76 protein-coding genes, 1 tRNA gene and 2 pseudogenes are annotated in these 81,048 nt (G+C 29.9%); 75 read left to right on the top strand and 4 right to left on the bottom strand.

What is annotated here, in order from left to right; translation table 11 throughout:
• The first annotated feature begins 231 nt into the window (after positions 1 to 231).
• From HMPREF1984_RS08315 to HMPREF1984_RS10985, 23 genes and pseudogenes are all read left to right on the top strand, one after another.
• Positions 232 to 969 (top strand): HAD family phosphatase, encoded by a 738-nt coding sequence (locus HMPREF1984_RS08315; protein ID WP_021767519.1) that lies wholly within the window; start codon positions 232 to 234, stop codon positions 967 to 969.
• Between the two features lie 38 nt (positions 970 to 1,007).
• Positions 1,008 to 1,982: an NAD(P)-dependent oxidoreductase gene (locus HMPREF1984_RS08310; protein ID WP_021767518.1), complete on the top strand. Its 975-nt coding sequence runs from the start codon at positions 1,008 to 1,010 to the stop codon at positions 1,980 to 1,982.
• Positions 1,983 to 2,019: 37 nt separating this feature from the next.
• On the top strand, positions 2,020 to 2,664 hold the full coding sequence (locus HMPREF1984_RS08305) for an HIRAN domain-containing protein (RefSeq protein WP_021767517.1): 645 nt from the start codon (positions 2,020 to 2,022) through the stop codon (positions 2,662 to 2,664).
• Positions 2,665 to 2,690: 26 nt separating this feature from the next.
• On the top strand, positions 2,691 to 3,005 hold the full coding sequence (locus tag HMPREF1984_RS08300; protein ID WP_021767516.1) for a hypothetical protein: 315 nt from the start codon (positions 2,691 to 2,693) through the stop codon (positions 3,003 to 3,005).
• Positions 3,006 to 3,080: 75 nt separating this feature from the next.
• Positions 3,081 to 5,756 carry a cation-translocating P-type ATPase gene (locus HMPREF1984_RS08295; RefSeq protein ID WP_021767515.1) on the top strand — a complete coding sequence of 892 codons (2,676 nt, stop codon included), beginning with the start codon at positions 3,081 to 3,083 and terminating at the stop codon, positions 5,754 to 5,756.
• Positions 5,757 to 5,911: 155 nt separating this feature from the next.
• A complete protein-coding gene (locus tag HMPREF1984_RS08290; RefSeq protein WP_021767514.1) occupies positions 5,912 to 6,199 on the top strand; it encodes an HU family DNA-binding protein in 288 nt (95 codons plus the stop codon).
• Between the two features lie 190 nt (positions 6,200 to 6,389).
• The gene (locus HMPREF1984_RS08285) at positions 6,390 to 7,355 is read left to right on the top strand and encodes an ABC transporter substrate-binding protein (RefSeq protein ID WP_021767513.1); all 966 of its coding nucleotides are present in this window, start codon (positions 6,390 to 6,392) and stop codon (positions 7,353 to 7,355) included.
• A 48-nt stretch (positions 7,356 to 7,403) separates the two neighbouring features.
• Complete coding sequence (locus tag HMPREF1984_RS08280; protein ID WP_036100224.1) at positions 7,404 to 8,375, top strand: ABC transporter substrate-binding protein; 972 nt, start codon at positions 7,404 to 7,406, stop codon at positions 8,373 to 8,375.
• Between the two features lie 41 nt (positions 8,376 to 8,416).
• Positions 8,417 to 9,559, top strand: a complete 1,143-nt coding sequence (locus tag HMPREF1984_RS08275; protein WP_021767511.1) for an ABC transporter permease — start codon at positions 8,417 to 8,419, stop codon at positions 9,557 to 9,559.
• On the top strand, positions 9,560 to 10,345 hold the full coding sequence (locus HMPREF1984_RS08270) for an ABC transporter ATP-binding protein (protein ID WP_021767510.1): 786 nt from the start codon (positions 9,560 to 9,562) through the stop codon (positions 10,343 to 10,345).
• A 293-nt stretch (positions 10,346 to 10,638) separates the two neighbouring features.
• Complete coding sequence (locus tag HMPREF1984_RS08265; RefSeq protein ID WP_021767509.1) at positions 10,639 to 12,801, top strand: hypothetical protein; 2,163 nt, start codon at positions 10,639 to 10,641, stop codon at positions 12,799 to 12,801.
• A gap of 39 nt (positions 12,802 to 12,840) precedes the next feature.
• Positions 12,841 to 13,278, top strand: coding sequence for a hypothetical protein (locus tag HMPREF1984_RS08260; protein ID WP_021767508.1), 438 nt, complete (start codon positions 12,841 to 12,843; stop codon positions 13,276 to 13,278).
• A gap of 87 nt (positions 13,279 to 13,365) precedes the next feature.
• Complete coding sequence (locus HMPREF1984_RS08255; RefSeq protein WP_021767507.1) at positions 13,366 to 14,148, top strand: hypothetical protein; 783 nt, start codon at positions 13,366 to 13,368, stop codon at positions 14,146 to 14,148.
• 56 nt (positions 14,149 to 14,204) lie between these two features.
• Positions 14,205 to 14,390 (top strand): annotated as a pseudogene (locus HMPREF1984_RS11715) (DnaJ domain-containing protein); the annotation flags it as partial.
• Positions 14,391 to 14,423: 33 nt separating this feature from the next.
• A complete protein-coding gene (locus tag HMPREF1984_RS11650; RefSeq protein ID WP_021767506.1) occupies positions 14,424 to 14,633 on the top strand; it encodes a hypothetical protein in 210 nt (69 codons plus the stop codon).
• 23 nt (positions 14,634 to 14,656) lie between these two features.
• Complete coding sequence (locus HMPREF1984_RS08245; protein WP_021767505.1) at positions 14,657 to 15,472, top strand: FHA domain-containing protein; 816 nt, start codon at positions 14,657 to 14,659, stop codon at positions 15,470 to 15,472.
• Between the two features lie 37 nt (positions 15,473 to 15,509).
• Positions 15,510 to 16,055, top strand: a complete 546-nt coding sequence (locus tag HMPREF1984_RS08240) for an FHA domain-containing protein (protein WP_021767504.1) — start codon at positions 15,510 to 15,512, stop codon at positions 16,053 to 16,055.
• 23 nt (positions 16,056 to 16,078) lie between these two features.
• Positions 16,079 to 18,385: a PP2C family serine/threonine-protein phosphatase gene (locus HMPREF1984_RS08235; RefSeq protein WP_021767503.1), complete on the top strand. Its 2,307-nt coding sequence runs from the start codon at positions 16,079 to 16,081 to the stop codon at positions 18,383 to 18,385.
• Positions 18,386 to 18,409: 24 nt separating this feature from the next.
• Positions 18,410 to 19,510 carry a hypothetical protein gene (locus tag HMPREF1984_RS08230; protein WP_156894263.1) on the top strand — a complete coding sequence of 367 codons (1,101 nt, stop codon included), beginning with the start codon at positions 18,410 to 18,412 and terminating at the stop codon, positions 19,508 to 19,510.
• 27 nt (positions 19,511 to 19,537) lie between these two features.
• Positions 19,538 to 20,359, top strand: coding sequence for a serine/threonine-protein kinase (locus tag HMPREF1984_RS08225; protein ID WP_036100329.1), 822 nt, complete (start codon positions 19,538 to 19,540; stop codon positions 20,357 to 20,359).
• A 15-nt stretch (positions 20,360 to 20,374) separates the two neighbouring features.
• On the top strand, positions 20,375 to 22,990 hold the full coding sequence (locus HMPREF1984_RS08220) for a hypothetical protein (protein ID WP_021767500.1): 2,616 nt from the start codon (positions 20,375 to 20,377) through the stop codon (positions 22,988 to 22,990).
• 2 nt (positions 22,991 to 22,992) lie between these two features.
• On the top strand, positions 22,993 to 24,174 hold the full coding sequence (locus tag HMPREF1984_RS08215; RefSeq protein ID WP_021767499.1) for an efflux RND transporter periplasmic adaptor subunit: 1,182 nt from the start codon (positions 22,993 to 22,995) through the stop codon (positions 24,172 to 24,174).
• A complete protein-coding gene (locus HMPREF1984_RS10985) occupies positions 24,171 to 25,088 on the top strand; it encodes a M23 family metallopeptidase (RefSeq protein WP_021767498.1) in 918 nt (305 codons plus the stop codon). Before HMPREF1984_RS08215 ends, HMPREF1984_RS10985 begins: the two co-directional genes overlap by 4 nt.
• A 17-nt stretch (positions 25,089 to 25,105) precedes the next feature.
• On the opposite strand, the gene HMPREF1984_RS08205 is transcribed toward HMPREF1984_RS10985, so the two are convergent.
• A complete protein-coding gene (locus tag HMPREF1984_RS08205) occupies positions 25,106 to 25,480 on the bottom strand; it encodes a carbonic anhydrase (RefSeq protein ID WP_036100219.1) in 375 nt (124 codons plus the stop codon).
• A gap of 195 nt (positions 25,481 to 25,675) precedes the next feature.
• On the opposite strand from HMPREF1984_RS08205, the gene HMPREF1984_RS08200 reads away from it, so the two are divergent.
• From HMPREF1984_RS08200 to HMPREF1984_RS08155, 11 genes and pseudogenes are all read left to right on the top strand, one after another.
• The gene (locus HMPREF1984_RS08200) at positions 25,676 to 25,897 is read left to right on the top strand and encodes a DUF896 domain-containing protein (RefSeq protein ID WP_036100325.1); all 222 of its coding nucleotides are present in this window, start codon (positions 25,676 to 25,678) and stop codon (positions 25,895 to 25,897) included.
• A gap of 101 nt (positions 25,898 to 25,998) precedes the next feature.
• Complete coding sequence (locus tag HMPREF1984_RS08195; RefSeq protein WP_036100218.1) at positions 25,999 to 26,664, top strand: HAD family hydrolase; 666 nt, start codon at positions 25,999 to 26,001, stop codon at positions 26,662 to 26,664.
• A gap of 74 nt (positions 26,665 to 26,738) precedes the next feature.
• Positions 26,739 to 27,593, top strand: a complete 855-nt coding sequence (locus HMPREF1984_RS08190; RefSeq protein ID WP_021767494.1) for a KH domain-containing protein — start codon at positions 26,739 to 26,741, stop codon at positions 27,591 to 27,593.
• A gap of 42 nt (positions 27,594 to 27,635) precedes the next feature.
• A complete protein-coding gene (locus HMPREF1984_RS08185) occupies positions 27,636 to 28,052 on the top strand; it encodes an HD domain-containing protein (protein ID WP_021767493.1) in 417 nt (138 codons plus the stop codon).
• An 89-nt stretch (positions 28,053 to 28,141) separates the two neighbouring features.
• Positions 28,142 to 29,071: an RluA family pseudouridine synthase gene (locus tag HMPREF1984_RS08180; protein ID WP_021767492.1), complete on the top strand. Its 930-nt coding sequence runs from the start codon at positions 28,142 to 28,144 to the stop codon at positions 29,069 to 29,071.
• Between the two features lie 15 nt (positions 29,072 to 29,086).
• A complete protein-coding gene (locus tag HMPREF1984_RS08175) occupies positions 29,087 to 29,776 on the top strand; it encodes a ribonuclease HII (protein WP_084408448.1) in 690 nt (229 codons plus the stop codon).
• Positions 29,776 to 30,135, top strand: a complete 360-nt coding sequence (locus tag HMPREF1984_RS08170; RefSeq protein ID WP_021767490.1) for a YraN family protein — start codon at positions 29,776 to 29,778, stop codon at positions 30,133 to 30,135. The genes HMPREF1984_RS08175 and HMPREF1984_RS08170 overlap by 1 nt, the downstream gene beginning before the upstream one ends.
• A gap of 14 nt (positions 30,136 to 30,149) precedes the next feature.
• Positions 30,150 to 30,350 (top strand): zinc ribbon domain-containing protein, encoded by a 201-nt coding sequence (locus HMPREF1984_RS11210; protein WP_084408446.1) that lies wholly within the window; start codon positions 30,150 to 30,152, stop codon positions 30,348 to 30,350.
• A complete protein-coding gene (locus HMPREF1984_RS08165; protein ID WP_021767489.1) occupies positions 30,316 to 31,092 on the top strand; it encodes a ComF family protein in 777 nt (258 codons plus the stop codon). The genes HMPREF1984_RS11210 and HMPREF1984_RS08165 overlap by 35 nt, the downstream gene beginning before the upstream one ends.
• Positions 31,089 to 33,644 (top strand): alpha-amylase family glycosyl hydrolase, encoded by a 2,556-nt coding sequence (locus tag HMPREF1984_RS08160; protein WP_021767488.1) that lies wholly within the window; start codon positions 31,089 to 31,091, stop codon positions 33,642 to 33,644. The genes HMPREF1984_RS08165 and HMPREF1984_RS08160 overlap by 4 nt, the downstream gene beginning before the upstream one ends.
• Positions 33,645 to 33,917: 273 nt before the next feature.
• Positions 33,918 to 34,767: pseudogene (locus HMPREF1984_RS08155) on the top strand (KilA-N domain-containing protein).
• A 99-nt stretch (positions 34,768 to 34,866) separates the two neighbouring features.
• Here the strand turns inward: HMPREF1984_RS08155 and HMPREF1984_RS08150 are convergent.
• On the bottom strand, positions 34,867 to 35,433 hold the full coding sequence (locus HMPREF1984_RS08150; protein ID WP_021767486.1) for a cob(I)yrinic acid a,c-diamide adenosyltransferase: 567 nt from the start codon (positions 35,431 to 35,433) through the stop codon (positions 34,867 to 34,869).
• Positions 35,434 to 35,572: 139 nt separating this feature from the next.
• Here HMPREF1984_RS08150 and HMPREF1984_RS08145 point away from each other — a divergent pair, with 139 nt between their 5' ends.
• The 26 genes from HMPREF1984_RS08145 (at position 35,573) to HMPREF1984_RS08015 (ending at position 64,729) form a co-directional block, all read left to right on the top strand.
• Complete coding sequence (locus HMPREF1984_RS08145) at positions 35,573 to 36,844, top strand: hypothetical protein (RefSeq protein WP_036100213.1); 1,272 nt, start codon at positions 35,573 to 35,575, stop codon at positions 36,842 to 36,844.
• Entirely contained in the window at positions 36,837 to 37,538 is a 702-nt protein-coding gene (locus HMPREF1984_RS08140) for a hypothetical protein (RefSeq protein ID WP_021767484.1), read from the top strand. Before HMPREF1984_RS08145 ends, HMPREF1984_RS08140 begins: the two co-directional genes overlap by 8 nt.
• 22 nt (positions 37,539 to 37,560) lie before the next feature.
• Positions 37,561 to 38,031: a hypothetical protein gene (locus HMPREF1984_RS08135; RefSeq protein ID WP_021767483.1), complete on the top strand. Its 471-nt coding sequence runs from the start codon at positions 37,561 to 37,563 to the stop codon at positions 38,029 to 38,031.
• Between the two features lie 54 nt (positions 38,032 to 38,085).
• Positions 38,086 to 39,600 carry a contractile injection system protein, VgrG/Pvc8 family gene (locus HMPREF1984_RS08130; RefSeq protein ID WP_021767482.1) on the top strand — a complete coding sequence of 505 codons (1,515 nt, stop codon included), beginning with the start codon at positions 38,086 to 38,088 and terminating at the stop codon, positions 39,598 to 39,600.
• Positions 39,601 to 39,630: 30 nt separating this feature from the next.
• The gene (locus HMPREF1984_RS08125) at positions 39,631 to 40,956 is read left to right on the top strand and encodes a leucine-rich repeat domain-containing protein (protein WP_232219698.1); all 1,326 of its coding nucleotides are present in this window, start codon (positions 39,631 to 39,633) and stop codon (positions 40,954 to 40,956) included.
• 28 nt (positions 40,957 to 40,984) lie between these two features.
• Positions 40,985 to 41,884: a tetratricopeptide repeat protein gene (locus HMPREF1984_RS08120; protein ID WP_021767480.1), complete on the top strand. Its 900-nt coding sequence runs from the start codon at positions 40,985 to 40,987 to the stop codon at positions 41,882 to 41,884.
• Between the two features lie 19 nt (positions 41,885 to 41,903).
• Positions 41,904 to 46,043, top strand: coding sequence for a PAAR-like protein (locus HMPREF1984_RS08110; protein WP_051314493.1), 4,140 nt, complete (start codon positions 41,904 to 41,906; stop codon positions 46,041 to 46,043).
• A gap of 10 nt (positions 46,044 to 46,053) precedes the next feature.
• Positions 46,054 to 46,968, top strand: coding sequence for a hypothetical protein (locus HMPREF1984_RS08105; protein ID WP_021767478.1), 915 nt, complete (start codon positions 46,054 to 46,056; stop codon positions 46,966 to 46,968).
• 250 nt (positions 46,969 to 47,218) lie between these two features.
• Positions 47,219 to 47,701, top strand: a complete 483-nt coding sequence (locus HMPREF1984_RS08100) for a GNAT family N-acetyltransferase (protein WP_021767477.1) — start codon at positions 47,219 to 47,221, stop codon at positions 47,699 to 47,701.
• Between the two features lie 189 nt (positions 47,702 to 47,890).
• Entirely contained in the window at positions 47,891 to 51,391 is a 3,501-nt protein-coding gene (locus tag HMPREF1984_RS08095) for an AAA domain-containing protein (RefSeq protein WP_021767476.1), read from the top strand.
• A gap of 51 nt (positions 51,392 to 51,442) precedes the next feature.
• Complete coding sequence (locus HMPREF1984_RS08090) at positions 51,443 to 52,204, top strand: SDR family NAD(P)-dependent oxidoreductase (RefSeq protein WP_021767475.1); 762 nt, start codon at positions 51,443 to 51,445, stop codon at positions 52,202 to 52,204.
• A gap of 68 nt (positions 52,205 to 52,272) precedes the next feature.
• Complete coding sequence (locus tag HMPREF1984_RS08085) at positions 52,273 to 53,472, top strand: amidohydrolase (RefSeq protein WP_021767474.1); 1,200 nt, start codon at positions 52,273 to 52,275, stop codon at positions 53,470 to 53,472.
• 505 nt (positions 53,473 to 53,977) lie between these two features.
• Positions 53,978 to 54,766: an amino acid ABC transporter substrate-binding protein gene (locus tag HMPREF1984_RS08080; protein ID WP_021767473.1), complete on the top strand. Its 789-nt coding sequence runs from the start codon at positions 53,978 to 53,980 to the stop codon at positions 54,764 to 54,766.
• Between the two features lie 2 nt (positions 54,767 to 54,768).
• Positions 54,769 to 55,422 (top strand): amino acid ABC transporter permease, encoded by a 654-nt coding sequence (locus tag HMPREF1984_RS08075; RefSeq protein WP_021767472.1) that lies wholly within the window; start codon positions 54,769 to 54,771, stop codon positions 55,420 to 55,422.
• A 21-nt stretch (positions 55,423 to 55,443) separates the two neighbouring features.
• Entirely contained in the window at positions 55,444 to 56,178 is a 735-nt protein-coding gene (locus HMPREF1984_RS08070) for an amino acid ABC transporter ATP-binding protein (RefSeq protein ID WP_036100307.1), read from the top strand.
• Positions 56,179 to 56,273: 95 nt separating this feature from the next.
• Positions 56,274 to 57,353 (top strand): methionine ABC transporter ATP-binding protein, encoded by a 1,080-nt coding sequence (locus HMPREF1984_RS08065; RefSeq protein ID WP_232219697.1) that lies wholly within the window; start codon positions 56,274 to 56,276, stop codon positions 57,351 to 57,353.
• The gene (locus HMPREF1984_RS08060; protein ID WP_036100210.1) at positions 57,353 to 58,036 is read left to right on the top strand and encodes a methionine ABC transporter permease; all 684 of its coding nucleotides are present in this window, start codon (positions 57,353 to 57,355) and stop codon (positions 58,034 to 58,036) included. Before HMPREF1984_RS08065 ends, HMPREF1984_RS08060 begins: the two co-directional genes overlap by 1 nt.
• A gap of 73 nt (positions 58,037 to 58,109) precedes the next feature.
• On the top strand, positions 58,110 to 58,937 hold the full coding sequence (locus tag HMPREF1984_RS08055; protein WP_021767468.1) for a MetQ/NlpA family ABC transporter substrate-binding protein: 828 nt from the start codon (positions 58,110 to 58,112) through the stop codon (positions 58,935 to 58,937).
• 197 nt (positions 58,938 to 59,134) lie between these two features.
• The gene (locus HMPREF1984_RS08050; protein WP_021767467.1) at positions 59,135 to 60,439 is read left to right on the top strand and encodes a TIGR00341 family protein; all 1,305 of its coding nucleotides are present in this window, start codon (positions 59,135 to 59,137) and stop codon (positions 60,437 to 60,439) included.
• A 251-nt stretch (positions 60,440 to 60,690) separates the two neighbouring features.
• The gene (infC, locus tag HMPREF1984_RS08045) at positions 60,691 to 61,224 is read left to right on the top strand and encodes a translation initiation factor IF-3 (protein ID WP_021767466.1); all 534 of its coding nucleotides are present in this window, start codon (positions 60,691 to 60,693) and stop codon (positions 61,222 to 61,224) included.
• A 20-nt stretch (positions 61,225 to 61,244) separates the two neighbouring features.
• Positions 61,245 to 61,451: a 50S ribosomal protein L35 gene (rpmI, locus tag HMPREF1984_RS08040; protein ID WP_021767465.1), complete on the top strand. Its 207-nt coding sequence runs from the start codon at positions 61,245 to 61,247 to the stop codon at positions 61,449 to 61,451.
• Between the two features lie 37 nt (positions 61,452 to 61,488).
• Positions 61,489 to 61,833, top strand: coding sequence for a 50S ribosomal protein L20 (rplT, locus tag HMPREF1984_RS08035; protein ID WP_021767464.1), 345 nt, complete (start codon positions 61,489 to 61,491; stop codon positions 61,831 to 61,833).
• 72 nt (positions 61,834 to 61,905) lie between these two features.
• The gene (locus HMPREF1984_RS08030; protein ID WP_021767463.1) at positions 61,906 to 62,664 is read left to right on the top strand and encodes a molybdopterin-binding protein; all 759 of its coding nucleotides are present in this window, start codon (positions 61,906 to 61,908) and stop codon (positions 62,662 to 62,664) included.
• A 211-nt stretch (positions 62,665 to 62,875) separates the two neighbouring features.
• Entirely contained in the window at positions 62,876 to 63,475 is a 600-nt protein-coding gene (locus tag HMPREF1984_RS08025) for a TetR/AcrR family transcriptional regulator (protein ID WP_021767462.1), read from the top strand.
• 62 nt (positions 63,476 to 63,537) lie between these two features.
• Positions 63,538 to 64,089: a flavodoxin family protein gene (locus HMPREF1984_RS08020; protein WP_084408444.1), complete on the top strand. Its 552-nt coding sequence runs from the start codon at positions 63,538 to 63,540 to the stop codon at positions 64,087 to 64,089.
• Positions 64,090 to 64,102: 13 nt separating this feature from the next.
• Positions 64,103 to 64,729 (top strand): NAD(P)H-dependent oxidoreductase, encoded by a 627-nt coding sequence (locus HMPREF1984_RS08015; RefSeq protein WP_021767460.1) that lies wholly within the window; start codon positions 64,103 to 64,105, stop codon positions 64,727 to 64,729.
• Between the two features lie 51 nt (positions 64,730 to 64,780).
• Here HMPREF1984_RS08015 and HMPREF1984_RS08010 read toward each other — a convergent pair whose 3' ends face one another.
• On the bottom strand, positions 64,781 to 65,962 hold the full coding sequence (locus tag HMPREF1984_RS08010) for a sodium:proton antiporter (RefSeq protein WP_021767459.1): 1,182 nt from the start codon (positions 65,960 to 65,962) through the stop codon (positions 64,781 to 64,783).
• Between the two features lie 128 nt (positions 65,963 to 66,090).
• Between HMPREF1984_RS08010 and alr the strand changes: the two genes are divergently transcribed.
• The 8 genes from alr to HMPREF1984_RS07970 all read left to right on the top strand — a co-directional run bounded on the left by alr (position 66,091) and on the right by HMPREF1984_RS07970 (position 74,920).
• Positions 66,091 to 67,230, top strand: a complete 1,140-nt coding sequence (gene alr / locus HMPREF1984_RS08005) for an alanine racemase (protein WP_021767458.1) — start codon at positions 66,091 to 66,093, stop codon at positions 67,228 to 67,230.
• 143 nt (positions 67,231 to 67,373) lie between these two features.
• On the top strand, positions 67,374 to 68,486 hold the full coding sequence (locus HMPREF1984_RS08000) for a mannose-1-phosphate guanylyltransferase (protein ID WP_021767457.1): 1,113 nt from the start codon (positions 67,374 to 67,376) through the stop codon (positions 68,484 to 68,486).
• A 22-nt stretch (positions 68,487 to 68,508) separates the two neighbouring features.
• Positions 68,509 to 69,486, top strand: coding sequence for an SIS domain-containing protein (locus HMPREF1984_RS07995; RefSeq protein ID WP_036100301.1), 978 nt, complete (start codon positions 68,509 to 68,511; stop codon positions 69,484 to 69,486).
• 20 nt (positions 69,487 to 69,506) lie between these two features.
• The gene (locus HMPREF1984_RS07990) at positions 69,507 to 70,964 is read left to right on the top strand and encodes an oligosaccharide flippase family protein (RefSeq protein ID WP_021767455.1); all 1,458 of its coding nucleotides are present in this window, start codon (positions 69,507 to 69,509) and stop codon (positions 70,962 to 70,964) included.
• Positions 70,965 to 70,997: 33 nt separating this feature from the next.
• Positions 70,998 to 71,876: a glycosyltransferase family A protein gene (locus HMPREF1984_RS07985; protein WP_021767454.1), complete on the top strand. Its 879-nt coding sequence runs from the start codon at positions 70,998 to 71,000 to the stop codon at positions 71,874 to 71,876.
• Between the two features lie 29 nt (positions 71,877 to 71,905).
• Positions 71,906 to 73,306: an O-antigen polysaccharide polymerase Wzy gene (gene wzy, locus HMPREF1984_RS07980; protein WP_021767453.1), complete on the top strand. Its 1,401-nt coding sequence runs from the start codon at positions 71,906 to 71,908 to the stop codon at positions 73,304 to 73,306.
• 69 nt (positions 73,307 to 73,375) lie between these two features.
• Positions 73,376 to 74,122, top strand: a complete 747-nt coding sequence (locus HMPREF1984_RS07975) for a glycosyltransferase (RefSeq protein WP_036100206.1) — start codon at positions 73,376 to 73,378, stop codon at positions 74,120 to 74,122.
• Between the two features lie 24 nt (positions 74,123 to 74,146).
• Positions 74,147 to 74,920, top strand: a complete 774-nt coding sequence (locus HMPREF1984_RS07970) for an endonuclease/exonuclease/phosphatase family protein (protein WP_021767451.1) — start codon at positions 74,147 to 74,149, stop codon at positions 74,918 to 74,920.
• A gap of 136 nt (positions 74,921 to 75,056) precedes the next feature.
• Here HMPREF1984_RS07970 and HMPREF1984_RS07965 read toward each other — a convergent pair whose 3' ends face one another.
• Positions 75,057 to 75,659 (bottom strand): YiiX/YebB-like N1pC/P60 family cysteine hydrolase, encoded by a 603-nt coding sequence (locus HMPREF1984_RS07965; protein ID WP_021767450.1) that lies wholly within the window; start codon positions 75,657 to 75,659, stop codon positions 75,057 to 75,059.
• A gap of 216 nt (positions 75,660 to 75,875) precedes the next feature.
• On the opposite strand from HMPREF1984_RS07965, the gene HMPREF1984_RS07960 reads away from it, so the two are divergent.
• From HMPREF1984_RS07960 to HMPREF1984_RS07930, 7 genes are all read left to right on the top strand, one after another.
• Complete coding sequence (locus HMPREF1984_RS07960) at positions 75,876 to 77,483, top strand: nitrite/sulfite reductase (protein ID WP_021767449.1); 1,608 nt, start codon at positions 75,876 to 75,878, stop codon at positions 77,481 to 77,483.
• A 90-nt stretch (positions 77,484 to 77,573) separates the two neighbouring features.
• Positions 77,574 to 78,125 (top strand): hypothetical protein, encoded by a 552-nt coding sequence (locus HMPREF1984_RS07955; RefSeq protein WP_021767448.1) that lies wholly within the window; start codon positions 77,574 to 77,576, stop codon positions 78,123 to 78,125.
• 73 nt (positions 78,126 to 78,198) lie between these two features.
• Positions 78,199 to 78,283 (top strand) — tRNA-Leu (locus HMPREF1984_RS07950).
• 132 nt (positions 78,284 to 78,415) lie between these two features.
• Complete coding sequence (gene rimP, locus HMPREF1984_RS07945) at positions 78,416 to 78,901, top strand: ribosome maturation factor RimP (RefSeq protein WP_021767447.1); 486 nt, start codon at positions 78,416 to 78,418, stop codon at positions 78,899 to 78,901.
• Positions 78,901 to 80,001, top strand: a complete 1,101-nt coding sequence (gene nusA, locus HMPREF1984_RS07940; protein WP_021767446.1) for a transcription termination factor NusA — start codon at positions 78,901 to 78,903, stop codon at positions 79,999 to 80,001. Before rimP ends, nusA begins: the two co-directional genes overlap by 1 nt.
• Positions 80,002 to 80,004: 3 nt before the next feature.
• Positions 80,005 to 80,535, top strand: a complete 531-nt coding sequence (locus HMPREF1984_RS07935; RefSeq protein WP_021767445.1) for a DUF448 domain-containing protein — start codon at positions 80,005 to 80,007, stop codon at positions 80,533 to 80,535.
• Positions 80,532 to 81,048: translation initiation factor IF-2 N-terminal domain-containing protein (locus HMPREF1984_RS07930; RefSeq protein ID WP_021767444.1), on the top strand; the 517-nt coding region annotated here is incomplete at its 3' end. The genes HMPREF1984_RS07935 and HMPREF1984_RS07930, both read left to right, overlap by 4 nt.

The raw sequence follows: 81,048 nt of genomic DNA, 5'->3' as shown, positions 1-81,048 counted from the left end.
TTTTTCCACCCCCATATATATTATAGAGCCTTTTAAAAAAGAGATGATTAAAATATGATGATGCTTTATACTGAATTATTTTCAGATATGCTATTTAAGATAACAAAAAATTTTGAATGTAATACATAGATAACGCATACATAAAGCTTTAAAGTCTTTATTTTCAAATGTTTGTTGAAATATCTACTATTATAGTATATAATATAAATAAATTGAAAATAGGTGATGTGTATGAAAAGAAATATAGCGGCATTTTTTGACATTGATGGGACGATTCATAGGAATTCCCTACTTATTGAGCATTTCAAGCTTCTTGTGAAATATGAGTATATTAATGTAATGTCATGGGAAGGGAAAGTGAAGGAAAAGTTTTCCAAATGGGAAAGTAGAACAGGAGATTATGACGATTATCTTGAAGAACTTGTAGAAATTTATGTGGAAGCACTGAAAAATTTCAGTAAGGCTGACATGGATTTTCTTGCAAAAAGAGTTATAGAACTAAAAGGGGATAAGGTGTATAAATACACAAGAGACAGACTTTTGTATCATACTAATGAAGGGCATGAAGTAATTATTATTTCAGGAAGTCCAGATTTTTTAGTAGGAAAAATGGCTGAAAAGTATAATGTGAAAAATTACAAAGCTTCAAAATATTTAACAGATGAAAAAGGGATTTTTACTGGAAAAGTTATACCAATGTGGGATGCTAACAGCAAAAAGAAAGCAATTGCTGAATATTGTGAAGAATACGATATAGATTTGGAAAAATCGTATGCATACGGAGATACAACAGGAGATTTTACAATGTTTAAGAAAGTCAGAAATGCAATTGCAATAAATCCTGCAAGAAAATTGCTTGAAAAAATAAAAAAAGATAAGGAACTTAGGGAAAAAGTAATGATTATAGTTGAAAGAAAAGATGTTGTATATAAACTTAGACCTGATGTGGAAATTGTATCAGATATATAAATATAATATGAAATTTAAGAAAAGGATGAGAATACATTATGGACAAGAATCTTAAAATAGTTTTTCTGGATAGAATAACAGCCGGACCGATTGAACTTAAGGAAAGATTTTCAAAATATGGAGAGTACATTGAGTATGATGATACAGATGCAGATCAGATTATAGAAAGAATAAGTGATGCAGATGTAATAATAACAAATAGGATTAAGCTGAGAAAAGAACATTTTGACAAGGCTTCTAAGCTGAAATTGGTTCTTATAACTGCTACCGGTTTTAATCACATTGATATTAAGAGTGGAAATGAAAAAGGTATAAAAACTGCCAATGTTTCAGATTATTCTACAAATTCAGTGGCACAGCTTGCAATTACCTATCTTTTGAATGCCTTGACACCAATAACGGAATACAGTAAAGAAGTAAAAAATAACAAATGGCTGGATATTACGATTCCTGAATATCAAAGTTATCCTGTAAATGATGCTGAAGGAAAAATTCTTGGAGTAGTGGGATTTGGAAATATTGGGAAAAGGGTAGCGGCAATAGCGGAAGTTTTAGGAATGGAAGTAATGGTTGCAAAAATTCCTGGAAGAAATTATGATGAAAATAAATCACAAAATATTCATGAAAAAAGGTACGATTTAGATGAAGTACTTGAAAAATGTGATATTCTAACACTTCATACACCTTTGACGGAATTAACGAGGGATTTGATAAATCTTGAAAGAATGAAAAAAATGAAAAAAAGTGCAGCAATATTGAATCTGGCAAGGGGACCTGTTATAAATCAGGAAGATTTATACTTTGCATTGAAAAATAAAATAATAAAATCAGCTGCAATTGATGTTACAAGTGTTGAGCCTGTTGAAAAGGATTCAAAACTGTTTGAACTGGAAAATCTTATTATAACACCTCATATAGCATGGAAATCTGAAAAAAGTCTAACTAGACTTATGGATGAAGTGGAGAATAATCTTAAAATGTTTCTTGAAGGGAAACTTGAAGGTCTGAAGTAAAGGTTGATGAATAATACTTAGAAGAGGTGAATAAAAAATGTTTTCAAATACATTTAGTGGGATAAAGCTTGAATTTGACGGGCTTTATTATGGAGGAAACTATGAAATAGAAATTTTTTCTGATGGAAGACTATATTATTCATATATTGAGAACGACTCCATAGAAATAAAAAAAGGCTCATTTCAGGTAACCCAGAAGGAAGTAATGATTTTTGAGGAAATGATGGAATACTTTGAGTTTTTAAAAACCCAGAGAAACTATATGGTAAGTGAATATGGATTTGGAAATGGTGTACTTGTAATACAGAAAAAAAATGGAAGAGAAGAGAAAATCCGTTCAGGTAAGGAAATGATGTTTGAATATGCTAAAATTCTGATTGATAAATATACTGTAAAATCAAGACAGATATTCTTACTGGATACATACCTTGCAGGAATAAAATATATAAGAAACTTCAATATTAAAATGAGATATGCTAATGTACTTGATTTATTCAGGGAGTTTAATGGAGCTTCGTTAAATCTGGTGGCTGTATATAATGAAAATAAGGAAAGAGTCGGGTATCTTCCAAAAGAACAGAGCGAAATAATTGCAAGACTTATAGATTCAGGAAAAAAAGTAATAGCAATTCCTATTCCCTTTGATGCGGAAGTTGCGTTAAAAGTTTATCTGGTAGATTAAAAGCATACATTGAAAATGAGAAATATGTGATAGCTTATTCCTATATATTTATTGATGAAAAATATATAGATTCAAAGGGCTATCCTTTATTTGATAAAGTTAACAACTATACAGAAGATGCAGATATGAGGGATTATGGTTTTAGTCCTAAAATAGACATGAAACATCTTAATTTAATGCCTAATTATGAAGTGATGAATAGAGATGAAGTGGAAAAATTGCTGGAATCTGTACATGGAATTGAATATGATCTGTTTAAAGATAAAAAACTGCTGAAATATTTAAGATATTATGACAGAAATCTAGGTTATGAAGGAGAAGACTGGTGGCCTTCAAATTAATTTATTTTACTATTGCGAAAATATTACAAATCATATATAATAGTGAAATAAAAATATAGAGAGGTGGAATGAAATATGTGGTTTACAAAATCACAGGAAGAAGTACTGAAAGAGCTGAATGTAGATCCTAAAACAGGACTGACGACAGAAGAAGTAAATAAAAGACTTGAAAAATATGGACAGAATAAATTAAAGGGGAAACCTAAAAAGAGTTTATTACAGCTGTTTGTAGGGCAGCTTCAGGATGTACTTATTTATGTGTTAATAGGTGCGGCAGTAATAAACATAATAGCTCATGGGCTTGAAGGAGTTACTGATGCTATAATTATACTTGCAGTTGTAGTTATAAATGCAGTTGTAGGGGTAGTTCAGGAGTCAAAGGCTGAAAAGGCACTGGAAGCATTACAGCAAATGACGACACCTAAAAGTGCCGTAAGACGTAATGGGGAAGTTGTAGAAATAAATTCAGAAGATTTAGTTCCTGGAGATATAATAATAATTGATGCAGGGCGTTTTATACCAGCTGATATAAGACTTATAGAAAGTGCAAATTTACAGATAGAGGAATCTGCATTAACAGGGGAATCAGTTCCTAGTGAGAAAAATGCCAACTTTATTACAGAAGATGCTAAAATACCTGTAGGAGATAAGGAAAATATGGCGTTTATGTCTACAATGGCTACTTATGGAAGAGGAGAAGGAGTTGTTGTAGCAACTGCAATGGAGACAGAAATTGGTAAAATAGCTAAAATACTTGATGAAGATGAAAACACACTTACTCCATTACAGGTAAAGCTTGATAAGCTTGGGAAAACATTGGGATACATGGCAATGGTAATTTGTGGACTTATATTTGTAATAGGACTTTTACAGGGAAGAAACTGGATAGATATGCTAATGACAGCAATAAGTCTAGCTGTTGCTGCAATACCTGAAGGGCTTGTAGCAATAGTTGCAATAGTTCTTTCAATGGGAGTAACAAGAATGTCGAAAATAAATGCCATTGTAAGAAAACTTCCAGCTGTAGAAACTCTCGGAGCTGTAAATATAATCTGCTCAGACAAGACGGGAACATTAACGCAGAATAAAATGACAGTTGTAAAAATCTATACTCCTGACAATCTGAGAGAAGTTCCGTCAGAAGGCAGAGATTTTGAAGCAAACAGGGATGAAAAAGAACTGATAAGATCATTTGTACTGTGTTCAGATGCTTCAATTGATAGTGGACAGGATATAGGAGATCCGACAGAAGTTGCATTAGTTGTACTAGGAGATAGGTTCAATCTTGAAAAGAATACATTGAATACAGAATATAAAAGAGTAGGAGAATTTCCTTTTGACTCAGACAGAAAATTAATGTCTACATTGAATGAAGAGGAAGGGAAATACAGAGTTCATACTAAAGGAGCTATTGACAATATTCTTGTTAAGTCTGACAGAGTACTTGTAAATGGTAACATTGTTCCTTTAACTCAGGAAATGAAAGATAAGATATTAAAAGCTGCAGAAGAAATGTCTGACTCTGCTTTAAGGGTTTTAGGAGTAGCATTTAAGGATACAGATGATATGATTTCTGCAGAAGAAATGGAAAAAAATCTTGTTGTAGTAGGAATTGTCGGAATGATAGATCCTCCGAGAACAGAAGTTAAGGATTCGATTATAGAGGCTAAAAAAGCAGGAATAACTCCGATTATGATAACAGGAGACCATAAAAATACTGCTGTTGCCATTGCAAAGGAACTTGGAATAGCAACAGATATAAGTCAAAGCTTAACTGGAGCAGAAATAGATGAAATTCCGGATGAACAGTTTGCAAAGGAAATTAACAAATATAGAGTTTTTGCAAGGGTTTCTCCTGAGCATAAAGTTAAGATAGTAAAAGCATTTAAGGAACAGGGAAATATAGTTTCCATGACAGGAGACGGAGTAAATGATGCACCATCATTAAAATTTGCTGATATAGGTGTAGCAATGGGAATAACAGGAACTGACGTTTCAAAAGGTGCAAGTGACATGATTCTTACAGATGATAACTTTACTACTATTGTTCATGCAATAGAAGAAGGAAGAAATATCTACAATAATATTAAAAAGACAATAATGTTCCTTCTTTCATGTAATCTTGGAGAAGTAATATGTGTGTTTATTGCAACAATGTTTAACTGGCCTTCACCTTTACTTCCAATACAACTGTTATGGCTTAACCTTGTAACTGATACATTGCCTGCGATTTCACTTGGAGTAGATCCTGGAGATAAGGATGTTATGAAAAGAAAGCCAAGAGATCCTAAAGAAAGCTTTTTTGCAGAAGGTGCAGGATATAGGGCGGCAATAGCAGGAGTACTTATTGGAGCTTTAACTTTAGCGGCATTTTATATTGGTGTAAAGGAACATGGATTTGCAGTCAGCGAAGTAATCAATAATGAAAGTAAAGAAGCTTTAAATGCAATGACATATGGAAGAACAATGGCGTTTATAGTGCTTACTGTATCTCAGTTGTTCTATTCACTGACAATGAGAAATAGTAAAAAAACAATATTTGAAGTTGGATTCTTTAAAAATAAAGTTTTAATTTTATCAATCATAGTTGGAATAGTTTTACAGGTAGGATTAACATCGATACCTGGAATTGCCCAAATATTCAAAGTTACGCAGTTATCGTTTACTGATTGGGATATAGTAATTATATTTGCTTTAATACCGTTCTTAGTAAATGAAGGGATAAAAGTTGTTACAAGAAGAAAAAAATAAACAACTTTCATAAATATAAAAATTAATTTATAGTTAATTAAATAGAAAAAGTAATCTTTTTACTTGACAAATTGAAAAAATATATTACAATATATTATATAGCTTAAGGCTATATTATCAGTTTTAAGTACAATTAATAACAGGAGGACAGTAGTATGTCAAAAAAAGAATTTGTGGAAGCTTATGCAAAAGCTACAGGAGAAACTAAAAAAAGAGCAGAAGAATTAGTAAATGAATTTTTAGGAACTGTTGAAAAATCATTAGCTAAAGGAAATAGCGTTCAATTTGTAGGTTGGGGAACTTTTGGAGTTCAAAAAAGAGCTGCAAGAAAAGGAAGAAACCCTCAAACTGGAAAAGAAATCAAAATAGCTGCTAAAAAAGTAGTTAAGTTTAAAGTTGGAAAAAAATTAGCTGATAAAGTAGCTGCATCAAAAGCAAAATAGAAATAATTTAAATTTAATATGAAAATAGAAAAACTGTTTCTAAAAAAATGGGAACAGTTTTTTTATATCATGGATTAAAAAATTGAATAGTAATTATTTAATATATGAATAATATATATATTGCTTTAAGTAGAAAAAAATGTTATTATTATACTGTTAAAAAATTAGTAGGATAGTAGGAGGAGTAGGAATGAAAAAAATATTTTTATTAGTGGGCATTGCTATAATGCTTGTTTTAAGTTGTGGGAATGAAGGAAAGAACAGCAGTGAAGCAGGAGGAGGAAAATCCAAGGACAGTTTCAAGATAGGGATTACTCAGATAGTTGCCCATCCTGCGTTGGACAGTGCAAGGGAAGGTTTTAAAGATGCCTTTAAAGAAGCAGGTTTAAAAGTAGTTTTTGATGAGAAAAATGCTAATGGTGAAATCGCAACAGCAAATATGATTGCGAATAATTTTGTTACAGAAAAGGTTGACATGATTTATGCAATAGCAACAAGTACTGCACAGGCTGCAGCACAATCAACAGATAAAATTCCAGTAGTATTTTCAGCTATCACTGATCCGGAAGCAGCTGGAATTCTTAAGAAAAATGTGACAGGAATAAGTGACAGAGTAAATGTTAAGCAGCAGTTGGAACTTTTACTGAAACTTGACAGTAAAATAAAAAAAGTAGGTGTCATTTATAATTCTTCAGAACAAAATTCAAAGGTTCAAGTTGATGATTTGAAAAAAGCCGCATCAGAACTTGGAATAACAATTGTGGAAAAAAGTGTTACGCAGGTAAGTGAAATTCCACAGGCTTCAGAAACTTTAGTGAAAGAATCAGATGCATTATATTTTCCAACAGATAATTTAGTGGCATCTGTAGTAAATCTTATTACTGAGAAGGCAATAAAAGCAAAGAAAATAGCATTTGGTGCTGAATCAGCCCATGTAAAAGGTGGAGCTTTGATAACTCAGGGAATAGACTATTATGAAATGGGTAAAGAAGCAGGAAAAATAGCTGTTGACATATTGAAAAATGGTAAAAATCCTTCTGAAATAACTTTTAAAAAGATGGATTTAAATGATATAGTAATTAACAGTAAAACATTGGCGGCAATTGGAATAAGTTTGCCGGAAGATATAAAATCAAAAGCGAAAACAATAGATTAAATATAGAATGTGGAAATAAAATTTAAAATTCTAGTTGGGAGAAAAATAATGAAAAAATTAATGGTATTAATCTTAAGTACTCTTATGCTTTTATCTTGTGGAAAGCCAGGTGAAGTTTCAAATAAGAATAATGAAAGTAAAGGTAGCGGAGGAAATGAAACTTATAAAATTGGTATTACCCAGATAGCAACTCATCCTTCATTGGATTTAGTTAAACAAGGTTTCAAAAAAGCATTTGAAGAAGCTGGAATAAAAGCTGTCTTTGATGAAAAAAATGCAGAAGGTACTATATCGAATGCAACTTTAATAGCTAATGGATATAAAACTGATAAAAAGGATTTAGTTCTGGGAATTGGAACACCTTCAGCTCAGGCATTAGTAAATACAATATCAGATATGCCTGTATTATTCTCAGCTGTTACTGATCCTGAAAGTGCAAAACTGCTTAATAAAAATGTAACAGGTACAAGTGACAGACTTGATAATGTTGGCGAACAGCTTGACTTGCTTTTAAAATTAAAGCCGGAAGTAAAGAAAATAGCTGTATTGTATAATCCTTCTGAACAGAATTCAGTTGTTCAGGTAAAAGAAATAGAAGCAAAGGCGAAAGAAAAAAATCTGATTGTTATGCTGCAAGGGGTAAGTTCATTATCAGAATTACCTCAAGCTACTAAAAATGCATTGGTTGAAAGTGATGCATTATACCTTCCAACTGACAACTTGGTAGTTTCCGGAATAAAATTAATTACTTCAGAAGCAAAAGCTGCTAAAAAGCCTGTTGTTTCAAGTGAAAATTCTTCTGTGGAAGCAGGAGCGTTATTCACAATGGGACTTGATTATTTTGAACTTGGAAAAAGAACTGGAGAAATGGCAATTGAAATTTTAAAAGGGAAACCGGTAGATCAGATACCATATGAATTATCTAAAAAAATGACTTTATATGTAAATGAAACTACTGCGGCAGAACTAGGACTGGATTTGAAAAAACTGGACTTAACAAATGCCAAAATATATAAATAAGAAGGAAAGTAAATTAAAGAAAGAAGGATAGGAAAAAGTAAATGAATGAATTATTAATATTTATACAAAGTCTCCCGACAGCAATGAAAACAGGGCTAATATATTCAATAATGGTAATGGGGGTTTATATAACTTATAAGATTCTGGATTTTCCGGACTTGTCAGTGGATGGAACATTTCCATTAGGAGGATTTATATTTGCAGCCTTTTCACTGTCTCAAAATGGTTTTTTTGGTATGACTAATCCAATAATAGGATTAATCCTTGCAACTATTGGAGGAATGCTGGCCGGGTATATAACAGGAGCATTGCACGTATATTTTGATATTGAAGGTCTACTGGCGGGAATACTTGTAGGAACAGGGCTTCACAGTATAAACTTTAGAATTAACAGTTCTTCAAATGCAATAATTCCTGGAGATAGAAGTATATATGAAATGATAACATATGAAAAATACTTTATAATATTTACAGTAGTTTTTGTGTTATTACTTATTTTAAAAGGATTCTATGACTATAAAATAAAAGAAAATAAATATGTAATAAGAACAATGATTGTCTACGTAATTATATTTATACTTTTAGAGTTTTATGTGGTTTCAACACAGGATATTAAACTTATGCTGACTGCATTAATAGTATTTATAATTAAAATGATAATTGATTATATACTTACTTCAAAATTTGGATTTGCATTAAGAGCTTTAGGAAACAATGAACAGCTTGTTGTAAGTCTTGGAGTAAATGAAAAAAGGCTTAAAATTTTTGGTCTAATGATTTCTAACGGACTGGTGGCATTGTCTGGAGCATTGTTTGCTCAGGATTTAAAAGTAGCGGATTTACAGTCTGGAGTTGGAACAATCGTAGTTGGACTTGCGGCAATAATACTTGGGCTAGGTGTACTTAAAAAATCAAGAATGGTAAACGAAATTTCAATAATAATAGTAGGTTCATTGTTATACTACTGTATAGTAAATATGGCATTGATGTCAAATAACTGGACACAGAATCTGTACAGAAACTTGAATATCAATGAAAATATAACTAAAATACTGGAAGTAAAACCTACAGATACTAAAGTAATTACTTCAGTAATTCTTGGAATAATTTTATGGAATGAATATAGAAAAAAATCAAAAAAAGGTAAAAATAAAGCAAAATTACTGGAAAAAGGAGAAGCATAGATGATAAAAATAGAAAATTTATATAAGACATTCTTCTCTGAATTAGGTACTGAAAAAGAAGTATTTAAAAATCTGAATTTAGAAATAAATGATGGAGATTTTATAACAATAATAGGAAGTAACGGGGCAGGAAAATCAACATTACTGAATGTTCTGAATGGACAGATAATGCCTGATAAGGGAACTGTAATGTTGAATGATATTAATCTTACTAATGTTGAAAGACATAAGAGAGCTAAATGGATTTCACAAGTTTATCAGAATCCATCTCAAGGAACAGCTCCTTCAATGACTGTTCTTGAAAATCTTTCAATGGCTAAAAATAAAGGGAAAAAATTTAACTTTACTTTTGGTCTTGATGTTAAGAATTTAAATTTCTATAAACAGCAGCTGGAAAGTATAGGACTGGGACTGGAAAATCAGTTATTTACACAAGTTGCGTTATTGTCAGGAGGACAGAGACAATGTCTTTCACTAATAATGGCAACATTAAATCAGCCGGATATACTTCTACTGGATGAACATACTGCGGCACTTGATCCTCAGACTTCAGCTATTATTTTAAATAAGACAAAAGAAATTATAGAAAAAAATAATATTACAAGTTTGATGATTACACATAATATGCAGGATGCAATAAATTATGGAAACAGGCTGATAATGTTACATGCAGGTGAGATAATATTTGATATCAGAGGAGAAGAGAAAAAACACCTGACTGTAGAAAAGTTGCTTGAAATGTTTAAAACAAAGGATGCAATGTTATCAGATAAAGATGTATTTTAAAAATAAGACAATTACATAATTATCTCAATGGGAAGATGACTATCACATGATTTATTTTAGTCACTGTCTCTTTTGAGATAGTTTTTTATTTTAGAAAATAGCTAAAATATTGGTGTTCAGAATAATTTTATAAAATAGATTAAAAAAAAATAATATTTTACTTGACAAAATTTAAAAATAAGTGTATTATATTTTTAATTAATAATTAGTTAATTTAAAATTTTAACTATTTATAAAATAAAGGGGGAGGAAAAGTATAAAATATTTATAATATTTTAATGCTTTATTTGAGTATGAATAATAAAAATATTATTACACAGACAAACAGAACAATTCTATTTGAGGAAATAAATCCTGAAAAACCGGATTTACTGACATTGATTGATGAAGTAAAGGATATGGATTCCCTTTCTGATGAAAGGATAATAGAAATTAATAAATATCTTTTAGTATCAGATTTTGATGATTTTCTTAAAAAATTTGAACCGAAAGTTTACAGTTATTACAATTCAGCTACACAAAGTATAAAATATCTTTTAAAAAGGCCGGAAGGAATACCGGATGAACTAATAAATGAGATAAAAATAGACAATGGAAATACGTTTTTTAAAATGTTAAATACGCTTATAGAAGCAAGAAAGTCACAGGGAAATAAGAATGTTGATTTTAAATTTGAAAATATTCTGGAATTACTTTCACCGAAAAAGGTAATTGAGGATATAAAGCAGACTAGAAAAGAAATTGCATATATTTATAACAAATATGAGGAACTTGATGAAGAAAATCCGCAGAAATTTGAGCTTGGTGACAGGCTTAATGAAAAATTTGAGGAAGCATCACATAATTACAGTAACGTCCTTGGTATGCTGCCTTTGGCTATTGAAGATATTAAAACCAGACTTCTTTTAGGCCACGATGAAAATACATTTAAATCAGATCAGATAAAACTTGGAATGTTAAAGGTTGGAAATAAAGGGGAACTGGAAGTAATCGAATATAAGAAGGAAGAATCAAATGCACTTGCAATTACAGAGGATAAAAATACAAATGCCCTAGTCGCAACATTTAAGGAAGATTATGAAAATGTCACCGAAGAACCAAATGAATATATAAAAGATCTGGTTGTAAGAACATTTGTACCTTTGGCAGAAAGTATTGTAAATATTGAACCTGAACAGGAAGTAAAAAATTATAATAACTATTTGAGCTTTTATAAGGATGCACAGGAAAATTTCATTAAAATTGCAAAACCGTTAATTGAAAAGCTTTTAGGTGTAAAAATGTTTTTTGAGCAATATAATACAAAACTTTCCTTAATGAAACCAAAATTGCTTGTAACAAATATTAAATCGGAAATGCTTGTTAAAACAGGAAATAAAGAGAGATTAAAAGCTTTTTTTAATACTGTCAATGCAAAAAATGACTTTGAAAATACAATATGGTTTGGGATATATCCAAATGTAGATCTGGATATAAATAAAAAGGAAAAGAAAATAAGGGAAAGATTTAAGGGGAAACAGAATGAAGAAAAACCTGAAAAAAATACAATGGAAACTTTAACAAACCTGATGACAGTTTTAGGAGAATATAAGGTACAGATATTTTTCAATTTTGAAAGAAATGATGAAACAACATTTAACAGTCTTGCAGTGGAAGGCCCTGACAAATATATGGAAAAAACTGCAATTCTGGAAAATCAGAGCTATTCAGAATATGTGATACCTGTAATTCCTAATTTTACAATAATACCGAAGGATAAGTCAGGAGTGCTGCTGGACTATAAAATGAAGTACGAGGAAGAAAATGGAGTGAAACTGTCTTCTGAAAAGGAAGATCTTATGAAATTCTGGATTGAAGGGATATATATAGATGGAGCATATGTGGCAGCAGGAATTACAGGGGCATATCAATGTCCTAACTATCTGAGGGAAAGATTTACTTCAGTTTCACAAATATATCCTGGTGTAAGGTTTGATATAGAATCTGAGGATAACTCATATAAGGCCAGAACAACTATGGCAAAGGAAATATCAGGTTTTACAAATACTATTAAAGACAAAATAAACCAGTTTGGATATGGATTTATATTTTCTTCAGATACAGCACATGTAAAAAAAGAGAAAATAAGAAATATTATTGTCTATAAGGCTAGGACATTGTCAAAAAATAGTGATGGAATATATGAACCGTTATATAAGACTTTAACAACAACTTTTATAGAGAGAACATTGAGATTTATAACGACAGATTTTAAGGAAGACAAGCTGGATTTCTTTTTCAGTACACATCCTGAAAGCCAGAAATCCATATGGGTAAAAGATGAGAAGTTTGTTAACGGGATTATGCAGAAGGGTGACGATATGTCACATATTATAGATGAGGAAAACGGTATATGCCAGCTGAATATAACATTTGCAGGAAATGTTAAAAATCTTCAGGTGGAAATAAATAAATAGGTTGCAACAAATTTAAATAAATATTTAAGGAGGTAGTTAATGGGTTTTAGACTTAATGTAAAGGGACAAACTGAAGAAATTTTACTGGATAAGGAGAGTATTCTTGATGTCAGGTATATATCAGAAACTCCAGATGACTCGAATGCACGTGCGACAGACCTAAGCGTAATACTTGAAATTAAAGGGAAAATTTTAGCGGCGGCAGGTGGAGACACTGAAGATGACACAAGAAAAGTAGCAAGATGGTCGCTAGTACCGTCAGAATCGAGTGATGCTTACAGACAGGCTTCGCTGGAAATAATTTCTGCAGGTCAGATGGTAAGAAAAATTGACATGACAAATGTATTTGTGGTGGACTATATTGAAGAATATGGAAATCAGGCAGGTACAGGTACGTTTATTCTGAAAATCAAACAGAAAAAGGAAAAGGTAAAAGAAGTAGCAATTGAAGGAGGTTATGCTTCACAGGAGGCATAACCAAATGAAACGGGATGTCTTTGAGAAGATATATTTTCAAAGACAGTCCTGTTAAATAACTATACAATATAGACTGGGGTTAAGAGAATGTTTGAAAATAGATACCCCATATTTAAAAGGGGAGAACTGATAGATAAAAAAGAACTGGACTTACTTAGGGATAATCCTGAAGAAATGCTGAATCTCATGTATATGGACAGAAAAAATGGAATAATTAAGGGATTTGAAATAGTAAGTGATACAGAAAAGAGAGAAGTAAAAATAACTGGAGGAATAGCAAAATATGGGAAAAATATTTATAGAATGAGAGAAGATTATATTTTTCCAATGCCGGAGGTTGAAAATAAATATATATTGAAATTGAGGCTTATTTCAGATATAGAAGATAAAAAATATTATATAAGAAGGGGAGAATTTATACTTACAGAGGAAGAAAAAATTCTGGATAATGAAATAGAAATAACTAGGTTTATAACTAGAACAGGTGCAGAATTGAGAAATGATTATAAAGATTTTAAGGATTTGAGAAGAGATTTCAATTTGCTTGAAATAATAAATGTAAAATATTCTTCCAAAAATGAGAAAGGAACCTTACATCCGGAAATATTAAAATTATGGGGTATGGAAGCTTCTAAAAAGGAAAATCTTGATATATTTGATATTAATTTTTATAATAGCTGTTTGCAGGGGGAAATTATTGAAAGGGAAGTAATAACAGCATATATAAACAGAAAATTAGGTAATACAAATGAAGATTATACTAATGAAGAGCTTTATGAGAACCTTTTAAGGATTTTGGAAAATCTTGGGGAGGAAAGAACTATAAAAGAGAAAAAAAGAATAATTCCTAAAAAGATAACGATTGAATAGTTAGTGGAAGAGGTTTATAAAAGGGGGTAAATAAATTTGAAAGGAGGTAGTAAAGGATAAAAGAAGATTATTATGAAATTTTAGGGGTTTCAGAGAATTCAAAAATAGATGAAATAAAATCAAAATATAGGAAATTAGCTTTTAAGTATCATCCAGACAGAAATCCTGATAATGAAAGTGCTTCAGAAAAATTCAGAAAAATTTCTGAAGCATATGAAATATTATCAGATAACAGAAAAAGAGAAGAATTCGATAAAAAGAGAAAAGAGCCAGATTTGAAGGCTTCTAAAAAGGAAAAAAGAAATTTCAATGAATATAGGAATACTTCCAGCAGCTTTTCCTTTATGCCTGATGACATAAAAAATATGTTTAATTCCAGATTTAATGTGGAAAATATTGATAAAGTAAATAGGAAGAATTCAGAGAAATATAAGAAAAATATAGAAAGAAATTTTGAAGATTTTTTTAAGATGAAAAAGAAATAGCTAAAAAATTCAATAGGGGGAATATGAGAAATATATTGTATTTTTTAAATCCAGTAAGATTATTTAGAAGATTTGTAATCAGAAGGGGAAATTTAAACAGATTTAGAAATTTGGTAAATAGGTCAGAAACAACAGGTGGAATGACAGAAAATAAAAGTAATGATGGGATGTCGGTAAATAGAGGCATTAAAAAATATGAAAAACGGATACTTTTAGCAAAAGGTAAAAAACAGAGAAATTTTTTTAATCTAAAAAACAGTATTATTTTAATAATTTTATTTATGACTTTTGTATATATTCACTTTTCGGGATATTCTATAAAAAGTATGTATGTTTCAATTTTTATATTTATAGCAATAACATTGTATCTTCTTATTGTGGAAAGATTCAATGAAAAAGTAAATTTTGAGAATGAAATAAGGGAAATAAAAAATGAAAGAACTAAGGAACATGATGTATTTTTAGAAAAAGTTAAAGATATTGAACAGCTTGAAAAAAATCAGCTGGAAAATATAATATTGAAGAATTGTGATGACTATGATATTAAAGTATGGAAAATAGGTAGGGCAACTTCTTTATTATTAGGGAAAAAAACTCCTAGAAATAAGGTGGATATTGATGTTGGGGAAGCTGTATATGGAAATCTTGTGAGCAGGGCACATGGGATATTAAATAGGGTAAATGGTCTCTGGTATTATGAGGATTTAGGTTCACAGAATGGCAGTGGAATTGAGAGAATAAGGGATAAAAGAAAAGTTAAGCTAAAAAAGAATACGCCTGTAAAGGTAGAGTCAGGAGATATTATATATTTAGCAACAACAAAGCTGCTATTAAAATAATGAGTAAAATATAAGAGGATAAAAACGGGGGAAAAGAATGAAATTAGATAGATGTAAAAATGGCCATATGTATGATGTTTCAAGATATGCTGTATGTCCATACTGTAAATCTGAAGGACTGGATCTGGAAATAAAGGAAGATAAAATAAATCTGGTTGAAGAAATGGAAGATGATGATAAAACAATGGCATATTGGTCAAAGGATGTTAATATCGATCCGGTTGTTGGCTGGTTGACATGTATTGAAGGGGCAGAAAAGGGAAAAGATTTCCGTATAGTCAGTGAAAGAAATTTTATTGGGCGGGGAGATGACATGGATATTCAGTTAACAGGGGATAATTCAATTTCAAGAAAAAATCACTGCTCGATAAGCTATAATCCCAAAAAAAGAATTTTTATGATAACGCCAGGCCAGGCAAATGGTCTTATATACATAGATAATGAAGCGTTGTATGACACAAGGGAATTAAAGGCATATAATTTAATTGAGATAGGAGAAAGTAAGTTTATTTTTGTGAATTTATGCGGAGAAAATTTTGACTGGAATAAGGAAAAATCAAAATCGAAAAAAGAGGTATTATAAAAGGGAAATCAGGAGCGGGGTAAATGAGAAAAAATGAAGCAAAATTTACAACAGTTTTTTTCAGTGAAGCAGGTACAAAAAATAAAAATAATGACTATTTTGGGTATATCCAGTTAGATAATTATGCTATATGGGCAGTGGCAGACGGTTTTGATGAAGAAGAAGGGGCAGATGTGGCAGCAAGGCTGGCAGTGGAATCTGCAATAGAATATTTTATGCTGCACCCAGGATTTAATATAGAAATAATTAATGAAATAATGTCGTATGCAAACTTAAAAGTAAGGGAAAAGCAGACTGAAACAGAAAGATATTCATTGATGCACACTTCACTTCTTATTGTAATAAGTAATTATAATGCGTTGTTATATGGAAATATTGGAAATACGAGATTTTATCATTTAAGGAATGGATATGTAATTTCACAGAGCAGTGATGACACAGTTGCTCAGTTACTTGTAGGGGAAGAAGCTTTAAATACAGGGGATTTGAAATATCATAGACAGAGGAATGATTTACTTCAGGCAATAGGGGATTATGGGAAAATAAAACCTAATATACTGAAAACTCCTGTAATATTACAGGAAAAGGACACTTTTTGCCTTACAACAATAGGTTTTTGGGAAAATATTGATGAAAAAGAAATGGAAGTGGAACTTTCAAGATATGATGAAGGTAAGAAATGGTTAGTTTCCCTTGAAAAAAAAGTTATAGCAACTTTAAGGGATAATGTGGAAAACTATACTTTTGCTGCAGTGGGAATAGAAGCTGTTGCAGAACCTTTACCAATGGAAAAAAATAACAGGAAATTTTTTATGAAAATTTCATTAGTGGCAATAGCAAGTATTTTAATAATTTTAACTTTAACATTATGGCAAGTAAAGAAGCGAAAAGATATTATGAATAAAGTGACGGTTTATGAACAGCAGGCGGAAGAAGAACTTATAAAGAAAAATTTTGAAAATTCGGTAAAGGAGCTAGAGCTGGTAATAGGAGAATATGAGAAATTAAAACCTAAAAGCAGAGGTGTAATAGGATTTTTTCTAAATGCAGATGCACGAAGAAAAGAAATGGATAGAAAAATAGAAGAAACAAAAAATAAAATAAAGGATACAGAAAAATTAAAGAAGGGTTTCAGTGATATAAGAGAAGGAAATGAATTTTTTAATAATGGAAATTATGAAGAAGCATCAAAAAAATATCAGGAAGCAAAATATAGTCTTGAACAGAATACATATAAGAGGGATGAAGTAAATACAGAAGAAGTTCTTTCTGAAATAAATAGCAGGATAGAAGCAACTTCAAAGTTAAAGGAAGCCAAAAATTTAGAAATAACAGGTGACACAGCTTTTACATCAGGAAATTATAATCTTGCTAAAGAAAACTATAAAATGGCTTCAGATATATATTTAGCAAATGGAAGAGCAGATTACGTTTCAAGTATGGAAGAAAAAATAAGAGAAATAAATGAAAAGGAAAAGCAGTCGTATAATGGAGCCTTGCTGGCTGAAAACAAGGGTGATGTACTGTCGCATTCAGATGTGGATATGTCAAGGGAAGCTTACTATCAGGCAAGGGAAACTTATCAGATTCTTGGAGATACTGTGAAGAGTCAGGAAATAGATACTAAAATACAGGAACTTAATTCAAGACAGATGGCAAAATTACAGACAGCAAATAATATGGTACAGGAGGGTTTAAATCAGATAACATCAAATAATCCTTCAGAAGCACTGTCACTTTTGACAAAGGCAAGGACAATGTATCAGGAACTTAAAGACAGTAACAATGTAAATAATGTAGATAAATTTATAAATCAGACTCAGGAATTTATAAAATATGAAAGTGAAAAGGAAAAAGAGTTTATCCAGCAGTCGGAACAGTCAAAACTGGAAATTCAGTTAAAAGAAGAAGAAATAGAGCAGGAAAGAATAAAGAGGGAGAAAATATCGAGAGATATTGAAAGTGCAACTAATTTTGAAATACAAGGGGATCAGATGTATGTTCTGAAAAGATATTTAGAAAGTATTTCCAAATATGAAGAAGCAAAAAAAATCTTTGAAACTTTGAAAAATGAAGGTAATTTTAATAATCAGCTAAAACTGGAATATTTAGAGAGAAAAATAAAAAGATCGGAAGTTTTCCTGTATGAAGAAGAAGGAGATAAGGAATCAAAAAATAAAAACTGGAAAGAGGCTGAGAAAAAATACGAACAGGCTAAAGAAAATATAAAACTATCAGATATAAATATAGAAGATGAGCAGAGAATAGATAAAAAATTAAAGAAAATCCAGAAAAAAACTAATAAAAAATGGTGGCAGTTTTGGAAATAGGAATAGAAATTGGGAGGGGAATTTGTGGAAAAAGAAAATAAGTACACCACCTTCTTTTTTGAAGAATATGAGAGAATGGCTGAAAAAAATACTTTTTCAGCTTTTCTTCCAAATAGGAACAAGGGATTGTGGTGCATGTCAAGGGTTGATTCTTTAAAAAAGAATTTGGCTAAAACAGCAGTGGTAAAAGTAGTGGAGGAATATTTAAAAAATGACAGTTTTTCAGTGGAAAATATAAATAAATTTTTGAATGAGGCTATAAAGGAATTATGGAAAAATATATCTGAAAATAGGAATAAACTGGAAAATATATCAATTTTAACTGTTATGATTGAAGGAAATAAACTGATAGCAGGTAATGTAGGAAGAAATAAGTTAAAAATATTCAGAGAAAATAAATTGTTTGAAGAATTAAACGGAGATAAAATAAAGGAAGTTATTCTAAAAGAAAATGATTATATTCTTATAGGAACAGAAATGTTCTGGAAACTGATAGATGAATATGAAATTTGTGAAATGTTGAAAAATTTCAAAGATAGAAATATTGTTGAAGAAACTCTATCATTGAAGATAAAAAAGGAAGAAAAAGATAAAAAAATGGTTGTTCCTTTTTTATCAATTCTTGTGGAGAATTTAAAAGATGAAGAAATAGCAGTTTCGTATGATCAGTATAGAGATGTAGAGTATAGGAATCCATTAGGTTTTTTTATGGTAATGATGATATTTTTATTCTTTTTTATGGCTACAGGAAAACAGATAAAATATTCTGAAAATATAGGAAATATAAAAAATAATTTAGAAATAACAAAGACCACTCCAATAAAATTAAATGAAAGAAAACTTCTAAAAGCAGAAAATAGCATAGAAACAGAAAAAATAGATACAGAATATTCTGAAAATATAGATATGGGAAAAATAGATAAAATAGAAGAAAATAAGGATAAAGAAATAACGAAAAATAGAAGACAGAAAAATATTAGAAAAAACTCTGGGAAAAAAATGAAAAATAGAAGGATGAAAGAAAATTCAAATATAGAAAGTCTGGAAAAGGAAATTCAGAAAAACTGGGAAATATTGGGAAGAGACAGTAATGGAAATAAAAAGCTGGAAAAAGAACAGCTGTAAAAATATTTAGGAATGGAAAGGATAAAATTGAACAGGTTACCATTAAATTATAAATTGAAAAATAAATACAAGATAATAAAATATGTAGCTGAAAGTAATTTTTCCAATATTTATATGGTGTTGTATAATAATAGAAAATATATTGTAAAGGAATGTTTTCCTGTAAACATTGTTATAAGAGACGAGGATAGCAAAGTGTTTACGGAAAAATATAAAAGTAAATTTAAAATGATAAAAAATGATTTTAGGAAGGAATCAGAACTGATAAGAAAATTTAAAGATGAAAATATAGTGGAGCTGATAGATTATTTTACAGAAAATAATACAGAATATATGCTTTTGGAATATTGTAAAGGTTCAAGCCTGAAACAGTATATTTTGGAAAATGAACTGACTGAAGAGGAAATATTGGGAATATTTTTAAAAATCATAAAAGCATTAAAAAAAATACACGGGAAAAATGTGATACATAGGGATTTAAAGCCTTCAAATATAATAGTGGAAGCTAATAACAATATAAAAATAATAGATTTTGGATTAGGTAAAAACTTAAGTGAGGAAAATAGAGGATGTTTAAAATGGACTCCTGGATATTCACCGCTTGAAATGTACTCGCAAAAAGCGGAAACTGATAGAAGAACAGATGTATACAGTTTGTGTGCATTACTGTATTTTATGCTGAATAAATACAGACCTATGGATTCATTGGAAAGATTTTATTATCCTGAACTGATGTATAAAGATTATGTAAGTGAAAAAATAAGAAGGATAATTGAAAAGGGAATGAATATGGAAAAAAAGGAAAGATATAAAAATATAGAAGAGCTGGAAAAAGAATTAACAAGTTAAAAACTAGGGGGGAAAATGAGACTTTTTTATGAAGAGGAACTGAGAAGAAAATCATACTATGAAATATATCAGATTGCAAAGGATGAAAAACTTGTAGAGGCATATGCTGATACTCCTGACAGGGAAGATTTGATAAATATACTTTTAAAATACAGAGGGGCAAAACCTGATTACTGTATTAATATTTATAATGAAAATGGATTGTCGTATTTGCAGGCTTTGTTTGATGACAAATTAAGTATGAGGATACATCACGAAAATAAAATAAAGATACCTCATAAAATAATAATGTATAAGGAACTGAATCTGACAAGGGAAGATAATTATAAAATAATACTTCCTGATTATATAAGCAGTGCAAATGCTTTCCTAGTGAATGCGAATAATTATTTATGTGGTATTTTTCAGCTTGAAAAGGATTTACAATCTAAAGATTCTTATTATTTAGTGTCTGACAAGAAATTTTTCAGAGTGGAAAATTTGAAAAATAACAAATTTTCATTATTATTTTTTAAAGAGCCTGAATTAAAGTTCATAAATAAATTTTATAACATAAAAAATGAGAATGAATTACCTACATATCCGTATAAACTGGATTATTATAAAGTTGATATTGAAAATTTTGAAGTAAGGGAACTTGAAGAAACAAGTACAATTTTATGTATAGATTTTGGAACAGCAAATACAGCATTGGGGGCATATCTAGACAGTAACTATGTAAAAAATCTTCCTACAAATGATATATTAAATGGCAGTATAAAATTAAATGAAATAAATTATGTGAAGTTTAACGATGGAGAAAGAAACAGCAGAGAAATAATTCCTACACTGGCTTATGTAGATGACTGCAGTAGTTCAGAAAATATAAAATATTCATTTGGATATGATGTGCTCAGAAAACTTGAAATGAATGACTATATAGTAAATGGGACACTTTTTTATGGTCTTAAGAGATGGGTTCATAATCATGAAGATGAAGAAAAAATTGTTGATGGATTTGGAAATACGGCATATGTAAAAAGAAAGGAAATAATAAAGGCATATTTAAAATATGTAGTGGAGAGGGCGGAGTATACTTTTAAGTGCAAGTTTAAAAAAATTCATGCTTCGAGTCCTGTGAGACTCAAGGAGCAGTTTCTTAATATGTTTCAGGAGATTTTTACAAAGGAAACTGGAGGAGAAAAAGTATATGAATATGAAATAATAAGAAAAAATGCGATGGATGAAGCAATTGCAGTACTTTATAATACAATAGAAAATCAGATAAAAAAGGGGAAATATACTGAAAATAAAGAGTACAGTGCCCTAATAATAGATTGTGGTGGAGGAACTACAGATCTTGCCGCATGTAAATACAGGATAGAAAATGGAAGAATATCCTATCATCTCGATATTAAGACAAGTTTTGAAAATGGAGATGAAAATTTTGGGGGAAATAATCTTACATATAGAATAATGCAATATTTAAAAATAATTTTTGCAGCTAAGTATTCTGAAAACAGGTTAATATCCATAGATGAACTTATAAAATATGACAATGATATGATTTATAAAGTTATTGATGAATATGGGACAGAAAAAATATTCGAAAAAATGGATGAGGAATATGAAAAATGTGAAAAAATTATACCAACAAAATTTGCAAAATTTGAAAATAAAATGAGTGAAGAATATAGAAAAATAAGAAATAATTTCTATATGCTATGGGAAGCGGCTGAAAACATGAAAAAGGAATTTTTTACAGTTGACAGCAGATTGAGAACAAAATTTGATGTACCTAAAATATATGAAAAAGTAAATGATTTACATATAACCCAGTTAAAGTCATGGAAATTACATATAATGCGGAAAGGAATCTTTAAAACAGTAACAGATTATCCTGAAGAAGTATTTACAATAAAGGAAATAGAAAAAATAGTAAAATCAGATATATATGGAATGTTAAGAAAATTTTTAAATACCTATTATAATGAAGGGCTGTTATTTGAATATTCTTTAATAAAATTGAGCGGTCAATCTACGAAGATAAACACCTTTCAGGAAGTACTGAAGGAATTCGTTCCAGGAAAAATGATAGAATACAAGGAGTTAAGCCATAGGGATGACTATGAACTGAAACTTAACTGTCTTGACGGAGCTATAAAATATCTTGATTATAAGAGATTTGGCCATATGGATGTAAATATTGAAAATGAAGTTCCTTTAGTACCTTATTCAGTGAAAGTGGAAAAATATGATGGAGAAAAATTTGTGATATTACAAACTTCAAGAAAAGCTGATATTCTTGTAGGATATATAGACAAATCGATATCAGCAATGGAGCTTAAAATATATTTGCATAATGCAGAAGATGAGCTCAAAAAGGAAATGATTTATAAAAATGAATCAGATTATGTGGAAGAGGATGCAGAAGAAATAATGCCAAAATTTGAAGGAATAATAACTCAAAATGACACAGATACAATACAAAACGATACAGTAAGATTTTTTATCTATACAGATATGAATAACTGGGGCTTTTTTGTATGCCCTGTCCAGAGAAGGGATGACCAGCTGTATCTGGGAAAAAGACAGTATTTTCCATATGAGGATAATTTGAATGAAGTATCATATTTTGACGGGGAACATTAGTTATGAAAAATAGTAAAGACAGTATTATATGGTTGCTACCTTCTATATTCATTCTTGTAGTTTTACTAATGATAGGTACCTGCACCCCAAGAATAAATGAAAAATTTTTAGTGGAAAAGGTAAGGAGGGAAAATCTTGAGATATTTGAAAAAATGAGGGGAAAAGCTGAAGCAAAAGATTTAATAGCTATTGGAATTGATATTCAGCTGGGAATTGATGAAATATATTTTAAAGAAGGGGATAAAGTAAAAAAAGGGGATGTAATAATAAAATTCAGTGATTATAAACAAAATGATGTGGATAATCAAATGAAAGATAAAAAAAGGATTTTGGCGGGGAAAAAATCACAGCTCAGATTTCTGGAAGAAGAATACAAGCTTGGAATGGATGTTAAAAATCAGTTACAGAAGATAAAAGGGGAAATAAAAGCTATCGAAGATGACCTAAATACAATTGTGGAAAATGATGCCCTGATTCAGAGAAATGTAGTCAGTCCTGTAGATGGATATATAGTAAAAATTAATGCTGTAAAAGGAGGAACAAACAGTAAAAATCTTCCGGTTGTTTTATTAGTAAAAAATCGTGATATGAAAATAGTAAGTGATCCTGTGAAATTATCACGGAACGAATATCTGAATGCAGGAAATAGGGCAGAAGTAGAAAATATGATGGTAAAAGGAGAAAAAGTTCCTGCAACACTTTATAAAATAAATGATACAGGAATAAAAGATATTAAAACTTTAGAATTTTTAGTAAATTCAGCTGGAGATTTTAAATTAAATGAAATATTTGATATATATCTGTATTACCAGAAAAGGGAAAATGTTCTTACAGTGCCGGTAAGTTCAGTAGTTCAGAAGAAAAAAGGAAATGAGAGTAAATTTTTTATTTATTTGATTAATGGTGAAAATAGAGTTACTGAAAAGGAAATATACTTAGGTATAAGTAATGGAGAAAAGATAGAAATATTCGGGAAAGATATAGAAGAAGGGATGGAAATAATAGGAAATCCAAATAATCATCTGCGAAATAACATAATTGTGAAAAGAAGAAGTTTACAGGAGGAGAAACGGGAAAAAGAAGAAAAATTGAAAAAGCTAAAGAGTGAAAACGACAGGAAAGAAAAGGAAATAGAAAAAAATAAAAGGGAAATAATAATACTGGAAAAAGGGGAAGGAAAATGATAAATGGGGCAGGAATTAAGATTACAGGGAAAAAATTACAATATGATATAGAAAAAATAGCAGGAATTATGGTAATTGCCATACTGTTATTTTCTATATTATTTCAGATAAATCAGATAATTAATATAAATAGTGGATATTTTGAAGAAGAAATTACTGAAAATATAGAAGAAAAATTGACAAATGCCATTAATACTGAAGAAAAAAAATTATATGAAATAAAAGCAGAAGAAATAGCTGAAGATGAAAAAATAAATAAGGTAGAAAAGGTGCAGGGAATAATAAAAATAACAGGAGAAGAACTTGCAGGCAGTAAAGAAAATAGAATAATCAAAATAAAAGATACTCCCACATATATTAATACAAATGAAAATTTGAAAAATATTAATGGACTAAATAAGAAAAACTATAAATCTGGTATAAAAGAAAATGTAATTGAAAATATAAATGTAAAGAATATTGTAGATAATCAGGAAGTTCAAAGAATTCAGAATATTCAGAATGAAACTATTGGAAATAACAATTTTGGGAAAATTTTGTGGCCTGTAAAATCTGGAAAAATAACAAGTAAATTTGGAAATAGGAATCATCCTGTCCTAAAATCAGTAAAATTTCATAGGGGAGTGGATATTGCTGTATCATTAGGAACTCCTGTATATGCTGGAATAAGGGGGATAGTAACTTTTGCCGGGAAAAGAGGTAATTATGGAAATCTTGTAGAAATTAAGGGAAGTGACGGAATAAAAGTGCGATATGCCCACTTAAGTAAAATAGATGTTGTTGCAGGTCAAAGAGTTTCAGATGGAGAAAAGGTGGCAGAAACTGGAAATACAGGAATGTCAACAGGACCTCATCTGCATTATGAAATTATTGTAGATGAAAGCCCTGTAAATCCATTGAATTTTCATGATTAAAGTTGGAAGTATAAAATTTATACAAAATCTATAAGAACTTCCATTTTACCGTCTTCTGTGACAAAAAGACCTGTTACAGCTATTTCAGGTAAGTGTTCGTGAATCATGGCAACAGATTTTTTTATATATCCTTTTTGTGTTTCATCATCAGCTGGACAACCGGCACAGTCACTATGACCGGCAACGAAAATATGGTCAGATTTATGTTTATTTATTGAAATAAGTACAATTTTATCCTCCACAGATTTAAGATAGTCATCATAGACAATTTTACTGACAGGACCTGCATCGGTAATGGTATCTACGTATTCATAACGATAATTTTCCCTGATATATTCATTGATTATGTGTATAAATCTCCCGTCCATACAACAAATTAAAGTACAGAACATATTTAAACCTCCTAGTTTATTTTAATTTTACTTTTCAGCATAATTGATTTTATCATTTTTGATTAATTTACTATCCAAAGTATACCATAATAGAATAGAGTTTCTCAAGTTGTAAAGGTATCGAATATATGGTACAATAAAATAGCTTTACTTATAAAATAGATATAGATAGACGAAAGGAAAATGGTGAAAAAGATGGATGAAATAGTAAAAAAAATAAATGAATTTACAAAGTTATCAAAAGAGAGGGAATTAACAGAAGAAGAAAAAAAAGAAAGAGAAAAATATAGAAGACTTTACATTGACAAATTCAAGGAAAGTCTTAAAGGTCATTTAGATAATATAAAGATTGTAAAAGTGGATGATGAAGGAAATCCTATAGATGATGACGGGAATATAATTCCAGCAGAGGCATAATTGTCTATTTATTTTAAGAAAATGGCCAAAAGCTTAAAGTAGAAAATTATAATTAATTATAACAATTGAAAGTTAATATTGGAAATAACAAAGGTGGAAAAATGAAATATAAATTAGTTTTATTTGATTTGGACGGGACATTGACAGATACTTTGGAAGCTATTGCAAAATCAGTAAACTCTGCATTTGAAGAATTAAATTTAAAAACATATACCCTTACAGAATGCAGCAGATTAATTGGAAATGGAATTGCAGGAATTGCAGATAAAGTTTTTGCTATGGAAAAATATGATGAAAATACTATAACACCTGAAGTGATGAAAGAAATACTCAGAAAACATTATGGGAAATACTATAACTACAATGTGAAACTGTATGGAGGAATTGAAAAATTACTGGATTTTCTGGAAGAAAATAATATAAAGGTAGGTATTGTGACAAATAAGGATCATGGCCTGGCATTAGATACAGTTGAAAAAAATCTTTCAAAATGGAAATTTGTTGATATAATAGGTGCTTCTGATAAAGAGCACCCTAGAAAACCCTCTTCTTATGGAATTGATAAAATTTCTGAAGAAACAGGTATTAAGAAAGAGGAAATACTCTATGTCGGAGATATGGATGTTGATGTGCAGACAGCAAAAAATTCAGGAGTGGATATTGTTTACTGTAAATGGGGATTTGGGACTTTAAAAGGTGAAGAAAATATTCCTGAAGATATAAAAGTTGATACAGTAGATGAAATAATTGAAAAAATAAAGGCATAAACAGTAAATATAATTGATAATACTTTAAAAAATTTTGAATTTTTGTATTTGAATTCTTGTAGGAGAAAAATTAAATGGAAGAGATTGAGAAAGTAATAAGAAATTTTGAAAATACTGAATATTTTGGATATATATTTTATATTGCATATGATGGGAGAAAATTCAGTTCCTTTGATGAAAATCCGAATGAAAAAAGTATAAAATCTGAATTTAGAAAATTACTCGAAAAAAATGGCATAAATTTTTTTAAAGGAATTCAGCAGGCGGGAAGAACAGATAAGGATGTAAGTGCTAAAGAAAATCTGCTTTATATTAATTCAAAGCATTATATAGAATTTGAAAAGCTTGGATATAAGGAAATAGACGGACTTGAGATACTGAAAATTGAAAAAACGCTTCCATTTTTGGAATTTCCTGAATTAATAGCAAAAAGACATTATATTTATGAGTATCCGGAAAAACTTATAAAAAATACTGTTGAAAAAATAAATTTAAACTGCATGGAGTTGTCAGGAAAAAAAGACTTTAAGAAATTTACATCAAAAAAAGGTGAAAAACTTAAAAATCATGTGAGGGAAATCGAAGTTGAATATAGGGAAGGAAAACTTTATTTTACTGGAGATGGATTTCTTCCACAACAGGTGCGGATAATGAGCAATTTTATTTTGAATGGGAATATGAAACCCTTGCCTGGAGAGTATTTGACATTAGTAAAGGTAGATTTTTCAGATGAACTGGAAAAAATGATTTTGAAAAGTGAAAATTTTGAAGAAGTAATTGAAGATGTAGAAAAAATAGAAAAGAATGATTATTTCTATATTTTTTATGTGAATAAAGGAAATAAAGGCAGATTAATTGGGAAAAAAGGAAAAAATATAAAAAATCTGAAGAAGTTATATGGAAATATAGTTGTTAAAGAAAAAAAATAAATAAAATCTAAGAATGTTAATGTATAATGAAATGAGGAAAATATGTATATTGTAAGAAAAGGTATCGAGTACTTTTTTCCAAAGATTGATGAAAATTTTATGAATAAAGTTATTGAAATACTTGATTCTGATGAAAAGAAAATATTTTTAGAAATGGCCGGATATGATAAGTTTCATTCGCTGGAAGTGTATAAAAAATTAAGCGAAACAACTTTAAAGAATGAAATCATATATTTGAAGCTTGCACTTCTTCATGATTGTGGAAAAGGAAAAACTTCAATGATAACACGGGTTCTACATAAATTTAAAATAAAGACACCGTTGAGGGAACATGCTGAAAGAGGATATGAAAAAATAAAGGGTATAGATACTGAACTTGCATTGTTAATAAGAAATCATCATAATAGGAATCATTCGGAAAAAATGAGTATTTTCCAGAAATGTGATGATGAAAGTTAAGTTTGAAAAATTTGTATGTTATATGGCTTAATAGCCAAAATAACCTTGAAAAGTAAATTAAAAAGATAAATGGCGAGGAAAAAATTAGAATGGAATCAAAATTAATAATAGATGTTCCTGATGAAGAAACTGGAGAGAGAATTGACAGTTTTTTATCAGGAAAGACAGATTTTACAAGAACGAGAATACAGCAGCTGATAAAAGACAGGAATATAACAGTGAACGGGAAACCAACAAAATCTTCATATAAAATCGAAGAAAATGATGAAATTATAATTGAAGTTCCTGAAGTTGAAACAACGGAAATTAAACCTGAAAATATAAAAATTGATATTGTTTATGAGGATTCTGATATAGCTGTGATTAATAAGCAGGCTGGGCTAGTTGTTCATCCTGCACATGGCCACTATTCCGGAACACTTGTAAATGCCATTTTGTATCATATAAAAGATTTGTCAGGTATAAATGGTGAAATAAGGCCAGGTATAGTGCACAGGCTGGATAAGGACACAAGTGGCCTTATTGTAATTGCAAAAAATGATAAAGTTCATGCTGCACTTACAGAAATGTTTCAGGAAAAGAAAATTAGGAAAACATATCTGGCAATATTAAAGGGAAAACTCAATAAAAGTGAAGGAAAAATTGTCACTCAAATAGGAAGGGATAAAAATGACAGGAAGAAAATGACTGTCATTGATGATGCAGCAAAGGGAAAAAACGCAATAACAAATTACAGGGTAATTTCCCAGAATAACCTATTTACGCTTGTAAAAGTAAATATTGAAACAGGGAGGACGCATCAGATAAGGGTTCATATGAGGCATCTTGGATATCCGATACTTGGAGACAGTGTATACGGAAGAAAAGATAATGAAAAAAGGCAGATGCTTCACGCATATAAGCTTGAGTTTATACATCCAATAACAGGGCATCCAATGGAATTTACAGGAGAAATACCGGAAGATTTTCAGAAGGCATTAAAAAAATCAGATTTAAAAATAGATGAAATAACAGATTAACGGATGGAAGAAAAAATGAATAGTTTAAGGGAATTTGACGAAACATACGAGGGAACAGTTTTAGGTGTTGATGAGGCAGGAAGAGGACCTCTCGCCGGAGCAGTAGTGGCTGGAGCTGTTATAATTCCTGAATATTTTTCTGAACTTGATGAAATAAATGATTCAAAGAAACTGACAGAGAAAAAAAGGAAAAAACTTTTTGAAATTATAATGGAAAAATGCATAGTTGGAATAGGGATTTCTGATGAAAAGGAAATTGATGAAGTGAACATATTGAATGCAACTTTTTCCGCAATGAGAAAGGCAATCAGCCAGGTGACTGAAAAAGCTGAATTTGATGTGGTTCTAGTAGATGGGAATCATAAAATAAAAGGGTATATGGGAAAACAGGAAGAAGTAATAAAAGGAGATGCAAAATCATTGTCTATTGCGGCGGCATCAATTGTGGCAAAGGTGACCAGAGATAGAATGATGCTGGAAGTGGACAAAGAATTTCCAGAATATAACTTTGCAAAGCACAAAGGGTATGGAACAAAATTACATCGTGAAATATTGCTTGAAAAGGGGCCTTGTAAATATCACCGTAAATCTTTTCTGAAAAAGATATTAGGTGATAAAAGTCAGAATAAAATCTCTGAAGGAAAAAATAATAAAGGGAAATTAGAAAAAAAGGTGGATAAAAACAGGGGGTTAAAATTATTTTAATGAAAAAGAAAAGGGAAATAGGGTTTGAATATGAGGAACTGGCAAAAAAATATCTGATTACAAAGGGAATGAGATATATTGAAAGTAATTTTTATACAAGATATGGAGAAATAGATATTATTTTTACAGATGAAGAGGAAAAAACACTTGTGTTTGTAGAAGTGAGATATAGAAAAAATTCTGAATTTGGTGAGCCGTTAGAAACAATTGACGGGAAAAAACTGGAAAAAATAATGATTTCTTCACAGATTTATATAAAAAATATAAAATGGAAACAAAATGTAAGATATGATGTCATAGGAATAAAAAAAGATAAATTAGGTAATAATAAAATAAACTGGATAAAAAATGCATTTTGAGGTGAGAAGGAAAAATGAAAAATCATGAAAAATGTTTAAAATGTGGCTCAACCTCATGTGAGGTAAAGTCAATTGCATTGCCTACTAAAAAATTGACTGGAGCAAAAATTTCTCTTGATACATTTTATTTAAAAATATGCCAGAATTGCGGTTATACCGAAATGTACTCGGCAAAAGTCATTGAGAAGGTCAAAAACCCAATTAAAAACTACTAGTAAAAAAATAGAGGATATAGTTGACAAGGTAATTTCGACTTTTAAAGGAATTATATTTAAAAATAAGGACATAATTTCAGGGAGGGAGTTAGTCGGGGGCGGCATAGTATCAGAGGAAACAGAAAGTAGGCTTTTAAATTTAAAGAAATTGAGGAAATTAAATAACATTTACTATATCTGGGACTATAATGAAGAGTTTAAGAAACTAATTTTTTCCTATAAGTACAACAGGAAGAAAAATCTTGCAAAATTAATTGCAGGGTTAATAGAAGAGGAGTTTGAATATATTATTCAGAAGGAAAAAATAGATTTTATAGTAAGTGTTCCAATAAATAAAAAGAGGGAAAATGAGAGAGGATACAATCAGGTTGATGAGATTCTGAAACGGCTGAATGTAAACTATGTGGAAATAAAAAGAGTAAAAAATACAGAAAAAATGCATAAGCTGTTAAATGAAAAACTGAGGGAAGAAAATATCAGGGGAAGTTTCAGGATAGGGAGTGACTTTGATTTTAAAAATAAGAAAATACTTTTAGTTGATGATATAATTACAACAGGAGCAACCCTTAGGGAAATAAAAAACAGTATTTTAGATGATATTGACAGGAAGGTTTTTATTAATTCAAGAAATCGTAAAATTGCTGAAGCTGGAAGTGAAAGGACAAAAAATAGAAAAACGGAAATTACAGTTTTTTGTCTGGCGGCGGCAAGAGAAATCAAGATGAATAAAGGAGAAGTATGAATTCTTTAAAATTAAAATTAGTAATATTGGCATGTATAATAATGTCTACGGCAAATTCCTTTACTAATACCAATAATAGTACAAAAGTTGAGAAAACATCAGTTGAAGTTGAAAAAACATTATCGGATAAAAATGAAAACAGTAATTCTGAAAAAGAAGATAAAACAGAAGAAAGTGCTGTAGAAGAGGTAAAAAGTCCTACTAAATATAGTCAGAGGGATGATAATATCATTGATATAAATTCACTGGTTCATGAGGAAACGCCTGATTATAGAATTGTTAATGGAAATAACGTAAGGCTGATACTGAAAACAAAAAATAATGATGTTTATTCTGCACAAGTTGTATACAATGGCGGAGAAAAAATGATGAAGAGTATTGGAAATTACGGGGGAAATGAAATATTTGTTGCTGAAATTCCAAACAATGTAAGAGGATATTACTTTAAGCTGGTTGACGGTAAAGTAAAATATTTTTATGGAAAAAATACAACAACTTCAGAAAATAGTGTATTGAAATTTCAATATCAAAAATCAGATAAGTTGACATATATTCCAGAATGGGCAAGAGGATCTGTAGGATATCAGATATATATAGATTCCTTTAGAAATGGTAATGTGGATAATGATCCTATTTTCAATGAATTTGGAACGGATGATTTTGCTCAGCCTGAAGGAGAAATACGGTCAGGTACTCCAAAAAAAGACCTTGTTGCTGCTGAATGGGGAACAACGCCATATCCTTTTTCTGTAAATGAATGGAATGGAAATTATGAAACTAAAAATGAATGGGAAGAAGATGCACTGAATGATGTTCAGAATTATACGAGATACTACGGAGGAGATCTTCAGGGAATTAAGGAAAAACTTGATTATCTGAAGGAACTTGGAGTGGAATATATTATAATTTCCTCACCATTTTATTCCCTTTCAAATCATAAATACGACACAATATATTTTAACCATGTAGACCCTTATTTTGGATATATAGAGCAGACTGGTACAAATAAAGGGCTGGATATACAAGGTAAAGTACATAATAACAATGGGGATAAGGAATTGAATCTTCTGATTTATAATCCTGCCGCTAAAGAAAATCTTCTGAAAGAAAACTTAACTGATACAGCTACTTGGGTTTGGACAGATTCTGACCTGGAATTTGCAAGTCTTATAAAGGAAGCACATAAAAAAGGATTGAAGGTTGTTATGGAAGTGGCTCCGGATACAGTTTCAACAAAATTTTTTGCCAGAATGAATTCAGATTATAAAAAATGGTATAAGGACGGGGAAAATACAAAGCTTGATTTATCTTCAAAGGTGGCAAGGGAATATGTTGAAAATTCATTGAAAAAATGGGTTCTGGGACCTGATGAAACATTTAAGGAAAATGTTTATGATGACGGAATTGATGGTATAAGATATGTTTATTATGATGCTAAGAATAAGCCACATATTGTTGAAATAACAGAAAACCTGAAAAAGTTTAAAAAGGATCTTCTGATAGTAGGGGAATTTTCCAGAAATTTTGCTGATGATATAGATGCCGGACTTTATGATAGCGGAACAGACTATAATATTGTAAATAATATGATAAAATATACAATAAACAGTAACTCGAATTATAGAATTGGAAGTGTAGAGTTTGCCAGTAAAATGAATGAAATTTATAATAAATATTCAAGCGAAAGATTTAATCTGACACAGGTTTATATTGATTCGCTTGATACAGATAGAATTTTCAGTGGAATTATAAATCCAAACAGGGTTTTTGACAGAAATAATCAGTCGAATCAGGGATATTTAAACATAAGACCGGATTTATATGACGGAAATGCAATAAGTAAACTTAAGAGAATAATTGCTGTTCAGTTGACAATGCCTGCTACTTCGGTAATATATTATGGAGATGAAAAAGGAATGTGGGGGGCAGATTCTCCTAGAAACAGAAAACCAATGTTATGGGATGATTATGCACCTTACGAAGATGAAACTGATGATTTAAGTAAGTATGATATTAATACGCTTAGAAATCTTCCACCTGAAATTGTTCAGATAAATGAAGTTCAGAAAACAGTTTCTTATCCTGTCAAGGAAAATGCTGAAATTGAGAATTTTTATAGAACATTGTTAAAGGTAAGAAGTGAAAATAAGGAATTGTTTAAAAATGGAAAATTCAGAGTTCTTGAAGTATACAATGATCCTAAAACTAAAGGAAGAATTGATGCTGAAACACAGCAATATCTAAATGAGGAAAAGAGAAAGGCTAAAACATATCAGAATAAAGATATAAATCCACAATGGCCTAATACTGATTTTATTTCATATGAAGTAGCTTATGGAAATAAGTCTATGATTGTCATAATGAATAATTCAGGAGATTCTTATCCAGTAAGTCTTCATGTTCCAAAACTTTTTGGATTCTATGAAAATCAGTTGAATAAAAAGGAAGTTTATTCAATTTCCGATAAGAAAATAAATATTATATTGAAACCAAATGAAGTAAAAGTTCTGTATAGTAATGATAAGAATATTTTTGATTCATTTAAAAAATAGATGATTTTATATGATGAGGAAAAAATAATTATAAAATATTGAAATATACAAGGGAGCTGTTTCAAAATGAAAAAATAGGAATGAAATATATGGGAAATAAAATTATTTAATAAAATTTTCTAATATAATTTTTCATATTATTTTTAAATTTTCTTTTGAAACAGTTTTTTTATACAGAAAGTAATAAAAGGGGGAATTAAGTTGGGTAATGAAATTAAATTATTTGAAGATAGTTGTTGTAAATAGTACATCAGTAAGAGGAGGGATTCATAAATGGCTAAGATTAAAAAAGATACAATTGAAGCAAATGGATTTTCAATCCAAATCTATACAGAAGACTTTAAAAATGACTATATAAGTCTTACAGATATTGCAAGATATAAAAGCGAAGAACCATTTATAGTGATAAATAACTGGTTAAGAAGCAAAGATAATATTCAATTTTTAGGTTTATGGGAATCAATACATAATCCAAATTTTAAATCTATCGAATTCGATAGGTTAAAAAATGAAGCAGGTAGTAATGTATTTACTTTATCACCACAAAAATGGATTGAAAAGACAAATGCAATAGGGATAATTTCTAAGTCAGGACGGTATGGAGGTACATTTGCTCATAGTGATATAGCGATGGAGTTTGCTTCATGGATTTCGCCAGAATTTAAACTTTATATTATTCAAGACTATAAGGGACTTAAATTAGATGAAAATTCTAGATTATCTCTTGGTTGGAATTTAAATCGTGAAATCTCAAAGATTAACTATAAGATTCATACAGATGCTATCAAGGAATATCTACTATCCGATTTGACAAATGAACAATTATCTTATAGGTATGCCAATGAAGCAGATATGATAAATGTTGCCCTATTTAATAAGCGGGCAAAACAGTGGCGTGAAGAAAATCCAAAATTAAAAGGTAATATGCGAGATTATGCAAGTCTGAATGAAATTATTAGTGCTTGCCAATATGGAAAGCTACAATGCTATTCTAATCAGTAAAGATATGAAGCAAAAAGAAAGAATGATAGAACTTAGAAAACTTGCCAGGACACAACTTTTATCCTTAGAAAAATTAAGTTCTGCAGAACTTAAAAGTTTAGAAAATAAGACTAAGAAATGAAGGGAAATTTTCATAGGAATTTAAATTAGAGCTATATTTATGGCAGTAAAAAATTATTATCATAAAATATAGCTCTTTTAATTATCATATGTAGCAGAATTATTTAAAAATTACTTCACTACGTAAATAATCAGTTTCAGTTACTCCCATTCTGACATTTATAAGACAGGCAGCAATAAAAAAATAATCTGAAAGTCTGTTAATGTATCTTAATCCAATTTCATTAACATGTTCTTCTGTTTCAATTAGAGCGACTATTCTTCTTTCCAGTTTTCTTGTAAAGGTTCTTAATATATGAAATTCAGCAGCAATCTTACTTCCTCCAGGAATAATGAAATGCTTAAGTTCAGGTAACTGTGGAAGATATTCATCTATTCTGTTTTCAAGCCATTCTACATCTTTTTCTGTCTGTTTGTAAGGACGTAACTCTCCAGGAGTTGCCAAATCACTTCCACAATCAAATATATGATGCTGTATAATGATACATTCTTTTCTAATGTCAGATAATTCAGGATAATTTTCCATTTTTGCTACAACTGATCCAATCAATGAACATAATTCATCAGATGTTCCGTATGTTTCAACTCTTATATGCGTTTTACTTACACGTTCACCACCGTATAATCTTGTATATCCCTTATCCCCGTATTTTGTATATATTTTCATAATAGACCTCCTGTAAATTATTTTTAAATTATATCACATAAATAACTGAAAAATTATAAATAAAATTAAAAATAAGTTGAAAGAAAAATTAATTTATGATATAATTAAAATAAAGTTAAGGGATGGGGTAAATAAAGGTATGGATAAGGAAACGATAATACTTGAAAAGGAACTGGCAGGTAAAACAATAAGGGAAAGTTTCTTTGAATTGAAAAAAGAAATAGATGAAAGATTTTCTGAGATAAAGGAAAAATATTTAAATAGTGTAATAAAATCAAAGAGAGATATTTTCATTGAAACAATACTTTCTGATAATGAGGAAATATATAGTTTCAGGGAAAGTTATCATCCTGTTATGGAAAAAAAGTATAGTGTAACAGATATAGAAGATGAATTTTATTTAAATGAAGTTTATGTAGATATTTCCTACAATCAGCTGGAAGATATTGTCCAGGGAGAATATGAGGCATGGATAAATGTTGCTGGAGAAAATTATGGAATGAAAATTGTTCTTGAATATGACAGAAGATATGAGAAAAAAATTGAAAGATTGTATGAAGCTTTTAAACTGAACGGGAAAAAATGGCAGACTGTAAATATGGCACATTTTAAACGTATGTACAGAATAAAAGTTGTGGGATATGATTTCCAGATGACAAAGGAATTATATGAAAAAATAAAGGAAAACAGGGATGAGGCAGTGTATGAGTTTGGAATTTATGAGGAAAATATACTGTTTAACAAAACTTTGTTATGGAATATAGAAGAAAAGAAGATAATAAGTTCAATATTTGTAAGGCCTGTGAAAAATGATATTTCATTTGAATATGTAATAAAGAAAGATGAAAATGAAATACTTGTGGAAAATAATGGAACGGGAGATATATTGTGCTGCTATTCTGAAAATTTAAATGATCTTCATATAATAAGCAGGAAAAAACTGGAAAATATATGGAATGTATTCTCTATAAAATCTATCCAGGAATGCAGAAAAAATTTAATGATAAATTCAATAGAGCTGGAAAAAATGCCAGAATACTTTCTTTTTACAAATTTCAGGAAGGAAAGCTTTACAGATAGATTTAAAGAAAATGCAGGAACAGAAAACAGGATAAACAGTAAAGTAGAGCTATATAAAGTTTTTTCAGATTATGAATTTATAAAGGAGAATTTTTCTCTTAAGGAAATAAATATAGGCAAGAATGTCCTGGAAAATATAGAAACCTATAATTGTAATGAATTTATAAAAAATGACTTTAAACTATTTTTTTATAATGAGAAAATAAATCTGAATTTATTTGCTGAGTGTATTGAAAAAAGTAATTATACAGAAGATATGCTAAGTTTCATAGTAAGTGAAATACAGCTGAGGGTACCGGAATTCAGATGCAGGGGGTATCTGAATGATTAGAAGTAGGAAAGCTGGTTACGAATATTTATGGGCAGGTTCAGGAAAAAATATAAAATTTATATCGGAAGAGGAATATTCTCCTTATTTGGAGATTAATGGGGATTTTCTAAATGAATTTAGGCTGGAAAATGAAATAAAGGTAAATCCGTTTATAAGATTTAATAGCATATTTTCAAGTTTTTTGGAAATCTTTCAGGAAACAGAAGAAGAAAAATATAAGGAAATTAGAAAGAAATTTATTCACGAAGCACTAATGTGCCTCAGGGAAATAGACTATGTTACAGGAACAACAATTATAGATATATATTGTGAAAAGATATTGAGGGATATTGAAGGGGGTGTCTTTGGAGATGAATTAATGGCAGATTTTAAAAAATTGACGGAAGAAGAAAAAAATGCGATGGTTCTGCTGTATTACGACAAAATTGTAACAGGAAAAGAAAGTTTTGATGTATTTTCCAATGGTATAAAGTATTTTTTTCCTGATTCAATAATTTATCAGAAAAAATATGAGAGGAAAAAAGTAGTAATTTACATTAACAGGGAAAAGAAAAAGGAAAATAGATTAAAAGTAAAAATAATGGAAAATTTATTTCTGCCATTGGGTGTAAAGATAAAGTATTACTGGGAAAATCATTTTGGTGTAATAAATGTAGAAAAAACTTTAAAATTGGGAGAGGTTTCAGTTTTCTAAAAATATATGAGGGGGATTGGGAATGAAATATAAAATAAAAATTGTTGATGAAAGCGAAAAAAAGGAAATAAACATAGGAGAAGATGAGATAATAGAAATAAAATATAATATAGGACTAGCTGAAAATACTGATTTTGCAAATAATAGGAGCAGTATTGAAATGACAGTTACAGGAAAAGTCATATCGAATATAGAAAATAATACAAATAGTGAAAATAATGAAAACAGTAATGATAATACAGATCTATATGAACAGAATAAAAAAAATATTATTGATCTGGCAAAATGGGCGGAATCTTATCTTGAAAAAAATGATTACAGAAATGTGGAGGTGTTTGTGAATCTCGGAGCAAATAAAAATATAGACTACAAGTTTGCAAATATGTTTGTAAGGAATTTCTCTCAGGAACTAAGCATTGAAAAGGGGATTGGAGTATTTGTACTTCATTTGAAACAGAAGTTTCATCAGAAAAATAAACTGGATATAAAATAAAAAGAGGCGGGCCAGGTTATATATTAAAATATTTGGGAAGTTGAGGTTGATAGAATGGATATGGGCATTAATGAAAATATGTATGAGGGAAGAAATGTAAACGTAATTTTGAATAATAAAAAAATAGAAAACTATCTCATAAGGGAATTTGAATTAACAGAAGGCATAAATGAACACCAGAAACTAAAATTAAAGATAGAAGTGGAAAATGAGAGAAAAAGTGAGCTTGAAGAAATAATTGGAAAAGAGGAAACTGAAATAGGAATAGAAGTTTCAGGAGAAGATGCTTCTGTCGGGGAAAAGGAAATTTTCAAAGGGATAATTGATTATTTTGAAGTACTTGAATATGGAAGTGAAGGTTATTTAATCTTTATAGAGGCATTTTCATACAGTATTCTTTTTGATAGAAAAATGGAAAAGAGATACAGGGTATTTCAGGATAAAAATTTTACATATGCGAATATAATTGATGAAATAAACAGTACATGCAGTAATAAGGATATACAGATAAAATATTTTAAGGGGGCTGAGGTACCGATAGGAAAGCTGATAGTCCAGTATAATGAAACAGACTGGGAATTCCTTGTGAGAATGGCTTCACACCTGAAGACAGGGCTGCTAGTTACGGAGCAGGGAATAATTACATTTGGAGTAATAGAAACTGGAAATGTAAAAAATGAAAATAAATATTATTCAGATTATTCAATTGTCAGAGACTATAAAAACTTATACTATAAAGTTTATTCAAACAAAGTTGTAAGTCTTGGTGATTCTGTTTCAATTAACAGGGACTATACTTCTGAGGAAAAAAATGGAAGTGGCGATGATGCTCTGACAGTTTTAAAAACAAAAATATATTTGAAAAATAATCTTATGAAAAGTGAATTTCTGGCAACAGATATAAAAAATTATAATATATTGAAAAAATATAATGAAGAAATAAAGGGATGCAGTATTGAAGCGAAGGTTGAAAAGGTGTTTTCTGAAGAAGAAATTGCAAAAATGGAAGTTGTTTTTAATGAAGGTTTAAATAAAATAATCGAACAAAAAGGAGAGGTGGAGTTCAGTAGGGCTTATTCTGATTATGGAATAAAGAGATGGCCATTAAGTTATCAGACTTTCTATTCTCAGACAAATACAGGATTTTTCTGCACTCCGGAAATAAATGATACGGTAGAGGTTTACTTTCCAAATGAAGATGAAAGTTTCGCAAGAGTTTCCTGGGCAGTAAATAATAAAGGAAACGGAAGATTTAGTGATTATGAAAAAAGAAATTTTCATATTAATGGAAGTGATTTTAATCTTACAGTCAATAAAAATAAAATGGAACTGAATATGGAAAATTCATACACAAGAACTTCAAAAACAAGCAGTGAAACAGCAGAAAATTTTGTAAATAAGGGATTGAAAAACATGGTAGTTGTGTCGGATGACTATGTTGGAATTGAATCAATAGGAGAAATGGCAATTTACGGAGATAATATCAATGTTATTGGAAAAGCAAAGGATATCAGGATAGAAGCTTCGGGAGAAATAAGAATGAAGGGGCAGAAGATACATAATAATTGAGGAAATTGATTTGAAATAATGGAGGGAAATATGAAAATGAGAAGAAATTTATTTGTTTTAATGTTATTTGTTACATTGTTTGTAAATTGTAACAAAGTTAACAGCATGGAAAAGAAAAAGGAAATAAAAACAAATGAAAGCAGCGGGTCAGTTTCAAAAAGTAAAAGTTGTAAAGAACTTGAGAAATACAATGTTAATTCTGAAAAAATAGAGCTGAAAAATAAAAATTTGGAAGAAATAAGTTGTATTTTAGATTACAAAAATGTAAAGGAACTTGATTTACGATGGAATAAAATAAGTGATTTGAAACCTTTGGAAAAACTTGAAAAATTAGAAGTTTTAAAAATAAATTTCAATCAGATAGAAGATATAACCCCGTTATTAAATTTAAAAAATTTGAAAGAATTGTGGCTTCATAATAATAACATTAAGGATATTAGAGGTATAGGCAGATTATCTAAATTAAATCATTTAGATGTGAGTTTCAATCCGTTAAAATACGGTGTTGAAGAAATAGAAAAACTAAGAAGACTGAAAAGACTTGAAGTAAGGGAAGTTCCTAAAGAAATAGTAGATTATATATATGAAAATTATAATAAATTTACTATGCTTGATAAGATATTTATTGAAAATAGAATGGAAGAAAATTCAAAAAAGAGGGAAAATGAAACAAAATATCCGAATTTTTCAGAATTTGAGGATAAAATAAATGATTTTGAAACAGTAAAGATAGTAAAGACTATTTCCGTGTCAGAAATTTCAAGAGAAAAATTACCAGAAGAAGTTTATAAAATAGTAAATAAATATGATAAAGAAGCAGAAAGTGAAGATGAAAAAATAACAGGAATAGAAAGCTTTAGAAATAAAGATTATGGAATGTATATAATTACATATCCATATGCTTATGCGGGACAGTCTAACAGGGAAACAATTTTTGTAAAGAAGGGCAGGGTAATAGGAAGGAAAATTGCATATGCTGAGGCATTACTTGAAAGTATGGACGGAGATAATTTATTTTTGTCAGTAGTAGCCGCACCTGGTGCAACCAATTATATTGTAACTGATTTGAAGGAAGAAATTTCCTGGCAGGATGATTTTAGGGATTATGGATTTGATAATGATACAGCAGCAAAGAAAAACTATAAGACAGGTAAAATTTTAAAAACAGCTTCCAAAGATGACAGTATTAATTTAAGAAGGGAACCAAGTGTAGAAAGTACAATATTATATAAATTAAAAAATGGTGTTGAAGTTGAGGAAATATATACTGAAAATAATTGGAAATATGTATATTTCTATAATGAAAAGGGTGGATACCATATGAAAGGATATATACATAAAAGTCAGTTGAAATAATAAAATCAGTGAAAAGGAAGGAGCATCAATGAAAAAAGGAATTATCTGGAAAATAATGTTTGTATTTATTTTTTGTATTTCGTTAAGTTATTTAAAAGGAAAAAGTACAGAGAATAGGAATAATAGAGAGATAACAGAGAAAAATGTAACTCAAATAAATGACTACGCCTATGAGTTATATAAAAAAGGAAATTTATCAGAGTCAAAGAAAATATTAGAAGACATATTAAATAAGTTTCCTAAAAGAATTGTAGCCAATTTAAATTATGCAGATGTATTATGGAAATTAGGCGAAAAAACTAAAGCAGAGAAATTTTATACGGAATATATAAAATTATTGATAAAGTCAGACAAACTTGAGAAAAATCTGATAAATGATAAAAGCATAAAATTTGCCAATGGAATAACATTAAAAGAAACAAAGTCAGGATATATAAATAAAGACAATAAGAAAGATTATATTTTGGAATATTCTAATATTGAAACTGAAAAAGCAAAGGATATGGGGCCTGATGAATTATATGAAATGTATAAAACTGGTAAAAATTCAAGCTGTTTAAAATTTTTTATAAGTGAAGGGGAGGATTATAAAATTTTTGATAGCTGTAAGTTAATTATTCCAGTTGGAATAGAAGGTACAGGAGGTTCCTACGGAGAAGAAAGTTCATATGAAATAAAAAATAATATGGTCATCATAAGAGATATGTCAATGGGGAAATTGTCAGGATTTAAGACATATTTTATTGAACTTGGCTATAAAAATAATAATTTGGTAATTGACAATGTATATGTAGAAGGATATTCGAAAATAAAAACAAAAGAAGGAGATGACTTTAAAGTATCAAAATCTCCTAAAAAAAAGATAAACAAATCGATAGAAAAGTTTGATGTAGATACAGAAATATCAGAATTATTTGAGAAATATTAATCATGAAAAGGGGGATTTCATGGAGGTTACAATAGAGCAGCTGAGAATGATGTTTAAAAATGGGAGTGAAGAAGCTTTTAAGAAAACAGTTGATGAAATAAACAGTTGTTTTAAAAAACTTGGAATGGATGATTGTCTGGCTTATGCTCATATTTTTGCACATTTTAGGGGTGAAACTAATTATAAAAATTTTAATGAGATTTTTAATTATAGTGAAAAAAGATTGAAGGAAATATTCAGAAGATATAGAAATAATCCAAGTTTAGCAGCAAAACATGGAAAAAATAAAAATCATCCGGCAAATCAGAGAGCAATAGCAGATACTGTATATGATAATAGGGAAGAACTGAAAAATGGTAAAGGAGACGGATATAAATTTAGAGGTAGAGGAATAATGCAGCTTACAGGGAGATACAACTATACTCTTGCTACAAACTTATACAAAAAAACATTTAATGAAAATGTAGATTATGTATCTGATCCAGATATAATTCTAAGAGATTATAAACATAACGTGAGAGCATCATTTATGGATTTATTAGGGAAAAATTGTCATGAATATGTAAAAATTGTTGAAAATAACAAAGAAGGTTTTGAAAAATATAGAAAAGCATTTAACAAAATAATGACTAAAATAAATAATGGTCTTTCAGATGCTGATAAAGAAAAAAGATGGGAATATTTTAAAGAAAATTTTACTAAAATATTCCAATGTAGAATAAATGGGAAAGTAGTAGAAAAAAATGATGCACAGGTGGATAATAAAAATATAAATAGCCAGGCTAAAATAAAGGAAGAAAAAAATAACAGTACAGGAAAAAAATCAAATTCTGCTATGAATTCTTCTGAGGAAAATAATAGACAGGGGGTATTTGTATTTAATGGTCAGAAGTTTGAAGAAGTCTGGGATAATGAAGAATATAAAAAAGACAGGTTTGAAAACAGTAAAGCTCCTGAGCTGGTATTTGTAAATTCTGAGGAAGCTGTATTGGAAAGGCTGCAAGTTAAATTCAATGATAAAAACATGTATGATAGCGATTATATAAAATATCTGGAAACAAAAACATCAAAAAAGGTTTTGGAAGAAAACAGGGAAGATATCAATGTAATTTTGAAAATATATGATGAAGCAACCAAAGGCAGTGACAAAATAGGAAATGTAATAAAACAGCAGGGATTCGATATTTTAAGAGGAAGAGATGAAAATGAAAATATAAGAATACAGGATATTATCTATTATGTGTGGAGTAATCCAATTTTCAATAAAAGCAGGGTAGAATCACTGGAATATGTGTTAAGTCAGTATTCAGCAAAATATGTAAAATATCCTGATAGAAAACCTATTGGAGAAAATCAGCCTAAATCAGGATTTACAGATAAGATACAGGATACATTAAATAACAGTTCGAAGGATGTAAAAGAGGGAAAAAATACACATAAAGTAGAAAAAAATGTACTCCTTGAAAAATATGACAAGTATATGAAGGGAATAAAAGATATTGATGAAATAGTGATAAAGGTTGCTAAAAAAAATATTTCAGATTCAGATCTTTCAAAGATTAAATGTATAAGTTTAATGAAAGAACTGTATTCAAGTGACAGTGAATATCAGAAATTCTACGAAATTGATGAAAATGGCATAAATCAGTATCCATTGACTAAGCGGTTAATTGAAAATATAATAATAGAATTTTTGTCAGTTCAGACAGGATTTAAGGGAGAAAATGAGACAAAGTATTTTGATAACCATAAGTATAAAGATAGCAACATAGTCAGAAATTATCTGTTATGGTATGTAAAAAAACAAAGAGGTATAGATATTCCTTCAAAAACAGATACGGGATTGTATAACAGGCTTGAAAAACTTGGAAAAGAAATAAGGGTGACTACCCTTCTGAATGACTGGATAACCTCCAAATCAGCAATAAAAGTAAGGAATATACGGAATATAAGTAACCTGATAGATGAGATATATGAAAATTACAGGGATAAGTCTGATTTTGAAAAAGACAGATCAATAATGCATAAATTATTTAAGGATTGCAAGGAATTAAGAGATTATTCAGCAAATATCGATTCCATGGACATCTATTCCTTCTATAAGTCATTTTATGATTTTCAGAATATAGTAAAGCCGACAGGGGAACTCTTTGTAAATGACAACTGCATGTTGAAATGTACCTTAGGAGAAGATATAAGTAAACTGGTAATAAATCAGAACAGTATAACTTTAAGGGGAGGAAAGCAGGCAAATATAAATGATAAAAAAATTTTACCATTTAAAAAATGCCGTGCAATTGGAATATGCAAACCTGAACTTTTAGGGCAATGGGAAAAAAATACAGATGTGAAGGTTGGAGAATATCCTGCATTATTGGATATTTCCACAATAAAATGTAAATATGGGGGAACTGTCAGTATTGATGATGCAGGTCAAAAGGAAATAGGGATAGCAGAAGATAAAAAAACGGAGTTTAAAGAAAGTGTAAGGGATGCTGACTGTGTGTATAAACTGTTAGTCGATGTATGCAGGGATGTAAACAATAATTTTATGCAGACTTCATTGAAAAAATCCTGTCAGAAGTTTGCTAATGCGAAAAAATATATAAGTCAGACAGAAAACAAGCTAAAACCATATATAAATAAAAAAACAGCCGGAATAATTACAGGAAAAGGTCTTACTGCTGAAGAAGAAAAAGAGTATAAGAAAATTGTTGAAAGTAATAAGAAAAAAATGCCAATAATGAAATCGGAGGTGACAAAGGAAAAAGAAAATGAATTGAGAGGTAAAATTTTTCAGGCATTCAGAAGTTCATATAAAAGAGTGAAACAATTGTCTAATCCTAATATTGATACAAAAGGGATAATAAGAAAAAAAGGGATTTCCCTGTGTGATCATGAAAGAAAAAATTTTTATTCTGCAAAAATTCTACCTGCAATGGTGTATGGTTATCTGATGCAGGCTGCAAGGCTTTCAATGAAAAATGAGGAAAAGGAATTTATAAAAGCAGAACTGACTATGGATGAGAAAAATGTAAAATCTAAAATAGCAGGACTGGATAATTTTAATGTTGGAGGAAACAGACTTAATCTGAAGGGAGAGGATAAGCAGGAGACAAAAATTGGCGATATATTGACTTGGATTGGAATGGGAGGAAATTTATACGATACTACAAAAAATATACCTACTGAATGGGATATTTTGAAAATAATAAGAAAAAGTGGGAAAATATCCACAATGTGTCCTTTTAATCAGATGGAATGGAATAAAAATCATGGAAAAGATAAAACTTCTAAGATAGAAAATACAACAGTTGCCAGTAATAGCAAAAATTCTTCTGAAATTTCAGAAACTAATAAAAAGAATAATAATGAAAGTCTATCCAAACCATCAAAATCCTCCAGTAGTGTAAATTCATCAAAAACAGAAAAAAGAGAGGACAGCTGTAGTTCAGGAAATTGTCCACATTTGGGAGTTCAGGGAAAATATACTTTTTATGTTGAAAGATTTGAAGAATACTATAATACAGATCCTAAAAAATGGACAAAGGAAAATGCCAAAAAGAACTCTACAATATCTTATTTTTCAATATTGGATCCTTCTGGAAAGAAATTGGAAGGATATGACGGGTATGTTATAGAACCTGGAGGAGAAAATGAAATAAATGGAAATAAAAATAAAAGAATAATAGAAGGAACTCATGATTTAAGATGGCATTTAAGACCAGAAAAGAAGGATGAAAAAGGAAATGTGATTAGAAAATCTTATATGGCAATAGGGGTACAAAATCATAAAAAGGATTCAAATAATAGGACATTAATACCTAAAAATAGATGGATTTTAATTCATCATGGAGATCACAGGGGGTTTTCAGTAGGTTGTCTATTACCTTCTACAAAAAAAATAATAAGTAGGCATAAAAGTTATGGAAATATATATTTTTCAGAAAATTCAAGGGAATTCTTTGATAAAATAATGAATTTTGCCTATAAAATAGAAAAAATTAATAGAAAAAGTAGAACAGCTTCAGGAGATAAAAAAGATCAGGAGGTAAGTGGAGAGGTTTCATCGAATAAAATAAATCAGCAGAAAATAAATAATATTGTAATAAAAGTAAAAAATAATATAACTAATAGGATAGAAAAATATAAAAAGTAGGTGAAGCTATATGAAAAAATTTCAAGCATTTCTAATTTTATTTTTATTGTTTTCCTGTATAAATAAAAGTGAAGAAAGAAAAATAGAAAAGAGGGAAGGTATGGGGAAGGAAGTGCAGCAAAGTAAAGAAACTAAATATATGAACCTAGAAGATTTCAATAAAAAATATTCTTATTTGAATCAAAATGAGGCAGAAATTCAAAGTGAAAATAGAGTATTAGTCAGATACATTCAGGAAAAAGAAAAGAAATTAGAAAAAATTTTAGAATTTGACCAGGAATATATTGATACAGATATTGCTAAAATTTTAAAAAATTTCAGTACAGATGAAGAAAAAATAATACAGATGATTAAACTGATTATAGAATTTGAGAAAAACTCTAATAACTCATATTTCTTTGAATCAATTTTAAGTGAAGAAATAAAATATGGAAAAAAACAAGTGCTGAAAGAATTTAATAAAACAGAAGACAAGGAAAGTATTCTTCTTCCAATACTAGAGAAAAATTTTACTGAAGAAGAAATAAGAATATTTTTTGACTTGTATTATAAGAATATAGAATTTGATAATTATGAAATTGCAGGAAGATATGGATTAAAAAAAGTTGATAAGGTAATAGAGGAAGTTGAAAAAATAGAGGGGCTTTCAGAAGAAGAATGGGGAGAAAGAGAAATGAAAATAGATTCCCCTTTATTTAAAAATGAATATAAAAAGTTTAGTAATGTCCACATCTTAAAAGATAACCGAATAATAATAGTCGATGAGAATCAGAAACCGATAAAAGAAATTAAAGTGAAAGATTACAGGAAAATTGATTTGACAATATATAAAGGGATTTTATATATTTATGATGATGGAAAAATTTATGAGTATTCAACAAAAAATCTAGATGATGTAAAAGTAATTGATGTTAAAAATTTATAGGATAAAAAAGTAAAAATAAAAATTATTGAAAAAAAGAATAAAACAGAACGGTAATTGGATATTATTTCTTGGAAGTATCTTTATTACCGTTTTTATGTACATTTTTACAAATTATATTTATACACATGGTAGTTATATTAAAGAAATGAGAAAATGAAAGAAAATTTCCCAGAAATACACAATTGATTTTTTCAGAAGATAAAGGTAAAATAAAGTAAAAAGTTAAAAATTGTCAGGAAAGGATAAATTTATGAATATAAGAAGAGGAAAAATTCAAGATCTGAAGGAAATAACAGCCATAGAAGCAGAGTGTTTTCCAGCAAGTGAAGCTGCAACAGAAGAATCATTTAAAGGAAGGCTGACTGTATATCCTGATTATTTCTGGATTCTTGAGGAAGATGGGAAAATTGTCAGTTTTGTAAATGGAATGGTAACAGATATCCCAAATTTATCAGATGAAATGTATGAAAATCCTCATTTACACAATCCTGAAGGTGAATGGCAGATGGTTTTTGGAGTTAATACATTACCTGACTACAGAAAAAGAGGTTATGCTGAAAAATTACTAAATGAAATGATTAAGGATGCAAAAGATAAAAAAAGAAAAGGAGTAGTTCTGACCTGTAAGGATGCACTTGTACATTATTATTCAAAATTTGGATTTAAAAATGAAGGAGTATCTGAATCTACCCATGGTGGAGTTGTATGGTATGAAATGCGTCTTGTATTCTAAAAATTTAAGAATACAAAAAGAAAATATGTTAAATTGAGATAGAATAATAAAGTCTTTTTTAGTATAATTATTATATAAATCAATATGGATAATATTTAAAAGGAAAGGAGAAAAAACTCTTCAGGCAGCAATTATTAGAATGCTGTGGGATATTATTTATAATATTTGAAGAAGGTTTTAAATCTAAATATGAATATTAATTTTTTAAACCTGCTGGTGGAAAAACTGAATGTAGGTTCAATGAGGAGTATTTATCTAAGTGCAATGCCTGGAAGATATCGGGCAAGAATGGATTTATCAGATTTTGATAAGATAAATCCGGATTTTTCTAAAAAATTTTTTGAGAATCTATTTACAAAAAAAGATTTCAGCATGAAAATTAGAATGACAAATGAAGAAAAAAATCAGTCTGTGGAAAGAAAAATACAGTATCTTTTTAATGAAAATATGAATATTTTAAGGGAAGAAGGAGTAAATAGCCTTGCATTGGGATATCCGATTCTTGTAAAGCAGAATAATAAGACAAAATCAGTTATGAAATCTCCTTTATTTATATGGAAACTGGATATAACAAGATCTAAATCTGATATGAATGAGTTTATAATTTCAAAGGATGAAAATTCTACTGCTGAAATTAATAAAGTACTGCTGATGCAGCTTCTTTCAGATGATAAAACTGATTTATCATCTGTGTATGAAGCAGGAAAAGATGAGGATGACAGTGTACTTACATTCGATGAAATAAAAAATATACTTTCTGAAATAAACAAAAAATTGAAAATAGAATACTCTGAGGAATTTAAAATAGAAAAATTTCCTGAAAATGCTGAAAAAATTGATGAAAAGGGAAAGAGTGCTCCGTTTATTTTCTATGGAGGAGTATTAGGGCTGTTTAAACGTCAGAATGAAGGAATAATACAGGATTTCAATACTTTAACAGAAAATTTTGCCCAGTTTAAATTTAATGTATCTGAAAGGGATGATTTTCAGCTGAATAAAAATACATCAATTTCGACTGATCCAAGTCAGCAGAATGTTGTAGAAACTTTGACAGACAGTCAGTATAAAATTATTCAGGGACCTCCGGGAACAGGAAAAAGTCAGACCCTGACAGCAATTATAACAAATTCCCTTGAGAATGGTGCAAATATTCTGATTGTATGTGAGAAAAAAACAGCTCTGGATGTAATATATGAAAAATTGACAGATATTGGTCTTGGAGATCTTACTGTAATGCTGAATGATCCTGTAAAGGATAGAAGGGATATAGTAAAGAGGGTTAGAGACCTTGCAGAAAATCTACCTAAGACTGAACAGTTTGATGAAGCAAAATATGAGTATTCGGTAATGGAATATAAAGCTCTGAAGGAAAAATACAACAATCATCAGAAATCTTTAGAAGGAAATATGAAAAATACTAATTTAACAGTAAATGATGCAATGTTGAATCTTCTAGGAGGAAAAGAATATCAGGATTATTATCATGTTGATACTGAGAAAAATAATACTGACACAGTTTACAGAATACTTGATATTGTGGATAGACTGCTTAATAAAATAGGAACGATTGATAAAATTAGAAAATTTGAAGGAATATATAATGATAAGTTTAAAAATATACAGTCGTATGAAATATTTTTTGAAGAAACTTCAAATACGTTAAATGATGCAAAAAAAATGATAAATTTCATTAAGGATAATACATCGAAATACGGAAAACAGTTTGAAGAATTTTTTGGTGTAAATAAACTGAAGGTTTCAATATTTTCCATATTTAATTCCAAAGTAAAAAGTATAAAGAATGCATGGGAGGATATCTATAAAAATTCCGGTAAAATATCTGCATATAATGACAAATATTTGGATAAAAAATTTACTCATCATGATTATGGAAAATATCAAAAGGAACTGGAAGAATTTTCTGAAATATTAAATGAAATTGTAGACAACAGAAATGGATTTATGAGTTTTATCGATGAAAAGAAAAGTGGAGAAATAACAAGAGAAGAAGAAGCTTTCATAAATAATTTTATAAAATATGTTGAAGAAAATAAAATTGAAGACAGGAAAGAATTTCTGAAGCTGTCCTACTATTATTCATTGTTACAGAATAGCAACGTTAAAAGTGAAATGTACAGGGATTACTCAGTAAATATAGGAAAACTGCTTGAGCATGATAAATTTATAATTGATAACCAGAAGTATCAGATAAAAAAGAACTGGCAGGAAACAAGAAGAAGAGCACTTGGTTCTATGGGAAAAGAAGACAATATAAAAATGCTGTATAATCTTAGAAAAAATGCAAAGTATGGAAAAATAAACACATTGAGGGAAATTATAGGAACAGATGTAGAATTTTTCAAAAAGATTTTTCCTGTGATAATGACTGATCCGAATACATGTAGTGCCGTATTTCCATTGCAGGAAGGAATTTTTGATCTTGTAATATTTGATGAAGCCAGTCAGCTTAAGCTGGAAGAAGTATTGCCTTCCATGATGAGGGGGAAATATAAGATAGTTTCAGGAGATATTCATCAGATGCCACCTTCAAACTACTTTGGAGCGGAAATGGATCAGAAGGAAACTGATAATGAAGAAATAGATGAGGAAACATTATTTTTAGCAGACAGCGAGTCTTTGCTTGATTATGTAAATAATTTGAATGAAGATGTGGTTATGTCTTATCTTGATTTCCATTATAGATCGAAGCATCCGAAACTGATTAATTTTTCCAATGCTGCATTTTACGAATCAAGGCTTGTTCCAATGCCGTCAAAGTCAGAATACACACCAATCGAATATTATAGAGTGGATGGAGTGTACAAAGCTAGAAAAAATGATGATGAAGCAGATAAAATTATAGAACATATTTTCAGTGATAAAATACTTATAGATGGTAAATTACCAAGTGTGGGAATAGTTACTTTGAATCTGGAGCAGAAAACAAATATTCTAAATAGAATAAACTCATATTTAAGGGAAAATGACAATGAAACAGTAAAAAGCCGTTATAATGAACTACTTGAAAAGAATATGTTTGTAAAAAATCTTGAAAATGTTCAGGGAGACGAAAGAGATGTAATGATATTTTCTACAACTTTCGGAAAAAATGAAGAAGGGAAATTTATACAGAATTTTGGGCCTTTAAATAATCAGCAGAAGGGATATAAGCTCTTAAATGTATTAATAACAAGGGCAAAATATAAATTTGACGTGTTTACTTCGATTCCTGAAGAAAATATAAATACATGGGAAAATGAAATTACAAAAAATGGGAACAATGGTAGAGGAGTATTTTATGCATATCTTGCATATGCACAGGCTGTATCAGAAAATGATATAGATAAGGAAAATAGAATTTTAGATACTCTGGCAGTAAATAAAACAAAATATTCCAGCGTTCCGTATGAAAAAATTCAGGAAACAGACAGCAAGATTGTAAAAATAATTGCAAAGGAAACAGGACTGGCAGAAAACGAAGAAGTAGTAAAAAATTATAGAATTGGTGGATTTATTCTTCCTTATGCAGTAAAGGATAAAGATGCGGATAGGGCAAAAACTGTAATAGACATTAACGATATAGAAACATTCAATGGAAAAACTGCATATAGAGGGCTTATATATAGAAAAAATATGTTCGAAGGCATGGGATATAAGTATAAATTACTGAACATGGCAGATTACATATAGAAAATTTCTTTTGATATATTGGATTACTTATAACGAAAGGATGAATGTAAAATGAAAAGAAATATTTTTATAACGGGAGCTTCCAGTGGAATAGGAAAATCAATGGCTTATTCCTTTGGTAAAAATGGGGATAATCTCATTTTGTGTGCCAGAAGGAAGGAAAAACTTCAGGAAATAAAAAATGATATTGAAGGCAGATATGATGTAAAGGTTGATATTTATGAACTTGATGTGACAGGATATGAAAAAGTAAGGGATACAGTAAAGGAAATAATTAAAAATTCAGGAAAAATAGATATTCTTATAAACAATGCGGGACTTGCACTTGGATTGGAAAAATTTCAGGATTATAATATAGCCGATATTGAAAGAATGATTGATACAAATATAAAAGGACTTCTGTATGTAACAAGGGAAGTTATCCCAAATATGGTGGAAAATAATAACGGACATATAATAAATATCGGTTCTACAGCTGGAATTTATTCCTATGGAGGAGCTGCAGTCTACTGTGCCACAAAGTCTGCTGTGAAATTTCTAAGCGATGGAATAAGAATAGATACAATTGATAAAAATATTAAAGTGAGTACATTGCAGCCAGGAATTGTTGAAACTGACTTTAGTGAAGTGAGATTTCATGGGGATAAGGAAAGAGCGAAAAAAGTTTATGAAGGTGTGGAAGCTTTAAAGCCTGAAGATATAGCAGATGTGGCATTATACGTAGCTAATCAGCCTAAACATGTTCAAATATCAGACGTTACAATAATGGCTACAAAGCAGGCTACAGGATTTAACGTACATAGGGAAAAGTAGAAATAGTAAAGATAAGTATTTTAGAATAGCTGTCAATTTAATGTAGAAAAGAAAGGGGAAATTTTAAAATGGAAAATGAAAAAAATGAATCCCAGAAAAAAGAACTGCCGAAGGAATTGTTAAAAGAAGCTTCACAAAAATATAATTTGTCTGATAGTTTACTTGAAGAAATAAGAGAAATCAGACAATATCTTCACACAAATCCTGAATTATCAGGAAAGGAATATAAAACAACAGAATTTATAAAGAAGTTTTTAGCAGAGCATAATATAAAAATTTTACCTTTTAACTTGAAAACAGGAGTTGTTGCTGAAATTGGAGAAGGGGAAAAAATAGCTGCATTAAGAGCTGATATTGATGCCCTTCCAATAAATGAAATGACAGATTATCCGTACAAATCTCAAAATAATGGGGTGATGCATGCCTGTGGTCATGATTTTCATACAGCTTCCCTTTTAGGTGCGTCGAAAATATTGAAGGAAAGGGAAAAAGGGCTGAAGGGTAGAGTAAGGCTTATTTTTCAGCCAGCCGAAGAAATAAATGCAGGAGCCAGGGAAGTGATAGCTTCAGGTGCATTGGAAGAAATTTCAGCAATTGCAGGATTTCATAATAAGCCTGATTTACCGCTGGGAACAATTGGGATAAAATCAGGGTCTCTTATGGCGGCGGTAGACAGATTTGAAGTTAAAATTAACGGTACAGGAACTCATGCGGCGGCACCTCAAAATGGAAATGATCCAATAGTGACTGCCAGCCAGATTGTAATGTCAATTCAGTCAATAGTGAGCAGATACGTATCTCCTGCTGATATGGCAATAATCAGTGTAACAAGAATATCAGGTGGAAATACATGGAATGTAATACCTGAAAGTGTAGTAATGGAAGGTACAATGAGAACTTTTAAGAAATCTGTACAGGAAAGAATAAAAAAATTATTTGCTCAGGTTGTAAAAAACTATACTGAAGCTTTTGAACAGAAATATGAAATTTTGTGGGGAGACTCACATCCATTTGTGGATAATGATGAAATGCTTGCAAAGTTAATAGGAGAAGAAGTTTCAGCATTTGCAGATGTTAAAGTGCCTGAAATGACAACTGGTGGAGAAGATTTTTCCTTCTATCAGGGGAAAGTACCTGGTCTATTTGCATTTATAGGTACAGGATGCCCTTACGAATGGCATAATCCTGCATTTCAAATAAAAGATGAAGCTCTATATTTTTCAATAAATTATTATATAGCAGCTGTAGATGTTATGTTGAAAAAATAAAGTATATAAATAAGATATGTGAAAAACTATATTTATTGAGTTATTTATAATGTCACAAAATAAAATAGTAAATGAAATAAACATAGTTTATTCATATATATAATTTATGGAATTTGTAAATTTTATATATTTGACTTTTGTTACAGTATCCATTATAATCAATTTATAAATCTAAGAAAAGGATTTAAAAACAAAAAACAAAAATTAGGAGGAAAGAAAATGAAAAGATTTAGAGAAGCGATGTGTCATCATAGGTAAATAAGTTTGTGCTTTTAAGATTTCAGGTACAGACTTATGTTGTATTGATAAGAATTTGTACCTGTGATGCTTCTAAATCTTTTATTAAATAAATAGAAAAGCTCTCAGGAAAAAAACTGGGAGCTTTTTTTCTGGGTTATATTTCTGGGTTATAGAAGTTAAGGGGCAAGATTATTAAATATTTACCGATGATCAGTGAAATGACAAAATAATCTACAGAAAGAAGTATAGAGATGGAGGAAAAAATATGAAAAAGATAATAATTTTATTAGTGATGGCAATGACGATACTCATGTGCAGCGTGGAAAAAACAGATAAGAAAGAAACGAAAAATGAGGATAAGTTACCTCAAAAGGTTGTTATTGGGCTGGATGATACTTTTGCACCAATGGGATTTAAAAATGAAAAAGGGGAATTAATAGGATTTGATATTGATCTTGCAAAGGCTGTGGCAGAAAAGTTAAAAATAGAAGTTGAATTTAAGCCTATAAACTGGGATTCAAAAATAATGGATTTAAACAGTGGAAATATAGACCTGATATGGAATGGACTTACAATAACGCCTGACAGGGCAAAGGAAACAGAAATTTCAAAAGCTTATCTGAGCAATAATCAGATAATAATTGTAAATATAGACTCTCCAATAAAGACTAAAGCAGATCTGAAAGGAAAAGTCGTAGGAGTTCAGTCACAGAGCAGTGGAGAAGAAAAGATTAAAAAGGAAAATGCAGATAAGGGATTTAAGGAACTGAAAACATATCCGCAATATGATCAGGCATTTATGGATCTTGGTATAGGAAGACTGGATGCAATAGTTGTTGATGAAGCATATGCAAAATATATAAAAAATACGGAAGAAAAACAGGCAGGAAAAGAACTTTACAGAATCCTTGATGAAAATTTTGGAATTGAGGAAATGGGAATAGCGGCAAAAAAAGGAAATAAAAAATTAATAGAAGAAATAGAAAAAGCAATAGATGAATTGAGAAAAGACGGGACATATCAAAAAATATATTCAAAATGGTTTAAGGATTAGAGATGTCACCATTAAATATGTTCATTGAACTGCTGGAAACTTTGCCGGTAGTATTTTCACTATATGTCTGTACGATAGTATTTTCTGTCCCGTTGGGAATATTGGGAGCATTGGCATATACAGAAAAAAATAAGATTGTTAAGAGTATTCTTTCAGTGTATACATGGGTATTCAGGGGAACTCCCCTGATGCTCCAGCTGTTTATAGTATATTATGGAATTCCATTAATAAATTTCTTTGGATATAGAGTGAAACTTGATCCATATTCTGCAGCTGTACTGACATTTGTAATAAATTATGCGGCATACCTGATTGAGATAATGAGAAGTGGCCTGGAAAGTATAGATCAGGGACAGCATGAAGCTGCAAAAGTGCTAGGATACAGCTACTGGCAGAAAACATTGTATATTATACTTCCACAGGCGATAAGAAGAGTTCTACCAACATTGGGAAGTGAAGCGATTACCCTTATAAAAGATACTTCGCTGATTTATGTTCTGGCAGTAACGGAAATAATGAAAAGAACAAAGGAACTTGCAAACCAGTATTATAATATAACTCCATATATATGTGCGATTATTATTTATCTTGTGTTGAGTTTAGCTGTAGACAGACTGTTTAAGAATGCAGAAAAGAAAAATAAAATAAGAATTTAGGTGAAAGATATGAAAGAAAAAATAATAGAAGTTATTAATCTGAAAAAACAGTTTGGAAATAATCTTATACTGGATGACATAAATTTTACAATAAACAAAGGAGAGGCAGTTTCTCTGATAGGTCCCAGTGGAAGTGGAAAATCAACAATTTTAAGATGTATAGCAGACCTTGAAACACTGACTGGCGGGAAAATACTTATAGAAGGCCATGATTTACAGGATAAAGGAATTGATAAGAAAATAAAAAAGGAGCTTTTACTGAAAACAGGAATGATATTCCAGAATTTTAATCTATTTCCACATATGACAGTGAAGGATAATATTGTAAAGACATTGAGAATAGTAAAGAAAACAGATGTGAAAAAAGCTGAAGAAATAGCAGGAAAAGTACTTGAAACAGTTGGTCTTGCCGATAAGAAGGATAATTTTCCCAATGAGCTTTCAGGAGGACAGAAACAGAGGGTTGCAATAGCAAGAGGATTGGCACTGGAGCCGGATATTCTTCTGTTTGACGAGCCAACTTCTGCACTGGATCCTGAACTTGTAAAAGAAGTCCTGGATATAATAAGAAAGCTGAAAAAGGAAAGAAAAATGACGATGCTCATTGTAAGTCATGAAATGAAATTTGTAAGGGAAATATCTGATGAAGTTATAGTAATGGAAAATGGAAAAATACTTGAAAAGGGTACAGTAGAAAAAATATTTGAAAATCCTGAAACTCAGAGAGTAAAAGAATTTCTGAATACAATATATTAAAATTTTTTCTAAAATAGTAAAAATATATAAATTTGTAAAGTAAAATATACTTGCAATAGATATAAATTCAAGTTATAATAAGAAAAGTCAAAATTTTGAAAGTGAAATTAAGAGGTGAAGAAGTGTTTATTACGATTAAGAACTTGGTAAAAGAGTATAAGCTGCGTAACGGTAAGATTTTAAAAGCTGTAGATAACGTAGACCTTGAAATAGCAAAAGGAGATATCTACGGAATAATGGGACTTAGCGGTGCTGGTAAATCAACATTGATAAGACTCATAAACAGGCTTGAGGAGCCTACTGAAGGTGAAATATATGTAGAGCATGTTGAAAAAGGCGAAGAAATACCTGTAAAAAAGAATGTTCTGGATTTTGACCAGAATGAACTTAGAAATTACAGAAAAAAAACAGGAATGATATTTCAGCATTTTAATCTTCTAAATTCTAGAAGTGTAGGCGGAAATGTAGCATTTCCTCTGGAAATTTCAGGATGGAAAAAGGAAGATATAAATAAGAGGGTAGATGAACTTCTTGAGATAGTAGGACTATTAGATAAAAAGGAAAACTATCCGGAACAGCTTTCAGGAGGACAAAAACAAAGAGTTGCGATAGCGAGAGCACTGGCAAACAATCCGGAAATTTTACTTTCAGATGAGGCAACAAGTGCCCTGGATCCTAGGACAACAAATTCTATACTGGATTTGCTGAAGGATATAAATAAAAGATTTGGAATTACAATAATATTAATAACTCATCAGATGGAAGTAATAAGAAAAATATGCAATAAAACAGCAATAATGTCAGATGGAAAAATAGTTGAAGAAGGAACAGTAAAGGATATCTTTATGCATCCTAAAACACAGCTGGCAAAGGAATTTGTATCAAATATTTCCCACGAAAGTTTTGAATCAGAAGAAAAGGAAGAGGTTAAAGAGCGTTCAGGAGGGAAAATAAGACTGAAACTGAAATTTAATGAAGAACAGGCTGATAAGCCATATATTGCTGAAATAATTAAAAGATATGATGCAGAAATAAATATATTAGGTGGATCTATAGATAAGTTGTCAAATACAGTTGTAGGAAATCTGACAATAGAAATTTCTGCTGAAGAGGAAAAAATAAAGGCAATAGTAAAATGGCTAGAAAAAAATCATCTGGAATTGGAGGTGTTATAATGAAATTTGATATAATAAAATTTTTGCATTTTGAAACAATGCTAAATCCGTTGTGGGAAACAGTTTATATGGTGGCAATAGCAACGTTTGTTTCATTAATTATAGGACTTCCAATAGGGGTACTTCTTGTTACTTCTGAGCCTAAAGGTGTAAAACCGAATAGAACATTGCATAAAATTCTGGATGTACTGCTTGTAAATATAACAAGGTCTATACCTTTTGTTATTCTTATAGTTCTTTTGATTCCATTATCAAGACTTCTTATAGGAAAATCTTATGGAAGTGTGTCGTTTATTGTTCCGCTTTCATTAGGATCTGCTCCTTTTATAGCGAGAATAATTGAAGGGGCACTGAAGGAAGTGGATGAAGGACTTGTAGAAGCCTCCAAAGCAATGGGAGCAACAACAAATGAAATAATATTTAAGGTAATGATACCGGAAGCACTACCATCACTAATCCATGGACTTACTTTAACGATAATAAGTCTTGTAGGATATTCAGCAATAGCAGGTTCCATTGGTGGAGGTGGACTGGGAAATGCTGCAGTTATAGATGGATATCAGCGATCAAATCCAACATTAATGTGGCAGGCAACAGTAACAATTATTTTACTGGTACAGTTAATACAGTTTATAGGAAACAGTATAGTAAACAGAATAAACAAAAAAAGATTAAGAGGATAACAGAAAATAATAGATTTAATTGGAATATAAATTGTTAATTTATATATAAAAATAAAAAATAGGAGGATTTTAAATGAAAAAATTATTACTGGGACTTACAGCTGCATTATTTCTTGTAGCTTGTGGAGGAGCAAAAGAAGAAGCAAAAACTGATTCAAAGGCGGCAGAAAAGCCTGCAAAAGTTGAAAAATTAGTAGTTGGTGCAACACCTGTACCACATCAGGAATTACTTGAATTAGTAAAGGATGATTTAAAGACGGAAGGTGTAGATTTGGAAATCGTTACATTTAACGATTACATACAGCCAAATAAATTATTAGGAACTAAGGAATTAGATGCAAATTTCTTCCAGCACATACCATATATGGAAGAATTTGGAAAATCAAACAATTTAGATTTAGTATCTGTAGGAAGTGTTCACGTTGAGCCTATGGCAGTTTATTCTAAAAAAATAAAAAATATAAATGATTTAAAAAATGGAGATACTATATTAATACCTAACGATCCAACAAATGGTGGAAGAGCATTAATATTACTTGATAAAGCAGGAGTTATAAAATTAAAGGATAATAAGAAATTAGATTCAACAATAGCAGATATAGCTGAAAATCCTAAAAATATTAAGTTTACTGCATTAGCGCCTGAACAGTTGGCACCAAGACTTGAAGAAGTTACAGCTGCAGTAATTAATGCAAACTTTGCTTTAGATGCAAAACTATCATTTAAAGATGATACAATCCTAGTTGAAGATAAAGACTCACCTTATGTAAATATAGTTACAGTTTTAAAAGGAAGAGAAAATGAAGAAAAAATTCAAAAGTTAATAAAAGCATTACAAAGTGAAAAAGTTAAAAAATATATTGAAGAAAAATATAATGGTAGTGTAGTAGCTGCATTCTAAATAAAAGTATAAATGAATTATCTCAAAATGGAAAATACTATTTTAATACCCTAACTTTCTAAGTGTTTTCCTGATTGGGATAATTCTTTTATATTAAGTTCATCACAGTTAGAAAAAATATTTGTGTGTCTTGTGTGTATATTGACAATAATAGATAACTTTTAATTATTATGTGAGTAATAAGGAGACAATATAAAATGAATGAAAAAGAAAAAAATGAAAAATATAAAATTTTAAAAAGAAATATTATTGAAGATTCTGATTTTACGAAGGAAACAATGTTTATTCTGATTTGTGCAATGATTATAGCTTCAATAGGATTAAATACAAATTCTGTTGCAGTAATTATTGGAGCAATGTTGATTTCGCCCCTAATGTCACCAATTCAGTCGCTAGGATTGGGATTATCAAATGGAAATTTAAAAAGAGTTTATGCATCACTTTTTAGATTAGGTATTTTTATATTAATAAGTGTAGTAAGCTCTAGTTTTTATTTTTTGATAAGTCCTATAAATGTAGTAACTCCACAAATATTAGCTCGAACTTCTCCGACTTTATGGGATGTTTTAATTGCGATTTTCGGTGGAATTGCAGGAGTAATTGGAAAAACAAAAGAAGATGGTGGAAATGTAGTGCCTGGAGTAGCTATTGCAACAGCATTAATGCCACCTTTATGTGTGGTAGGATTTGGAATTGCTCATGGGAATTCAAAAATTTTTCTTGGAGCGGGATATTTATTTATAATAAATGTCTTTTTTATAATGTTGACAACATTAATTGGTTTAAAAATTTATTCTGTGGGTATTTCTCGTACAAAACATAGAATGTCTGTAAGACAGCAAATAGTATTTTATGTAGGAAGTCTGATTGTAATTGTTCCAAGTATATATACAGCAGCTGTATTAGTAAATGATTTTGCAAGGGAAGAAGCTCTAAAAAATTTTATTTCAAAGGAATTAACAAATGATTATGTTTTTGATAATTCAATTGATAAAAAATCTAAAACGGTTACTTTGAAAGTTGTAGGAGGAGGCTTTAAAAAGCAGGAAATTGAAAAACTTGAGAAAAAGATGGAGAAATACAACTTAGGAAACTATAAATTAAAAGTGGAGCAACTGTCAAATCAAAAATATTTAACAGCACAGGATTTATCAAAATATTTGAAGGAAGAAAATTTAAAGGAAAAAATGGAAAAAGTTGTTTTACCAGTTGAAAAGCAAAATAAAACAGCTTTGGAAAATGATTTAAGAATAGTTGAAAATATATTGTACAAAAATTTTGCAAATAATATTAATGAAGTAAAAATTGGGAAATTAATAGATGCAAATAATAACGAAAATTTTATTGTTCTAGTTATTGGTAATGAAACTATGACAGATGAAATTTCTGAAAAAATAAAAAATCTTGAGTTTAATACTGAGAAAAAATATGAAATTATTGTTGAAAGGCAATCGAAAGAAATAGATATCGAATCTAAAAAAAATACAAAAGTTGTAAAATAAAATTTGACAAAATTGAAAAAATGTAGTAGAATAACTGAGTAATAAAATTAGAAGTAGAAACGTTGTTTCTCACCTTTCCATCATAATATAACCATAGGAGTTATTTTTTATCACATTTAAGTGAATGAGATGAGTCAGGTATATAGTTGTTTTTTAAGTATTCTTACATAAAAAATGTAAGTCTGTTTTATATGACTATTTTGAGCAAGGTTTCTTATATCTTGCTTTTTTTATTGTAAAATTTTTAGGAGGTGTTCTTTATAAAAGGGACAAATAAATCTGATGAACCAAGAATGAATGAAAAAATCAGAGCGAGAGAAATAAGAGTTATTGGAGACGATGGAGAACAGTTTGGAATTTTATCCGTAAATGAAGCTTTGGCTTTAGCAGCAGAGAAAAATTTAGATTTAGTTGAAATCTCACCAAATGCTACACCACCTGTATGCAAAATTATGGACTATGGAAAATTCAAGTATGAGAAAACAAAAAAAGAAAAAGAAAACAAAAAGAAACAGAAAAATGTTGTCATCAAAGAGATTAGAATAAAGCCTCATATTGATGAACACGATAAGGAAACAAAAATTTCTCAAATTAAAAAGTTCATAGAAAAAGAATATAAGGTGAAAATCAGTTTAAGACTTTCAGGAAGGGAAAAACTGCATGCTGAATCAGCTGTTAAGATTTTAGATGCTTTTGCAGACAGTTTTGAAGAAACTGCAATAGTCGAAAAGAAATATGGAAAAGAACAAGTTCAAAAATTTGTTATGTTATCACCTAAAAAGTAGTAAAATAAGGAGGAAAAAAAATGCCAAAAATGAAAACACACAGAGGGACAAAAAAGAGAGTTAAAGTAACAGGAAGTGGAAAACTTGTTATTAAACATTCAGGAAAAAGTCACATTTTGACTAAAAAATCAAATAAAAGAAAGAAAAGATTAGGACAAGACGCAATCGTACCAAAAGGAGCAGAAAGAAGAATTAAAAAAGTGCTAGCAGGACAGGCAGGAAGATAGTTCAATCAGAATTATAAAAGACTAAGGAGGAAAAAAAATGCCAAGAGTAAAAACAGGAATAGTTAGAAGAAAAAGACATAAAAAAGTATTAAAGGAAGCAAAAGGTTATAGAGGAGCCATAAAAACAAATTATAAAAAGGCAAATGAAGCTGTTAAAAAAGCAATGGCTTACGCAACAGAGCATAGAAAACATAAGAAAAGAAAAATGAGAGAACTGTGGATAATAAGAATAAATGCCGCAGCAAGATTAAATGGACTTTCTTATTCAAGATTCATGAACGGATTGAAAAAAGCTGGAATTGAGTTAGATAGAAAAGTATTAGCTGATATAGCTTTAAACAATCCTGCAGAATTTGCAAAATTAGTTGAAAAAATAAAATAGTTTTAAATAAAGAAAGAAATGTCAGATAAAAGGCATTTCTTTTTTAACTTTATATACAGAGAGGTGACTTTAATGAAGGCAGAGATTATATGTATTGGAACTGAACTGCTAGTGGGAGATATAGTAAATACAAATTCACAGTATATATCAAAAAAATTGACAGATATTGGGATTGATTTATATTACCAGACAACAGTGGGAGATAATTTTGACAGGGTAAAGGAATGTCTTGAAATAGCCTTTAAAAGAGCTGATTTAGTAATAACAACAGGAGGGCTGGGACCCACTATTGATGATATAACAAAGGAAGTTGTGGCTGATTACTTTAATGAAGAACTTGAAGTTGTTCAAAAATATTACGATGAAGTAGTAGAAAGATACAGTAACAGAGGATTTGATATAGCTAAAGGAGCAAAGAAGGAAGCTTCTATACTAAAAAATTCTGAATTGCTGGAAAATGAAGTTGGACTTGCTCCAGGATTTTTTTATGAAAAGGAAAATAAGAAAATAATTGTGTTACCAGGTCCACCTAATGAAATGACATGGATGATGGACAATCAGGCTGTACCTTTACTGAAAAAATATTCAGACAGTGTACTGTTAATGAAAACTCTTGAAATAAGAGGAATTCCTGAAGGAAAAATTGATGAAGAGCTGGAAAAATATTTTAGAATGTCTAATCCTACAGTAGCACCTTATGCAAAGGAAAAATGTGTGCATGTGAGGGTTGCCATGAAGGGGCTTAGAGAGGACAGTGAAAATATTGAAAGAGAAATAGATAAAATAGTGGAGGAAATTAGGGGAATTTATCCTAATGCTGTTATGATATAGTATAAAATAAATATAAATTGCTTTAATTAAAACTATCATGGAGTTTTGTAAGTATAATGTAAATTAAAAAATAATTTTTAAAATTATATTATAGTTATAACTTTATGATAGTTTTTATTTTAAATTAATCTTGACATTGTTAAGATTATATATTATAATCTTTTCAACGATAAGATTAAAGAAAATAAAATAAATTATATGTGAGGTTAAAATGAAAGAATATGAAAAAGGCTATCATCATGGAAATTTAAGGAAAGAACTTATTGAAAAAGGAATAAAGATGATAAATGACACAGGTGAAGAAAAACTTTCGCTAAGAAAATTGGCGGTAGAATGTGGTGTCAGTAATGCTGCTCCATATACGCACTTTAAGAATAAGGATGAACTCCTTAAAGCAATGAGTGAATATATATTGGAAATTCTGACATCTAAACTAGAAAAAATATGCAGTAAGTATAAAGATAATATTGAACTCCTTGCCATGTTAGGAAAATGTTATGTTATGTTTTTTTATGAGAATCCTGAATATTATCATTTTATATTTTCAAGAAAAGATATGGAAGTTGACCTTTCACTGAAAATGCCAAAAAGTGATTTAAACATGCCAATGAACATATTAAAAAGGGAAGCTATACGAGAATTTACTAAAATAGAAATGCCTGAAGAAGTGATACAGGATAAAATTATTGCAATGTGGGCATTGGTACAGGGGCTGACATCAATTGTAATAATGCCAAATGTTAATTATGCCCAGCAATGGGATGAAAAAATAGAAGAAATAATAAAATCAAGTTTTATAACATGTTATTAAAAATATACAAAGTAAATATAAAAAATAAAATTCTAAATTTGTATGAATGGAGGTAGATTTTTATACAACTTATTATACATGATATGAATAGGGAAGAATTTCAAAGAATATATAAAAAATTAGAAAATGAAGCAATAAGGAAAGTTATTGGAAAAAGAAAGGAAAAAAATGAAAATTGGATTGAAAATAATGAAGAAGAAGTAAAAATCATATCTGATGAGAATAAAATAAAAAATTGTACGGGATGTTTCTGCTGCTGGATAAAAAATCCTGGTAGATGTATATTGAAAGATGGATATGAGAATCTAGCTGAACTTTATTCAAAAGCTGAAAAGATAACAATTATAAGTAAATGCTGCTATGGGACATACAGTCCTTTTGTAAAAAATGTATTAGACAGAAGTATACCTTATCTTCTTCCATTTTTTAAATTGAAAAACAATGAAATGCATCATACAATTAGATATAAAAAGAAATTGCTGCTGGAAGTATATTTTTATGGGAAGGATTTAACGGAACTGGAAAAAAATACAGCTGAAAAAACAGTGAAAGCTAATTGTATTAATTTGAATGTAAAAAAATTTAATGTAAGTTTTTTGGAAAATATCCTTTAAGGAAGTGAGTAAAATGAAAATTGGAATAATAAATGGAAGTCCAAGAGGAAAAAAAAGTAACTCTGAAATATTGATAAAATACTTATGTTCTTTACTTGAGGAGCATCAAATTAACAAATATTATTTATTTTCCAGTAAAATAGACAGTGAAATAAAGTCTGAAATTCATAATGCAGATGCATTGATATTCGCTTTTCCTCTGTATATTGACAGTATCCCATCTTCTCTTTTAGATATTCTTTTAAAATTTGAAGAAGAAAAAATAGTAAATTCAAAAACAAAGATTTACTGTATTGCAAATAATGGATTTTTTGAAGGAAAGCAGAATCAGCTGGCAATCCTACAGATGAAAAACTGGTGTGAAAAAATTGGTGCAGAATGGGGACAGGGTGCTGGTATAGGAGCAGGAGAAATACTGTCGTATCTGGAAAAAGTTCCATTAGGAAAAGGTCCGTTAAAAAATCTTGGAAAAGTATTAAATCTATTTTCTGGTAATATAAAGACATTAAAAAGTGATAGTGAAATTTATATAAATCCTAACTGGTCAAGAATGTTATATTGGATACAGGGATCAGTAGCGTGGATAATAAAATCCAGAAAAAATGGACTTAAAATAAGGGATTTATTTAGAAAAATATAAATAAAACGAGGCTATATCAAAAGAAAATTTTGAAATAGCCTCATATTATATCTATAATTTTCTATTTAACAATTTCTTATAACTGAAATCAATTGCAAAAGCTCCTAGGGGAGCAGTTATAAGTATGGAAAGCACTGCAACTGTAAGAATTATATTTCCTGAAGAAAGTCCCATTGATAAAGGTATGGAGCCGATAGCCGCCTGAACAGTGGCTTTTGGGCAATAGGCAATCATACAGAATAACCGTTCTTTATATGAAAGCGATGTTCCAAGAAGACATAAAAATACCCCAACCATACGGAAAACTATAACAGTCATAATTAGTAGAATAGCAGGAATACTTGCTCCCAATGCATATTTTATATTTACAGTGGCACCTACAAGCACAAAAAGCATAACTTCTGCAGCAATCCACAATTTTGAATATTTTGAAGAAAGTCTTTTAGCAAGTATGCTATTTTTCTCCTGAATACCAGTTCCCATACTCATTATGGCAAGAAGTCCTGAAAATCCAATTATGCCTGTCAGAGAATGTTCAAAAGTTACAAGCAGGAAGGAAATATTTAAAATAATAATTACCTTCATACTATCTCTTATATGTACTTTTTTAAAGAAATAAATCAGTAAAATGGCACACAGGAACCCTACAGATATTCCAAAAAATATGGAAGTAGGAATTTTTATAAGGTTAAGCGCTGAAAATGTACCATTTGAAGCAAGGCCAATGAAAGAAGTAAATAAAACTATAACAAACACATCATCAACAGAAGCTCCAGCCATAATCAGCTGCGGAATCCCTTCCTCTGTTCCATATCCATCTTCCATGAGTTTTAACATTTTAGGAACAACTACGGCAGGAGAAACAGCGGCGATAACAGTTCCAAGTATTGCAGAATCCAGAAGGCCAAGCCCTAAAAATTTTGGTGCAAAAATTATCATTCCCAGAATTTCAAAGGTTGCAGGTACAAAACACATTAAGACAGCAGGTCTTCCAACCTTTTTCAAATCATTTATATCGAGATTCAAACCAGCTCTTGTTAATATTATAATCAAAGCTATCTGTCGTAAATCAGTTGATATTGATAAAATTTTCGGATCAAGAAGATTTAGGAGATAAGGTCCTAAAATTATTCCTGTAAGTAACATTCCAAGTAGCTGGGGTAATTTCAGGCGGTTAAATATACTACCAAGTACAATACCTGAAAGAAAAATAAGTGTAAGACTAAATAACATAAAAGTCTCCTTTCATACAATGTAAGATAAAATTATCCTATTTTTTATGTTAACATATGAAAGCCTGTTTTTCAAGAATAATTTTTATAAAAAACAAGAAATGTGATATAATATGAGAAATTAAAAAATTGCAGCAGAAAAAAGAAAAGTGGTATGAAATGCTTATAAAACTTGAAATAGATACAGAAAATATTAAAAGAAATTTGGAAAAAATAAAAGAAATAAATCAAAATGTAATTTGTGTATTAAAGGATGATGCATATGGACTGGGAATAGAAAGTATATTGCCGGTACTGATAAATGAAGGATGCTCGTATTTTGCAACAGCATATATTGGAGAAGCCTTGAAAATTAAGAATATAGTTAAAAGGGATTTTCCTGACAAGGTGGGAAAAATTTCTGTCATGGTATTAAATTATATTGAAGAAAATGAACTGAAAAAAGCTGTAAAAAATGGAATTGAAATTACAATTTTTAATTTTGAACAGCTTGAAAAATATGTACGTGTTTTAAAAAATGAAGAAAGAATAAAAGTACATATAAAGTTTAATACAGGAATGAACAGGCTTGGATTTGATGAAAAAGAGACAGAAAAACTTATAGAAAAAATAAAAGTTATTCCAAATATTGATATAATGTCAATTTATTCCCATATTTCCGATGTTGGAAATGAAAAAGAGACAGAAAAGCAAATAGCCAGATATGAGAGAATAGTCTCGATTTTTGATAAAAATGAAGTAAAATATGGAGTTAAACACATTCAGGCCAGTCCTTTACTCTTTAAATACAAGGGAAAATATAATTATGATTTTGCAAGAGTAGGAATGGCAATATATGGAATGGAACCTTTAAGTGAAAAAACTGGACTTTATCCTGTAGTGAAGCTAAGTTCAAAGATAATAAATATAAGAAAATTATCTAAGGGAGAAAAGGTTTCTTATGGAAGTCACGGAATTTTAAAGGAAAATAAGACGGTGGGAGTAATTCCGGTAGGCTATGCCCATGGATTACAGAAACAGATTGAAAATAGCAGTGCATATGTACTTGTTAATGGAAAAAAAGCAAAAATACTGGGAGAAGTATGTATGGATATGATTATAGTTGATGTAACAGAAATTCCTGAGATTAAAATAGGTAGTGAAGTTGTTATTGTAGGAAAACAGGGAAATGAAGAAATTACTCTGTTACAAATGGCAGAATGGGCTGGAACAATACAGGATGACATACTTACAAAATGGAATAAAGGAATAAAAAGAATATTAGTTTAATGTTTATAAGAAAGTTTAGAAATATTTTTCACATAGGATATAACAGAAAATAATGTTATTTCAAATAAAAAAAATCATAAAAATTTTAAGAGAAAGTGATATAATATTATAAATTAAAAATAAAAAAACAGGAGAAAATAATAATGGATAAAGTTGTATTAATAATGGCAGGTGGAAGCGGAACGAGATTCTGGCCTTTGTCAACAAATGAAAGACCAAAGCAGTTTCTGGATCTTGTTTCTGAAAAAACAATGATTAGGGAAACAGTAGACAGGGTTGTGAAATTGGTTCCTGCTGAAAAAATATTTATTTCAACGAATATAGCGTATCTTGATATTATAAAGAAGGAATTACCTGAAATACCTGAAAAAAATATAATTTTTGAGCCAATGGCAAGGGATACTGCCGCGTGTATAGGTTATGCTGCATTAATAATACAGAAAATACATAAAGACAGTATTATGGCGGTGCTACCGTCGGATCATCTTATAAAAAAGGAAAAAGAATTTCTGGAAAGTCTTAACTTTGCTTTTGAAGAAGCTGAAAAAGATGTTATTGTCACATTGGGAATTAAGCCTTCTTATCCGGAAACAGGATATGGTTATATTGAATATTTTAAAAATAAAAAATCAAAAAAACAAGAAGAAGATAACGAAGAATGTAAAATCTACAAAGTAAAAAGTTTCAGGGAAAAACCTAACAGGGAAATTGCAGAAAAGTATATAGAACAGGGAAATTATTTATGGAATAGTGGAATGTTCGTATGGAAAACAGAATTTATACTGAATGAAATAAAAAAATATATGGATTCCCATAAAGAAGTTCTTGAAAAAATAGAAAAAATGCTGGAAAATAAAGATTTAAATGAATTTTATGGAAAAGCATTGAGTGACTATGTCAGTGGAGAATTTGAAACATTTGAGAAAATATCTATAGATTTTGGAGTAATGGAACATACAAAGTCAGTTCTTGTAATACCTGTTGATATAAGCTGGAATGATGTGGGAAGTTTCAAATCCCTTGATGAAATATTTCCAAAGGATAAAAAGGGAAATGTTATAAGGGCAGAAAAATATTCAGAAATTGATTCAGAAGGAAATATAATAATAAACAAGGAAAAGGGAAAAATAATAGCAACAATAGGGATAGAAGATATTGTTATTGTAAATACGGAAGATGCACTGCTTGTATGTCATAAAGATAAAAGTCAGGAAATAAAAAAGATACTTAATAAAATTGAAAAAGAAAATAAATAAAGAAAAGGAAAGGGAAAAGTCTATGGATATAAACTGCATTCAGGAAGCCAAAAAAGTTTTTGACATTGAAATAAGTGAACTTGAAAAGGTGAAAAATAAGTTAGATGACAGATTTGAGAAAACAGTAAATCTTATTTATGGTTTGAAAAATAATAAGGTTGTAGTTACTGGAATTGGAAAATCAGGACTTATAGGTAAAAAAATTGCCGCAACCCTGGCTTCTACAGGAACAAGTGCCATATTTGTAAATGCCGCCGAAGCATTGCATGGAGATTTGGGAATGATAAGTAACGGAGATGTGGTTATTGCAATTTCAAATAGTGGAAATTCTGATGAAATCTTAAGTATTCTGACTCCTATAAAAAAAATAGGTGGGAAAATAGTGGCACTTACAGGAAATGAAAAATCCACACTTGCAAAATATGCAGAAATAGTTATAAATATAGGGATTGAAAAGGAAGCATGTCCACTTGGAACAGCACCGATGAGTTCAACAACAGCAACTCTTGTAATGGGGGATGCTATTGCAGCTGCACTTATGAAAATGAGAAACTTTACTGAAAATGATTTTGCTAAATATCATCCAGGTGGAAGCCTTGGAAAGAGACTTCTTCTTACAGTTTCTGATTTGATGCATATGGGTGATGAACTGCCTGTTGTGGGAGAAAATGAGGAAATTGAAAATGTTCTGCTTCTTCTTACAAAGAAAAAAATGGGAGCAGTATGTATTTCAGAAAATGGAAGGGCAAATAGTAAATTGAAGGGAATTATTACTGAAGGAGATATAAGACGTGCGTTACAGCATAAGGAAAAATTCTTCACATATAAAGCCAAGGATATAATGATTTCTTCACCAATTTCTATTAATAGAGATTCAATGGCACTTGAAGCACTGCATCTTATGGAAAATAGAAAAAGTCAGATAAATGTTCTGCCAGTTGTAGAAGACGGAAATGTAGTTGGAATAATAAGAATTCATGACTTGATAGGTTTAAAATAGAGGAAGGAAAATAATATTCAATGGATAATAAAAATTTATTAAAAGGAACAATGGTTTATTCCCTGATGAATTTAGTGACAAAAATGGGGTCATTTGTATTTCTTCCAATAATAACAAGGCTTCTTACCCAGGAGGAGTTTGGTATTGTTGGGACATTGGGACCTATTACTTCACTATTTACAGTTATTTTGGGGCTTGGTCTTTATAATGCACAGATGAAGAAATATGTGGATCTGAAGGACAATGAAGATGAATTTGGAAGCTATATGTTTTCATCAACTATGATTATAGTTGTATTTAATGTACTGACATATATGTTTTTATTTACACCTTTGGCTCAAAAAATGTTTTCCTATATTGTTGATTTAAGTAAAGTAAGTTACTATCCGCTAATAATTGTGAGTGTACTGATTGCAACAACAAATGCTTTTAACAATCTTGCCACAACTCTGTTCAGAATGAAGAGAATGTATATGAAGGTGGCAATTGGAAGTGTAGTCAGCCTTTTTACAACTTATATTCTGGCAATTTACTTTATAAAATCTTTGAAGTGGGGAGTTTTTGGAAATCAGTTTGCAAATTTAATTGCATTGCTTATAGTGTTTCTATTCTATTTTAAGGATTATTTTGGGAAATTTAAGTTCAGGCTGAATTTCAATTATGTAAAATATTCCCTGCGTAATGGACTCCCATTAATTTTTATAGAACTTACGGATCAGGTTGTAAATTTAAGTGACAGACTTGTACTGGCTAAGTTTGTATCTCTTGCAACAGTTGGGGGATATACGCTGGCATTTACAGGGGGAAGAGTTCTTTCAGTTGTTACAGGTTCATTTGTAAACAGCTGGACACCTGAGTTTTATGAAGCAATGAAGACAGATAGGACAAACCCAAAAATAACGAAAAGTGTGGAAAACTTTATAGCAATTATTTCTTTTGCCTGTGTTATAGCACAGCTGTTTGCACCTGAAGGAATAAAACTCATATTTCCTGCAAGTTATCATCAGGCAATAAATTATATGGCATTAATTCTTGCGGGAATTGTAGTTCAGGCTCTATTCTGTCTGGATTATTTCTTCCATTTTCATGAAGACAGTATATATATTTTCTACTTTACAATGTTTGCAATGATATTCAATCTTGCAGGAAATATTATATTTATACCTAGATATCCGGAGATTGGACCAATTATAGCGGCATGGACAACATTACTTGCATTTTTATTCAGGGCAATAATGGAAATGATGATAATAAGAAAAAAATATAAAATATCCTTTAATTATAAGAAGCTTTTCTTATATTTGGTAATAGTTGTAAATCCTGTAATATTCTACCTTTCAAATTTGAATATTTCATGGATGAAATTTGGGTTGAAAATAGTTTATCTGGCAATAGTTACAAAATTACTTGTAAACAGGGATGTATATAATAAAATAATGAATCTGGTAAATGGAATAAAAAGAAAGATTATAAAATAGTTAGTCGTGAGTGACTGCTGAAGGGATGAAAAAATGAAATTTACTGTATTTACTCCTACTTTTAATAGAAAAGAACTGCTTGGAAAATTGTACAGTTCACTTCAAAATCAGACTTACAAGGATTTTGAATGGCTTATAATTGATGACGGTTCTACTGATGGGACAGAAGATAGGGTAAAAGAATTTATAAATGAAAAAAAACTGGATATAAGATATTTTCATACAGAAAATGGTGGAAAGCAGAGGGCATATAACTTTGGAGTTGAGAAAGCGGAAGGAGAGCTTTTTATATGTCTTGATTCTGATGATGAATATGTGGAAACTGGTCTTGAGACGATTTTAAAATATTGGGAAAAGTATGAAAAAAATGATGAAATTGCGGGAATGGGGTATTTATCAATATATCCTGACGGAAAAGTTATTGGAAGGGAATTTCCCAAAAAGGAAATGGTTTCAACACAGTTTGATATTTACAATAAACATGGAGTTAAAGGTGATAAAGGCCTTATGTTCCGTACAGAGATACTTAAAAAATATCCATTTCCAGTTTTTGAAGGGGAAAAGTTTACAACAGAAGCAGTTGTTTACAACAGAATCTGTCAGAAATATAAAATGCTCTATGTAAATGAAAAAATTGAAATAAAGGAGTATCAGGAAGACGGATTGACAGCAAAGTATAACAATTTATTGCTTAGAAATCCTAAAGGCCAGGCTCTTTACCATAATGAAATCAACTTGCAGCAACTGACTTTCAAACAGAAAATTTTAAATAATGCTGTTTATTACAAATTCTCTAAAGTTGCAGGATATGGATTTTCAAAAATTTATAAGGAATGTTACAATAAAATGGGATTAATAATTTCGCTTCCTGTAGGAATGTATATGTACTGGAAGGGGAAAAAAGATTTATAACAGAAAAATAAGGAAATAGGAATTAAATTATGAAAAAAGATAAGATATTATTTACAATTTTACACGTATTCGTAATATTTTTCGTACTATTTTTAAAAAATATAGTTGTCTTTCCAAATGATACAATGGAAATGAAGTTTTTGGAAATTCTTCTAATGGGAGTGTATATTTATACTTTTGTCACAGGAAAGATTTACTTGGACTGGCTGAATTCCTACATGGTATTTCTCTATACGCTGTTTCTCTTTAATTTTACGAGAATATTTCTGGATATTGTGGGATATAAGGAATTTGGATGGGCTACAAAATTTGCAAACTATTATTTTTTCAATGATGTACGGATGGAAATAATAAATGTATTTATAATTGTACTTCTTTTTACTCATTTGGGATTTTTTATAGGTATTCTAAATGAAAAGGAAAATGAGCTGAAAAGCCGTATAACTCTTAAAAATAAGAAGATATACACTGATTTTGGAATGTTTCTGTTTATAGTTGCATTACCTGCACTTGCTTATAAAATGTTTATTCAGCTGAAGGTCATACTGCAGGCAGGATATGAAGCGTATTATACAGGAATACTGAAAGGAGTGGACTATCCATTCTTTACAAAAGGTTCAGGAACAATAATGACAATAGGATTTTTGATATTTTTAATATCAATTCCTTCAAAAAGGAAGTTTCTTACTATTTCTTCACTGTATCTTATGGTGAAACTGCTGGATTCCTTTAAAGGTGCGAGGGCGATATTTTTAACCCAGCTTTTATTTATAATGTGGTATTACGCAAAGGTTTATGGAATAAAAATCAAAGCAAAAACAATGGCAAAACTGGTAGGATTTACGGTGCTGTTTTCACAGATACTTGTTTCAATAAGAAGTAAGAAGGTATTTTCTCTGGATTTAATAAATTCTGTGTATAATTTTCTATTTTCGCAGGGGGTAAGCTACCTTGTGCTGGGATATACAATAGATCTGAAAAGTAAAATTGTAGGAGCAGGTTCGTATCCCTATATATTGCAGGGAATATTCGGATTTAAGCCACAGTCGGCAGAAGCATTGAATACAACAAATTCTTTGGCGGATAAGCTGACATATGCGTTAAATCCTGTTGCATATATGAAGGGGGAAGGAATTGGTTCAAACTATATTGCTGAAATGTATGATCTTGGGTATGTTTGGATTATCGTTATTTCCATACTGCTGGGGTATATGATAATAAAATATGAAAAATATGTTGTAAGAAATAGATTTTTACTGATTACAAGCTATTATTTCATTCCTAATCTCTTTTATATTCCAAGAGGTTCATTTTTTGGAGAAGGGATGATAAAGAACATGGCTATGCTTACAGGTGTGTATATATTAATATTCGGATTTGACTATATGTACAGGGGAATAGAAAAAAGATACCTGGAAATGAAAACCTGAAATTGTTTCTGAAGATAATAGGGAAATGTGAAGGGATATAAAGCTTAAAATAGTAAAGTGGGAGAAGAAATGATAGAAAAGAAAATATACTATGTCTGGATAGGGAATGCCAAAAAGCCTGATATATTTTATAAATGTCTGAAATCATGGCAGGAAAAACTTCCAGATTTTGAAATAATTGAAATAAATGAAAAGAATTTTGATATAGAAGGTCATCTGAAAAAAAATAAATTTTTCAGGGAATGTTATGAGAGAAAACTCTGGGCATATATGTCTGACTATATAAGGGTACATTATATGTATGAAAATTCAGGAATATATGTAGACACTGATATGGAAATTATAAAAGATATTTCACCATTAATAGAAAATGAAAAAATGAAATTTTTTATAGGATATGAGGATGAAAAACATATAAGTGTTGGAATTTTTGGAACAGATAGACATAATGAAATACTGAAAAATATGATAGAGTTTTATGAAGAGGAAATATGGGAAAAACCTTTATGGACAATTCCGAAGATATTTACTTATATATTTGAAAAAAAATATGGATTGACTGATAAAAGGGAAAATATATTAAAGGAAGGAGAAATAACAATATTTCCAAAAGAATATTTTTATCCTTACGGTTTTAGAGAGAAGTATTCACCAGATTGTATAAAGGAAAATACATATGGAATCCATTGGTGGAATGACAGCTGGTCGAGCCTTAAGGCGAGGCTTTTTATCGAGAGTAAGCATCTGACGGGAATTCCAAAATTAATAAAGAAAATGAGAATTATAGCCAGATACTATCTTGTTGAAAAAAGGTAAAAATATGAAAGGAAGTAAAAAAAAATGAAAGTTTTAAAAAAAGTACTGAAAATATTGTTATTTATGAGTGTAATGCTAGTAGCTGAAGGAAAAGAATTAAGAATAATGACATATAATATTTATGGAGGAAGGCTGGCTAACGGAATAAAGCTTGGGGAAAGCATAAAAAAATACAAGCCTGATTTTGTTTCATTGCAGGAAGTTGATAGAAATACAAAAAGAAGTAATTTCAGGGATGTAACATTTGATATAGCAGTTGAACTTGGGTATAACTATTATTATTTTCAGAAATCAAGGGATTTTGATTCGGGGGAATTTGGAATTTCCTTTATTTCAAAATATCCGGTAGAAAAAATATATGCCTATGAATTACCTTCAATTGGAGTGGAAAAACGTCAGGTTGTAATAGCTGAACTTGAAAAAAAGGAATTTGGAAAGAAAGTAATGATAATTAATACCCATATGGATTATAAAAAAGAAATAAAAAAGGAAGAGCTTGAATCCCTTTCAATGTTAAATGGTCTTTTTGAAAGTGATGTGAAGTTTTTAAGTGGAGATTTGAACTTACTTCCAAATACAGAATATTACCAGACCCTTACAAAAGAATGGAAGGATAGTTATTTTGAAGGAAAAGATAAGGAAATGAGAAGTATTGAAGACCCTAGAATAGACTATATATTTGGAGATTATTCAAATAACTGGAAGGTGAAAAAAAGTTTTTTCATTAAGGATGATACGCAGGATTGGACTAAATTAAGCGATCACTTTCCATATATGAGCGTAATTGATATAAAATAAAAATAAGATAACAATAAAAACTATATTTCTGTACTGCACCCAAAATCTTGGACACAAGATTGGAGGTGCAGTTTTTATGAGTAAATTAACAAAAAAAGATAAAAATGAAATATAGTTTTTGTTTTTTTAGATATTTTTATTCCAGAACAATGTTTTCAAGTAATGGCGATTCCATAATATCAAAAGGCATTACCCAGCCGCCCCCGTCAGAATCAAGGTCAACATTACGTCCTGTATTCTTTCCTGCATTTTTAAAAACAAGATATACAAACTGTGAGCAGTACAGCCTTTTATCAAAATTCTTATCAAAAGTCAGTCCATACGGTTTTGTCACAGTTTTATCAATTTCGTTAAATAGGGCACTTCTAAATTTATCATCTATATTTTTCAATCTGAAGATTGCTATTTTTCTTTTTAATTTTGACCATGCATAAATTGGACTTTCACTATATCCTGCCGAATACGAAGGAAACTCTACAATTTTTTTCTCTTCATTCAGTATCGCACTGTGCCCCCACATGGAACGGATAGTAGGTTCCTTTGAAAGAATTAAAATATCTCCAGGTTGAAGCTGATCAACTTTTGAAATAACTTCTTCAGGCTGATACCATTTATATTTTGGATCTATTGACTGGCATGAAATAACTAAAAAAGTAAGTAAAATGGCAATCAATAACTGTCTTATGAAAGTTTTATTATTTTTTATTGTTTTAATATCTGAAATCATTACTTTTACCATATCCTTTCACATTTATTATATATTATATAAGAAAGCTGAAAAATAGTCCAGTTTTTATTCATATTTAATAAATTGGATACAAATAATTTGTCTATCAAATTAATTTTTTTATAGGAACTTATAAAAAATAATACTTTTTATAATAAAAAATATGATATAATTATCTGCAATTATTTTAAGAAATATTATAATTTATAAAAAATAAGAAGAAAAGGAATGAAAATGGAAATACTGAAGGAAAATTTTTTAAAGTTAAGAGAAAAAATGATGCAAAAATTTGAGGAAGATTTTGCAAGGCATAGAGAACTTGGAGAAAAGGAAGTACCTATAAAAACAATAGGACCTATAAATGGAGTTTACTATGAAAGAGGAGAAAGAAGTTATTTTGTCCGTCCAAGAATAAGGGCAGGACTTATAACATTGGAACAGTTGAGGGCTGTGTCAGATTTATCTTTAAAACATGGTGACGGAGAAATAAAACTTACAACAAGACATGGAATTCAGCTGAGGGGTATCAAAGCAGATAATGTTCTCCCATTAATAGAAGATTTGTTTAATGCAGGATTAAAAACGCAAGCTGTAGGTGGGAAAAGTATAAGAGGAATGATTATTTCATCATATAGTGGTTTTGAAAAGGAAGAGTTTGATGTTACTCCTTATGCAGTTCATTCAATAAATTACCTGTTTCAGAATGAAGATACGTATACACTTCCTGGGAAACTTAAATTTTCAGCTTCAAACAGCAGTGAAGATACGGCAGGAGCAAAATATTCTGATATGGGATTTATTGCAAAAAAAATAAATGGTGAAGACTATTTTGAAATATATTTTGATTTTGGGATGAACCTGTCAAATAAGAATCCTTATAAATATTCAAAAGATATAAAGGCTGAAGAAATGCTTTATTATATGAGGGCAATGGTAATGATGTTCAAGGATAATATGGAAGTTACAAATCCAAGGGCAAGAGTAAGAACAATGAACAGAAAAATAGGAATGGAAGCATTTGAAGAAAAATTTGGAGGATATGTTGAGAAGGCAAAAAAGGAAATAGACTCTGTAATTGATATAAAGGAACTTTATAAAGACGTGAAAAATCAGGAAGAAGCATTTGAATGGAGCAAGGAAGTAGACTTTGTTTCTGAAGGAATAAACGAGGAACTTCTTATCAATGTAAGGGAAAGTTACAGACAGAAGGGGATTTACGCTGTAAAACTAAAATTTGCAGGTGGAGTTATAAGAAGAAAGCAGCTGGAAGGAATTCTTGAATATTTAGAAAGCTTAAATCATGAAATCAAAATAAAACTTACAAATAATCAGGAAATTATAGTTTTCAATTTAAATGGTGAAGAAACTTTACATATTTTGAAAAATTTTGAAGAAAGACTTATAAGAAGCGCTTTTGAAGATACAATTACGTGTACAGGTGTTCCAAGATGCAGATTGGCAATAACTTCCAGTAAAAGTGCCTTTGACAAGATATTAAAGAAATTTGACAGTAATGATGCAACATTGAAAAAGGAATTACCACAGCTGAGAATTTCAGGATGTCCTAATTCATGCAGTCTGACTTTTAAGGGAGACCTCGGCTTTTCAGGGAGAATTAAAAAAATAGATGAAAAGGTGAATATCGCATATACATTGCTAAGTGAAAATAAAAATATAGAATTGGCAGGAAAAGCAATAATTTTAGAAAAGGATTTACCTGAAATGCTTTATGAAATGGCATTACTGAAAAAAGATTCTGAAATTAAGGATTTTCATGAATTTATGAATATAGAACACGAAAAGGTAAATGAACTTATAAAAAAATATGCACAGTAATAAAAATTCTCTAACTAAGAAAGAACAAATAGAAAAGAGAAAAAAATTATTGTATAATAAAAAAAATCTATTTTGGAAAGAGGGAATGAAATGAAAAAGAGAATTTTGATAATTCTTGGAATTATGATGATGTTTATAGTAAGTTGTGGAGGAAAACATCCGGCAGTGAAGGATTTTGAAGAAACTATGAAAAATTTACAAAGTGGAGATGTAAGTAAACTTTCAGAAGGACCTGATAAAATTTTTGAGTCAAATATAAACCCTGAAATGAAGACGGCTCTAACAGAGGGATTGAAAAAAATTACTTATAAAATAAATAAAACGACAGAAAATAAAGATAAAAATGAAGTAATTATAAACGTAACTATGAAATCTCCTGATTTAAGTGGAGTTATGAAAGAACTGTTTGAAAAAGTAGCCGGATTAATGGCACAGATGCAAGGGAAAACAGAAAAGGAAATAGGAGAAGCAGCAGGAAAAGTAGCGACAGAATTAATAAAGGAAAGAATAAAAAGTGGTAAAACAAAAGAAAAAACATTTGATGTAGTGTATACAAAAAAAGATGATAAATGGAGTCCTGATGTAGCTTCAAATAAAGATTATTTTGAAATGTTAACTATGAATATGGCAAGTATGGAATAGTATTTTCAATTTTTTTGAGATATCCCCTTGCAAAAACAGATAAAATGGAGTATAATAATTAAAGATAAAGAGTGCAAGCGTGGCGGAATTGGTAGACGCGCTGTTTTCAGGGAGCAGTGGCAGTAGTCGTGTGGGTTCGAGTCCCACCTCTTGCACCAAAAAATTAAATTTAATTATAAAAAACTTGCAAAAATAAATAAAATATGGTATTATAATTATAAGAGCAAAATATTAGACAGAAAGAGTGGGAGGTTCCCACTCTTTAGTTTTAAATATGAGGTGGATATTTTATGGAAAAAAAATTGGAAATGCTTGAAGCAAAAATGGAGGAGCATTTAAAGGAGTTGGGACTGGAGCTTGCAGATATAGAGTATGTTCCTGAAGGTGGATACAACTACTTAAGAATTTATGTTGAAAAGCCTGACGGGAATACAAGTCTTGATGATTGTGTAGAACTAAGTACTAGAATAGACAGTATCGCAGATGAGCTGATAAATGAAAAATTTTATTTGGAAGTTTCAACGCCAGGACTTGAAAGAAGGCTAAAAAAACCTGGAGATTTTACTAGATTTACAGGAAAAAAAGTAAAGATATATACAAAAAGTCAGATTGAAGGAAAAAAGACATTTGAAGGTAAGTTAGAAAAGTTTGAAAATGAAACAATATTTTTATTGGATAGTACGGAAAAAGTATATGAAATACCTTTTTCTAAATTGAAAAAATCACATTTGATATATGAAATTCCGGTAAACATATTAGAGAGTGAGGAGGAATAATGAAATCAAAAGATCAGAGAATCTTTTTAGAAGCATTGGATGAACTGGAAAGAGAAAAGGGAATTATAAAGGAAGAATTGTTGGAAGCGGTAGAAACAGCATTACTTGCAGCATATAAGAAAAATTACGGTGAAAAAGATAATGCAGACATAACAATAAATAGAAATACAGGGGAAGTAAAGGTTTTTTCCAGAAGAACAGTTGTTGAAACAGTGACTAAACCTGATGAGGAAATAAGTCTTGAAGATGCACGTTCATTGAAAAAAAGATCAAACCTTGGAGATGTTATGGATGTAGAAATTAATGCCGAAGGGTTTAAAAGAAATGCTATTCAGAATGCTAAGCAAATAGTTGTTCAGAAGGTAAGGGAATGTGAAAAGAAAAATATTTTCAATAAATTTAAGCAGATAGAAAAAATGATTGTTGCTGCCACTGTAAGAAAAACAGATGAAAAAGGAAATCTTTACATTGATATAAACGGTCTTGAAGCTATTGTGCCTGCAAAGGAACTTTCTGAAGCAGATAGATTTCGTCAGGGAGATAGAATAAGAGTATATGTTGGAACTGTTGAAGAATCTACAAAATATACGAAAAGTTTCCTTTCAAGAAAGGCGGAAGAGCTGTTAAGAGGTCTGCTCGAACTTGAAATTCCTGAAATAGAAGATGGAATAATTGAAATTAAGAATATTGCAAGGGAGGCAGGAAGCAGAACAAAAGTTGCAGTTTATTCAGAAGATCCGAACCTTGATGTAAAAGGAGCATGTATCGGTAAAAATGGAATGAGAATACAAAGTATCATTGATGAACTTCAGGGTGAAAAGATAGATATAGTGCTTTGGGATGAAGATATGACAACTTTTGTAAAAAATGCTCTTAATCCAGCAGAAGTAATTTCAGTTGATATAATTGAAAATGAAGAAGAAAGAATTGCAAGAGTAGTTGTGAATGAAGATCAGCTATCTCTGGCAATAGGTAAAAAAGGACAGAATTCACGTCTTGCAGCAAAACTTTGTGGTATAAAAATAGATATTCATACTGCTGAAAGTTATGAAGATGACCAGGATGAATACGAAGAAGATGAAATAGAAGGTGACGAATAATATATGCCTGAAAGAACATGTATCAGTTGTAGAAAAAAAGGCGAAAAAAAAGATTTTTTGAGAATATCCGAAGAAAATGGGAAATACGTATTTGATAAGGAAATGAAAGTACAGAGCAGAGGGTTTTACGTGTGTAAGGATCCGGCATGTATAGAAAGATTATCAAAAAACAGAAAATATAATCTTGAGATGCAGGAGCTTCTCAATTTACTGAAAGAAACAGAAAAAAACAGGAAAAACATAATAGACATTATACGCCCTATGAAAAATTCAGGTTTCTTTGTTTTCGGAATAGATGAAAACATTGAAGGGATAAAGAAGAATAAGGTAAGATTACTGATATTGCCAAAAGACATAAATGAAAAATATATAGAACAATTTAAAAGACTTGAGGAAGGTTTTGAAGTCACTATAATAAATATTGAGAAAAAAGAGGAATTTCTGAATGTTTTTTCAAGAAATGTAAATGTCGTAGGAATAACGGATAAAAGGGTAGTGAATGGTATATTAAGCAAAGTGGAGGTGACAGAATGAAATTAAGAGTACATCAGTTGGCTAAAGAACTGGGTTATGAAAGTCCAAAGTTTCTTGAAAAATTAACTGAAATAGGCGTTCAAGTGAAATCTCACCTAAGTGGCCTGACAGATGATGAAATAGCCGATATAAAAAGGAAACTTAATAAAAAAGATGAGAAGCCTAAGGAACATAATAAATCTAACGAAAATCATAATAAATATGTAAAAGAAACTCCAAATATAAATAAACATGATGCGGCAAAAGTACAAAACAGAGTCGAAACAAATAAAAAAGAAAATGAGGATAAAGTGGAATTGAATGTTGGATTAAATAATAATAGTCAAAAAAATAATAATAACAATAATAAAAACTATCAAAATAGAGATGAAAGAAAAACTGAAACTGTAAATAGAGATAGTAATAGAGACAATAACAGAGATAACAGAAATAAATATCAGAACAAGGATAACAGAGACAGAAACAGAAATTACCAGAACAGAGATAATAATCAGAGAGATGGAAGACCGTCAT

The sequence above is a fragment of the Leptotrichia sp. oral taxon 215 str. W9775 genome (assembly GCF_000469505.1).
GTDB lineage: Bacteria > Fusobacteriota > Fusobacteriia > Fusobacteriales > Leptotrichiaceae > Leptotrichia_A.
This window is presented reverse-complemented; position numbering and strand designations above follow the sequence as displayed.

What these genes read in the sequence shown, in the direction of transcription:
- HMPREF1984_RS08080 (WP_021767473.1), top strand. Translation starts at nt 53,978, where the DNA reads ATGAAAAAGATAATAATTTTATTAGTGATGGCAATGACGATACTCATG.
- HMPREF1984_RS08235 (WP_021767503.1), top strand. Translation starts at nt 16,079, where the DNA reads ATGAGAAAAAATGAAGCAAAATTTACAACAGTTTTTTTCAGTGAAGCA.
- HMPREF1984_RS08170 (WP_021767490.1), top strand. Translation starts at nt 29,776, where the DNA reads ATGAAAAAGAAAAGGGAAATAGGGTTTGAATATGAGGAACTGGCAAAA.
- HMPREF1984_RS07970 (WP_021767451.1), top strand. Translation starts at nt 74,147, where the DNA reads ATGAAAGTTTTAAAAAAAGTACTGAAAATATTGTTATTTATGAGTGTA.
- HMPREF1984_RS07975 (WP_036100206.1), top strand. Translation starts at nt 73,376, where the DNA reads ATGATAGAAAAGAAAATATACTATGTCTGGATAGGGAATGCCAAAAAG.
- HMPREF1984_RS08195 (WP_036100218.1), top strand. Translation starts at nt 25,999, where the DNA reads ATGAAATATAAATTAGTTTTATTTGATTTGGACGGGACATTGACAGAT.
- HMPREF1984_RS08125 (WP_232219698.1), top strand. Translation starts at nt 39,631, where the DNA reads ATGAAAATGAGAAGAAATTTATTTGTTTTAATGTTATTTGTTACATTG.
- HMPREF1984_RS11210 (WP_084408446.1), top strand. Translation starts at nt 30,150, where the DNA reads ATGAAAAATCATGAAAAATGTTTAAAATGTGGCTCAACCTCATGTGAG.
- HMPREF1984_RS08015 (WP_021767460.1), top strand. Translation starts at nt 64,103, where the DNA reads ATGAAAATTGGAATAATAAATGGAAGTCCAAGAGGAAAAAAAAGTAAC.
- HMPREF1984_RS08185 (WP_021767493.1), top strand. Translation starts at nt 27,636, where the DNA reads ATGTATATTGTAAGAAAAGGTATCGAGTACTTTTTTCCAAAGATTGAT.
- HMPREF1984_RS10985 (WP_021767498.1), top strand. Translation starts at nt 24,171, where the DNA reads ATGATAAATGGGGCAGGAATTAAGATTACAGGGAAAAAATTACAATAT.
- HMPREF1984_RS08055 (WP_021767468.1), top strand. Translation starts at nt 58,110, where the DNA reads ATGAAAAAATTATTACTGGGACTTACAGCTGCATTATTTCTTGTAGCT.
- HMPREF1984_RS07995 (WP_036100301.1), top strand. Translation starts at nt 68,509, where the DNA reads ATGGATATAAACTGCATTCAGGAAGCCAAAAAAGTTTTTGACATTGAA.
- HMPREF1984_RS08130 (WP_021767482.1), top strand. Translation starts at nt 38,086, where the DNA reads ATGGATATGGGCATTAATGAAAATATGTATGAGGGAAGAAATGTAAAC.
- HMPREF1984_RS08280 (WP_036100224.1), top strand. Translation starts at nt 7,404, where the DNA reads ATGAAAAAATTAATGGTATTAATCTTAAGTACTCTTATGCTTTTATCT.
- HMPREF1984_RS08265 (WP_021767509.1), top strand. Translation starts at nt 10,639, where the DNA reads ATGAATAATAAAAATATTATTACACAGACAAACAGAACAATTCTATTT.
- HMPREF1984_RS08240 (WP_021767504.1), top strand. Translation starts at nt 15,510, where the DNA reads ATGAAATTAGATAGATGTAAAAATGGCCATATGTATGATGTTTCAAGA.
- HMPREF1984_RS08295 (WP_021767515.1), top strand. Translation starts at nt 3,081, where the DNA reads ATGTGGTTTACAAAATCACAGGAAGAAGTACTGAAAGAGCTGAATGTA.
- HMPREF1984_RS08315 (WP_021767519.1), top strand. Translation starts at nt 232, where the DNA reads ATGAAAAGAAATATAGCGGCATTTTTTGACATTGATGGGACGATTCAT.
- HMPREF1984_RS08090 (WP_021767475.1), top strand. Translation starts at nt 51,443, where the DNA reads ATGAAAAGAAATATTTTTATAACGGGAGCTTCCAGTGGAATAGGAAAA.
- HMPREF1984_RS08025 (WP_021767462.1), top strand. Translation starts at nt 62,876, where the DNA reads ATGAAAGAATATGAAAAAGGCTATCATCATGGAAATTTAAGGAAAGAA.
- HMPREF1984_RS08030 (WP_021767463.1), top strand. Translation starts at nt 61,906, where the DNA reads ATGAAGGCAGAGATTATATGTATTGGAACTGAACTGCTAGTGGGAGAT.
- HMPREF1984_RS07935 (WP_021767445.1), top strand. Translation starts at nt 80,005, where the DNA reads ATGCCTGAAAGAACATGTATCAGTTGTAGAAAAAAAGGCGAAAAAAAA.
- nusA (WP_021767446.1), top strand. Translation starts at nt 78,901, where the DNA reads ATGAAATCAAAAGATCAGAGAATCTTTTTAGAAGCATTGGATGAACTG.
- rplT (WP_021767464.1), top strand. Translation starts at nt 61,489, where the DNA reads ATGCCAAGAGTAAAAACAGGAATAGTTAGAAGAAAAAGACATAAAAAA.
- HMPREF1984_RS08075 (WP_021767472.1), top strand. Translation starts at nt 54,769, where the DNA reads ATGTCACCATTAAATATGTTCATTGAACTGCTGGAAACTTTGCCGGTA.
- HMPREF1984_RS08310 (WP_021767518.1), top strand. Translation starts at nt 1,008, where the DNA reads ATGGACAAGAATCTTAAAATAGTTTTTCTGGATAGAATAACAGCCGGA.
- HMPREF1984_RS07955 (WP_021767448.1), top strand. Translation starts at nt 77,574, where the DNA reads ATGAAAAAGAGAATTTTGATAATTCTTGGAATTATGATGATGTTTATA.
- HMPREF1984_RS08105 (WP_021767478.1), top strand. Translation starts at nt 46,054, where the DNA reads ATGAAAAAATTTCAAGCATTTCTAATTTTATTTTTATTGTTTTCCTGT.
- HMPREF1984_RS08095 (WP_021767476.1), top strand. Translation starts at nt 47,891, where the DNA reads ATGAATATTAATTTTTTAAACCTGCTGGTGGAAAAACTGAATGTAGGT.
- HMPREF1984_RS08220 (WP_021767500.1), top strand. Translation starts at nt 20,375, where the DNA reads ATGAGACTTTTTTATGAAGAGGAACTGAGAAGAAAATCATACTATGAA.
- HMPREF1984_RS08140 (WP_021767484.1), top strand. Translation starts at nt 36,837, where the DNA reads ATGATTAGAAGTAGGAAAGCTGGTTACGAATATTTATGGGCAGGTTCA.
- HMPREF1984_RS08275 (WP_021767511.1), top strand. Translation starts at nt 8,417, where the DNA reads ATGAATGAATTATTAATATTTATACAAAGTCTCCCGACAGCAATGAAA.
- HMPREF1984_RS08305 (WP_021767517.1), top strand. Translation starts at nt 2,020, where the DNA reads ATGTTTTCAAATACATTTAGTGGGATAAAGCTTGAATTTGACGGGCTT.
- rimP (WP_021767447.1), top strand. Translation starts at nt 78,416, where the DNA reads ATGGAAAAAAAATTGGAAATGCTTGAAGCAAAAATGGAGGAGCATTTA.
- HMPREF1984_RS08120 (WP_021767480.1), top strand. Translation starts at nt 40,985, where the DNA reads ATGAAAAAAGGAATTATCTGGAAAATAATGTTTGTATTTATTTTTTGT.
- HMPREF1984_RS08285 (WP_021767513.1), top strand. Translation starts at nt 6,390, where the DNA reads ATGAAAAAAATATTTTTATTAGTGGGCATTGCTATAATGCTTGTTTTA.
- HMPREF1984_RS08180 (WP_021767492.1), top strand. Translation starts at nt 28,142, where the DNA reads ATGGAATCAAAATTAATAATAGATGTTCCTGATGAAGAAACTGGAGAG.
- HMPREF1984_RS08205 (WP_036100219.1), bottom strand. Translation starts at nt 25,480, where the DNA reads ATGTTCTGTACTTTAATTTGTTGTATGGACGGGAGATTTATACACATA.
- HMPREF1984_RS08150 (WP_021767486.1), bottom strand. Translation starts at nt 35,433, where the DNA reads ATGAAAATATATACAAAATACGGGGATAAGGGATATACAAGATTATAC.
- wzy (WP_021767453.1), top strand. Translation starts at nt 71,906, where the DNA reads ATGAAAAAAGATAAGATATTATTTACAATTTTACACGTATTCGTAATA.
- HMPREF1984_RS08135 (WP_021767483.1), top strand. Translation starts at nt 37,561, where the DNA reads ATGAAATATAAAATAAAAATTGTTGATGAAAGCGAAAAAAAGGAAATA.
- HMPREF1984_RS08160 (WP_021767488.1), top strand. Translation starts at nt 31,089, where the DNA reads ATGAATTCTTTAAAATTAAAATTAGTAATATTGGCATGTATAATAATG.
- HMPREF1984_RS07990 (WP_021767455.1), top strand. Translation starts at nt 69,507, where the DNA reads ATGGATAATAAAAATTTATTAAAAGGAACAATGGTTTATTCCCTGATG.
- HMPREF1984_RS08215 (WP_021767499.1), top strand. Translation starts at nt 22,993, where the DNA reads ATGAAAAATAGTAAAGACAGTATTATATGGTTGCTACCTTCTATATTC.
- HMPREF1984_RS08255 (WP_021767507.1), top strand. Translation starts at nt 13,366, where the DNA reads ATGTTTGAAAATAGATACCCCATATTTAAAAGGGGAGAACTGATAGAT.
- HMPREF1984_RS08050 (WP_021767467.1), top strand. Translation starts at nt 59,135, where the DNA reads ATGAATGAAAAAGAAAAAAATGAAAAATATAAAATTTTAAAAAGAAAT.
- HMPREF1984_RS07985 (WP_021767454.1), top strand. Translation starts at nt 70,998, where the DNA reads ATGAAATTTACTGTATTTACTCCTACTTTTAATAGAAAAGAACTGCTT.
- HMPREF1984_RS07965 (WP_021767450.1), bottom strand. Translation starts at nt 75,659, where the DNA reads ATGGTAAAAGTAATGATTTCAGATATTAAAACAATAAAAAATAATAAA.
- HMPREF1984_RS08290 (WP_021767514.1), top strand. Translation starts at nt 5,912, where the DNA reads ATGTCAAAAAAAGAATTTGTGGAAGCTTATGCAAAAGCTACAGGAGAA.
- HMPREF1984_RS08270 (WP_021767510.1), top strand. Translation starts at nt 9,560, where the DNA reads ATGATAAAAATAGAAAATTTATATAAGACATTCTTCTCTGAATTAGGT.
- HMPREF1984_RS08085 (WP_021767474.1), top strand. Translation starts at nt 52,273, where the DNA reads ATGGAAAATGAAAAAAATGAATCCCAGAAAAAAGAACTGCCGAAGGAA.
- HMPREF1984_RS08260 (WP_021767508.1), top strand. Translation starts at nt 12,841, where the DNA reads ATGGGTTTTAGACTTAATGTAAAGGGACAAACTGAAGAAATTTTACTG.
- HMPREF1984_RS08200 (WP_036100325.1), top strand. Translation starts at nt 25,676, where the DNA reads ATGGATGAAATAGTAAAAAAAATAAATGAATTTACAAAGTTATCAAAA.
- HMPREF1984_RS08100 (WP_021767477.1), top strand. Translation starts at nt 47,219, where the DNA reads ATGAATATAAGAAGAGGAAAAATTCAAGATCTGAAGGAAATAACAGCC.
- HMPREF1984_RS08145 (WP_036100213.1), top strand. Translation starts at nt 35,573, where the DNA reads ATGGATAAGGAAACGATAATACTTGAAAAGGAACTGGCAGGTAAAACA.
- HMPREF1984_RS08110 (WP_051314493.1), top strand. Translation starts at nt 41,904, where the DNA reads ATGGAGGTTACAATAGAGCAGCTGAGAATGATGTTTAAAAATGGGAGT.
- HMPREF1984_RS08245 (WP_021767505.1), top strand. Translation starts at nt 14,657, where the DNA reads ATGAGAAATATATTGTATTTTTTAAATCCAGTAAGATTATTTAGAAGA.
- HMPREF1984_RS08175 (WP_084408448.1), top strand. Translation starts at nt 29,087, where the DNA reads ATGAATAGTTTAAGGGAATTTGACGAAACATACGAGGGAACAGTTTTA.
- rpmI (WP_021767465.1), top strand. Translation starts at nt 61,245, where the DNA reads ATGCCAAAAATGAAAACACACAGAGGGACAAAAAAGAGAGTTAAAGTA.
- HMPREF1984_RS08190 (WP_021767494.1), top strand. Translation starts at nt 26,739, where the DNA reads ATGGAAGAGATTGAGAAAGTAATAAGAAATTTTGAAAATACTGAATAT.
- HMPREF1984_RS08060 (WP_036100210.1), top strand. Translation starts at nt 57,353, where the DNA reads ATGAAATTTGATATAATAAAATTTTTGCATTTTGAAACAATGCTAAAT.
- HMPREF1984_RS08010 (WP_021767459.1), bottom strand. Translation starts at nt 65,962, where the DNA reads ATGTTATTTAGTCTTACACTTATTTTTCTTTCAGGTATTGTACTTGGT.
- HMPREF1984_RS07960 (WP_021767449.1), top strand. Translation starts at nt 75,876, where the DNA reads ATGAAAATGGAAATACTGAAGGAAAATTTTTTAAAGTTAAGAGAAAAA.
- HMPREF1984_RS08000 (WP_021767457.1), top strand. Translation starts at nt 67,374, where the DNA reads ATGGATAAAGTTGTATTAATAATGGCAGGTGGAAGCGGAACGAGATTC.